This is a genomic window from Streptomyces sp. NPDC090442 (genome assembly GCF_044769405.1).
Lineage (GTDB): Bacteria > Actinomycetota > Actinomycetes > Streptomycetales > Streptomycetaceae > Streptomyces.
The window spans coordinates 56,521-144,819 of sequence record NZ_JBIVXW010000016.1 but is presented as its reverse complement, the minus strand read 5'-3'; the positions used below and the strand labels follow the sequence as shown (position 1 = coordinate 144,819).

Sequence of the window (88,299 nt, the reverse complement as noted above, 5' to 3'; positions counted from 1 at the left end):
CACCAACGGCACCTGGACGATCACCACAACCCACACCTGACACAAGGGGCCCTACAGCCCACAGCCAGACAACCCCACACGCAAGATCTTCAGAAGCGCCCTAGCCAACCCCCGTCAGCCGCTACGATCCACGGCGTCCGTGCGGCACCCTTGATGCACCTCCGATGCACGGCTGCGCCGCATGGGTAGGACCCTGATCAAGCGGGGAAGGAGGGTGGAGTGGGCCTCGCCGAACGCAGAAAAGTCATGGGCTACAGTCAGGAGCGCTTTGCCGCCGTAGTCGGCGTCGATCGCACAACGGTCGGGCGCTGGGACCGCGGAGAAACGACGCCCGAGGCGATTCACCGGCCCAAAATGGCCGAGGCGTTACAACTCGGCCTCGCAGAACTCGACGCATTGCTGACTCCGCCACCAGCAGACTTCCCGGAGTGCACCGCGTCGCCGCCATGCGACCGACACGGCTCTGAGGGAATCGACGACATGATCCGACGCGAGTTTCTACGCATCATGGTGGTGGCAGGCTCCTTGACGACGCTGGCACCCGATGATGCCGACGCGATAGCGGAGGCGGTCGACCGAGGTTCGGCCGAAGACTTTCGCTTAATGAATGGCCATCTGTGGCAGGTCTATCAACTGGCCCGTTCCAAAAGCTCCGTGAACACCGTTGTGAAGGATCAGCTCGGTGCGCTGAACGAAGCGCTCAAGGAATCGAGCCGGGCGGGCGGTCTGTACGAAGTCGCGGGCGATCTGTTCCAGCTTTCCGGAGAGCTCTCGTTCGACGGCAATCGCTACACCGATGCTGCCGCGTCCTACGCCCTCGCGGCAGAGGCCAGCAGTCACGCCCGGGCATACGATCTGTGGGCTTGCGCGCTCGTCCGCCACGCCTACGTCGACGTCTACGAGCGGCGTTACACGGAGGCCGCGGAAACGCTGGACGTCGCGCGGCGCGTTGCCAAGCGTGGCAACAGCGCATTGTCGACCCGTTATTGGGTCGCCTCGGTGCAGGCCGAGGTGTATGCCGGACTGCAGGACCTCGGCGCCTGCGAAAAGGCTCTTGGCGAAGCGCAGCGGGTAGCCGACCTGGCCACGCCGGTCCACCCGGGTGGATGGCTTCGATTCGACGGTTCGCGACTCGCAGAGGAACGAGGCGCCCGCTACGTGCAGCTCGGGCGGTTGGACCTTGCCGAGGAGACGCTCAGGCGCGCCCTTGAAACGAAGACGTTGTCCAGAGGGCAGTCATTCCGGCGCCGCGGTGCGGTTCTCGTGGATCTCGCGGCAGTTGGCGCGAAACGCCATGATGCGGAGCAAGTCGTGACGTACGGCGGCGAAGCCCTTCGCTTGGCCAAGAAAACAGGCTCAGGATATATCGCCCGCAGGCTCCAGGCCCTACAGGGGGATCTGAGAACGTGTCGGCGAAATCGCCGAGTTGTCGAACTGAACGCTGAAATCAACGCCCTGTGAGGGCGTTGAGAAAGGGGCAAGAGTGTCGCAGCAAGATGGCGCGAGGGTGTTCCGGGAGGCGTGGATCGCGGGGGTGCGCGAGCACTTCCCCGGCGAGCCAAAGGCAGGCTACGTGACGCCCTGGGAAGAAACCCCGGACTGGGAGCGGCAGGCCGCGGGCGCGGTGTACGAGCAGGTTCGCCAATTCCTCGCCGTGAGCGAGGGGCATGCGGCGCGACTCTCGCGGGAACAGAAGGGCCGGTTCGTCGCCGTCAGTTGGACGGCGCAGATGTACAAGCACTTCGAAAGCCCCAAGCCCGGGTATGTGGCCGACTGGTCGGATCTTCCGGAGTGGCAACGGAAAACCGACTCGGACATCTTCGAGGCCATTGAGAAGTCGTTGCTGTGAGGAGTTGCCGCGCCGGTCGAGCCGCGCTGTCGAAATCGGCCCGATCGGTGCGGACTCGCCCCCCGTTCGACGGCTGTCACAGGGGCCCGCGCCGTTAACCAATCACCGGACCCGCAGAGTTGACTCACCGAAGCGCCAGTAGGTCCACCAATTCGCCGAGGCTCCCGATTTGCCAGTCCGCGGACGAGGCCGTCTCGTCGTCCGCCCACAGGTGTCCCCATGGCCCCCGGCGCAGGTGTGCCGTGCGCAGGCCGGCGGCGCGCGCCGGGATCACGTCGTTGTGCGGATGATCGCCGACGTACAGCACTTCGCCCGGCTCGGCACCGGCCAGTTCGACGGTACGGGCGAAGAAGTCCGGGTCAGGCTCGGCCACTTCCCACTCCCCGGAGCGGCCACGGCGTCCACCGGCAGATCGAGGGCGCGCAGGAGAAAACCGGCCCGCCGGGTCTGGTTGCCCGCCACGACCACGCGCATCCTGGCGTCGCGGAGTGCGGCGAGCGACGACCGGACGTCGGGGTACAGGTCGGTCTCGTCCAGGGATTCGCCCCGGCCGGACTGTGCCATGGCCGCCCGCTCCGCCTCGACGTCGATGCCCGGCCGTACGAGCCGGAGCGCGTCAGCGTTGTCCCGTCCCTGCGCCACCACCGCGCCGACCAGGGCGGACAACGTGTGCCGACCGACGCCAAGCCAGTCGGCCCAGGCGTCCCACCCGTGGTCGTCCCGGATCAGGGTCTCGCCGACATCGAACGCCACGGCACGGATCATGCGGGCAGCCTACGGGGCCCGCCGCGGTCGGCGAGGGCGTGTCGGGCAGGCTGCGCAGCGCCTCGGGCTCGACCGAGTCGACGGCGTAGCGGGGTCCGTACGGTAGCGAAGGGCCCGCCCCACCAGGACAGGTGGTGGGGCGGGCCCTTCGGTTCGGGGGGCGGGTCAGGCGGCCTTGCCCAGGGAGGGGAGGCGCCGGGCGGCCATGGCCTTGCGGGTGGCGTAGAGGGTGATGCCGGCGGCGGCGACCGTCGCGGCCAGGCCGAGCAGGACGGTGCCGGACCAGCCCGCGGCGTGGAAGGCCGCGGCGCCGAGCGCGCCGCCCAGGCTGCTGCCGAGGTAGTACGCGCACTGGTACAGCGCGGACGCCTGCGCCCGGGCCGTCTTGGCGGTGCGGCTCACCGAGGACGAGGCGACCGCGTGGCCCGCGAAGAAGCCCGCGGTGATCAGGACCAGGCCCGCCAACACCGCGGCCACCGAGGCGATCAGGGTGAGCAGTAGGCCCGCGGCGGTGGTGCCCACCGCCAGGTAGAGCGCGCCCCGCCGGCCGACCCGGCCGACCAGCTTCCCGGCCGCGGCCGAGGAGACCGTGCCGACCAGGTAGATGACGAAGATCGAACCGACGATGCCCTGCGGCAAGTTGAACGGCTCGGCGACCAGGCGGTAGCCGATCACCGTGTAGACCGCGCCGAAGACGGTCATGAACAGGGCGCCGATGGCGTAGAGGCGGCGCAGGAGCGGGTCGGCGAGGTGACCGCCGAGGGTGCGGGCCAGCGCCCGCGGTCCCACCGAACGCGGCGCGAAGTGCCGGGCCTTGGGTACCAGCAGCCGGAACGCCACCGCGCACACCACGGCCAGCACGCCCACCGCGCCGAGCGCGGCCCGCCAGCCCCACGCCTGGGCCACCCAGCCGGTGACGATCCGCCCGGACATCCCGCCGATGCTGTTGCCGGCCACGAACAGGCCGATCGCCGCCACCAGTGCCTTCGTGCGCACCTCCTCCGCCAGGAACGCCATCGCGGAGGCGGGCAGTCCGGCCAGGGCCACGCCCTGGACGGCGCGCAGCGCGATCAGCGCGTCGAGGGAGGGGGCGAACGGCACCAGCAGGGCGATCGCCGCGGCGACGGTGAGGGAGGCCGTCATCAGCGTGCGGCGGCCGAACCGCTCGGAGAGCGCGCTCAGCGGGATCACGCCGAGGGCCAGTCCGAAGGTGGCCGCGGAGACGGTCCAACTGGCGCGGTCCGCCGCCACGTTGAGGTCAGCGGAGATCGCCGGCAGCAGCGCCTGCGTGGAGTACAGCAGGGCGAAGGTGGCCACGCCCGCGGCGAAGAGGGCGAGGCTCATCCGGCGGTAGCCGGGGCCGCCCGGCCGCAGCTTGTCGGACTCGGGGTCGGCCGCGGCGGAGGGGGAGGAGTCGGTGGACGACAGGGGAGAGGCGGCCGCACGGTCGGTGACGGACGCCCCGGTATCAGCGGGAGGCATGGCGCGAAAGTAGAACGATCGCACCTCATGCGTCCAATGCATCAAAACGACATAATCGATGCTGTGGCACATGATCCCAGTTCACAGCCGTCTCTGTCGCAAACTCGCAACAGAAAAGACATTCCGGAACGCCTCCGCGGCACCCCGCCGACCGCCCCCGAGCCGGCCGGGCTGGGGCCCGACTCCTGGGCGGGGACCCTCGCCCCGCGGCTCGCCCAGTTCGCCGCCGTCGCCCGGCACGAGCACGTCACCCGCGCCGCCCAGGAGCTCGGCATGCCCCAGCCCACCCTCAGCCGCGCCCTGGTGCGCCTGGAGGACGACCTGGGGGTGGCGCTGTTCGCCCGGCACGGCCGGGCGCTCTCCCTCACCCCGGCCGGCCACGCCTTCCGGGCCGCCGCCGAGCGCGCGCTGATCGACCTGGAGCGCGCCACCGACACCGTCCGCGCCGACGCCGACCCGGCCGCCGGCAAGGTCGCCTTCGGCTTCCTGCACACCCTCGGCTCCGAGACCGTCCCCGGCCTGATCCGCAGCTTCCGCGCCGACCACCCCGGCATCCGCTTCCAACTCGTCCAGAACTACGGCGAGGCAATGATCGAACGCCTCCGCGCCGGCGACCTCGACCTCTGCCTGACCTCCCCGGTGCCGGACTACCCGGACCTGGTCGCCCGCCGCCTCGACGAGCAGAAGCTCCGCCTGGTGGTCCCGGACGACCACCCGCTGGCCGGCCGCAAGCGGATCCGCCTGGCGGAGGCGGCCGGCGAACTCTTCGTCACCCTCGAACCGGGCTACGGCCTGCGCCGGATCACCGACGCCCTGTGCGCCGAGGCCGGCTTCACCCCGCGCGTCGCCTTCGAGGGCGAGGAGGCCGAGACCCTGCGCGGGCTGGTCGCCGCCGGCCTGGGCGTCGCCCTCCTGCCGCCACCCGCCGTCCCCCGCCCGGGCGTTGCCGAACTGACCGTCACCGCCCCGCGCGCCGTCCGCGAGATCGGCGTCGCCTGGCTCGACGGCCGGGTCGACACGCCCCCGGTCGCCGCCTTCAAGAAGTTCCTGCTGGGGCGCCGGGGGCAACTGCTGTCGTGAGCCGGGCGCGGGACGGGGCGGGCGGGGCGCCTGGCGCGGGTACGGGGCCCGTCGTCGTCCGTGCGTCGCGAACTCACCGCTGCGCGAGGTCGGTTGGTGTCGTGTCGTGCTGTGTCGTGTCGTGAGGGAGGGGAGGGCCTCAGTGCCGCAACGACGCCCCGAACCCCGATGCCAGCGGCATCCGTAGCCCCAGGGGCGGGGGAGCGACCAGGGCGTCCTTGACCGGGCGGGCGTAGGCGTGGGTGAAGAGGGCGCCGAGGAGGAAGTCGGTGGCGAGGGCGTGGACTTCAAAGCGGTGTTGGTGGAGGGAGTGGCCGTCGGAGTGCACCTCGAAGCGGCAGGTGTCGCGGTTGATCTTCTTGGCGCGTTGGGCGTAGCGGTAGGAGAGGTCGGGGTCGACCCGTTCGTCGTTGGTGCCGTGCACCAACAGCACCTGACGGCCGACCAGTTGCTTCACCGGCTCGGGGTCGGTGCCGTGCTGGCGGGGGTCGGGGAGCCAGGGGGCGAGGGCCAGGACGGCGTGGACGGCCGGGTGGCCGGCGGCGTGCAGGGCGGCGCGGGCGCCCCGGCCGGTGCCGACCAGCGCGACCGGCACGTCGCCGTAACGGCGGACCACCTCGTCCACCGCCCAGATGGCGTCCCGCGCCGGGTGCGCCTCGGGGCCGTTCCAGCCGCGGCAGCGGTAGTGCACCACATGGGCGGCCAGCCCCTCGGGGCGGCCGGCTCTCGCCAGCCGGGCGGCCAACGGGCGGGCCGTCAGCGCCCGTACGGGCGACGGCCGGCGCAGCCCGGTCGGCCCACACCCGGGAAGGAGGAGGGCGACGGCGTTCACCGTCCGGTCCGTGCCGCCCGCTCCCAGCGGCTTTCCGAGCCGGGCCTCGCGCACCGGCAGTGCATGCTGAGTCACGAGGAGAACGATGGCAGAAGGCGGCGTCCTGTCCACCCTGTGGACGGGTCACCGTTGCGTATCGTTCGACGAGCTCTACGCGCGTAGGGGCTACAGTGCGGCAATGACGAGCGAGTTCAGCAATCTGCCCACGCCCGAACAGATCCGTCGCGCCCCCAAGGTGCTGCTCCACGACCACCTCGACGGCGGGCTGCGCCCCGCCACCGTCGTCGAGCTGGCCCGTGACACCGGCTACGAGGGGCTCCCCGAGACCGACCCCGAGAAGCTGGGGACCTGGTTCCGGGAGGCCGCCGACTCCGGTTCGCTGGAACGGTATCTGGAGACCTTCGCGCACACCTGTGCCGTCATGCAGACCCGGGAGGCGCTGTTCCGGGTCGCGGCCGAGTGCGCCGAGGACCTGGCCGCCGACGGCGTCGTCTACGCCGAGATCCGGTACGCGCCCGAGCAGCACCTGGAGTCCGGGCTCGGCCTCGAACAGGTCGTCGAGGCCGTCAACGAGGGCTTCCGGGAGGGCGAGCGGCGGGCCCGCGCCAACGGCCACCGCATCCGCGTCGGCGCGCTGTTGACCGCGATGCGGCACGCCGCCCGCGCCCTGGAGATCGCCGAACTCGCCAACCGCTACCGCGACCTGGGCGTGGTCGGCTTCGACATCGCGGGCGCCGAGGCCGGCTACCCGCCCACCCGCCACCTCGACGCCTTCGAGTACCTCAAGCGGGAGAACAACCACTTCACCATCCACGCCGGCGAGGCATTCGGCCTGCCCTCCATCTGGCAGGCGCTCCAGTGGTGCGGCGCCGACCGGCTCGGCCACGGCGTGCGCATCATCGACGACATCGAGGTCGCCGACGACGGCTCGGTCACCCTCGGCCGGCTCGCCTCCTACGTCCGCGACAAGCGCATCCCGTTGGAGCTGTGCCCCACCTCCAACCTCCAGACCGGCGCCGCCGCTTCCTACGCCGAGCACCCCATCGGCCTGCTGCGCCGGCTGCAGTTCCGCTGCACCGTCAACACCGACAACCGCCTCATGAGCGGCACGAGCATGTCCCGGGAATTCGAGCACCTGGTCCGGACATTCCGCTACACGCTCGACGACATGCAGTGGTTCACGGTCAATGGTATGAAGTCCGCCTTCCTTCCTTTCGATGAACGTCTGGCCATGATCAATGACGTCATCAAGCCCGGATACGCGGAATTGCGCTCCGAATGGCTCTTTCGCCGGTCGACCGCAACTCCCGCTCCCAGCAGGGACTCTGACGCAGAGTGAACACCTGTAACGGCGTCTAGCGCAACGGCCGGTGGATTGTCCACCGGCCGTTTTCCGGCCTGCCGGAAGTGTTTGCGGCGGTGGTGGCTGAATCACTAGGTTTCCTAGTCGGTCCAGCCCCCATCATGAGGACGTAATGCAATGAAGCAGGGAACCGTCAAGACTCTCGGTGCCGTTGCGCTCGGCGCCGCCATCGCCGCCTCCGCCGCGGGCGTCGCCACCGCCGCCCCCGCGGGCAACTCGATCGACGCCAACGGCGTACTGCACAGCCTTCCGGTGAAGGGCGCCACCACGGCCCTCTCCGGGGCGACCCAGAAGGACGACGGCAACGGCGTCAAGCCCAAGACCAAGGTGACCTCCAAGGGCAACAGGCTGCTCGGCGGCCTGCCCGCCAGCAGGATCACCAAGGGCATCCAGCTCGGCGGCTGACCGGCCCCACCCCTCCCCAGGGGCACCCCAGTGCTGCCCCGGTCCGCGCGCGGTATCCCGCGCGGGCCGGGGCGTCGTCGCACCCGGGGCAGTGGGTTACCAGGCCGTGGCGTCGCGCCCCTTCTCCTCCGAGGGGAGGAGGACCCACAGCGCCAGGTACACCAGGAACTGCGGGCCGGGCAGCAGGCAGGAGAGCACGAATATCACCCGCATCGTCGCCGGGGAGGTCCCGAAGCGGCGGGCGAGGCCGGCGCAGACACCGGCGATCATGCGGTTGTTGGCGGGACGGACCAGTGCGGCGGCCATTGCGGGCTTCTCCTTCTCGAACGATCCGGGGCGGCTGCCCCGATGCCTCAAAAGTAGGTCCGGCCGGCGGAGAAGACGTCAGCCTGCGGGGCCAGACCGACCCTGGAGATTCTCGGGGTCGCACCCCTGAGACGCTCGTCCCGGCGACGGAGCCGGCACCGGACCCCGGGAACGATCAACAGGTGGGCCAGTGCCACCCCGAGCGTGTTCAGCAACACCGCGTCGACGTCCGGCACCTGGCCCGGCACCCCGGTCTGCAACAGCTCTATCGTCAGCGAGATCATCGCGCCGGCGAAGACCGTACGGGCCATCGAGGTCAGCGGGGAAACGTTCAAGCGGCCCCCGACCAGCGGCAGCAGCACCCCCAGCGGCGCCAGCAGCAACACCGGTCCGCCCAGGTGCCACACCGCCGACCAACCACCCCGCGCCAGCTCGGCGTTGATCGACGCCAGCGGCTGGAGGTTGGCGGCCGGCACCCACGGCACCGTGCGGGGACGCAACATCAGCCACCCGACGATCAGCAGATGCGCCACAAGGAGGAGAAACCCGGTGGCGCGCAAACGGGGGGCGACGGTGGTGCCGGGGCCATGACGCTGCACACAGGCCAGGACGCCGGTAGCGGGGGCCGCGGTTCCGCCCTGTTGCGCCCGTCTTGGGCCGAAGCGCGCGGGCCCTTTCCGGGGCGCCGCCAACGGATCTCCGCGGCGGGAAGGAGCGGCGCGCCAGGCAGTTTCGTTGGATCAGCCGGTCGTTGGTCCGGGCGGGCCGGCAGGGGGTCTGTAACCGGCTGCGCAGGCGGGCCGTCGACGGCACCTGGGAGGGAGTGTTCACCGTGCTGATGGCCCAGGCCGATGCCGACGAGGACCTCAACCGGGCCCTCGTGGTGGACTCCACGATCGTGCGCGCTCACCGGCACGCGGTTGGGGCCCGCAGAAAGGGTCCTCCTCTGGTCCGCCCGGTGATCCAAGCGAAACCGCCTAGCCGACCGTCAGGTTCGTGAACTTGATCGTGACGCTCTGGGCGTTGCCGCTCGGGGGGTTTTCGACCTTGATGACCCTGGGCTCTTGCAGGGTGTACTGCTTCGTCGGGTTGCCCGCGGCGTCCAACTGGCTGAGGGACGCTGTCTCGGGCTGGGTTCCGCCTTCGATCAGGTCGGTGAACTGCCGGGACCGTTCGGCGCCACGGATCACGGTCACCGTGCCCGACTCCTGCCCGCCGGGGATGTGCCTGTTGGAGGGGAACTGCTCCGTGGGCTGGTCCACATTCAGTGCGGAGACCTCGCCGAGGGCCTCGGTGCCGCCGTTGACGCTCAACTGGAACGTGTGGGCGCTGAGGGCGTCGCCCTCCTGGAGGTTCAACTTCGCACCGTAGGCCGGGGAGGTCTGATCCGCGTGGCCCTGCGCGCCGTTGTCGGACGCGTGGGCACGCGACTCGGCCTTCTGGGACGAGCTGGCGCTCGACGCGTCGGTGCCCGAGGCCCCGGAGCCGCACGCGGTCAGCAGGCCGAGGGAGAGTAAGGCGGCGGTGGCCGCCGCGGCCATGCGGCGGTGCGAGCTGACGGTGGGACGGGTCATGGGGAGAACTCCCTGAGCTGTCGGCGCTGAGGTCAAGTGGCGCCTCCACACTCGTCACTTGGTTTTCGGGTTTCACCCTGCCCGTGTCACATATTCGCCACAGCCGTCCCGGCCGTTTCACCTGGTCGGCAAGGTGATCCAACGGAGCCGCCCCAAGGAACCCCTCGCGACGTGGCCATGCCCAACTCCCGCCGCCACCGTGGAAGCGCGACGGCTGCTGACGTACTCGGCGCCGTACAACTGGGGCCACCTGCGACAGGGACGCATCACAGCACCGCGGCACCGTCGGGTGATGCAGTAACCGCCTCAAGCAACGGCGAGGTACCACGACCCGCTACGGCAGGACGGCAACCCTCTACCTGGCAGGACTCCGCACGGCCGGGATCTTCCTGGGGTCCACCCGGTGATCCAGGCGAAGCGCCCTAGCCCTCCTCGGCCTGCGGGTCGCCCCAGCCCGCGTGCTGGGCGATGTCCGGATTGGCCAGTACGTCCGGCGAGCAGTCGAAGCGGTGCGCCACCGCCCCGCCCGGGCCGCCCAGCAGCGCGCCCCCGGTCCGGCCCAGTGTCACGCTCCGGCCGTAGGTGCACACCAGTTGCGCCAGCGCGAACGACGGCAGGTCGTCCGGCTCGACGGACAGCCGCAGCGCCTCCGGCGCGTCCCCCGCGCGCGGCCCGGCCACCCGCAGCGACCTGGGCACCGCGGTGCTGAACCCCGCCCGGGACTCGTCGGCGGCCGGCGGCCTCTGGAGCTCGACCAGCAGCGCGCGGGCCACCGGCAGCCGGACCGCGGCCCCCGGTGTGGCCTTCGGCCGGGTCACCGACCGCTCCACCGGGACCAGCGTCGAACCGCACACCAGATACACCGCCGCCCGCTGCTGCCCGGGCGCGCCCGAGGACACGAGCTGATCCGGGGCCTGGCAGCTCACCCGGGACGGCGCGCCGCCCGCGTCCACCGGGACGGAGGTGCCGCGGATGCCGCAGCCCGCGACGGCCAGGGCCAGCGCGGCCAACGCCGCGGCCCGCCGCACCGAGCCGGACCGGAACCGCCGATTCACCGCCGGCCCTCCGCGCCCTCGCCGGCGTCCGCCGGCCGCTCACCGCGTGCGGTGTGCTCCGCGTCGTCGGCCAGCCCGGAGGCGTCCATGGGCAGGTGCAGGGTGAAGACCGCGCCGCCCTCGGGGTGGTTGGCCGCGCTGATCCGGCCGCCGTGGATGTGCGCGTTCTCCTGCGCGATCGACAGGCCCAGGCCGCTGCCCTCGGACCGCGGCCGGGACGCGCTCGCCTTGTAGAAGCGGTCGAAGACGTGCGGCAGCACCTCCTCCGGGATGCCCGGACCGTGGTCCCGCACCCGGATGACCAACTGGCCGCCCTCGGGCTCGGCCGCCGCGCCCTCGGCCGGGTCCCCGCCCGGCGCGCCCGTCGCGGGTCGGCCCGGCTGACCCGGCTCCGTACGGACCGACACCCGCACCGGCGAGCCGCCGTGCTTGAGGGCGTTGCCGATCAGGTTCGCCAGGATCACGTCCAGCCGCCGCGGGTCCAGACGGACCACGATGCCGCGGTCGGCGTCCAGTTCCACCGCGTCCAGCCAGGCCCGGGCGTCGATGCAGGCGGTCACCTGGTCGGCGACGTCGACGTCGTCCAGCACCAGCCGGGCCGTCCCGGCGTCGAAGCGGGTGACCTCCATGAGGTTCTCCACGAGGTCGTTCAGCCGCCGGGTCTCGCTGACCACCAACTGCACGGCCGGCGCGATCATCGGGTCGAGGGAGTCGGCCTCCTCCTCCAGCACCTCGGTGACCGCGGTGATCGCGGTCAGCGGGGTGCGCAGCTCGTGCGACATGTCGGCGACGAACCGGCGGGACGCCGCCTCCCGCCCGCTCAGCTCCTCGACCCGCTGCTGGAGCCGCTCCGCGGTGCGGTTGAACGTCCGCGACAGGTCCGCCAGTTCGTCGGTGCCGGTCACCCGCAGCCGGGTGTCCAGCCGCCCCTCGCCCAACTGCCGCGCCGCGTAACCGAGGCGCTGCACCGGGCGCAGCACCGTCGTCGCGGCCGCCTGCGCCAGCAGCGCCGAGCCGACCAGTGCCAGCGCGGTGGCGATCCCCAACGACCAGCCCAGCGACGTCAGGTCCTGCCGCTCGGTGGCCAGCGACTTCATCATGTAGCCGGTCGGCCCGCCGCCGATCACCGTCGCGCCGGCGACGAGGTACGGGACGTCGCCGACCTCGTTGCGCTGCCAGTACAGGTGGTGCGCGTAGTGGTTGTTCTCGTCGACCGGGCGCACCTGGTCGACCGCGTTGCGCAGCGACCGCGGCACCGTCGCCAGGGTCAGCAGGTCCTTGTTGGTGGTGGCCGCGCACTCCTTGCCGTCGCGGTCCAGCCCGATCAGCAGCACCGTGTAGTTCTGCGGGCCGGCCGCCATCTGCCGGGCCGCGTCCTGGAGTTCGGAGCAGCGCGGGTGCAGCGGCAGCGAACGGGTGGTGTCCTGGAGCGACTTGCGGAAGTCCTTCAGGGCGGCGTTCTGCGTGCGGTCCAGGACCGTGTTGCGGTTGAGCCAGTACGCGATCCCGGACGCCGAGACCGCCGCGGTCAGCGCCACCAGCGCGAACACCACGACCAGCCGCAGCCGCAGGCTGGTCAGCCGCAGTGCCCCCGCGACCCGGCGCAGCAGCCGCACCGGCCGCCCGCCGTCCGCGGCCGTCCGGCGCTTCCCCTCCCCGGCGCCCCCGCCGTCCGTCCCCCCTGCCGTCACTGGGGCGCGTCCAGCCGGTAGCCGACCCCGCGGACCGTACGGATCAGCGTCGGTGAGGACGGGACGTCCTCCACCTTGGCGCGCAGCCGCTGCACACAGGCGTCCACCAGCCGCGAGTCACCGAGGTAGTCGTGCTCCCACACCAGTCGCAGCAGCTGCTGCCGGGACAGCGCCTGGCCGGGCCGGCGGCTCAGCTCCAGCAGCAACCGCAGCTCGGTCGGGGTCAGTTGGAGGTCCTGGCCGTTCTTGGTGACGGTCATCGCCGACCGGTCGATCACCAGTGAGCCGAACGTCGCCGAATCGCTGGACTCCCGCTCGCCGCGCCGCAGCACCGCGCGGATCCGGGCGTCCAGCACCCGGCCCTGCACCGGCTTGACGACATAGTCGTCCGCACCGGACTCCAGCCCCACCACCACGTCGATGTCGTCGCTGCGCGCGGTGAGCAGGATGATCGGCAACTGGTCCGTGCGGCGGATCCGACGGCACACCTCGAAGCCGTCGATGCCCGGCAGCATCACGTCCAGCACGATCAGGTCCGGACGCTGCTCGCGCAGCAGCTTCAGGCCGTCCTCGCCCGTCGCCGCGGTCATCACGCGGTGACCCTGGCGGGACAGCGAGAGTTCGAGGGCCGTGCGAATGGCGTCGTCGTCCTCGATCAGCAACAGGAAAGGCACGCTCGCCATTCTGGCCCATGGGACGCCGGGAGATCGACCGGCGCCGCCCGCCGAGCCCGGCTCGCCCCGCGCCGGACCGCGATCACCCCTGTGACACGTCTGTGACAGACGGCGGACAACGCGATGAAACTGGCTTGGCAGTCTTTTGGTCAGCCGGGAGAGATCAACACCGCCGAGGCGGGGTCCCGACCGGCGAAGCACCGAACGAACCGGCTCGATCGACGGGGGGCAGCGCGATGAACACTCTGCACGGCACTACTTCCGGCGCAGTCGTCACACGCCTTCACGACATCCGGACCGGAGAGAAGTCCGGGGCTGCGGGAATGCGGGGGTGTGCTCGCGGCGCCGGACGTCAACGACCGCCCTACATGGTGGCCATTGACGCGACGGTGGTCCCCGCTCAGGGGCCCAACGGGGGAAACGGGGGCCAGGAGGGCACCGACGGGGGAGCGACGTACGGGGAGACGGGGGACCGGCGCACCGCGACGAAGGAGGCCGAGGCCGAAGCGGCCTTCACCGCCTACGTCCAGGAGCGCCGCGCCTCCCTGTACGCCACCGCGTACCACCTGACCGGCGACCGCTACGAGGCCGAGGACCTGCTGCAGAGCGCCCTGTTCTCGACCTACCGGGCCTGGGACCGGATCAGTGACAAGGCCGCGCTCGGCGGCTATCTGCGCCGCACCATGACGAACCTGCACATCAGCGCCTGGCGCCGGCGCAGGCTCAACGAGTACCCGACCGAGGAACTGCCCGAGACCGCCGCCGACGCGGACGCGATGCGCGGCACCGAGCTGCGCGCCGTCCTGTGGCAGGCGCTGGCCCGGCTGCCCGAGACGCAGCGCACCATGCTGGTGCTGCGCTACTACGAGGGCCGCACGGACCCGGAGATCGCGGACATCCTCAACATCAGTGTCGGCACGGTGAAGTCCAGCATCTGGCGCTCCCTGCGCCGGCTGCGCGAGGACGAGGTCCTCAGCTTCGGCCGTGACGAGGAGGAGTCCTTCGGCGCACTGGTCGCCTGAGGACGGGGGGAAAGACCCGAGGGGGATCCGGGGGGAGAGCCCGAGGGGGAACAAGGGGAAAACGGGGGGACACGGGGGATAGCGAGCGGGTTCGGACGGCCGGGGGGTTTGTCCGAACCCGCTCTTCCGTGTGCGCGCCCGCGGCACCGGTGGACGGGCCTTCGCGGGCGGCTCCCTCAGGGTCGGGCCGCCGCCCCCACCGGGCACAGGGCCCGCGCCGCCGCTATCCGGTCCAACGCCTCCGGTTTGGCGCACGGGTGGGCGCCGAGCGCGGCGTGCCGGGCCACGATCGTCCGCTCGTTGCGCAGCAGCCGCAGCCCCCGCCGCACCAGATACAGCGGCGGCTTGCGGCCCTCGCGCAGATCCCGGGCCAGCCGCCGGCGGAAGGTGGTGGCGGGTCGCCCGCGCAGGCACAGCGCATCGGCCAACAGCCCCGCCTCCCGGCACCGTTCGATGATGTCGGCGGCGAACACGCCCTCCGCGATGAACAGTGACGCCCCGTCGAGCGCCAGCCCCGCGGAGCCGGTCCGGGCGCTGGCCGCGATGTCGTACTCCGGCACCACGGTCCGGCCGGCGCGGCACAGCTCCGCGATGGCCGCGACGGCGGCGCCCGCGTCCCAGGACGACGGCGAGTCCCAGTCCGCGCCGTCCCCGTCCGGCAACTGCGGCAACGACGGGTCCGTGCCGTCCTTGTAGAAGTCGTCGAGGTTGAGCACGGGCAGGCCGGTCAGCGCGGCCAGGGACGTCTTCCCGGAGCCGGACGGTCCGGTCAGCAGTACGACACGGGCGGGACGCGGGAGGGAGGGCAAGTCGGAGGTCACGGGCACTCATTGTCGGGCATTGCGCCGTGGGGGGTACCCCTGGCGCGCGAGGTGGAACCCCCGCCACCGCTCAACTACGCTACGCAGTCGATCGATTGCGCATCGGAGTTGGATCTCGCTGCGCAGCCGATCGCGACACCGCAATTCCGCTCCGTTCCGATCCACAGGCAGGTGGCACAGATGCCCTCCCACGCACGACCCAACCCCAGCCGCGTCCCCCGCGGTCTGTTGCGCGCCGGTCTGGTGATCTCCGCGGCCGGCGTCGCGCTCACGGGCGGCGCTGCGGCGGCGGGCGCGGCCGCCCCCGCGACCGGCGGCACCGCTTCCCGGCAACCCGTGGCGGACGAAGGGGTCGTGGGGCACGCCCTGGCCCACTCGATGACGGACTCCACCGGCCGCGGCCTCGGCCCGGTCAAGGACCTCAAGCTGGACCCGATGTCCCACACCGGCGTCGACCCGCTGGCCAACGCCATCGGCACCCAGGTCGCCGACTTCAAGCCGATGAGCACCGCGCAGTTGACGGACCCGGTGACCCAGGGCGGCTCGCTGCGCGAGCTCCCGGTGACCGGCACCGCGATGCGGCTGCTGCCCGGCTGACGGGCCGCCGCCCCTTCCCGCGACGAACGGCGCGGGACCGAAGCCCACCAGGGCCCCGGTCCCGCGCCGTTCGTCGATGCCGCTCCGGCCGACGGATCAGACCCCCGTCGGGTGCCATACCGTCTTGGTCTCCAGGAACGCCAGCAGCCGGTCGGTGCCCGGGTCGGCGGTCCAGTCCACCGTATGGGAAGGGGCAGCGCGCAGCGCTTCGTCGGCAGGGCGGTGGCGGGTGACGGGTGGGCGCAGCACCCGCTTGAGGTTGTCCGCCGCCGCGGTCTCCAGTTCCTTCGCCAACTCGGCGTCCGCGCCCGCCAGATCCAGCGCGTTGACGTCCTGGTGCGCGGCCAGCGGCGCGCCCAGCTCCGCCGTGCGGCCCGAGAGCAGGTTGACCACGCCGCCCGGCAGGTCCGAGGTGGCCAGCACCTCGGCCAGCGACAGCGCCGGCAGCGGGGCCCGCTCGGACGTCACGACCACGGCGGTGTTACCGGTGACGATCACCGGGGCCAGCACCGACACCAGGCCCAGGAACGACGACTCCTGCGGGGCCAACACGGCCACCACGCCGGTCGGCTCGGGCGCGGAGAGGTTGAAGTACGGACCCGCGACCGGGTTCGAGGACCCGGCGATCTGGGCGACCTTGTCGGACCAGCCCGCGTACCAGACCCAGCGGTCGATCGCCGCGTCCACCTGTGCCGCGGCCTTCGCCTTCGACAGCCCCTCGGCGTCGGCGACCTCCGCGACGAACTGGTCCCGGCGGCCCTCCAGCATCTCCGCGATGCGGTACAGGATCTGCCCGCGGTTGTACGCCGTCGCCCCGGACCAGCCGCCGAACGCCTTGCGGGCGGCGACCACCGCGTCCCGCGCGTCCTTGCGGGAGGCCAGCGGTGCGTTGGCGAGCCAGTTGCCCTTGGAGTCGCTCACTTCGTACACCCGGCCGCTCTCGGAGCGCGGGAACTTCCCGCCCGCGTACAGCTTGTAGGTCTTGAGAACGCTCAAACGATCAGACATTGAGGTACGCCTCCAGACCGTGCCGGCCGCCCTCGCGACCGTGGCCCGACTCCTTGTAACCGCCGAACGGCGAGGCCGGGTCGAACTTGTTGAACGTGTTGGACCAGATGACGCCCGCGCGTAGCTGGTTCGCCATCCACAGCATCCGGGAGCCCTTCTCCGTCCAGATGCCCGCCGACAGGCCGTAGGGGGTGTTGTTGGCCTTGGCCACCGCCTCCTCCGGCGTGCGGAAGGTCAGCACCGACAGCACCGGGCCGAAGACCTCCTCGCGGGCGATCCGGTGCGCCTGGGTGACGCCGGTGAAGAGCGTCGGCGCGAACCAGTAACCGGAACCGGGCAGTTCGCACGCCGGCGACCAGCGCTCGGCGCCCTCGGCCTCGCCCGCGTCGGCGAGCTCGGTGATCCGGGCCAGCTGCTCGGCGGAGTTGATCGCGCCGATGTCGGTGTTCTTGTCCAGCGGGTCGCCGACCCGCAGGGTGGCCATCCGGCGCTTGAGGGCGTCCAACAGCTCGTCCTGGATCGACTCCTGGACCAGCAGCCGGGAGCCCGCGCAGCACACGTGCCCCTGGTTGAAGAAGATCCCGTTGACGATCCCCTCGACGGCCTGGTCCACGGGTGCGTCGTCGAAGACGATGTTGGCCGCCTTGCCGCCCAGTTCGAGGGAGACCTGCTTCTCCGTACCGGCGACGGTACGGGCGATCGCCTTGCCGACGCCGGTGGAGCCGGTGAAGGCGACCTTGTTGATGTCGGGGTGGGCCACCAGCGCGGCGCCGGTCGAGCCGTCACCGGTGACGATGTTGACGACGCCCTTGGGGAGCCCGGCCTGGCGGCAGATGTCCGCGAAGAAGAGGGCGGACAGCGGGGTGGTCTCGGCCGGCTTGAGCACCACGGTGTTGCCGCAGGCCAGCGCCGGGGCGATCTTCCACGCCAGCATCAGCAGCGGGAAGTTCCACGGGATGACCTGGCCGGCCACGCCCAGCGGCCTGGGGTCCGGGCCGAAGCCCGCGTGGCCCAGCTTGTCGGCCCAGCCCGCGTAGTAGAAGAAGTGCGCGGCCACCAGCGGCAGATCGGAGTCCCGGGACTCGCGGATCGGCTTGCCGTTGTCCAGCGTCTCCAGGACGGCCAGCTCGCGCGAGCGCTCCTGGATGAGCCGGGCGATCCGGAAGAGGTACTTGGCGCGCTCGGCGCCGGGCAGCGCCGACCACTTCTCGAACGCCTTCCGGGCCGCCCGGACGGCGCGGTCCATGTCCTCGGCGGTGCCCTGGGTGTACTCGGCCAGTACCTCCTCGGTGGCGGGCGAGACGGTCTTGCGCAGGCCACCGCCCGCGCTCTCGGTGAACTCGCCGTCGATGAACAGCCCGTAGGAGGGCGCGAGGTCCACGACGGCGCGCGACTCCGGCGCCGGTGCGTACTCGAAGATGTTGGCCATGGTCAGTCCACCGTGACGTAGTCGGGGCCGGAGTACCGGCCGGTGCTGAGCTTCTGACGCTGCATCAGCAGATCGTTGAGGAGGCTGGAGGCGCCGAAGCGGAACCAGTCCGCGGTCAGCCACTCCTCACCCAGCGTCTCGTTGACCATCACCAGGTACTTGAGCGCGTCCTTGGTGGTGCGGATGCCACCGGCCGGCTTGACGCCGACCTGCACGCCGGTGGCCGCGCGGAAGTCCCGCACCGCCTCCAGCATCAGCAGGGTGACCGGGGGCGTGGCGTTGACCGCCACCTTGCCGGTCGAGGTCTTGATGAAGTCGGCGCCGGCGAGCATCGCGAGCCAGGAGACCCGGCGGACGTTGTCGTAGGTCTGGAGCTCGCCGGTCTCGAAGATGACCTTCAGGTGCGCGGCGCTGCCGTCGGGGCGGGCGCACGCCTCCTTCACGGCCTTGATCTCCTCGAAGACCTCCAGGTAGCGGCCGGAGAGGAAGGCGCCCCGGTCGATCACCATGTCGATCTCGTCGGCGCCGGCGGCCACCGCGTCCCGGGTGTCGGCCAGCTTGACCGGCAGCGCGGCCCGGCCCGCCGGGAAGGCGGTGGCGACCGAGGCGACGTGGATGCCGGAGCCGGCGAGCGCCTCCTTGGCGACGCCGACCATGTCCGGGTAGACGCAGATCGCGGCGACCTTGGGGGCGGTGCGGTCGGTGGGGTCGGGGTGGACGCCCTTGGCGCACAGCGCCCGGACCTTGCCGGGGGTGTCCGCGCCTTCGAGCGTCGTCAGGTCGATCATCGAGACCGCCAGGTCGATGGCGTACGCCTTCGCCGTGGTCTTGATCGAGCGGGTGCCGAGCGTGGCGGCGCGGGCCTGCAGCCCTACCGCGTCGACGCCGGGGAGTCCGTGCAGGAAGCGGCGCAGCGCTCCGTCCGAGGCGGTCACGTCCGCCATCGACGCCAGGCGCCCCGCGGCCTCCTTGCCGTATGCGGGAACAGTGGTGGGCATGGTCACGAGGGGAGCATATCTACGCGCGTAGCGACATGCCAGCCCCCGGATTTCGATCCTTGGGGAGGGGTGGGCGGTCCGGAGGGGCGGCGGAAGGCGTGGAACGGGCAGAACGGATGGAACCGGTAGATCGGGCGGAACCGGTGGATCGGGTGGGACTCGTGAGGTTCGCGAACATCCGGCGAGAAGTGGAAGAAAGAGTTCTGAGCGCGCACTGTGGATTTTCTGTTACATAACGGCGGTGCTTCGATCAAACAAGATCAGTACTGTCTTCCTCAGTGCGCCCCTCCCGGTTGATCGATGATCTGCCCGCCGGGGTGGTGGAGCGCGCTTCTTCGGTCAACACGACATATCAACAGGGGAGTTGGGCATGTCATCCTTGTTCTCGCGCCGGCGTCGGGTCCTCCGCACCGCCGCGACCTCCGCCGCGCTCGCGGTCGCCGTTCTCGGTCCGGCCTCCGGGGCCTTCGCCGCCGATGCCACGACGGCGGATTCCGCTGCCGGCACCCCCGCCGCCTCCGGCCACGAGGCCCCCGGCGGCGCCTCGACCCACACCGCGGAGCAGGCCAACGGTGGCGCGGGCGAGCAACGGCCGGGGACCGGCCGGCGCCCCGCGGACGCGCCGGCGGGCGAGAACACCAAGGACGGCAAGACCGAGGACGGCAAGACCAAGGACGGCAAGAGCGAGACGGCCGAGACCGGGGCGGAGAGGACCGAGGCCGCCAAGACCGAGGCGGGCAAGCGCACCGCCGGCAAGCCGGCCGCCGAGCGCACTGCCGCCGGGCAGCAGGCCCCCGACCGCTACGCCGGAGAGCCCGTCTACCTCGGCAACGGCCACGTCGCCGTGCTCCGCAACGACCCGGCCGCCGGCGGCCCCGAGGCATGGATCCGCTACGTCGGCCCCCACTGGCAGCCCGGCGACACCTACATGGTCCGGGTGGTGGGCCTCCTCGACCATGCGGACCGCACCGCCACCATCGGCGGGATGACCCTGCGCCTGCTCGACGCGGACGGCGCCGCCCCCAGGCTCCAGGTCACCGGCCCCCAGGGCACCAAGACCTACGCGCTGCCCCGGTCCACCAAGCCGGGCGTGAAGCCGGGCACCAAGCCGGGCGCGAAGCCGGTCAGTCAGCGCAAGGACTGCACCGTCACCGAGCGGCAGCCGATCGGCGCCGGGACCATGGCCGTGCTGACCAACGGCCCGAAGGGGCCGCGGGTGGCCTTCGAGGGCGCGGGCGACCCGCCCGAGCCGCTGCCCTACGTCCTGGACCACGCGCACCCCCAACTCCCCGAGAGCGCCGGCTTCCTGGCGAAGATCGTGGACGCCGACGGCGCCCGCCCGAAGCTGATCACCAACATGGAGGGCGGCGGCCACCCGGCCTCCACCACCCGCTTCCCCCAGGCCCCCCAGGGCTGCTCGATCCCGGTGGGCAAGGTCGCCGGCACCGGCACGAAGGCCGCCGTCGCCACCGATGCCGTCGCCACCGGCTCCGCCGTCAAGGCCGCCGGCGGCCAGACCAGGCTCGTCCCCACGGGCGCGGTCGCGGCCGGCGCCGAAGGCGTCGGCGACCCCGACCACACCCTCGTCTTCGCGGGTGGCGCGCTCGCCTCGGCCGGTGCCGCGGGCGTCGCGGTCGCGGTGCTGCGCCGCCGCCCGGACGCGGGTTCGCGGATGTGAGGCGCGCCCCCCAGGGGCGCGGGGCGGGCCGCCGGACCCTGGCGGCCTGCCTGTTCGCCCTGGCGCTCGGCGGCGCGCTGCTCGTCATCGGCCTGACGGGGAGCGGGCCGGCGAACGGCGCGCCGCCGGTGCACCTCGCCCCGGCCGCCGTCGCGCCCCCGAAGACCCCGGCGTCCCCGATGCCGGCCGCCGCGCCCGTACGGGTACGGATCCCGGCCGCCGGCGTGGACACCGGGCCGGTGCTGCGCCTCGGCCTCGCCGCCGACGGCACCGTCGAGGTGCCGCCCGTCGAGGACGCCGACCGCATCGGCTGGTACGACAAGGGCGTCACCCCCGGCGAGACCGGCCCCGCGATCCTCATCGGTCACTACGACACCGTCGAGGGCCCCGCCGTCATGAGGGACGTCGCCCGGATCAGGCCCGGGGACCGGATCCTCGTGGACCGGGCGGACGGCAGCACCGCCGCCTTCGCCGTCCGCGCGCTCCAACAGGTGGACAAGGAGCACTTCCCGACGCGGCGGGTCTACGGGAACACCCCGCGCCCCGAACTGCGCCTGATCACCTGCGGCGGCGACCTGCGCGACGGGCACCGGCCGGACAACATCATCGTCTACGCCGACCTGCTGCCACGGGGCGCCTGACCACCGCTTCACGGGTGCGGTCATTGATGCCGTAACGCAATATCCACGCCGTGTCCGACATCCGGACGGTCAGGCAGAATCTGCGGCATGACGAGCCCGGAACGGTCCACCACGCCCGCGCCGCAGTACGCGCAGCGCAGCTACCGCTCGCCGGCCGCCCTGGCCGGCGGCGTGCTGCTCATCGCGCTCGGCCTCTGGCTCGGCGCGGACGCCCTGCTGCGCGGCACGCCCCACACCAAGCTCACCGCGCTCTTCGCGCTGCTCCTCGCGGTGCCGCTGGTCGTCGCCTTCTCGCTGCGGCCGCTGGTGCGGGCGGACGAGGACCGGCTCCTGGTGCGCAACCCGTTCCGCACCGTCACCCTGCCCTGGTCCGCCGTGCAGGAGCTGCGCGCGACCTTCTCCGCCGAGGTGCTCACCGACGACGCCAAGTACCAACTCTGGGCGATCCCGGTCTCGTTGCGGCAGCGCAAGAAGGTCGCCCGGCAGGCGGCGCGCGGCCCGGCCCGCCCCCGCTTCGGCCTGAACACGGACGCCGGCCCGGTCCCCAAGGCGATGGCCGACCAGACCCTCGCCGAACTCCGCGAGATCAAGCAGCGCTCCGCGTACCGCAGCACCGCCGAGGGCACCCCCGAGGCGCGCTGGGCCTATGCGGTCCTGGCCCCGATCCTGGTGGGGGCGGTGGGGTTGGCGGTGATGGTGGCGCTGTAGGGCGCCCGTAGACGCGCGACGGGCCGGACTCCGAAGGGGAGTCCGGCCCGTCGCGCGTGCGCGTGGCGCGTCGGCCGTCTGCGGCGCTCCGTCAGATCCCGGCCGCCGCCGACAGGTCCCGCTTGATCGCGGCGAGGGTCGTCGTGGCCCTCTCACGGGCGGTCGGCAGGCCCGTCGCGTCGGCCACCGGCACCACGACCTCCAGGTAGCACTTGAGCTTGGGCTCGGTGCCGCTGGGGCGGACGACCACGCGGGCCGCCTCGATGCCGTCGGCGGGGGAGCCCGCCAGGTAGTAGCGCAGCCCGTCGGTGGGCGGCAGGTCGGGGCCGCCCGCGTTCAGGTCGTCGGCGCGGGAGACGGCCAGGCCCGCCAGCGCCGTCGGCGGCTGGGCGCGCAGCCGGCCCATCGCATCGGCGATCAGCGACAGGTCGGTGACCCGCACCGAGAGCTGGTCGGTGGCGTGCAGCCCGAACTCCACGGCCAGTTCGTCCAGGAGGTCGGACAGGCCGCGGCCGGACTGCTTCAGCTCGGCGGCCAGTTCGGTGATCAGCAGGGCCGCGGTGATGCCGTCCTTGTCGCGGACGCCCTCGGGGTCGACGCAGTAGCCCAGTGCCTCCTCGTAGGCGTACCGCAGGCCGTCCGCCCGGGCCAGCCACTTGAAGCCGGTCAGCGTCTCCTTGTAGGGCAGCGAAGCGCCGCCCGCGATACGGGACATGAGCTGGGAGGAGACGATGGTGGTCGCGAAGGTGCCGGTGGCGCCCTTGCGCACCAGCTGCGCGGCGAGCAGCGCGCCGACCTCGTCGCCGCGCAGCATCCGCCAGCCCTCCGGGGCACCGGGGTCCGGGACGGCGACGGCGCAGCGGTCGGCGTCCGGGTCGTTGGCGATGACGATATCGACGCCGCCCGGGGCCTTGGACCGGGCGGTGGCGAACGCGAGGTCCATCGCGCCCGGCTCCTCCGGGTTGGGGAAGGCGACCGTGGGGAAGTCCGGGTCCGGCTCGGCCTGTTCGGCGACGACCGTCGGGGCCGGGAAGCCGGCGCGGGCGAACGCGGCGACGAGGGTGTCCCGGCCGACGCCGTGCATCGGGGTGTAGACCACGTCGACGTCCCGGGCCGACCCGGGGGTGAGCACCGCGTCGGTGCGCTCCAGGTAGGCGGCGAGCACCGCGTCGTCCAGGGTCTCCCAACCGGCCTCCGGGCGGGGCACGTCGGCCAGGGAGCGGACCGCGGCGATCCGGTCGGCGATCTCGCCGTCCGCGGGCGGGACGATCTGCGAGCCGTCGCCGAGGTAGACCTTGTAGCCGTTGTCCCGCGGCGGGTTGTGGCTGGCGGTCACCTCGACGCCGGCCACCGCGCCCAGGTGCCGGATGGCGAACGCCAGGACGGGGGTGGGCAGCGGGCGCGGCAGGAGCGCGGCGCGCAGCCCCGCGCCGACCATCACGGCCGCGGTGTCCCGGGCGAAGTCGGCGCTCTTGTAGCGGGCGTCGTACCCGATGACGACCAGACCGTCGCCCTGCCCCTGGTCCTTGAGGTACGCGGCGAGGCCGGCCGCGGCCCGGATGACCACCGCGCGGTTCATCCGCATCGGGCCGGCGCCCAACTCGCCGCGCAGCCCGGCGGTGCCGAACTGGAGGGTGCCGGCGAACCGGGCCGCCAACTCCTCGTGCCGGTCCGCCTCGATGAGCCCGGCCAGCTCGTCCCGGGTCTCCGGGTCGGGGTCCTCGGCCAGCCACGTCTGGGCCCGGTCGATCAGCTCCGCGGGAACGGTAGCCACGTGATGCTCCTGCCTGTGGGTGCGATGTGGGGGAGGGGGTGCGTGACGGGCCGGCCGGGCGGACGCGTGGCGGCCGTCGGTCCCGTGTCCGCCGGTGGTCCGTGCCGGCCGCGGGATCGGGCCGGCAGGGGCGGGCGCTGCGGCCCGCCCGATGCCGGTGCCGGCTAGATCTTGCCGAGGACCCGGCCGAGCAGCGTGCCCATCGCGATCGCGGAGTCGCGGCCGGCCTGGAGCACCTCCTCGTGGTTCAGCGGCTCGCCCGTCATGCCGGCGGCGAGGTTGGTCACCAGGGAGATGCCGAGCACCTCGGCGCCGGCCTCGCGGGCCGCGATGGCCTCCAGGACGGTGGACATGCCGACCAGGTCGGCGCCCATGGTGCGGAGCATCCGGATCTCGGCCGGGGTCTCGTAGTGCGGGCCGGGGAGCTGGGCGTAGACGCCCTCCTCCAGGCTCGCGTCGACCTCCTTGCACAGCGCGCGCAGCCGCGGCGAGTACAGGTCGGTCAGGTCGACGAAGTTGGCGCCGGGGATCGGCGAGGTGGCGGTGAGGTTGAGGTGGTCGCTGATGAGCACCGGCTGGCCGGGGCGCATGCCGTCGCGCAGGCCGCCACAGCCGTTGGTGAGCACCACGGTCTTGCAGCCGGCGGCGACGGCGGTGCGGACGCCGTGCGCGACCGCGGCGACGCCGCGGCCCTCGTAGAAGTGGGTGCGGCCGAGGAAGACCAGGGCGTGCTTCTCGCCGATCTTGTACGAGCGGATCTTGCCGCCGTGGCCGGCGACGGCCGGCGGCGGGAAGCCGGGCAGCTCGGTGACCGGGAACTCGTGCTCGGGCGCGCCCAGGGCCTCGGCGGCCGGGGCCCAGCCGGAGCCCATGACCAGGGCGACGTCGTGCCGCTCGATGCCGGTGAGCTCGCGGAGGCGGGCGGCCGCCGCGTCCGCGGCGCCCTTCGGGTCGATGTCCGGGGTAACAGATGCGTTCACGCGGACGAGGGTAGCCGGTCTTCCCCTACGCGCGTAGATGTCACTGCCCACGGGTCTGTGGGCGCTGGCTTGTGGCTTTTGCCGAAGCGGCCAGGGGGTCGCGCGGGCGGACGGGAGGGGCCGCGTCAGCAGGGCCGCTTGCGGATCTCCATCACGTAGTCGTGCGGGGCGCCGGCGGACTCGGCCGCGTCGGCGATCTCGCCCAGGTAGCGCGCCGAGGGGAGGCCGCCCTCATAGCCGTTGAGGACGTAGATCCAGGCGGTCTCGTCGCCGTCGAGGGTGTGCACCCGGACCCGCATCCGGCGGTAGATGTCCAGGCCGACGCCCTCCCAGCGGTCCATCGACTCCTCGTCCCCGGGAGCGATGTCGTAGAGCGCGACGAAGAGCTGGGAGCCGGGGTCCTCGACGACCGTCGCCAGGGCGCCCTCCCACCCCATCTGCTCGCCGCCGAACGTGAGCCGCCAGCCGTTCAGCCAGCCGGTGCCGCGCAGCGGGGAGTGCGGAGCGCGGCGGGACATCAGCCGCGCGTCGAGGTTGCCGGCGTACGCGGCGTAGAGCGACATGCTTCCGAGGGTACGGGAGGTTCCCCGTTGGGCTCGTGGTACCGGAGGTTCGTACGAGGGCGGGGGAGTGCACATGCCCGGCGCCCGTGCCAGGGCCCCGAGCGCCCCCGGGGGAGAGGCACCGACGGGCGTGCGGGACAATGGAGTACGTGACTCGGATCGTGATCATCGGTGGTGGACCCGGCGGATACGAGGCGGCCCTGGTGGCGGCCTCGCTCGGCGCGGAGGTGACCGTCGTCGACTGCGACGGTCTGGGCGGGGCGTCGGTGCTGACCGACTGCGTCCCGTCGAAGACGCTCATCGCCACGGCCGAGGTGATGACCACCTTCGACTCCTCCTACGAGGAGTTGGGCATCATCGTCGAGGACGGCACCCCGGACGCGGACCACCCGGCCCGGGTCGTCGGGGTCGACCTCGGCAAGGTCAACCGACGGGTCAAGCGGCTCGCGCTGGCCCAGTCCCACGACATCACCGCCTCCGTCACCCGCGCCGGCGGCCGGGTGCTGCGCGGCCGCGGCCGGCTGGAGCCGGGGCAGGCGCCGGACGGCTCGCGCAAGGTCACGGTCACCGCCGCCGACGGCACGACCGAGGGCCTGATCGCCGACGCCGTGCTGATCGCCACCGGCGCCCACCCGCGCGAGATCCCCGACGCCCAGCCGGACGGCGAGCGGATCCTGAACTGGACGCAGGTCTACGACCTCACCGAGCTGCCCGAGGAACTCATCGTCGTCGGCTCCGGCGTCACCGGCGCCGAGTTCGCCGGCGCCTACCAGGCGCTGGGCTCCCGGGTCACCCTGGTCTCCTCGCGGGACCGGGTGCTGCCGGGCGAGGACCCGGACGCGGCCGCCGTGCTGGAGGACGTCTTCCGCCGCCGCGGGATGAACGTCATGGCGCGCTCCCGGGCGCAGTCCGCGAAGCGGGTGGGCGACCGGGTCGAGGTCACCCTCGCCGACGGCCGGACGATCTCCGGCACGCACTGCCTGATGGCGGTGGGCTCCATCCCCAACACCGAGGGGATCGGCCTGGAGAGCGCCGGCGTCCGGCTCAAGGACTCCGGCCACATCTGGACCGACAAGGTCTCCCGCACCACCGCCCCCGGCGTCTACGCGGCCGGCGACTGCACCGGCGTCTTCGCGCTGGCCTCCGTCGCCGCCATGCAGGGCCGGATCGCGATGTACCACTTCCTCGGCGACGCGGTCACCCCGCTCAACCTCAAGACGGTCTCCGCCAACGTCTTCACCGACCCCGAGATCGCCACCGTCGGCTACTCCCAGGCCGACGTCGACAACGGCGTGATCGACGCCCGGGTGGTCAAGCTGCCGCTGCTGCGCAATCCGCGGGCCAAGATGCAGGGCATCCGGGACGGCTTCGTGAAGCTGTTCTGCCGCCCCGGCACGGGCATCGTGGTCGGCGGCGTGGTCGTCTCGCCGCGGGCCAGCGAGCTGATCCACCCGATCTCGCTCGCGGTCGACAACAACCTGACGGTCGAGCAGATCGCCAGCGCCTTCACTGTCTACCCGTCGCTGTCCGGCTCGATCGCCGAGGTGGCCCGCCAGTTGCACACCCGGAAGGCGTCCGGCGCATGACCGGCGCCCGCCGGCGCACGCCAGGCGCCGGCGGGGTGGCGGGCCGCAAGCGGGCCCATGGAATATTTGTGCCCACGATGGGCACTTGGGGTGAAACGGTCCTGCATGGACGGGTCCGGACAACTCGCCCCGGAGTCCGCGGTTGGCGACCGAAGAGCGCAACTGACCAGGCAGCGCGTGGGTTTGTGCACGCACGGTGACGGGGACCGAGGCATGTGCATGCCGCATACCACGTGAAGCGATGCCGTGTGAACAACTTCCGTTAATTGGTGCAACCTGCTGAAAACAGACGGTCGTTGGCGTTACTGTCAGTTTCGTGTTCGCTGCAGAACGTCGCCAATTGATCCTAGAAATGGTGCGCGCCAACGGGGCCGTGTCGCTCCGTGAGCTCGCCCGCGTCGTCCAGACCTCCGAAGTGACCGTACGGCGCGACGTCCGGGCGCTGGAGGCAGAGGGACTGCTCGACCGCCGGCACGGCGGAGCGGTCCTACCGGGAGGTTTCACCCGGGAATCCGGCTTCCCGCAGAAGTCCCACCTCGCGACCGCCGAGAAGACGGCCATCGCCGATCTCGCGGCCGGTTTCGTCGAGGAGGGCGAGGCCATCGTCGTCGGCGCCGGGACCACCACCCAGGAGCTGGCCCGCCGGCTCGCCAGGGTGCCCGGCCTGACCGTCGTCACCAACTCCCTGCTGGTCGCCCAGGCGTTGGCCCATGCCAACCGCGTCGAAGTGGTGATGACCGGCGGGACCCTGCGCGGTTCCAACTACGCGCTGGTCGGCAGCGGTGCCGAGCAGTCGCTCCAGGGACTGCGGGTCTCCCGGGCCTTCCTGTCGGGCAGTGGTCTGACCGCCGAGCGCGGCCTGTCCACCTCCAACATGCTCTCCGCCAGCGTCGACCGGGCGCTGGTGCAGGCGGCGGGGGAGGTGGTGGTGCTCGCCGACCACACCAAGCTGGGCTCCGACACCATGTTCCAGACCGTGCCGACGGACGTCATCACCCGGCTGGTGACCGACGAGCCGCCCGCTCACGACGACCGGGCCGCCACGGAGCTCCAGGCGCTCGCCGACCAGGGCGTCCAGATCGCCGTCGCCAGCGGCTCGTTGCCCGGCCAGGCGCCGGGCGGGCCCGGTCTGGAGGCCGCCCCGCCCGAGCGCCGGGGCCCGCGGCGGGACGTGCCGCTGCCGGGCCAGCGGCGCAGCCACCCGGGCGCCCCGGCCGGCGCGCCCCAACTGCGGTCGGCGGGCTCGCTGGCGGACGGTCGGGTGGCCGATCTGGCGCCCCGGCGCCGCTGAGCGAGGCCGGGGGAGCGGGCGCCGGGCACGGCAGCACGGCCCGGCGTCGGCCGCCCCTGGCGGCGCCGGGGCCCGACGCTCCCGCGTCCGCCGGCCCCACCGGGGCTGGTCCGACGTGGCGTTGGGGCTGACGCGGCCGAGCGGGCCGACGGGGCCGGGAGGACGGCGTCGGAACGCCCCTACGCCGGCTCCGCCTTCAGGCCGCGCAGGGTCAACCTCAGCAGCCGGTCGGCCAGTTCGGGGTCGTCGGGGGACTCCTCGGCGGCCAGCGCGATGCCGTTGGTGAGCTGCATCAGGTCGCCGATGACGACGTCCCGGCGCACCGCACCGGCCTGTTGGGCCCGGGCCAGCAGCGCGGAGCCGGCCTCGCCGAGCGGCACGCTGCACCGCGCCATGCCCGAGCTCTCGTCCGCCGAGGCGGTCATCAGCGCCCGCGACAGGCCCCGGTAGGTGCTGGCGTGGGTGATCAGCGTGCGCAGCCAGTCGACCAGCGCGGTGCACGGTTGCGGTGCGTCGGCCAGCTCCCGGGCGTAGCCGAGCAGCGCCTCCACCTCGCCCTGGAAGACCGCGCCCATCAGGGCGGTGCGGTTGGGGAAGTGCCGGTAGAGGGTGCCGATGCCGACGCCGGCGCGGCGCGCGATGTCCTCCAGCGAGGTGTCCGTGCCGTGCTCGGTGAAGGCCGTCCGGGCCTCGGTCAGCAGCCGCTCGTAATTCCGGCGCGCATCGGCCCGCATGGGGCGTGCCGCGGGCGTCCCCACGGACGCCGGCGCCCCCGCCGGTGCGTGCGCCGCAGCGGCCCGCCGCTGCCCTGCCGTCTCGGTCGCCATCCGCCGTCCTTCCTCGATCCGGCCGGTCCTGGGGCCTGTCTGGTGGATCAGGGTCGGACAGGCCCTGGGCCCGGATGGGTCCAGCATGCCATCGCACCGCCGGCGGCCGGGCCGGGTGTGGATACCCCGGGCTCCGGTGGACGGGCGGCGGCCGGCCGGTGACGCCCCGGAATACCCCCCGCGTCGGGCCGGCGAACTCCTCGGGACGGCCGCAACGTCGTCGTTCCAAGGGCCATCAAACCAGGCGCAAAGAGGTCTTCCGGGGACGGTCCGGAGGCCGCCTTGGAAGTCTGGGGAACTACGCATGGGACTGACCAGCCGGCCGCTGCTGTACGTCACGATCACCCTCGCCGTGGCCTGCGTGGCACTCACGGTGTGGATCTGGCCCCGGCTCGCCGGGCGCGGGCCACGGGCGGTGCTGGGGCGGCTCGGTGCGATCGCCGCGACCCAGGTGGTGATCGTGGCCGTGCTCGGCCTGGTGGTGAACTCCAGCTTCCAGTTCTACGCGTCCTGGCACGAACTGCTCGGCCTCTACGACGGGGCGCCCGCCGCGGTCGGCAAGTGGGGCAACGAAGGCACCGCGGGGCCCGCCGGCGACCCGTCGAAGGGGTTGGTGCAGGCGTCCGGCCCGGAGGGGCTGGACAAGGTGCACGGGGTGCCCACGGGGCCGCCGGAGAAGAACGGCAAGGTCGAGACCGTGCGGATCGTCGGCAAGCGCACCAAGGTGGTGGACCCGGCCTACGTCTACCTGCCGCCGCAGTACTTCCAGAAGCAGTACGCCCGCCAACGCTTCCCCGTCATCGTCGCGCTCAGCGGCTACCCGGGCGGGATATTCCTGCTGGGCCAGCACCTCAGACTGCCCGAGACCGCCGCGAAGTTGATCCGCGACGGCTCCCTCCAACCGTCGGTCATCGTGATGCTGCGGCCCACCATCGCCCCGCCCCGGGACACCCAGTGCGTCGACGTCCCCGGCGGCCCGCAGGCCGAGACCTTCTTCGACCAGGACGTCCCCGAGGCCCTCAAGTCGCACTACCGGGTGGGCCACGACCCGTCCGCCTGGGGCGTCCTTGGCTACTCCTCCGGCGGCAGCTGCGCCCTCCAGCTCGCCATGCGCCACCCCCGCACCTACACCGCGGCGGCCGCCCTCTCGCCCGACTACAAGGTGTCCAACGACCCCACCACCGGGAACCTCTTCGGCACCGACAAGGACCGCGGCACCCGCCGCGAGCAGCACGACCTGATGTGGCGCCTGGCGCACCTGCCCGCCCCCGGTGTCAACGTGCTGATCGGCACCAGCCGCAGCGGCGAGAACAACTACCCGGCGGCCAAGGCGTTCCTGGCCGCGGTCCGCCCGCCCATGAAGGCGGACGCGATCGTCCTCGACCACGGCAGCCACAACTTCGCCACCTGGCGGCGCGAACTGCCCGCCGCGCTCCAGTGGATGAGCCGGACGCTGGTGTTCCCGGAGGAGGTCGTGGGCAAGTCGTAGCCGCCCGCGGCACCGCGGCGCACAAAGGGGCGGGCCCCCGGTCCGAAAGGCACCGGGGGCCCGCCCCTATGTACGGTCCTCAGGACCGCGTCAGTCCTTGATCTCGCAGATCACCGCGCCGGAGGTGAGGGCCGCGCCCACCTCGGCGGCCAGGCCCTTGACGGTGCCCGCGCGGTGCGCGTTGATCGGCTGCTCCATCTTCATCGCCTCCAGGACGACGACCAGTTCGCCCTCGGCGACCTGCTGGCCCTCCTCGACGGCGACCTTGACGATGGTGCCCTGCATCGGGGACGCCAGGGTGTCGCCGGAGGCCGCGCTGCCGGACTTCTTGGTGGCCTTCCGCTTGGGCTTGGCACCCCCGGCGACCGCGGCGCGGGCCAGCGGCATGCCGAGCGACGCCGGCAGCGAGACCTCCAGCCGCTTGCCGCCGACCTCGACCACGACGGTCTCGCGGGTGTCGGCCTCGCCCTCCTCGCCACCGGGCGCGGTGAACGGCGGGATCTCGTTGACGAACTCGGTCTCGATCCAGCGGGTGTGGACCGTGAACGGGTCGGCGGAGCCGGTGAGTTCGGGGGCGAACGCCGGGTCCTTGACGACCACGCGGTGGAACGTGAGGGCGGTGGCCATCCCCTCCACCTGGAACTCGTTCAGCGCCCGGGCGGCCCGCTGGAGGGCCTGCGCGCGGGTGGCGCCGGTGACGACCAGCTTGGCCAGCAGGGAGTCCCAGGCCGGGCCGATGACCGAGCCGGCCTCGACGCCGGCGTCCAGGCGGACGCCCGGGCCCGACGGCGCGTCGAACTTGGTGACCGTGCCGGGCGCGGGCAGGAAGTTGCGGCCCGGGTCCTCGCCGTTGATCCGGAACTCGAAGGAGTGGCCGCGCAGCGCCGGGTCGTCGTAGCCGAGCTCCTCGCCGTCGGCGATCCGGAACATCTCGCGGACCAGGTCCAGGCCGGTGACCTCCTCGGTGACCGGGTGCTCCACCTGGAGACGGGTGTTGACCTCCAGGAAGGAGATGGTGCCGTCCTGGCCCACCAGGAACTCGCAGGTGCCGGCGCCCTCGTAGCCGGCCTCCTTGAGGATGGCCTTCGAGGCGCGGTACAGCTCGGCGTTCTGCGCCTCGCTGAGGAACGGCGCGGGGGCCTCCTCGACCAGCTTCTGGTGGCGGCGCTGGAGCGAGCAGTCACGGGTGGAGACGACGACCACGTTGCCGTGCTTGTCGGCCAGGCACTGGGTCTCGACGTGCCGCGGGCGGTCGAGGTAGCGCTCGACGAAGCACTCGCCGCGGCCGAACGCGGCGACCGCCTCGCGGACCGCGGAGTCGTAGAGCTCGGGGACCTCTTCGAGGGTGCGGGCGACCTTCAGGCCGCGGCCGCCGCCGCCGAACGCCGCCTTGATCGCGATCGGCAGGCCGTGCTCCTTGGCGAACGCGACGACCTCGTCGGCCCCGGAGACCGGGTCCGGGGTGCCGGCGACCAGCGGGGCGCCGGCGCGCTGGGCGATGTGCCGGGCCGCGACCTTGTCACCGAGGTCGCGGATGGCGTGCGGCGGGGGGCCGATCCAGGTCAGCCCGGCGTCGAGCACGGCCTGCGCGAACTCGGCGTTCTCGGAGAGGAAGCCGTAGCCGGGGTGGATGGCGTCCGCGCCGGAATCGGCGGCCGCCTGAAGGACTTTGGCGAAGTCCAGGTAGCTGGTGGCAGGGGTGTCACCGCCCAGGGCAAAAGCCTCGTCCGCGGCACGGACGTGCAGGGCGTCCCGGTCCGGGTCGGCGTAGACCGCTACGCTCCCGATCCCGGCGTCCCGGCATGCACGGGCAACGCGGACAGCGATTTCGCCACGGTTGGCGATGAGCACCTTGCGCACGATGGGTCCTTCCTGGGCGCTACGCCGCAACACACTGAACGCAGCGAGTTTAGGGACTGGCGACACCGCGTGCCGACCCGTTCCCTGGGGTGAGCTTGCCCACACGGAGCGTGCACGTGGCGATGATGAGGGACCAAAGTCCGTTGGAATCCCAGGGTAGGCCCGGATTCCACGGCTCCGGCTCGCGGCACGGTGTGGCCTAGGTCTCGAACTGTGGACGTCCGGCGAACCGTCAATTCTTTGTGGAGTCCCTACGAATGGGCGAGTGAAAGTTTTCGGGTGAGCGCGGCGGTCGGGGGCGGGGGGAAGGGGGTCGGATGTCGGCGTGTAGAACCCTTGCCGTGACCGTTACCCGTTAGTAGCGTTCGTGATGCTTTCTGTACTCCCGGTAACGGCTCGTCGGGGCGGCGCGCGGTCGTGCGCGGCGGCGCGGGCCGGCGGAGGAAATGGGGTGGCGGCATGGTGGCGGCGCGCAGACCGGTGGCCCTGGTGGCGGCGGTGGTGCTGATCCTGGAGGCGGCCGGAATCCTGCTGCTGAACTGGATCCTGAGCATCGTGGTCGACCGGCAGCAGATGTCCCTGGCCGGGCTGCGGCCCGGCGCCATGTCCGCCGGCGCCTGGGCCGGCGGCGCGCTCTTCGCCCTCTTCCTCCTCTTCTGCGCCGCCGTGTTGCTCTACGGCGGCGCCCGCGACCGGGCGCCGGGACGTCTCCCGCGCCTCGCGCTGATCTGCTGCGCCGTGGTGCACGGCGTCCTCGGGGCGCTCGCCGTCGGGCTGGTCGGCTGGCCGGCGTTCGCCGCCGCGATGGCGGTGCTGGCGCTGCTCGTGCTGACCCTGGTCGCCTACGCCGATCCCCGTCCCGCCCCGGCGCCGACCGAGGACCCCGCCACCGCCTGACGGTCGAACTCCCCGCCCCGCGGCCCCCGTTGGGCGCCGCCCCGCGGCCGTCCCGCGCGCCCCTGCCGGCTCCTCGCGCCGTTCGCCGCACGCACGCACGTACGCCCGGACGGACGGGCGGGGCCGCGCCGCCCGTCAGCTTCCCGCGGGCTTCCCCGCCGGTGCGTGCTCCCGCAGGATCTCCATGAACGCCCGCATCCACTCCGGGTGGTCCGGCCACGCGCGGGCCGACACCATCTTGCCGTCCACCACCGCCGGGCCGTCCACGAAGACTCCGCCGCCCAGCTCCACCTCCGGTGCGCACGCCGGGTACGCGGCCGTCCGGCGGCCCTTGAACACCCCGAGCGGGGCCAGCGCGAGGGCCGCGTGGCAGATGTGCGCGACCGGCTTGTCCGCGTCGAAGAAGTGGCCGACCACGCGGCGGAAGTCCGGGTCGTGCCGCAGGTATTCGGGCCCCCGGCCGCCGGGCAGGACCAGCGCCTCGTACTCCGCCGGATCGACCTCGGACAGCGCCGCGTCGGCCGGCCAGGAGTGGCCCGCGGTCTCCGTGTAGGTGTCGTAGCCCTCGACGAAGTCGTGCGTGACGAACCGCAGTTTCTTCCGTGTGGGCGCCGCGACGCGGACCTCGTAACCCTCCTCCAGCAGCCGCTGGTACGGGTAGAAGAACTCCAGGTCCTCACTGGCGTCACCGGCGACGATCAGGATCTTGGCCATGCGGAACACTCCTCGCGGTTCGGTCGTCTCGGAACCATCGGTTCCCCGACGACCCGCCCCACTCACCGCCCGGCCGGAAATCGCCGCCCCGCGCCCCTCAGGCCCAGAGGTCCGTGATCGCGATGCCCAGGTCGGCCAGCAGGCGGCGGAAGAGCGGCAGCGACAGGCCGATGACGTTGCCCGGGTCGCCGTCGATCCCGTCGATGAACGGCGCCGAGCGGCCGTCGAGGGTGAACGCACCGGCCACGTACAGCGGTTCACCGCTGGCCACGTAGGCGGCGATCTCCGCGTCGGTCGGCTCGCCGAAGCGGACCGTGGTGGACGCGGTGGCGCTGGTCTGCCGGCCGGACGCGGTGTCGATCACGCAGTGACCGGTGCGCAGGATCCCGGACCGGCCGCGCATCGACTTCCACCGGGCGGTGGCGTCCTCGGCGTCCGCCGGCTTGCCCAGCGCCCGCCCGTCCAGCTCCAGCACCGAGTCGCAGCCGACGACCAGCGCGCCCGCCGCCTCCGGACGGGCCGCGACCGCCGCGGCCTTCGCCTCGGCCAGCACCCGCGCCAGTTCCTCCGGGGTGGCGGCGGTCAGCGCGTCCTCGTCCACCCCGCTGACCACGACCTCCGGCGCCAGCCCGGCCTGCCGGAGCAGGCCGAGACGGGCCGGGGACTGGGAGGCGAGGACGAGGCGGCGGGCGCGGGGAGCTTCGGTCATGCCCGCCATCGTACGGAGGCCACGGGGGTCAGCGGGCCCGGGCCCGGCGCCGGCCGGCCCACAGCGCCAGCCACCCCAGCAGGGCGCCGAGCGCGGCCCCCAGGGTGTTGTGCGCCCAGTCCGCCGGCTGGCAGTCCCGCACCGGGTCGAGGGTCTGCACCAGTTCGACGGCGGCCCAGGTGACGGAGATGCCCAGCGGCACCAGCAGCGGCCGCCGGGTCGCCAGCACCCCGCACAGCGCCGGCGGGATCCACAGCAGTACGTTGACCGCCTGGTGCCCGGCGCCCGCGCCCAGCGTCCGGACGCCGGCGCCGCCCTCCACCACGCAGGCGTGCAGCCGCCCGACCACGCCCGGCGCGAACTGGTCGGGGAGGGTGATCCCCAGGCACAGCGCGAAGGTCAGCAGGAAGAGCAGGGCCGGCACCGGCGGCCAGCCGCGGCGGCGGACCAGCGGGCGCCACGCCACCACCGCGCCCAGCAGCGCCACCGCGGTCAGCCCGGCCATCACCAGCGCGTGCGCCGTCGGGGACATCAGCGCCGCCCCCTCACGCCGCCACCGCGAGCCGGGTCGCCGGGCGCCGTACCGGGAACGAATCAATGGTCAGCATTGGGCGAATGTAGGGCGGCCACGCGTAAGTTCTCGATAAGTCCCGCCGGACCTCCACGGCGCGCGCACAGAAATCAACTGGGCTGAATTCGCCGCCCCTTCGCGCAAAACGGCAAAAGGCGGGCCGGGCCCGGTACTTGCGGGAGATCGTTTCCCCGCTTTCCCGGCCGCCCGGCCCGCCGCGTTCCGCAGTGCGGTCAGCCCTTGTTCAGCACCGCCTGCATCACCGATTTCGCGATCGGTCCGCCCAGCTTTCCACCGGCGATCTCCGACCGCGGAATGCTCATGTCCTTCGGGTCGACGAAGACCGCCACCGCCACCGGCGAACTGCCGTCCGGCAGCTTCGCGTACGAGACGAACCACGCGTACGGCCGCTCGTCGTTCACGTTCGCGCCGTGCTGTGCGGTACCGGTCTTGCCGCCGACCGTCACCCCGTCGATCTTCGCCTTCGACGCGGTGCCGTCCGAAACGGTGTACTCCATCATTTCCTGCACCTTCAGCGCGGTGTCCTTGGAAACCGCCTGCGGGTCATCGGGATGGAGCGGCTCCGGATCGATCTTCTCGATCGTGGACAGGTCCGGTCCGCGCAACTCCTCGACCATGTACGGCTTCATCACCTTGCCGTTGTTGGCGATACCGGCGGCGACCATCGCCATCTGCAGCGGAGTGCTGGTCACGCTGCCCTGGCCCATGCCGGTCAGCGCGGTCTGCGGCTGGTCGAGCTTCTTCGGATAACCGCTCACCGCGGAACGCACCGGAACGAACTCCTCGGCGTTGAACCCGAATTTCTCCGCGGTCTCCCGCATCTTGTCGGTGCCCAACTTGTGCGCCGCGTCCAGGAAGACGTTGTTGCAGGACCACTGCATGCCCGTCTTCAGCGACGCCTTGTCGCACGGCGCCCCCACCACGTCGTTGCCGACCTGCGTACGGGTCTGCGGCAGGGTGTAGGGCGCCGGGGCGCCGGAGGAGGCGTTGATGTCGGTGACCGTGCCGTGCTCCAGGGCCGCCGCGGCGGTCAGCACCTTGAACGTCGAGCCGGGCGGGTAGATCTCGCGCAGCGCCCGGTTGTTCATCGGCTTGCTCTTGTCGGCGTCCAGCGCCAGGTACTTCTTGCCCTCGTCGGTCGACAGCCCCGCGAACGTCGACGGGTCGTACGACGGCGTGCTGGCCATCGCCAGGATCTTGCCGGACCGCGGGTCGAGGGCGACCACCGCACCGTTGGCGTGCAGGTCCGTGAGTCCCTTGTAGGCGGCCTTCTGCGCCTTCTCGCTGATCGTGGTGAGGACATCGCCGCCGCGCGGCTTCTCGCCCGTCAGCATCCCGCGCGCCCGGTTGAAGAAGAGCCGGTCGTCCTTGCCGTTGAGCACCTTCTTGTAGACGCCCTCCAGCATGGTCTCGCCGGCCGCCTGCCGGGCGTAGCCGGTGATCGGGGCGTACATCGCGCCGTCGGTGTACGTCCGCTTGTACTTGAAGTCGCCGCTGGTCTCCACCGACCCGGTGATCGGCTTGCCGCCCACGATGATGTTGCCCAGCGGATACGAGTACGCCTCGATCTTGACCCGCCGGTTGTGCTCGTCGTTCGCGAGCTCGTCGCTCTGCACGAACTGCACCCAGGTCACCCGGACCAGCAGGGCGACCACCAACACCCCGCAGAAGACGGCTATGTGTCTGAGTGGCCTGTTCATGAACTCCCCTCCGCCGGCCGGCCGCTGAAGATCATCGCGACCGGGTGCCCGAATTGCACTGTCGAGAGAGAAAGATGCGTGTTCGGCCGCCGTGGTTGCAAGGGGTGACGAGACCCACGTGACGGAAGTGACAGCAGGTCGCAGGAAAACGTCGGAACCGACCGTCCCGAAGAGGCATCACTTGATCACGACGACGAGCGTCCCCACCATGATCGCCGCGGCCAGCACGATGCCCATCCGACGGAGCTTGGCCTGCACCTCGCGCAGCTCCTCGGGCGGTTCGTCGGGTGGATCGGACCACAGCATGGCCTCGATCCTCCCGCCCCCAACGGCAACGGCGCCTGAGTACGCGTACTCAGGCGCCGCACCGCGGAGGACTAGTCAGTGCACAATGCACCGACCACCGGCGCACCGCGTGGCGACCCGCGCCACACGTTCACCGCCAGCACCTCACCGCGGCCAATAACTGGTCCGCCACGCCCGCGGCCCCGGATGCGGCAACCGCGACCGGGCCGGCACCGTCGCCGCCGGATCCGCCCACTCGCCGCCCCGGCCACCCGCCTCCGGCGCGCCGCCCGCGGCCACCGCCGCCGCCCGCGCCTTCACCACCGCCAGCGCGGCGGCCAACTCCTCCGGCGTGGGATTGCCCCGCACCACCTTGATCATCGACAACCGACCTCCTCCGACGGGCACCAACGCGGACTACAGCGGGATGTTGCCGTGCTTCTTCGGCGGCAGCGCCTCCCGCTTGTTGCGCAGCGTGCGCAGCCCGCGGACGATGTGCCGCCGGGTCTCGGACGGCATGATGACCGCGTCGACGTAGCCCCGCTCGGCCGCGACGTAGGGATTCAGCAGCGCGTCCTCGTACTCCCGGATCAACTCCTGGCGCCGGGAGTCCTGCTGGGCCGGGTCCTCGATCGCCGCCAGTGTCCGCCGGTGCAGGATGTTCACCGCGCCCTGCGCCCCCATCACCGCGATCTGCGCCGTCGGCCACGCCAGGTTCAGATCCGCACCCAGGTGCTTGGACCCCATGACGTCGTACGCGCCGCCGAACGCCTTCCGCGTGATCACGGTGATCAGCGGAACCGTCGCCTCCGCGTACGCGTAGATCAACTTGGCGCCGCGCCGGATGATCCCGTCGTACTCCTGGTCCGTCCCCGGCAGGAACCCCGGCACGTCGACGAAGGTCAGCACCGGGATGTTGAACGCGTCGCAGGTCCGCACGAACCGCGCGGCCTTCTCGCTCGCGTTGATGTCCAGACAACCGGCGAACTGCATCGGCTGGTTGGCCACCACGCCGACCGAGTGGCCCTCCACCCGCCCGAACCCGGTCAGGATGTTCGGCGCGAACAGCGCCTGGGTCTCCAGGAATTCACCGTCGTCCAGCACGTGCTCGATCGCCGTGTGCATGTCGTACGGCTGGTTCGCCGAGTCCGGGATCAACGCGTCCAGTTCGCGGTCCGCGTCCGAGACCTCAAGGTCCACCTCCTCAGCGAACGCCGGCGGGTCCGAGAGGTTGTTGGACGGCAGGTACGACAGCAGGCCCTTGACGAAGTCGATGGCGTCCTTCTCGTCGCCCGCCATGTGGTGCGCCACGCCCGAGGTGGTGTTGTGCGTCCGGGCCCCGCCCAGCTCCTCGAAGCCGACGTCCTCGCCGGTGACCGTCTTGATGACGTCCGGCCCGGTGATGAACATGTGCGAGGTCTGGTCGACCATCACCGTGAAATCCGTTATGGCCGGCGAATACACCGCGCCGCCCGCGCACGGACCCACGATCAGGGAAATCTGCGGCACCACGCCCGACGCGTGCACATTGCGGCGGAAAATCTCCGCGAACAGCCCGAGGGCGGCCACCCCCTCCTGAATCCGGGCGCCCCCGCCGTCATTGATCCCGATGACCGGGCAGCCGTTCTTCAGTGCGAAGTCCATCACCTTGACGATCTTCTCGCCGTAGACCTCGCCCAGCGAGCCGCCGAAGATGGTGAAATCCTGCGAATACACGCACACCGGCCGCCCGTCGACGGTCCCGTAACCCGTGACGACGCCATCTCCGTACGGCCGGTTCTTCTCGATCCCGAAATTCGTCGACCGGTGCCGCGCGAACTCGTCCAACTCGACGAACGAGCCCTCGTCCAAGAGGAGATCGATGCGCTCACGCGCCGTCAACTTCCCCTTGGCGTGCTGCTTTTCCACCGCGCGGGCGGAGCCGGCATGCGTGGCTTCCTCGACCCGCCGCTGCAGATCCGCCAATTTGCCCGCGGTGGTGTGGATGTTCGCTTGCGGTTCGGACATCGGGATGCGGCTCCTGCTCGTCCTGGACTGGCACTCGTACGAAAGGGAGGTACGGGTGTGGCTACCGCCTCGTAGCGTATCGGCGGGACTGCTCTGCGGCACTGCGTCGTTGACCACACCTAGGCTGGAGCCATGACGCCTCAACCACCGGAAAACCGGGACAAAGACGCCGGTCGCTGGAGCGATCTCGGCCGCCCGCCGCTGAATGCCAACGCGCTCCGCCGGGCCCTCGTCCGGCCCGGTTCGCTGTGGTCCTCCCTGGACGTCGTCCCCACCACCGGGTCGACCAACACCGACCTCGCGGACCGAGCCGCCGCCGGCGAGCTGCGCGAGGGCGCCGTGCTCGTCGCCGAGGAACAGTCCGCCGCCCGCGGCCGCCTGGACCGCCGCTGGTCCGCGCCGCCCCGCTCCGGCCTCTTCGTCTCCGTCTACCTCACCCCCGCCGTCCCGGCCGTCCGTTGGAGCTGGCTCCCGCTCCTCGCCGGCGTGGCCACCGCCACCGCCCTCTCCCGCACCGCCGGCGTCGACACCGCCCTGAAGTGGCCCAACGACGTCCTGGTCACCGTGGACGACGCCGAACGCAAGACCGGCGGCATCCTCGCCGAACGCGCCGCCGACGGCGTCGTCCTCGGCATCGGCCTCAACGTCACCCTCACCGCCGACGAACTCCCCGTCCCCACCGCCGCCTCGCTCGCCCTCGCCGGCGCCCGGAACACCGACCGCGACCCGCTGCTCCGCGCCGTCCTCCGCTCCCTGGAGCACTGGTACGGCGAGTGGCAGGCGGCGGACGGCGACCCGGCGGCGTGCCGCCTCCAGGAGGCGTACGCGGCGGGCTGCGCGACGCTGGGCCGCCACGTGCGGGCGATCCTCCCCGGCGACCGCTCCGTCGAGGGCGAGGCCGTCGCCCTCGACGCCGACGGCCGCCTCGTCCTGGCCACCGCCGACGGCGTCCAACAACCCGTCGACGCCGGCGACATCGTTCACCTGCGCCCGGCGGCGGGCGACGGTTACGCGTAGCGCCTTCCTCCCCCGTCGGGATTGCGCCGGCTCGGCGGTTCCGCCGGGTGCCGGTGGTCGGGGCGAGCGCCCCGGCCACCACGAAGTCGGGCAGCCGGCTCCCTGGGGCGGCCGTCGACAACCCCCTCCGCCGGTACGGCGAGTGCCACCCATCGGCGGGGTCCGGCGGGGAACGAACGGGGCGTCACCGCGACGTGGGCCGCAGCGACCACGTGAGGCAGAGCACACCTGCCGTATCGTTGAGGCGGTCCGTCAGGGAGCGGATCACGGGCGAGCGGGCAGATCGGAAGGGCAGTGCGCAGGGATCGGACAGGGAGTGGCCGGTGACCGCGGACGACTCGGGGACCACCCCGCGCGGGGCGGACGCCGAGGGCGACGCGGTGGGCGAGGCCCCCGCGGGCGAGCCCGCGGGTGATCCCGCAAGCAGCGACGGCACGGCCAATGCCGCGGAAGACAACGGCGAAGGCGAGGACGAGGGCAACGGCGAGAACAACATCGCCGTGAAGCTGGAACAGCTCATCATCGGTGCCGAGCGCCGCTACACGCCGTTCCAGGCGGCCCGCAGCGCCGGCGTCTCGATGGACCTCGCGGCGCGCTTCTGGCGGGCCATGGGATTCGCGGACATCGGCCAGGTCAAGGCCCTCACCGAGGCCGACGTGCTGGCCCTGCGCCGGCTCGCCGGTCTGGTCGAGGCGGGGCTGCTCAGCGAGGCGATGGCCGTGCAGGTCGCCCGTTCCACGGGCCAGACCACCGCACGGCTGGCCGACTGGCAGATCGACTCCTTCCTGGAGGGGCTGACGGAGCCCCAGGACTCCGGCCTGACCCGTACGGAGATCACGTACCCGCTGGTCGAGCTGCTCCTCCCGGAGTTGGAGGAGTTCCTGGTCTACGTGTGGCGGCGGCAGCTCGCCGCGGCGACCGGACGGGTCGTCCAGGCCCAGGACGACGCGGAGATGGTGGACCGTCGGCTGGCGGTCGGGTTCGCCGACCTGGTCGGGTTCACCCGGCTGACCCGGCGGCTGGAGGAGGAGGAACTCGGCGAGCTGGTCGAGGCGTTCGAGACCACCGCCGCGGACCTGGTCGCCGCGCACGGCGGGCGGCTCATCAAGACCCTCGGGGACGAGGTGCTGTTCGCGGCGGACGACGCCGGGGTGGCCGCCGAGATCGGGCTGCGGCTCATCGAGACCATGGGCCACGACGAGACGATGCCCGAGCTGCGGGTGGGCATCGCGTTCGGCACGGTCACGACCCGTATGGGCGACGTCTTCGGGACGACCGTCAACTTGGCGAGCCGGCTGACCTCGATAGCGCCGAGGGATGCCGTGCTGGTGGACGAGGCGTTCGCGGAGGAGCTGGGGCGCACCGGCGATGCGCCGGTCTCCGAGGCGGACGCCGCGGCCGCGGAGAAGGCCGCCCAGGAGGGCACCGGCAGCCCGCCGCCCCCGTACCGCTTCGCGTTGCAGCCGATGTGGCAGCGGCCGGTGCGCGGGCTGGGCGTCGTCGAGCCGTGGATGTTGACCCGGCGCGGGTGAGGTGCGCCCGGCCGGGTCGGCCCCTGCCGTAAACCGCCGTGAGCTGACATGATCCTCGGGCGATCAGGTCAACGAGCGTTAACCGGTAATCGGGAGGGCGGTATGAGTGGTATGCAGCGGTTCGGCGCGGAGGAGTGGGTCGGCGTCGAGCGCCACGGTTTCGTGGCGGAGCTGGTCCTGGACCGACCGAAGGCGATGAACGCGGTGTCGACGGCGATGGCCGACGCGCTGGCGGAGGCGTGCGCCGCGCTGGCCGCCGACCGATCCGTACGGGCGGTGGTGCTCACCTCCACCCACGAGCGGGCGTTCTGCGTGGGCGCCGACCTCAAGGAGCGGAACTCCTTCACGGACGCGGACCTGATGCGGCAGCGCCCGCGGACCCGGGCCGCGTACACCGGGGTGCTGGAGCTGCCGGTGCCGACCGTCGCCGCGGTCCACGGCTTCGCGCTCGGCGGCGGCTACGAGCTGGCGTTGGCCTGCGATCTGATCGTCGCGGACGGGAGCGCGGTGGTGGGGCTGCCGGAGGTGTCGGTGGGCGTCATCCCCGGTGGCGGCGGGACGCAGTTGCTGCCGCGCCGGGTGGGGGCGGCGCGGGCGGCCGAACTGGTCTTCACCGCGCGCCGGGTGCCGGCCGCGGAGGCGGCCGAGCTGGGACTGGTGGACCGGCTGGTGGCGGACGGGCAGGACCGGACGGAGGCGCTGGCGCTGGCCGCCGCGATCGCCCGCAATTCGCCGGTCGGGCTGCGCGCCGCCAAGCGCGCCATGCGGCTGGGGCAGGGGCTGGACCTGCGGGCCGGGTTGGACCTTGAGGACGGTGCCTGGCGGAGCGTGGCGTTCTCCGGGGACCGGGCCGAGGGGGTCGCCGCGTTCAACGAGAAGCGGGACCCGGACTGGCCGGGGGAGTGAGCCCCGGGGCCGCGCTCCTTCCGGTGGTCGTTGACCGGCGGAAGGGGCGAAGAGGGTCAATCATTCCTACGCTGTAGTACAGAGCGTGCTCACGGTGACGGAATGTGAGGATCCGGTGACGGGCGAGGGTGACGCGAGGCTTCGGGCCGTGGTGGAACTGGCCCAGGCGATGGCGGCCGCGCCCACGCTGCGCGAGGCGGCCCGGGCCGCGGCGCAGGGGGTGCGGCAGGCGTTGGGGGGCTCTTTCGCGGCGATCTCCAAGTGGGAGCGCGAGCTGGGGCAGCTGCGGGTGCTGGCGAACGTCGGCGAACTCGCCCCGGAGGAGCGGGAGTTCCCCGACGACGAGGCGTATCCGGTGCACGAGTTCCCGGAGATCGTCGGGTTCCTGCACGAGCGGTGGGCCGGCGGCGGGGAGCCCAACGCCTGGGTGGAGGTCGCCGGCGACGAGGCGGACGAGGGGAGTCCGGACGCGCGGGGCCAGGGCCCGTACAACCACCAGCGGGTGGCGGCGCTGCGGCGGCGCGGCCGGGGGTGCTGCGTGGTGGCCCCGATCGTGCTGCACGGCCGGGCGTGGGGCGAGGTGTATGTGGCGCGGCCGGCCGGCGAGCCGGTGTTCGGGCGGGCGGACGCCGACTTCGCGACCGTGCTGGCCGCCGTCGCGGCCGCCGGGATCGCGCAGACCGAGCGGCTCGCGGAGGCCCGCCGGCTGGCGTTCACCGATGCGTTGACCGGGCTGGCCAACCGCCGGGCGGTGGACATGCGGTTGGACGAGGCGCTGGAGCAGCACCGGACCGGCGGCCTGGTGGTCAGCCTGGTGGTGTGCGATCTGAACGGGCTGAAGCGGGTCAACGACTCCCGCGGGCACGCGGTCGGCGACCGGCTCCTGGAGCGCTTCGGTTCGGTGCTGTCGCTGTGCGGCGCGATGCTGCCGGGGACGCTGGCGGCGCGGCTGGGCGGGGACGAGTTCTGTCTGCTGGCGGTCGGGCCGGAGTCCGACGAGGTGGTCAAGGTGGCGGGCGAGTTGTGCGCGCGGGCCGGGGAGTTGGACCTCGGCGAGGGGGTCGCGGTGGGGGTCGCCTCGACCGGCGACCCGATCGGCCCGGTGCGCAGCGCCCGCCGGCTCTTCCGGCTCGCGGACGCCGCCCAGTACCGGGCCAAGGCGGCGCAGTCCGGCGAGCCGGTGGTGGCCGGGCGGCACGGCGGCGCGCAGGACCCGGTGGTGCGGCTGGCGGACTCGTCGGAGCCGCGGTCCGGGCCGGAGCGGCGGAGGTTCCGGAGGTGAGGCGGACCGGCCGTCGGGGCGGCCGGCCCGGGTGAAGATCGGTAAGGGATGAACCCGGAATCCGGTGGTGACATCCGAAGATTCAGTCTCTAGGGTGCCTGAATATGGATATGCACACTGTGGTGTTGGGGACGTCCGGCACCACCGCACAGGACGTCATCGCGGTGGCCCGCGGCGCGGCCCGGATCGAGCTGTCCGAAGAGGCCCGGGCCGCCGTCGCCGCCTCCCGCGCCTTCATCGACGAGCTGGCGGCCAAGCCGGACCCGGTCTACGGCGTCTCTACCGGCTTCGGCGCCCTCGCCGTCCGTCACATCAGCCCCGAGCTGCGCGCCCAACTCCAGCGCAACATCGTGCGCTCGCACGCGGCCGGCATGGGCCCCCGGGTCGAGCGCGAGGTGGTCCGCGCCCTGATGTTCCTGCGGCTGAAGACGCTCGCCTCCGGGCACACCGGCGTCCGCCCGGTGGTCGTCGAGACCATGGCCGCCCTGTTGAACGCCGGCATCACCCCGGTCGTCCACGAATACGGCTCGCTCGGCTGCTCCGGCGACCTTGCGCCGCTCTCGCACTGCGCGTTGACGCTGCTGGGCGAGGGCGAGGCGGAGGGCCCCGACGGCGTCGTCCGGCCGTCCGGCGAGCTGCTGGCCGCGCACGGCATCGCGCCCGTCGAGCTCCGCGAGAAGGAGGGGCTGGCGCTCCTCAACGGCACCGACGGCATGCTCGGCATGCTGGTGATGGCCTGCGCCGACCTGGCCCGGCTGTTCACCTCCGCGGACCTCACCGCCGCGCTCTCCCTGGAGGCGCTGCTCGGCACCGACAAGGTCCTCGCGCCTGAGCTGCACGCGATACGCCCGCACCCCGGGCAGGCCGCCTCGGCCGCCAACATGCTGGCGTTCCTTGCCGGTTCGGGTTTCACCGGCCACCACCAGGACGACGCCCCGCGCGTCCAGGACGCCTACTCGATCCGCTGCGCGCCCCAGGTCGCCGGCGCCGGCCGGGACACCCTGGCGCACGCCCGCCTGGTCGCCGAGCGGGAGCTGGCCGCCGCCGTCGACAACCCCGTCGTGCTGCCCGACGGCCGGGTGGAGTCCAACGGCAACTTCCACGGCGCGCCGGTCGCCTACGCATTGGACTTCCTGGCCATCGCCGCGGCCGACCTCGGCTCCATCGCTGAGCGGCGCACCGACCGCCTCCTGGACAAGAACCGCTCGCACGGGCTGCCCGCCTTCCTCGCCGGCGACCCGGGCGTCGACTCGGGCCTGATGATCGCCCAGTACACCCAGGCCGCGCTGGTCAGCGAGTTGAAGCGGCTGGCCGCCCCGGCGTCGGTGGACTCCATCCCGTCCTCCGCGATGCAGGAGGACCACGTCTCGATGGGGTGGTCGGCGGCGCGCAAGCTGCGCACCGCGATCGACAACCTCACCCGCATCCTCGCCGTCGAGCTCTACGCGGCGACCCGCGCCGTCGAACTGCGGGGGGGCCTGACGCCCGCGCCGGCGACCCGGGCGGTGCTGGCCGCGCTGCGCGACGCGGGTGTGCAGGGGCCGGGCGAGGACCGCTTCCTGGCGCCGGACCTGGAGGCGGCGTTCGCGTTCGTCCGGGACGGGAGGCTGGTGGCGGCGGCGGAGTCGGTCACCGGGGAACTGGCCTGACGGCGCGTCAATCCGCTTGATGGCGCGCCGGGTGGCCCGAAACCGCGTCAACTCCGGTTCGCGGGCGTCGAGGTGCCGCGGCCGGGAGCGGCTGCCGCCGGCCGTTGGTCGGCCCGCGGCAGCCGGTGACGGTTGGTCGGTCCCTGGTCGTCGGCCCGTGGAATGCGGTCAAGTGTTGTGAGGGCGGGGTGACCGGGCGCTGACCGTTGCCTGTCGCAGGCGGTCGGGGCGGGGGTCGTGCCGTGGTGCCGGATGGGCGGTTGGCCGACGGGCGGCTGTTGGTTCAGGCCGCGCCGTCACGGGTGCGGCGCACGGAGTAGCCGACCAGTGCGGCGCCGAGCGCGAGGAAGGCCGCGCCGCCCACCGCGTAGGGCGTGGTGTCCGGGCTGCCGGTGTCGGCGAGGTAGTGGTGCGGGCCGCCGCCGGACCGGGTGGTGGTGGAGCCGCTGTTCGCGCTCTGCGCACCGGAGTTCTTTTCCGCGGACGCCTTGCCGGAATGCCCCTGCGGGCCGGCCGCGTCCGATACATTCGCGCGCCCGGCGCGGGCCGCTGCGGATTCTGCGGGGGGGCCGGAATGTGGCGCCCCGTCAACTTCCACGATCGCGTTGGCGGACGGCACGAACCACAGGGCGCACAGCACCGATCCCGCGGCAGTGGCGGTCAGCAGTGGTCGTCGTGCGGTCACGAAAGCTATCCCCCTTGTGGGTTCGGCGAATTGGCCGTTGACCGCAGATGTTAGTGACCGCCGCGGGTCGCGCGGTAGTCGGGACCCGGTCGTGCTTACCCTCCGGACATGAGCAATGGTGAGACATCACGCTTTGTACGGCTTCACGTCGAACTCGTCATGGAGGTCACCGACGTCGCCCGGCTGACCGGCGCCGCGGTCGACCGCCTCAACGACGACCCCGCGCTCCCCGACGACGAACGCAGGCAGTCGTTGGAAACGGTCAGAGACGATCCGGCGGAGGCGCTGGCCCACCTCGTCGACCCCTTCGACCTGGTCACCGCGGTGCCCGGCACCCAACTCGCGCAGGCGTCCTGGAGCAGCGAGGAGATGACCGACTACGACCCGGACGCCGAGTGGGACGCGGCGGAGTGGGACCTCGCGGACGACGCGGACGGGGAGGGCTGACCGTCCCGTCCCACCGCCTCGTTCGAGGCCCGCGCACACCGCGTAACACCAGCCACTCAGGCCCCCGCACGACTCGGCGTCGTGCGGGGGCCGATGTCGTGTGCGGCAGGGTCCGGTGGCGTCGTGCCGGGCCGATGACGTCTGCGGCGTGCGGTCGTTATCCGGTCGGGCCGCCGTGACGCGGAGTGCGGTGACGTAGTGAAGCGGGGGTAAGGAAAACAGCGCTCCGCAGTCATATGCGCGTTCTGGGTCATTATTCGGACGAAGGTCATTTTGGCGCCATTGCGTGTCGTTCCCCACATTTGCGCCAGGAATGGGGCGGATGAAACGGAAATGGCGTTCCAATGGGAGACGGCCGGAATACCTGCGCCCAGTTTTGCCCGCGTTCAGTTGGCGGCTCGCTCGGGGATTTTTCGCAAAGTCAGTAGCAATGGAGAAGCGTGTGATGACGGACCGCAAGCGCCGCAATGGCCTCATAGCCAGTGCCGCGCTGCTCGGGGGCGTTCTCACGGTCGCCGCGTGTGGCGCCAGCAGCGCCACTGGCCACGGCGACGGTGGGAGCGGTCGCCAGGAGACCCGGCACGAGAACACCCAGCAGGTGGACGAGGCCGCCGCGCAGGACGCCTCGCAGGCGAAGATCACCATCACGCCCAAGGACGGCTCGACCGACGCCGGTCTCAACGCGGTCAAGGTGACCGCCGGTGGCGGCAAGCTCACCGACGTCACCATGACCACGGTGGTCACGCACCAGACCGACAAGACCCAGCAGAAGACCGTCCCGGGCACCCTCTCCGCCGACGGCACCTCGTGGAAGCCCAAGCAGGCGCTGTCCCGCGCGACCACCTACAAGATCACCGCGCACGCGGTGGACGGCCAGGGCCGCACCGCGGTGGAGAACTCCACCTTCACCACGGTCTCGCCGGGCAACAGCTTCCTCGGGAACTTCACTCCCGAGGACGGCTCGACGGTCGGCGTCGGGATGCCGGTGTCGATCAACTTCGACAAGCCGGTCAAGAACCGCAAGGCCGTCCAGTCGGCGATCGAGGTCGCCTCCAGCAGCAACCAGCAGGTCGTCGGCCACTGGTTCGGCGACAAGCGGCTGGACTTCCGCCCCCAGGACTACTGGAAGCCGAACTCCGAGATCACCATGAAGCTGGCCCTGGACGGCGTGGAGGCGTCCCCGGGCGTGAAGGGCATCCAGAACAAGACCGTCCACTTCACCATCGGTCACTCGCAGGTCAGCACCGTTGACGCCGCGACCCACCAGATGACCGTGGTCCGCGACGGCAAGACCATCAAGACCATCCCGATCTCCTCGGGCAGCGCCGAACACCCCACGTACAACGGCCAGATGGTGATCTCCGAGAAGTTCAAGCAGACCCGGATGGACGGCTCCACCGTCGGCTTCACCAACAACGACGGCAAGGGCGAGTACGACATCCCCGACGTCCCGCACGCCATGCGGCTGTCGAACTCCGGCACCTTCATCCACGGCAACTACTGGGGCAAGGGCATCTTCGGCACGGCCAACACCAGCCACGGCTGCATCGGCCTGCAGGACGTCAAGGGCGGCAACGACCCGTCCACCGACGGCGCGTGGTTCTTCGCCCACTCGCAGATCGGCGACGTCGTCAAGGTGGTCAACTCCCCGGACAAGACCATCAAGCCGGACAACGGCCTCAACGGGTGGAACATGTCCTGGTCCCAGTGGGTGGCCGGCAGCGCGGTCTGAGACCGACGCAGTGACACCGCCTGCACCACGCATGACTCCCGATGACCGGCGCCCGGCGCCCCGCTGTAACAGCGGGGCGCCGGGCGCCGGCCGTTGCGTGACAGGGCGCCCGGCCGGCGCCGGCCCGGCCGTCCGTACAGTGGCCGGGTGAACGAGCACGTGGACAACGGGGGCGGCAAGCGGCGCCGCAACGGCCGGGGCGGGGACCGTGACCGGGCGGCCGGAACGGGCGGCGCGGCCCGGGGCGGCACCGACGCCGGCCGTAGGGGTCCGGGCAACGCGGACACCGGCCCCACCCCGGACGCCGCCCGTCAGGCCGCCGAGCTGCTGGGCACCGTCCTCGGCGGCGTCCGCTACGCGGCGGACGGGACCGCGGCCGAGGACGCCGTCGAGGCCGGCGCCTCGATGCTGACCGCCGCGGCCCCCGGCTGGGAGGCGATCAGCGCCGCCGTCGTCGAGGCCGCCGCGGACGCCGTCCACCGCTGCTGGACCGGCGGTTGGCAACCCGCCGACCTGGAACGCATCGTCCGCCGGGAGGCCACCGACGCCGCGCCGGCCGCCCTCGTCCTCGACGCCATCGCCGCCGACGCGGCCCGCCGCCCCCGCCCGCCCGGCGCCTCCCAAGACCCCCGCTGGCAGGCCCAGTTGGACCGCCTCGACGCCCGCGTCTGGTGGCACCGCGACCCCGCCTACCTGGACGCGCTCGCCGCCCGCCGCCGCACCTCCCGCTTCGAGACCGCCTACGACGTCCTCGGCACGCTCCGCCTGCTCGCGCGGCTCCCCAGGATCACCCCGCTGCTGCCCCCGCCCGCGGCGGCCGGCCCGACCGGTCCCGGCGAACGCCCCGCGCCCCGCCTGCTCACCCGGATCCGCGCCCTGTTGGCCAAGGCGGAGGCGACCACCTTCGCCGAGGAAGCCGAGGCGCTCTCCGCCAAGGCCCAGGAGTTGATGGCCCGTCACAGCATCGACGAGGCGCTCCTCGCACCCGCTCACGGCCCCCGGGGCGCCCCGGTCGCCGACGGCCCCACGGCGCTCCGCATCGGCATCGAGGGCCCCTACGAACAGGGCAAGGCGCTGCTCCTCGACGCCGTCGCGGCCGCCAACCGCTGCCAGGCCGTCTGGGCCGCCGAGTTGGGCTTCTCCACCGTCGTCGGCTTCCCGCCCGACCTGGAGGCGACCGAGCTCCTGCACGCCTCGCTGCTCCTCCAGGCCACCGCCGCGATGCAGCGCGCGGCCGACGACCACCACGCCCGGGGCCGCTCCCGCCGCACCCGCGACTTCCGCCAGACCTTCCTCGTGGCGTACGCGGACCGCATCCGCACCCGCCTGGCCGCGGCCACCGCCGCCGCAACGGCCGAGGCCGCCGCGGAACCCGCCGCCGAGGACCGGCTCCTGCCCGTCCTCGCCGCCCGCGAACTCGCCGTCGAGGAGACCGCCGGCGCCCTCTTCCCCGACACCGCCCCGGTCCGCCTCCGCGGCATCCGCGACACCGCCGGTTGGCACCAGGGCACCAGCGCCGCCGACCGCGCCCACCTCCACCGCCCGGAACGCCCCCCACGCGACTGACCACGACGGCCGCCCACCAAGGAGCGCACTGTGCACCCCCAGCACCCAGGCGAAGAGCCCACCTGGGCCGCCCTCTCCCCGCGCCACAAGGCGCTCGCCGCCGTCGGCACGACCGGCCTGGGCCTCGGTGTGCTCGCCCTCGTGGCCGCGGCGGTGTTGCTGGGCGTCCTGACCATCGGCTACCTGTCCCGCAACCTGATCGAAGCCGACGGCGCGGGCCCCCTCATCTGGGCAACACTGCTGCTCCTGCCCTGCGGCCTGCTCGCCGGCGCATTCGCCTACCCCGTGCGCCTGGCCCTCCGCCTCACACTCCCCTCACCCAAGGCCAAGCGCCGCGCGGAAATGGCCCTTTCGGCAAGCACGACCTTCCTGGCCGCCCTGTTCGTGGAAACCTTCACCCCCGGCCTCCACGTCCAACACCCCTGGCTGCCGGCCCTGTTGACCACCTTGCTGATCGCCCTCGCCAACCTCGCGACCACCCACCTGGAAGCCCGCACCAACCGCAGCCATAACCACCCCTGAACGGACCCCGGTTGCCGCGCGCCGGCAGGGCGCGGGCCGTCAGCCCCCGGCGCCCTTCTCCGCCAACAGCTCCTCGATGCGTACGTCGACCTGCCGCCGGTCATAGCCCCGCCGCACGACCCCGAACGGAGGCGGGCCGACCGGCGCGTCGGCCTCGGCGAGGACCTCAAGGTAGAGATCGACCTGCTGGCGGTCGTAACCCCGCCACGCCACCTGGAAGCCGCGGAACTCAGACGGTCTCGACACTGCGCGTACCACCCCCAACCCGAGAGAAAGCCGACCGTGGCCATCGCCCTTCACCGGCGCATGTCCCCTGGAGAACACACCGCGACCGCACTCCACAGCGTAGCCCCGGCCACTGACAGCAACCTTCCGATCCCCCGAAGCCGCCACCCAACTCGCCTCCGGGACAGCACAGTTCAGCACCCGTATCTCTATCTGTATCTCTATCTGCATCCGCCCGAGCCACCGGAACGAGCCGCCGCGGCCGACGACGGCCCGCGCCCCGCCGTCAGTCGTCCGCCTTGACCACCCCGACCGGGCAGGAAACCCCCGTCCCACCGATCCCGCAGTAACCGGCGGGGTTCTTTTCGAGGTACTGCTGGTGGTACGCCTCTGCCGGGTAGAAGGGGCGGGGGGTGGCGGGGAGGATTTCGGTGGTGGGGTCGGCGTAGCCGGAGGAGTGCAGGACGGTGCGGTAGGCGTCGCGGGAGGCTTCGGCGGCCTGTTGTTGGGCGGGGGAGTGGGTGTAGACGGCGGAGCGGTACTGGGTGCCGACGTCGTTGCCCTGGCGGAAGCCCTGGGTGGGGTCGTGGGACTCCCAGAACAGCTTCAGCAGGGCGGTGTACGGGACGACCGCGGGGTCGAAGACGACGCGGACGGCCTCGGTGTGGCCGGTGTGGCCGCTGCAGACCTCTTCGTAGGTCGGGTTCGGGGTGTGGCCGCCCTGGTAGCCGACCAGCGTGGTCCACACGCCGTCGGTCTGCCAGAACTTCCGCTCGGCGCCCCAGAAGCAGCCCAGCCCGAAGTCGGCGATCTCCAGGCCGTCCGGGTACGGGCCGAGCAGCGGGTTGCCGAGGACGGTGTGCCGGTCGGGGACGGTGAAGTCCCGCTCGGGGCGGCCCTTCAGCGCTTCCTCGGGGGTGGGGAGGTGGGTCTTGAAGCGGGAGAACAGCATCAGGATCGTGCTCCAGGGGAGGAGGGGCGGGGCGCGGGTGGTGGTCGACGGTGGTGTGCGGTCCCTTGGGGAACGTTTCGGGGGCGGGTGGCATTCCAGTGCGCCCGTTGCTCCTAGCCCTGTGCGCGGAAGTTGGCCGGGGTGCCGCCGAGCTGTTCCCATCCGGCGATGGCCAGGGCGCGGTAGGCGGCGTACTCGGCGGCCGGGCTGCGGCCGTAGGACCACGGGACGGCGCCCACGTGGCCGTCGACGAGGCGGAGCTGCTCCATCGCCTCGGCGTAGCGTTCCGCGCGGACCAGGAACCAGACGAGCAGGTGGCGGACGTGCGGCGCCATGGGGTGGTCGGCGGGGGCCTGTTGGAGGGCGAAGTGGGCGCCCTCTATGGCGCGTTCGACGACGGCGCTCTGGAAGAGGCTGCGGACCATGTTGGCCTCGGGCAGGTGCGCGTAGACCGCGAACAGCGGGAGGGCCGGCAGCAGGCTCTTCGCCGGGGCCCCGGCGGCCGCGCGCGCGGCGAACTCCTCGGCCTCCTTACGGGAGCCGTGCCACTTCTCCGACCAGTACGGGAGCGCCGCCAGGTGCGCGCCCATGTGGTGCGGCGCCCGCCGGTGGACCTCGGCCCACAGCTCCTCGTAGTCGGCGGCGCGCTCGCCCAGGCCGCGGGCGACGGCCAGCTCCGTGATGTGGGCGATCGGGCTGCCGGGCGCCAGCAGCGCCGCCTCCCGGCAGACCGTACGGGCCTCCTCCAGGATCATCCGGAAGTCCTGTGAGCCGGGGTCGCGCAGCGCCTGGACCACCAGGAACTGGGCGTGCGTCTGCGCGCCACCGGGGTCCTTGGGGGCCTGTGCGCGCCAGGTGCGCAGCCAGATGCCGCCGGTCCGCGCGCCGCCCCCGGAGGGGGCCTGGGAGCTCTCGGCCAGCTCGAACGCGGCCGCGCCGGCCAGCGTCTGGACCCGCTGCCAGCGCAGCTCCCAGTTGTCGCCGGTGGACCGGAGCAGTTCGGCGGCCGGGTGCCAGTCGTGCGTCCGGCGCACCTCGTCGAGCGCCCGGGACAGCTCCTCGTCCGGGCCGGGCAGCCGGACGTCGAGCTGTTCCAGGGGGACGAAGCCGTAGCCGGCCATCGGGTCGGTGGCCACCGTCAGGCCCTGCTGGGTGCGCGCCGCGGCCCGCCGGCGCCGCATCCAGGGCAGGAAGACCAGACCGCCGAGCGCGATCGCGGCGAAGAGAAGCAGCAGAGCGTCCATGTGGTGTGTCCCGGTCGGAGGGGTGGGTGGGCGGAGGGGAGGCCGTCGACGGCGGGTGGCCCGTCGGCTGGGCACCGATCACCGGGGCGATCTCCGTCCCCTCCTACGTATCCACTATCCAGCGAACCAGAAAGTTCCGGAAAGTTCGGCCGTGGGGCCGACTACCCTCAGAAGATATGAGCGATCAGCGCGAGACGCGCCACCAGCACTTCGAAACCCGTGCCATCCACGCAGGTCAGGAGCCCGACCAGGCCACCGGCGCGGTGGTCCCGCCCATCTACCAGGTCTCCACGTACAAGCAGGACGGGGTGGGCGGGCTGCGCGGCGGCTACGAGTACAGCCGCAGCGCCAACCCGACCCGCACCGCTCTGGAGGAGAACCTCGCCGCCCTTGACGGCGGCCGCCGCGGCCTCGCGTTCGCCTCCGGCCTCGCCGCCGAGGACTGCCTGCTGCGCACCCTGCTCGTCCCCGGCGACCACGTCGTGATCCCCAACGACGCCTACGGCGGCACCTTCCGGCTGTTCGCCAAGGTCGTCGAGCGGTGGGGCGTGGAGTGGTCGGTGGCCGACACCTCCGACCCGCAGTCCGTGCGGGACGCGCTGCGGCCGCGTACGAAGGCGATCTGGGTCGAGACGCCCAGCAACCCGCTGCTCGGCATCAGCGACATCGCGGTGCTCGCCGGGATCGCCCGGGACGCCGGGGCCCGCCTGGTGGTCGACAACACCTTCGCCAGCCCCTACCTCCAGCAGCCGCTCGCCCTCGGCGCGGACGTGGTGGTCTACTCCACGACCAAGTACATGGGTGGCCACTCCGACGTGGTCGGCGGCGCGCTGGTGGTGAACGACGACGCCCTCGGCGAGGAACTGGCCTACCACCAGAACGCGATGGGCGCGATCGCCGGGCCGTTCGACGCCTGGCTGGTGATGCGCGGCATCAAGACGCTGGCCGTCCGGATGGACCGGCACAGCGCCAACGCGGCGCGCGTGGCCGAGCTGTTGACCTCGCACGAGAAGGTCACCCGGGTCTATTACCCGGGCCTGTCCGAGCACCCCGGCCACGAGGTCGCCGCCAAGCAGATGCGGTCCTTCGGCGGCATGGTGTCGTTCCAGGTGGCCGGCGGCGAGGCGGCGGCGGTGGAGGTCTGCAACCGCGCCAAGCTGTTCACCCTCGGGGAGTCGCTGGGCGGCGTGGAGTCGCTGATCGAGCACCCGGGGCGGATGACGCACGCCTCGGTGGCCGGTTCGGCGCTGGAGGTCCCCGCGGACCTGGTGCGCCTCTCGGTGGGCATCGAGTCCGTCGAGGACCTGCTGGCCGACCTCACGCAGGCGCTGGGCTGAGTCGGTTCCCGCTCGACGGAGGGCCGCGGTCCGGCCCCGGCGGCCGGCTGCGACCCTTCCGCGGTGGCCCGTTGGGGCGCGTCCCCGGTGACCCGCCCCGGTCCGTTGTGGGTCAGTACCCCGCTACGGGAGGGGTGGTGCGGGCCGGTGGCGGGCGCCAGGGGTGCTCAACTCCCGCCCAGATGAGGAGAGTCAGCAGCGCCACCAGGGCGAGCAGCGCCCCGGTGCGGTGCAGCAGGCGGCGCCGGAGCAGCAGTTGGCGGCCCCGGGCGGCGGCCCGCCTGCCGAGGTCCGGTGGTACGGGCGGATGCGGTCCGGCCCGCAGCATCCGCCGGACCCCGCTCTCCTTCCGGTCGGGCGCCCGGGACTCCGGCCGCCCGGTCTCCCGGGGCGGGGTGCTCCAGTGGGCTCCGGCGGCTTCGGCTGTTGGCCCGTTACGGCGGCGGGACGGCGCGCCGGCCTCCGGGGCGGGCCGCTCCTGATCCTCCCGAGGGTTCACGGCAACGCGGGGTTCGCGTCCGGGCGGCGGTTGCGCAGTGCGGAGACGGCGTGCCGGCACAGGGTGCGCACCCGCTCGGCGGGGAGCCCGAGTTGGGCGGCGATCTGCTCCTCGGGGACGTCCTCGTGGAGGCGCAGCACCAGCACCAGTCGTTCGCGCGGGACCAGGCGGCCCAGCGGGCCGCCCCGCGGCCGGCGATGCCGCCGGGCGGCTTGCGCGAACCCCGCGGCCAGCTCCCGGCGGGCCCGCTCGTAGGGGTCCTCGCCGCGCAGCCGCTCCCAGGCCGCGTACGTCCGAGCCAGCGCCTCGATCAGCAACTCCTCGGCGGCGGGGGCGGGTTGGCCCGCAGGTTCGCCGGTCAGCAGCGCGGCGGCGTGCAGCAACCGCCCCGCCGCGCCGGCGGTGAACGCCGCGAACTCCCGGGCCCGGCGTCGCTCCCGTTCCTGTTGCCGCTCTCCCACCGCGCCTCCCGGATGCCGGGCGGCCGACGCCCCGGCCCCTGGGGCGGCGCCCCGGCGCCGAACGGGCCAGCCCCCTGGCCCCTATTGGCACGGCAGCACGGGGACGGGTCAAGAGGGGCGGCACGACCGCGCGATGCCCGCGCGGCGGACGCGCGACGACGTCCCGATGCCCCCGAACCGCCCACCGGCGCCCCACGAGCCGCCCGCGAACGGCCGATGCGCGACCCCCGATCCGCGACCCCCGATCCGCTCGCGCGAGGACGACGCCCCGGAGGCGTCACCGCACGGAGAGGGCGCTTCCCTATGGAGCGGGGCGCCTCAACACGTGGGACAACGCCTCAAGATGAGGCCGGCGGCCCGCTCGGCGACAGTGCCGTGATGTCGGCGAGGGAGGTGTTGAAGCGCGTCAGGAGCGTGGTGAACGCCGTGCGCTCCTCTTCGCTCCATTCCTCCGTCACCATCGCCATCAGCGCCCGTCGCGAGGCCCGCACCTCGTCGAGCCGGGCGTGGCCCCGCTCGGAGAGTTCGAGGACGACGGCGCGGCCGTCCTCGGGGTGGGTGGTGCGGCTGACCAGGCCGGCGTCGACCAGCGGCGCGACCTGCCGGGTGACGGTGGAGGAGTCGATGCCCATCCCGCACGCCAGGGCCTTGACGCCCATCGGGCCTTCCTGGTCCAGGCGGTTGAGGAGCAGATAGGCGGCGCGGTCCATGGAGTTGCGCGCCTGCCCGACGCCGCCGAGCCGGCTCTGTTCGGCGCGGCGGGCGAAGACGGCCACTTGGTGCTGCAGCGCGTCGAGAAGAGCAGTGTCGGTGTGGGTCGTCATGTCCGGAGGGGTGGGCATGGCCGGGGCTCGCTTAATCGGGGCGGGTAATTGGGAAGACAGCGTACGCGGCGACGGCGCCGGCCGTACCGGCCCTGTCGTGAGCGGGGTCAGCGGTGCACCGGTGTCCGCCATCCGGCCGGAAAAGCCCCGTCGGTGGCCGAACTGCGACACTGACCGCATGGCCGACCACACGTCGCACGCGTCACACCGGCCCACGGGTTCCGAGCCCACCGCGCCGGCGGGTCCCGGGGGGATCACGGTCGACGACGTGCGCGAGGCGCAGAAGCTGCTGTCCGGGGTGGCGCAGGCCACCGCGCTGGAGGGCAGCCGCTATCTGTCGGAGCTGGTGGGCGCCCCCGTCCACCTCAAGTGCGAAAACCTCCAGCGCACCGGCTCGTTCAAGATCCGCGGCGCGTATGTGCGGATCGCCCGGCTGTCGGCGGAGGAGCGGGCGGCCGGCGTGGTGGCGGCGAGCGCCGGCAACCACGCGCAGGGGGTGGCGCTGGCGGCGTCCCTGCTGGGGGTGGCCTCGACGGTCTTCATGCCGGTCGGCGCCCCGCTGCCGAAGGTCGCCGCGACCCGCGAGTACGGCGCCGAGGTGCGGCTGCACGGCCAGGTCGTGGACGAGACGCTGGCCGCCGCCGAGGAGCACGCGCGGCGGACCGGGGCGGTCTTCATCCACCCCTTCGACCACCGCGACATCATCGTGGGCCAGGGCACGGTCGGCCTGGAGATCCTCGAACAGTGCCCGGAGGTGCGGACCGTGGTCGTCGGTATGGGCGGCGGCGGGTTGGCGGCGGGCATCGCCGTCGCGGTCAAGGCGCTGCGGCCGGACGTGCGGGTGGTCGGGGTGCAGGCGGCGGCCGCGGCCTGCTATCCGCCGTCGCTGGCGGTGGGGCGGCCGGTGGCGATCGAGCCGCTGGCCACGATGGCCGACGGGATCAAGGTGGGGCGCCCCGGGGACGTGCCGTTCGCGATCGTGCACCGGCTGGTGGACGACGTCCGCACGGTCACCGAGGGCGAGTTGTCCGGCGCCCTGCTGCTGTGTCTGGAGCGGGCGAAGCTGGTGGTGGAGCCGGCGGGGGCGAGCCCGGTGGCGGCGCTGCTGTCCTCGCCCGGCTCGTTCGAGGGCCCGGTGGTCGCGGTGCTCTCCGGCGGCAACGTCGATCCGCTGCTGATGCAGCGGATCCTGCGGCACGGCATGGCCGCCGCCGGCCGCTACCTCTCCCTCCGGCTCCGCCTCGCCGACCGTCCGGGCGCGCTGGCCACCCTCCTCGGCGTCCTCACGGTGGTGGACGCCAACGTCGTCGACGTGGGGCACGTCCGCACCGATCCCCGGCTCGGGCTCACCGAGGTCGAGGTCGAGCTGCACCTGGAGACCAAGGGGCCCGAGCACTGCGCCGAGGTGGGCGCGGCGCTGCGCGAGGCGGGGTACGACGTGGTCGGGGTCTGAGCCGAGTTGCGCGGGCGGGTGCATCGGGGGTGAGCGGGGCGGCGGCCGCACGGCTGTCGCCCCGGTCCGTTGACGTCTCGGCGTCGTAAAATTTGTATCGCGATGTATCGCGTTTGGAGTAGCATCGGCGGCCCGCGGGGGTGCTGCGCCACGCCGTGCCGCCGCGGAAGCGCGTCGCACCCCACGCCCTAACATGACGCGAACCACCCAAAAACAGGGCGAACAGGACTGCTCTCCGTACTATTCGGCTCATCCGCCGCATCGACCTGAAATCGACCCAAGCCATGGGGGTACCCACATGCCAGGCGCCATTTATGCCGAAGGGCTGGTGAAGACCTTCGGCGAGGTGAGGGCGCTGGACGGCGTCGACCTCGACGTCCCTGAAGGAACCGTCCTCGGAATGCTCGGCCCGAACGGTGCCGGCAAGACCACCGCCGTCCGCGTCCTGACGACCCTGCTCCGCCCCGACCAGGGCACCGCGCGGGTGGCCGGCATCGACGTCCTCGCGCACCCCGACGCGGTCCGCCGCGCCATCGGCCTCTCCGGCCAATTCGCCGCCGTCGACGAGTACTTGACCGGCCGGGAGAACCTGGTCATGGTCGGCCGGCTCTACCAGATGAGCGGCCGCGAGGCCAAGCGCCGGGCCGAGGAACTGCTGGAGCGCTTCAACCTCGGCGACGCCGCGGACCGCACCGCCAAGACCTACTCCGGCGGGATGCGCCGCCGCCTCGACCTCGCCGCCGCGCTGGTCGTCAGCCCGCCCGTGATGTTCATGGACGAGCCGACCACCGGCCTCGACCCGCGCAACCGCCAGGCGCTGTGGGACGTCATCCAGGAACTGGTCGCCGGCGGCACCACCCTGCTGCTCACCACCCAGTACCTGGAGGAGGCCGACCGGCTCGCGCACGACATCTGCGTCGTCGACCACGGCCGGGTCATCGCCCGCGGCACCTCCGACCAACTCAAGGCCCGCACCGGCGGCGAGCGCATCGAGGTCGTGGTGCACGCCCCCGAGCACCTCCCGGTGGCGGAAGGCGTCCTGCGCGCGGTCGCCAAGGGCGAGGGCGCGGTCGAGCAGCACACCCGCAGGCTCACGTTCCCGGTGACCGGCGGCGCCAAGCTGCTCGCCGAGGTCATCCGCGAACTGGACTCCCGCGGCGTGGAGATCGACGACATCGGGCTGCGCCGCCCGACCCTCGACGACGTCTTCATCGCCCTGACCGGGCACGCCGCCGAGGCGGCGGAGAAGGACAACGGACGCGCGGACCGGGACCGGCCCGACCCGCAGACCACGAAGGAAGGTGTGCGATGAGTGCGGTCGGTCACGCGGCCGGAGAGGCCCCCGCCCGGAACCCGCGGCCGCGCGGCGGCCTCGCCCGTTCCGCGCGCGATTCGCTGGTGGTAGCCCAGCGCAACCTGATCCGGATGCTGCGCATCCCGAATCGTGTTCGCTCAACTCGACTAGGTTTCAACTCGCTTCGCGGCCGAGACCTGAACGTGAGTGAGCTGGGAGCCCGGAAGGAGCTGGCGAAGTGAGCGGCATCAGCGACTCCCTGGTCATCGCCCGCAGGAACGTGACCCGCATGGTCCGGATCCCTGAGGTGTTGGTGTTCGGGCTGATCCAACCGATCATGTTCGTGGTGCTGTTCAGCTACGTGTTCGGCGGCTCCATCAGCGTCCCGGGGGCTGGCATCAGCCCCTCCGGATACCGCGAGTTTCTGATGGCAGGCGTCTTTGCCCAGACCGTCACCTTCGCCACCGCCGGAGCCGGCGCGGGGATCGCCGACGACATGCACAAGGGCCTGATCGACCGGTTCCGCTCGCTGCCCATGGCCCGTGGCGCGGTGCTCACTGGCCGCACCCTCGCCGACCTGGTGCAGACCGCGCTGACCCTGGTGGTGCTCGCCCTGGTCGCCCTCCCGGTCGGCTGGCGCGTCCACGAGAACGCCGGCAACGTGCTAGCCGCTTTCGCCCTGCTGCTTCTGCTGGGTTACGCGTTCTCCTGGATCGGTGCACTGATCGGGCTCAGCGTGCGCACCCCTGAGGCCGCTACCTCCGGTGGGCTGCTCTGGCTCTTCCCCCTGACGTTCATCTCCAACGCCTTCGTGCCCAGCGACAACATGCCAACGGTGCTTCGACACTTCGCTGAATGGAACCCCTTCAGCGCCACTGTGCAGGCAGCAAGGGAACTCTTCGGCAACATCCCCAAGGGCTATCCAGTGCCGGACGCCTGGCCCATGCAACACCCGGTGCTCGCCTCGGCGCTCTGGTCCGTGCTGATCATCGCGGTCTTCCGGACGCTCGCGGTCCGCAAGTACCGCTCGGCGACGGTCTGAGCCCGCCCGCACCGACGGGAAGCGGCCCGGAGCCGATTGCTCCGGGCCGCTTCTGCGTGATGTCTTCGGGGTGCCCCGCAGCTCAGCCGCTGTACGGCTTGGCGTCGAGGATCTTCACCGACGCGGTCTTGCCGTTCGGCAGCTCGTACTCCGCGTCGGCGCCGACCTTCTTGCCGTTCACACCCGACCCCAGCGGCGACTGCGGCGAGTAGGTCTCGATGTCCGCGCTCGCGTACTCCCGCGAGGCCAGGAGGAAGGACAGCGTGTCGTCCGGGTCCCCGTCGAACGCGATGGTGACGACCATGCCGGGGGCGACCGTGCCGTTGGCCTCGGGGGCTTCGCCGACCTTCGCGGACTCCAGGAGCTGCTTGAGCTGGCGGACGCGCAGCTCCTGCTTGCCCTGCTCCTCCTTGGCCGCGTGGTACCCGGCGTTCTCCTTCAGGTCACCTTCCTCGCGGGCCGCCTGGATCTTCTCGGTGATCTCGGCGCGTGCGGGACCAGACAGGTACTCCAGCTCGGCCTTGAGCTGGTCATACGCCTCCTGGGTCAGCCAGGTGACGTTCTCGCTGGTCTGGGTCACAGGTGCTCCTCGTCGGTACTGGGGATAAATCAAACGCCCTACCTGGAAGGTTTGCGCCTTCACAGGTGGGCGAAACCACGAGCCTAACAATTCCGGCACAAAAGGGGGAAGGGGAATTTCACAGTGGTGGCACAGGAATGCATCGCCGCTGATCAGAGGCGATCGGGCGGCGCACAGGGCTCGTCCGAACGTGTCACCGGGAGGTCGTCGGGACCGTCGCGCGGCCCCGGTCCGGGCGTCCCGGGGTCAGCTCTTGCCGGCCGCCGAGCTCGTGCAGCCGACCAGTACGGCGTTGGTCGCGCGCTTCGTCGTCCGCAGCGCGACCTCGGTGTCGACCTGGCCCGAGCGCTGGTCGATGGCGACGTCCTTGCGGCCGACCTCGGAACCGTCGGTGGCCTGCGAACGCAGCGTGCACACCCCGGTGTCGTCCTTGTCCTTGACCACTTCGAGATGGACCTTGACCTCGTGGTCGGAGACCGCTTCCCAGGTGATGATCCGGCCGCTGAGGTCCTGGCCGGAGATGTAGGAGGCGCCCAGCCAGCCGACCACGCCGAGCAGCACCGCGCCCAGCACCGCGCCGACGATCTTGAGCGTGCGGTCGGCGCGCTGGTCGGCGGAGCGCCCGTAGCGTCCGTCCGGCAGCCCTTCGCGCACCGCGGTCATGATCCATCCTCCTGGTAGGGGACCTGGGAACCAGCAGACCCCCGGGGGTCCCGCCCCAGGGAATACAGCGCCCCCTCGCTTCGGTCACTATAGGAGGCATCTTCTCCGGCGCTTCACTGAGGATCGAGTCTTGACTGAGCAGCTGCGATTGATGGCGGTTCACGCCCACCCCGACGACGAGTCGAGCAAGGGGGCGGCCACCATGGCCAAGTACGTGTCCGAGGGGGTGGACGTGCTGGTCGCCACCTGCACAGGGGGCGAGCGAGGCTCCATCCTCAACCCCAAACTCCAGGGGGACCCGTACATCGAGGAGCACATCCACGAGGTGCGCAAGAAGGAAATGGACGAGGCCCGGGAGATCCTGGGCGTCAAGCAGGAATGGCTGGGTTTCGTCGACTCCGGGCTCCCCGAGGGCGACCCGCTGCCGCCGCTGCCCGAGGGCTGCTTCGCCCTCCAGGACGTCGACGCCGCCGCCGGGCGCCTGGTGGAGCTGATCCGGAAGTTCAAGCCGCAGGTCATCACGACCTACGACGAGAACGGCGGCTACCCGCACCCGGACCACATCATGACCCACAAGATCACGATGGTGGCCTTCGATGCGGCCGGCGACCCGGAGAAGTACCCGGAGGCCGGTGAGCCCTGGCAGCCGCAGAAGCTCTACTACAACCAGGGCTTCAACAAGCCGCGCACCCTCGCGCTGCACGAGGCGCTGCTGGCGCGCGGCCTGGAGTCGCCCTACGGCGAGTGGCTGGAGCGCTGGAAGCAGTTCGAGCAGCGCGAGCGCACCCTGACCACCTACGTCCCGTGCGCCGACTTCTTCGAGATCCGCGACAAGGCGCTGATCGCCCACGCCACCCAGATCGACCCCGACGGCGGGTGGTTCCGGGTGCCGATGGACATCCAGCGCGAGGTCTGGCCGACGGAGGAATACGAGCTCGCGAAGTCGCTCGTGGACACTTCGCTCCCCGAGGACGACCTCTTCGCGGGCGTCCGCAACAATTGAGGCCATGATGAGCGCGACCAGCACCCTCGCCCTGACGCACTTCGTCACCCTTGCCGACAGCTTCGACAAGGACAAGGTGACGCCCGGCGTCCTCGGCTTCATCGTCTTCGCGGTCATCGGCGGTGCCGTGTGGCTGCTGATGAAGTCCATGAACAAGCACATGCGGAAGGTGGACTTCGAGGAGCCCGCCGAGGAGGGTCAGGGCGGCACCACCGCCCAGGCCACCGCCGCCCCGGAGCCCAAGACGAGCTGACGGCCCGGTGCGCCGGGCACCGGCGCACCGGCGTGCGGACCGGGTGACGGTCAGACGAACCGGCCGCCTGGCAGCGGTCGGCCGACCGGCCCGGTGGCTCGCCGATCCAAGCGGTCGGCGAGCCGTGCCGTGGGCGTGGACGTCCGCCGGCCCGCTACCCGGCGGCCGCCGGCTCCGTCGGCACGCCCATGACCTCCCGGGCGTGCCGGTCCGGCACCATGCCGAGCCGCCATGCCTGCCAGCCCGTCTCCGGCTCCACCCCGCGCTCCAGCAGCAGCGCGAAGGTCCCCGCGCAGTCCTCCAACTTGGCGTCCCGCCCGTCGTGCCGCTCCCGGACCAACTGCGCCAGTTCCTCCTGCGCCACCGCCGTGCCGACCACCGAGCCGCCCGGCGACGCGAACGGCAGCAGCGTGCACCGCAGGAACCGCGCCCAGTCCTCGCCCCGCCGGTCGCCGTAGCCGGCGAAGAGCCGGGCGGCCTCGGCGGCCAGCTCCAGCGCCTGGGCCGCGCGGCCGTTGCCGGCGTCGACGACCACCAGCTCCAGCACCGACCACGCCTCGCCGTGTGCCACCCCGATCCGCTGGAAGTCCTTCCGGGCGTCCTGGAGGAGCTGGCGGGCGAAGCCGCTGTTGCGCAGCGAACCGGTCTGCTCGGCCCGTAGGTCCCGGGTCACCCGGCCCGCGTGGTGCCGGGCGCAGGCCAGGCCGTAGCCGTCGTGCATCCGGCTGAACAGATTCCGCGAGCGCTCCAACTGCCGCAGCGCCTCGTCGCGTTCGCCACGCTCCTCCAGCGCCTGGCCCAGGTAGTACATCGTCCACGCCTCGCCGCGGGCGTCCTCGTGCTGGCGGTGCAGCGGCAGCGCCTGGCGAAGCTGGTCCACGGCGGGCCCGGGGTCGCCGGCCACCAGACGGGCCCGGGCCAACTGCGTCATCGCCCAGGCCGTGCCGCGGTCGTCGTGGGTGCGGCCGTACAGCTCCAGCGCGGACGACAGCGCCGCCTCGGCCTGCGGGACGTCGCCCCGGCGCAGATGGACCTGGCCGAGCTGGAAGTGAGCCCACGCCTGGCCGTGCAGGCTCTCGCTCTCCTCATGGAGCTCCACCGACTCGCGCAGCATCACGAGTGCCTCGGCGAGCCGGGCCCGGTCCCGCTCGACGGCCGCCAGGGCGTGCAGTGTCCACGCCCGGTCGCCGCGCATCTCCGGGCCGGACTGGAGCTCCAGCGCCTCCCGCAGCTTGGCCGCGGCCTCGGTGAGATTGCCCTGCTGCTGGAGCGTGATGCCCAGGTCGCGCAGCGCGCGGGCCGCGCCGATCGGGTGCTGCGCCTCGAAGTAGAGGTCGACGACCGACGACAGGGTCGTCCGGGCCCGGTCCAACTCGCCGAGCTGGCGGGCCGCGACGCCGGTGCGCCACTGCACCGAGCGCACCAGCATGCCCTGGCCGGCCGCCCGGGTCAGCTCGCTCAGCTCGCCGAGGCGGTAGAGGTCGCCGCGGAGCAGGCAGTAGTCGCACAGCGCGCCCAACAGGTGCGCGACGGTGTCCTGGTCGACCTCCTGGTCGGCGTGGCGCAGCGCGGCCGTGATGAAGCTGGTCTCGTCGTCCAGCCAGGCCAGGGCGGCGTCCAGGGACGCGAAGCCGTGCGGGCCGAAGCGGTCGGCGCGGGTGGAGGTGTTGCCGTCGACCAGCCGGATCACCGCGTCGGCCAGCTCCGCGTAACCGCGGATCAGCCGCTCCTGGGCCGCGGCGCGCTCGGCCGGCGCCTCCTCGTCCGCCAGCCGGGCGTGCGCGAAGCGGTGCACCAGCGGGTGCAGGCGGTAGCGCTCGCCCCGGACGTGCTCGATCAGCCCGGCGCCGGCCAGCGCCGTCAACTGCCGCTTCGCCTCCGCCTCCGGGAGGCCCAGCAGCGCCGCCGCCGCGGCCATCCCCAGGCTCGCCCGGCCCACCAGAGCCAGCCGCCGCAACAACTGCCGGGCCTGCGGCGGTTGGTCGGCGTAGCGCAGCGCCAGGGCCCGTGCTACCGGGGCCGGCTCCTCGACGGCCGCCAACTCCCGGGCCAGCTCGGCGGGGGAGCGGTCGCCCAGAGCGGAGCCGGCCACCCGCAGCGCCAGCGGCAGCCCGCCGCACAGCTCGGAGATCCGGTCGATGGACTGCGCGTCGTACGGGCCCGCGCCGTCGGCCGGCTCCTCGGTGGAGGCGGCCGCCGCCCGCAGCAACTCCTCGGTGCCCACGGCGTCCAGCGCGGCCAACGGGAGCTGGTGCACATGTGCCTCCAGATCCGCGGGGAGGTCGAGCGGCGCACGGGCGGTGACCAGCACCAGGCTGTCGGAGCCGTCCGGCACCAGGGCGCGGACCTGCTCGGCGTCGGAGGCGTCGTCCAGCAGCACCGTCACCGGCAGGTCCGCCAGGTGCTGGTGGTAGATCTCGGTGAGCCGCCGGACGTGCTGCTCCTGGGAGGGGCGCTCGCGGAAGAGCAGTTGCTCGCGCGGCGCGCCCAGGCGGTTGAGCAGGTGCAGCAGCGCGTCCCGGGTCGGCAGCGGCACCTCGCCGGGGGTGTCCCCGCGCAGGTCCACCAGGCACGCGCCGCGGAACTGGTCGCGCAGTTGATGCGCCGCCCGCACCGCCAGCGCCGTCCGCCCCGAGCCGGGCTCGCCGTGCAGTACCACCACGATCGGCCGGGTCTCCGTGCTCGCCCGGCCGGCCTGCACCCACTGGGCGACCTGCGCCAGCTCCGTCCGGCGGCCGGCGAACCGCCCCGCCGGCTGCGGGAGTTGGGCGAACGACCGCTCCAGGACCGACCGCCGGCGGGCCGCCGCGCTGCGGTCCGCGCCGCGCAGCTGCGGCCCGCGGGAGCCCTTGCCCGCCGGCCGGGCGGTGGACGCGGAGCCGCCGCGGGTCGCCGCGGTCAGCATCCGCTGCTGGTCCAGGAACGGTCGGATGCCCTGCACCTCCAGCGCCGTCAACCACTGCAGCCGTAGCTGCTCGGGGCCGCCGGGCTGGCCCCGCATGCCGGCCTGCCGGTGCGCCGCCGGGAGGTGGCCGGCGGTCAACTTCACGACCGTGGCCGCCGCGCCGCCCACCAGGGCCGCGGCGCCCGCGCCGAGCGCCGGCCCGCCGCCCGTGCCGTACGCGAGGTCGGCGCCGAACGCGGCCGCCGCGGCCACCACCGCCGTCACCGCCGCGGTGCTCAACTCCTTGCGCGTCAGCCGCTCCGACAGCGGCCGCCGGCCGGCCGCCGCCTCGTCCAACGCGCGGACGTAGGCGCGGTACTCCTCCGCGGCCGGGGCGGACAGTTCGCCCAGCGCCGCCCGCGCCCTGCTCAGCAGCGTCGGCCCGTCGAGCCGGCCGCCCGAGCGGCGCACCTCCTCCGTGACGGTCCGCTCCAGCAGCGCGTCGACCTCCTTGCGGTGCCCTTCGCGCAGTTCGACCAGTTCGCCCGGCATGCCCGTCCCCCTCCAGCAGTCGCCAGGAGCCCTGGCGGTCAATCCAGCAGTCCCTCGGCGGATCCCCCGTGGGGCCGGCGCGTCCCCGCGCCGCCGCGGTCCCGCCCCGGCGTGATCACCGCCGTACGCACAGTCTTCCGTCTCCAGGCGGATTCCGGCAGGGCTGTGGACAACTCCCGCCTCTCCCGGCACCCGAGGCTCCCTTGGGAGAGGATGGCCCCATGCCGAACCGCCTGGCTCATGAGACTTCCCCATATTTGCTCCAGCACGCAAACAATCCGGTGGACTGGTGGCCGTGGTCCTCGGACGCGTTCGAGGAGGCCCGCCGGCGCGGCGTGCCGGTGCTGCTCAGCGTCGGCTACAGCTCCTGCCACTGGTGCCACGTGATGGCGCACGAGAGCTTCGAGGACCCGGAGCTCGCCGCGCTGCTCAACGAGCACTTCGTGGCCGTCAAGGTCGACCGCGAGGAGCGCCCGGACGTCGACGCCGTCTACATGGAGGCGGTGCAGGCCGCCACCGGCCAGGGCGGCTGGCCGATGACCGTCTTCCTCACCCCTGACGCCGAACCCTTCTACTTCGGCACGTACTTCCCGCCCCAGCCGCGGCACGGCATGCCCTCCTTCGGGCAGGTTCTCGAAGGGGTCCGGGGCGCCTGGGCCGACCGGCGCGACGAGGTCGGCGAGGTCGCCGGCCGGATCGTCGCCGACCTCGCGGGCCGGTCGCTGGCCGAGTCGCTGCCCGAGGGGGAGCAGCGGCCCCCGCGCCCCGAGGAGCTGGCCGCCGCCCTGATGGGGTTGACCCGCGAATTCGACGCGGTGCACGGCGGGTTCGGCGGCGCGCCCAAGTTCCCGCCGGCCATGGTCCTGGAGTTCCTGCTCCGCCACCACGCCCGGACCGGCTCCGCCGGGGCCCTGGAGATGGTCGAGGCGACCTGCGTGGCGATGGCCCGCGGCGGGCTCTACGACCAGCTCGGCGGCGGCTTCGCCCGCTACTCCGTGGACCGGGAATGGGTCGTTCCGCACTTCGAGAAGATGCTCTACGACAACGCCCTGCTGTGCCGCGTCTACGCCCACCTCTGGCGCGCCACCGGCTCCGACCTGGCCCGCCGGATCGCCCTGGAGACCGCCGACTTCATGGTCCGCGAACTCCGCACCGACCAGGGCGGCTTCGCCTCCGCGCTGGACGCCGACAGCGACGACGGGACCGGGCGGCACGCCGAGGGCGCGTACTACGTGTGGACGCCGGAGCAGCTGCGCGTCACCCTGGGGGAGGCGGACGCCGAGTTCGCCGCCACGTACTTCGGCGTCACCGAGGAGGGCACCTTTGAGGAGGGCGCCTCCGTCCTTCAACTCCCCGACACCGGTGAGCTGGTGGACGCCCAACGGGTGGCGTCGGTGCGTGAGCGGCTCCTGGCGGCGCGTGCGCGGCGGCCCCGCCCCGGGCGGGACGACAAGATCGTCGCCTCCTGGAACGGGCTGGCCATCGCCGCGCTCGCGGAGACCGGTGCCTACTTCGACCGCCCCGACCTCGTCCAGGCCGCCACCGACGCCGCCGACCTGCTCGTCCGCGTCCACATGGACTGGCAGGCCCGGCTGCGCCGCACCTCCCGGGACGGCGCGGCCGGCGGCAACGCCGGTGTCCTGGAGGACTACGCCGACGTCGCGGAGGGCTTCCTCGCGCTGGCCGCGGTCACCGGGGAGGGCGTCTGGGTGGAGTTCGCCGGCTTCTTCCTGGACACCGTGCTGGTCCAGTTCACCGCCGCCGACGGCACCCTCTACGACACCGCCGCCGACGCCGAGCGGCTGATCCGCCGCCCCCAGGACCCGACGGACAACGCCACGCCCTCCGGGTGGAGCGCCGCGGCCGGGGCGCTGCTCTCGTACGCCGCGCTGACCGGCAGCGCGCTCCATCGGGACGCCGCGGAGCGCGCGTTGGGCATCGTCACCGCCCTGGGCGGCCGGGCGCCGCGCTTCATCGGGTGGGGGCTGGCCGTCGCCGAGGCCGCCCTGGACGGGCCGCGCGAGATCGCGGTGGTCGGCCCGGCGGACGACCCGGCGACCCGCGCGCTGCACCGCGCGGCGCTGCTGGGCACCGCCCCGGGCGCGGTGGTGGCGCTGGGCGCCCCCGGGGCGGACGAGGACGCCGAGGTGCCGCTGCTGATGGCCCGCCCCCTGGTCGACGGTGCGCCGGCCGCCTACGTGTGCCGGCACTTCACCTGCGAGCGGCCGACGACGGACCCGGAGGAGCTCGCGGAGCGGCTGCGCGACTGAGGAGGCGCGGCGGGGGCGTGGCCCGTTTGCCGGCCCGGCCCCGCCGCAAGTCCTAGGACCAGCGACCGGATTGAACTTGACGCGCGCGTCAAGTTCTAGCCTTCGGGCATGACGAACCGCACGCACCACGAAGTCCGCCTGGCCGCCCGCCCCACGGGGCCGGTCACCGACGACCTCTTCGAGCTCGTGGAGGTCCCGGTTCCGGAACCGGCACAGGGCCAGGTACTCGTACGCAACACCCTGATGGCGGTCGCCGCCGTGATGCGCACCCTGATGGACGAGGTCACCGGCATCCCGCTGCCGTCCTTCCAGGTCGGTCAGGCGCTCAACGGGCCCGCCGTCGGCGAGGTGGTCGCCGCCCCGGGGACCGACCTCAACCCCGGCGACCTGGTGGAACACCGCTTCGGCTGGCGCGAGTACGCCCTGCTGGACGCCGGCGACGTCCAGCGCCACGACGCCGCCGAGATGCCCGACCCGGCCGGCTACCTCTCCCAGGGGCCCACCGCCCTGATGGGCATCGACGCCGGCGCCGAAGTACGCCCCGGCGACACGGTGTTCGTGACCGGCGCGGCCGGTGGCGTCGGCTCGCTCGCCGGCCAGCTCGCCAAGCTGCGCGGCGCCACCCGGGTCATCGGCAGCACCGGCTCGCGGGAGAAGGCCGACCGACTGGTCAAGGAGTTCGGCTATGACGCGGTGGTCATCCGCGGCGCCGGGCCCATCGAGGAGCAACTGCGCGCGGCCGCCCCGGAGGGCGTCGACGCGGTCTTCGACAACGTGGGCGGCGAGCAGCTCCAGGCCGCGATCGCGGTGGCCAACCGGGGCGCCCGGATCGCCCTGGTGGGCGCGCTCTCCAGTCAGCTCGCCGAGGGTGGCGCCGGCGCCGTCCCGATCGACACCCTGTCGCTGCTCGCCCGGAGCATCACGATGCGCGGCGTGGCCCTCTACGAGCACCGGGACCTGATCCCGCGGTGGAACGGGCTGTTCGGCAAGGGGCTGCGCGACGGCACCCTCACCTTCCCGCACGCCCGCCTCCAGGGCATCGCCCAGGCCCCGCGGGCCCTCCAGGAGCTGATCGCGGGGAAGCATCTGGGCGCCGTACTGGTGGAGTTGTAGGGGGAGTCGGTTGTACGGACCCGATCCTCGGGGGAGGGGAGCGGGCCCGTAGGGGCGTCCCCGCCCTGCCGCACCCGGGGTGTGCGGTGGGGCCGGGACGCCAACTGGGTCATTCCTCCGGGGGGTTTGCGCCCCGGAGGTAGCCTGCAGGGGTGACGACCTTGCTCGGCTGCCGCCCCCTCGTCCAGGAGGCCGCGGCGCTGCGGTCCGGTGCGGACGACCCCGTCGACGCGGTGCGCCGCACCTGCGACCGGATCGACGCCGTGGACGGGCGGGTCCGGGCGTTCGTGCCCGAGCCGGGCCGGCGCGCCCGACTGCTGGCCGCGGCACGGGAGTTGGCCGCAACTGCCCCGCAGGGAGCGGGTGGGCGGCCCGTCCTGTACGGCGTGCCGGTCGGGATCAAGGACATCGTGCACGTCAACGGGCTGCCCACCCGGGCCGGTTCGGCGCTGCCGCCCGAGGAGCTCGCCGGGCCGCAGGCGACCGTCGTGGATCGGCTGCTGGCCGCGGGCGCGCTGGTCGCGGGCAAGACCGTCACCGCGGAGTTCGCGGTCACCGCCCCGGGACCGACCCGGAACCCGCACAACACGGCGCACACGCCCGGGGGTTCGAGCAGCGGCTCGGCCGCCGCGGTCGCCGCCGGGATGGTCCCGCTGGCCATCGGGACGCAGACCGTCGGCTCGATGATCCGGCCCGCCGCCTACTGCGGGGTGGTCGGTTTCAAGCCGACCTACGGGCGGATCCCGCTCGCCGGAGTGATCCCGAACGCGGTCGGTTTCGACACCCTCGGGTGCTATGCGACGGACGTGGCGGGCGTTGCGCTGGCCGCCCCGGTGCTCTGCGACGGATGGCGCGCCGCGGCCGCGCCGGGGCGCCCGCCGGTGCTGGGCGTACCGGTCGGGCCCTATCTGGACCGGGCCGGCGACGAGGCGCTGCGGGCCTTTTGGGCCCAACGGGAGGCACTGACGGCGGCCGGTCACGAGGTGCGCGAGGTGCCCGTGATGGCCGACTTCGCCGGGGTCGTCGAGCAGCTCTTCACCATGAACCGCTACGAGGTCGCGCGCGCCCACGCCCGGTGGTTCGCCCGCCACGGCGCCTTCTACCGGGAGCAGACCGCGGCTGCGATCCACGAGGGTCAGCCGATCGGGGACGCCGTCTACCAGGACGCCCGGGAGCGCCGCGCCGCCTTCCGGGAGCGGCTCGCGGCGGCCGGGGCGGACGCTGGGATCGACCTGTGGATCGCGCCGGCGGCCACCGGGCCCGCGCCCGCCGACCTGACGACCACGGGCAGCTCGATCATGTGTCTTCCGTGGAGCAACGCCGGGCTGCCGTCGCTGAGCCTGCCCGCCGGCCGGGCCGCCGACGGGCTGCCGCTGGGGCTCCAACTGGTGGGCCGGTCCGCCGCGGACGAGGAACTGCTGTCCTGGGCGGCCGGCATCGAGCGCGCGCTGAACGGGGCGGTCGGCGAGCGTCGCCGCCCCACGGCCGGTAACTAGCGGGAAGTACGGGGACGGGGGAGACGGCCGGTGCGGATCGGGGACGCGGCGGCGGCAGCCGGGCTGACGCCGCGGGCGCTGCGCTACTACGAGCAGCAGGGACTGGTGACGGCCCGCAGGACGCCGTCGGGCCACCGGGAGTACGACGCGGAGGACGTCCGCCGGCTGCGGGTGGTCCGTGAACTGCGTGAGGCGGGGCTGACGGTGGGCGACGTCCGGGCCTTCGCGCACCTGCTGCACACCCTGCCACCGGAGGGCGTACCGGACCTGATCGGGACCGAACCGGGGGCCGGGCGGTGCGCGGCGGCGGCGGAGGAGGTGGCCCGGCGCCGGCTGGCCGAACTGGACGGCCACATCGCGCGGTTGACCCGGTTGCGGGCGCGGTTGGCCGCGCGGCTGGGGGAGCCCGACGGGCGGCCCGGCGGTCAGGGGCGCGCGCTCAGAGGGTGAGTCCGCGGGACAGGACGTCCATCGACCGGTCGATCAGTTCCTCCGGGTCCGTCGCCCGGGTGTCCTCGGCCCAGTGCAGCAGCGCCTCTTGGAGGGCGGCCAGGGCCGCCGCGCCGACGACCCGGATGCCGAGGTCGTCCGCCGGCCGGCCGGTGCGTTCGGCGAGGGCGGCGCTGATGAGGTCGAGGTTCCCGGCGGTGAGCTCCGCGGTGCGGCCCCGGACCGCGGGCACCTCGCGGATCAGCCGGATGCGCTGGACGAGTTCGCCGCGGTCGGCCGCGTCGATGCCGCGCATGATCCCGACCGTGACGTACCGCAGCGTCTCGATGAGCGGTTCGCCGGCCGGGCGGGCGCGGATCCCGTTCTCCAGCAGGGCGCCGTACTCGTCGGTGAGGACGATGTCCTCCTTGGCGGGGAAGTAGCGGAAGACGGTACTGGGGGAGACCTCCGCGGCCTCGGCGATCCGGTCGACGGGGGTTGCGTCGTAGCCCCGTTCGGCGAAGAGCCGGAAGGCGGCCCGGCGGATCGCTTGGCGGGTCCGGAGCTTCTTCCGCTCGCGCAGTCCGGGCTTCGACTTCCGGGGCGGTGCGGCGGCGGGGGTGCGTGCGGAGACCATGCGGCTCATTGTCCCCACCCGTCGCGGGACCGATGCCTGGCGGATTGACAGCCCCCTGACTGTCAGTGGGGTGTGTCACGCTGCGACGCGGGAATGATTACTGTCGGTGACGTTCGGAGGGAGGCGTGACGATGCGACCTGCGATTCACGGGTACGCCGCGTTCGCCGCCGCGCTGTGCGTGGGCGGCTATCTGCTGGGCGGTGGGCTGTTGGTGACGGCTCTGGTGCTGGCCGGGGTGACGGTCCTGGCGTGGCGGGTGGCCGCGGCCGCGCGGCCGCGGCCGGGGTGGCGCGGGGTGATGGCCGGAAGACCGGTGGGCGGACCCGGGGCGCCCCTCGCCCGGGTCCGGCCCGCCTCAGGGATGCGAATACGCGACGAGCGAGATGCCGACGTAGTGCACCACGAAGGCCGCGAGGGTGAAGGAGTGGAAGACCTCATGGAAGCCGAACCACCGCGGTGACGGGTTGGGGCGCTTGATGCCGTAGATCACGCCGCCCGCGCTGTAGAGCAGCCCGCCGACGATGACGAGGACGAGGACGGCGATGCCGCCGGTGCGCAGGAAGTCGGGGAGGAAGAAGACGGCCGCCCAGCCCATCGCTATGTAGCAGGGGGTGTAGAGCCAGCGCGGGGCGCCGACCCAGAAGACCCGGAAGGCGATGCCCGCCAGCGCGGCGGCCCAGACCGCCCAGAGCAGTATCTGCCCGCGGGTGCCGGGCACCAGCAGCAGCGTCAGCGGCGTATAGGTGCCGGCGATGATCAGGAAGATGTTGGCGTGGTCGAGCCGGCGCAGCACGCCGTCCGTCCGCGGGCTCCAATTGCCGCGGTGGTACAGCGCGCTGACACCGAAGAGCAGGCAGGCGCTGAGGGTGTAGATCGCGCAGGCGAGGCGGCCGCGGGGGCTGTCGGCGAGCGCGGTGAGCAGGACGCCGGAGAGCAGGACGGCGGGGAACATCCCGGCGTGCAGCCAGCCGCGCAGCTTCGGTTTGAGCGGCGCGGCCGCGGCGGCGACCGCCGTGCCGGGCTCGGTCCTGGGCGACCCGGCGGGGGGCTGGCTCTCGGCGGCGTCAGGCGCGGAAGTCATGGCGCAATGCTACCTACGCAACCGTAGGTTACAGATCGTCCGGAAGTGGTGACGGTCACCACGGTGCCCCCTGGACAGAACCGAATCCGGGTCGGATGATCAAATGAGTGCGGTCGGCACCGGATGAGCGGTCACGAAGCATCCGGGTCGCGGCCCCCAAGGGGCAGAACAGCAAAAGAAGCGGTTTTCTGGCTTTATGCATGGGAAGCCGATCAAACCCCTCATCTAGGAGCGATCGTGGCGCGCGACAACGCGGCTCCCACCCCGACCCGGCACCAGGGCCTGCGCGAGTGGGTCGAAGAGATAGCGGCGATCACCCAGCCCGACCGGGTCGTGTGGTGCGACGGCTCGGAGGCGGAGTACGAGCGGCTGTGTGAAGAGCTCGTCGCAAAGGGCACGTTCAAGAAGCTCGACCCGATCAAGCGGCCCAACTCCTACTACGCCGCGTCCGATCCGTCGGATGTGGCGCGCGTCGAGGACCGCACCTTCATCTGCTCGGAGAAGGCGGAGGACGCCGGCCCGACCAACCACTGGAAGGCGCCCGCCGAGATGCGGGAGATCTTCACCGGTGACAAGGGGGTCTTCCGCGGCGCGATGAAGGGCCGGACGATGTACGTCGTCCCGTTCTGCATGGGGCCGTTGGGCTCCCCGCTCTCCGCGATCGGCGTGGAGATCACCGACTCCGCGTACGTCGCGGTGTCGATGCGCACCATGACGCGGATGGGCCAGCCGGTCCTCGACGAGCTCGGTGAGGACGGCTTCTTCGTCAAGGCCGTGCACACCCTCGGCGCCCCGCTGGCCGAGGGCGAGCAGGACGTGCCGTGGCCGTGCAACTCCACCAAGTACATCTCGCACTTCCCCGAGGCCCGCGAGATCTGGTCGTACGGCTCCGGCTACGGCGGCAACGCCCTGCTGGGCAAGAAGTGTTACGCGCTGCGGATCGCCTCCGTCATGGCCCGCGACGAGGGCTGGCTGGCCGAGCACATGCTCGTCCTCAAGCTGACCCCGCCGCAGGGCGAGGCCAAGTACGTCGCCGCGGCGTTCCCGAGCGCCTGCGGCAAGACCAACCTGGCCATGCTGGAGCCGACGATCCCGGGGTGGACGGTCGAGACGATCGGCGACGACATCGCCTGGATGCGGTTCGGCGAGGACGGCCGGCTCTACGCGATCAACCCCGAGGCCGGCTTCTTCGGCGTCGCGCCCGGCACCGGCGAGCACACCAACGCCAATGCCATGAAGACCCTTTGGGGCAACTCCGTCTTCACCAACGTCGCCCTCACCGACGACGGCGACGTGTGGTGGGAGGGCATGACGGAGGAGACCCCGGCGCACCTGACGGACTGGAAGGGCAACGACTGGACGCCCGAGTCGGGCGTTCCGGCCGCGCACCCCAACGCCCGGTTCACCGTGCCGGCCGCCCAGTGCCCGACCATCGCGCCCGAGTGGGAGGACCCCAAGGGCGTGCCGATCTCGGCGATCCTCTTCGGCGGTCGCCGGGCCAGCGCGGTGCCGCTGGTGACCGAGTCGCTGAGCTGGCAGCACGGCGTCTTCCTCGGCGCCAACGTGGCGTCCGAGAAGACCGCCGCGGCCGAGGGCAAGGTCGGCGAGCTGCGCCGGGACCCGTTCGCCATGCTGCCGTTCTGCGGCTACAACATGGGCGACTACATGGCGCACTGGCTCAAGGTCGGCGCCGACAAGGACCAGGCGAAGCTGCCGCGGATCTACTACGTCAACTGGTTCCGCAAGGACGACGCGGGCCGCTTCGTGTGGCCGGGCTTCGGCGAGAACAGCCGGGTGCTCAAGTGGATCGTCGAGCGGCTGGCGGGCACGGCCGAGGGCGTCGAGACGCCGATCGGCGTGCTGCCCACCAAGGAGGCGCTGGACACCGAGGGCCTCGAACTCTCCGAGAAGGACCTGGAGTTCCTGCTCACCGTCGACAAGGACGTCTGGCGCGAGGAGGCGGCGCTGGTCCCCGAGCACCTCAACACCTTCGGCGATCATGCGCCGAAGGAGCTGTGGGACGAGTACCGGGCGTTGGTGCGGAGGCTCGGCTGAGCGCTGCGCTGCGGCCGGTCGTGTCCCACGTTGTCGGCTGCCCCGCCGTGGGGGTTGCCGTGCTTTGTGCCTGCGGCGCATGGGCGTTGTCCGCTGCGCGGGGCTGTCGGGTGCGGTGACGGGCCTGCGGGCCCGGTGTGCAGGACGTAAAGAGAGGCAGTCCTGCACACCGGCCCCTCCGGCCTGTCCCCTCCCGTAGTGGGTGGGGGAACTACGGGGCGGGGTCGGTGCTTTCAGGCGGTGGCGAGGTCCGGGCTGTCGGCGGCGTGGGCGGCCAGTTGCTCCTCGGCCAGCTTGATGGCGTCGGCGTCGTCGCGGGAGGTGGCGACGGCCAGGGCGTTGCCGGCGAGGGTGTGGGCGCGCTGTCGGAGGGCCGGCGTCCGGGCCGGGTCGCCGCCGGACGGCTCGGCCCGCAGCGGGAGTTGGCCGCTCAGCCGGGTGACCTCGGCGGCGATGCGCTCGGCCGCCGAGGCCAGCGCGGCGCGCTCGGTGGGGCACCCGGTCAGGGCGTGCAGTTCGTCGGTGACGGTGAGCAGGGCGGTCAGCTGCCCGGCGAGCCGGATGTCCAGCTCCTCCTCGCGGGACCGGTGCGGGATCCCCTGGGCGACGGCCATGCTGTGGACCGACTTGGTGCGGATCGGTTCGTACATGGGACGGCCTCCTGAAAACGTCTAGGAGGCCATCCTAGCTTAGACTCTGTCTAAAGTTGTGGTCCGTATAGAAGTCGCTGTGGGTCAGCACTGTCCGTAGCCGTCGAGGAAGGAGCCGATGCGGGTGACCGCGTCGGCCAGGTCGTCCTTGTTCGGCAGCGTGACCAGGCGGAAGTGGTCGGGCTCGGGCCAGTTGAAGCCGGTGCCGTGGACGATCATGATCTTCTCGGCGCGGAGCAGGTCCAGCACCATCTCCCGGTCGTCCTTGATCTTGTAGACCTTCGGGTCGAGCCGCGGGAAGGCGTAGAGCGCGCCCTTGGGCTTGACGCAGCTCACGCCCGGTATACGGGTCAGCAGCTCGTAGGCGGTGTCGCGCTGCTCCAGGAGTCGGCCGCCGGGGAGCACCAGGTCGTTGATCGACTGTCGGCCGCCGAGCGCCGTGGCGACCGCGTGCTGCACCGGCATGTTGGCGCACAGCCGCATGTTCGCCAGGATCGTCAGCCCCTCGATGTAGGAGGCCGCGTGCGCCTTCGGGCCGCAGACCGCCAGCCAGCCGCTGCGGTAGCCGGCGACGCGGTACGCCTTGGAGAGGCCGTTGAAGGTCAGCGTCAGCAGGTCGGGGGCGAGCGCGGCGAACGGGGTGTGGGTGACGCCGTCATAGAGGATCTTGTCGTAGATCTCGTCGGCGCAGACGATGAGGTTGTGCCGGCGGGCGATCTCGGCGATGCCGCGCAGTAGTTCGTCGTCGTAGACCGCGCCGGTGGGGTTGTTGGGGTTGATGACGACGATGGCCTTGGTGCGGTCGGTGACCTTGCGCTCGATGTCGGCGAGGTCCGGCATCCAGTCGGCCTGCTCGTCGCAGCGGTAGTGGACGGCGGTGCCGCCGGAGAGCGAGACCGAGGCCGTCCACAGCGGGTAGTCCGGGGCCGGGACCAGCACCTCGTCGCCGTCGTCCAGCAGTGCCTGCATCGACATCTGGATCAGCTCGGAGACGCCGTTGCCCAGATAGACGTCGTCGACGGCGAGCTCGATGCCCTTGGTCTGGTAGTGCTGGACCACCGCGCGGCGGGCCGAGAGCAGGCCCTTGGCGTCGCCGTAGCCGTGGGCGGTGCCCACCGAGCGGAGGATGTCCTCCAGGATCTCGGGCGGGCAGTCGAAGCCGAACGCCGCCGGATTGCCGGTGTTGAGCTTGAGGATGCGGTGACCCGCTGCCTCCAGCCGCATGGCCTCCTCAAGGACCGGGCCGCGGATTTCGTAGCAGACGTTGGCGAGCTTCGTTGACTGGATCACCTGCATGACCGCCACTCTACGGGGGCGTACCGACACCCGCCGGGTGGTTTTCGCCACGTGGTGGGCGGAGGGTGAGGGTGCGGTCGCGGAGTGTGAGGGGTGGGGTGGTGCTGAATCCGTGGCGGATCGGGTGCCCTAGGCGTGCCGGCCCGGGGTGCGGCGGATGGCGCGGCCCGCGAGGGTGTCGGTGCGGTGGCCGTCCTCGATGACGAAGCGGCCGTCGATCAGGACGTGCGGGATGCCGACCGGCGGGGTGCGCGGGGCGTCGAAGGTGGAGCCGGCGGCGACCGTCTCGGGGTCGAAGAGGACCAGGTCCGCGCGGTACCCCTCGCGGACCAGGCCGCGGTCGGGCAGCCGCAGCCGGGCGGCGGGGCGGGAGGTCAGGTGCGCCACGCACTCCTCCAGGGGCAGCACGCCCAGCTCGCGGACGTACCGGCCGAGGTACTGGGGGAAGGTCCCGTACGCCCGCGGGTGCGGCTTGGCGCCCTGGAGGATGCCGTCGCTGCCGCCGGTGTGGACCCGGTGCCGCATGATCTGCCGGACGTTGTCCTCGTGGCCGACGTGCTGGAGGATCGTCGGGCCCAGCCGGTCGGCGATCAGCAGGCGGCGGGCGGCGTCCCACGGGGCCTGGCCGCGGTCGGCGGCGCCGCGGGCGACGGTGTGGCCGACCCAGTCGGCCTGGGCGGGGTCGGTGACGCCGGAGATCTCGATGGCGTCCCAGTCGATGGGGACGCCGTGGCAGCCGTCCGAGCCCGCGACCTCCAGGGCGTGCCGGATCGACGCGGCGGTGGCGTCGTCCGCGAGCCGCGCCAGGATCGCCTCCGGGCCGCCCTCGCTGGCCCAACTGGGCAGCATCGCCACGAGCGTGGTGCAGCCGGGGGTGTACGGATAGGTGTCCAGGGTGATGTCGGCGCCGGCGTTCAGGGCGTCGTCCAGGAGGGTCAACAGCTCGGGCGCGCGGCCCTTGTTGACGCCGAAGTTCATGGTGGCGTGCGCCAGGTGCAGGGCGCAGCCGGCCTCCTGGGTGAGGCCGACCATCTCCGCGTACGCCTGGAGGGCGCCGGCGCCGTAGGAGCGGTGGTGCGGGCAGTAGTAGCCGTCGTAGTGCGCCACCACCCGGCACAGCTCGGTCAGTTCGGCGTCCGAGGCGTACATGCCCGGGGTGTAGGTGAGGCCGGAGGACAGGCCCACCGCGCCCTGCTCCAGGCCCTCGGCCACCAGGCGCCGCATCCGGGCCAGTTCGGCGTCGGTGGCCGGCCGGTCGTCCCAGCCGAGGGCGAGCATCCGGACCGTGCCCTGGGGGATGAGGTAGGCGGCGTTGACGGCGATGCCCTCGCCCCCGAAACCGTGGTCGAGGCGGTCGAGGTACTCGCCGACGGTGCGCCAGGTGAAGGCGAGGGAGTCGTCGCCCGGACCCCCGCCGTTCCAGCCGGCGATCTGGGCGCGGACCGCGGCCAGCGTGCGGTCGTCCACGGGGGCGTAGGACAGGCCGTCCTGGCCGAGGACTTCGAGGGTGACGCCCTGGGCGGCCTTCGCGGTGTGCGCCGGGTCGCGCAGCAGCGCCAGGTCGCTGTGGGCGTGCATGTCGATGAAGCCGGGGGCGAGGGCGAGGCCGGCGGCGTCCACGGTGCGGGCGGCGGACGGGCGGGGGCCGCCGGTCCCGGCGCGGTGGACGGCGGCGATCCGGCCGTCGGCGAGGGCGACGTCGGCGCGGTAGGAGGGCCCGCCGGACCCGTCGATGACGCGTACGTCGCGGAACACGGTGTCCAAGGCGGGCCGCCTTTCGTCGGACCGTCCCGGCCGTCCGCGCGGGCGAGTCGGGGCCGGTGGCGGCGCGCGCGGTCGGGGTCGGGGACGGGATGGGGGATGACCCCGGGATCTCTCGGGGTGGCCGATCGGGGGTCGGGTCAGGGGGTGATCAGGGGGTTCTCGGGGTGCGCCGGGGCGAGTTGCGCACCCGGCGCGGGTAGCACGAGGACATGCGGAGCGATCAGAAGAACGTGCGGATGAAGTCGACGACCGTCCCGTCCTGCTCGACCAGCGGGATCAACTGCCACTTGTCGAAGGAGGTGCACGGGTGCGACAGGCCCAGGGCGACCCAGTCGCCCACCTCCAGATCGCCGGCGTGCTCGGTGCGGACCCAGGCGTGCTGGTCGGACAGGCCGGTGACGGTGAGGCCGGTGGCCGGGCGCAGGGTGCCGTCCCGGCCGGAGCGCACGGCCTGCGCCTTCGGCAGGTCGAGGTCGTACGCGGCGTCCCGCTTGCCGGCGTTGAGGAACGCCTGCTCCGGGGTGGGCCGGGAGACCACCTGCGCCCAGAGCCGGAAGGCGGGCTGCAGGGCGCCCTCGTCCGGCACCCGGTTGAAGGGGGTGAGGTGGTGGTAGTGCCCGTCGTCGTGCGAGACGTAGGCGCCCGAGCGCAGCAGCTTGAGGACGGGCGCGGAGAGTTCGGGGAGGTCGGCGAAGACCTCGGCCACGGCGTCGAACCACGCGCTGCCACCGGCGCTGAGCACGATCTCGTCGAGGTCGGTGAAGCGGCCGGAGGCGTCGAGCTCGGCGGCGAGCGCGACCAGCCGCCGCAGCCAGGTGGTGACCCGCTCGTGATCGGCCCTGGGCACCTCGCCCTCGTAGCCGGCGACGCCGACGAGGCGGAGGGTGTCCACGCCCGCGATGGCATCGGCGAGTTCGCGGCACTCGGCCTCGGTGCGCGCGCCGGTCCGGGCGCCCTCGCCGGCGCCGAGTTCGATGACGACGTCCACGGGGCGGGTGGCCTCGGCGGCGCGCAGCGCGGCGTCCATCAGCTCGATGCCGCGCAGCGAGTCGACGTAGCAGACGAAGCGGAAGTCCGGGTCGGCGGCGAGTTCGCCGGCCAGCCAGCGCAGCGCGGCGGCGTCGACGAGCTCGTTGGCCAGGAAGATCCGCTGGATGCCGAAGTCCCGGTAGACGCGGGCCTGGTGGGGGACGGCGGCGGTGATTCCCCAGGCGCCGTGGGCCAGTTGGCGGGCGAAGAGCTGCGGGGCCATCGAGGTCTTGCCGTGCGGGGCGAAGGCCAGGCCGTGTCGGTCGGTGTAGGTCTCCAGGAGGGCCAGGTTGTGGTCGAGGGCCTCGGCGGAGAGGGCCAGGACGGGGGTGGTGAAGCCGTCGGTGAAGAGGTTGCGGCGCTCGGCGGCCAGTTCGCTGACGGTGCGGCCGGCGGCATCCGGGGGGAGCGCCTTGAAGCGGTGATCGACGGTGTCGTCCGCGAGGTTGGTGAGTTCCCGCGCGAGCCGGTCGCCGGCCATGGAGCCTCCTCGAAGAGTGCGTTGCATTCTCTGCAACGCTCATTGCGCATATCGCTTAGAGCTGTCTAACATCCGGGCCATCGCCCGGTCAATGGTCCGAAAACACCGGCGGACGCCGCGGGAAACGCGCCGTGGCGCACGGCGGATCCGGCGCCGCGACCCGGCGGGGACCGCCCGCCCGTGCGGTACGACGGCCCGCCTCTCGGCGGCAGCAGCGAAGGAGCGCAAGCGATCGTGACCACGCCCTGGAACGTCAGCGACACCCCCGTCCCGGCGGCCGGCGCCGCCCCGGACGTCGATGTCGTCTGCCTCGGCGAGTCCATGGTCACCTTCCTACCCACCGCCCCCGGCCGGCTTGCCGACGTCCCCGCCTTCCAACGGGCCATCGGTGGCGCCGAGTCCAACGTCGCCTGCGCCCTCGCCCGCGCCGGCCACCCCACCCGCTGGGTCTCCCGGGTCGGCGTCGACGGTTTCGGCGACCACCTCGTCCGGGAGATCGCCGGGCACGGCGTCGACACCCGCGCCGTCCGGCGCGACCCCGACCGCCCCACCGGCATCTATTTCCGCACCGCCGGCGACCGCGCCACCGACGCCCACGAAGTCGCCTACTACCGCGCCGGTTCGGCCGCCTCCGCGATGGCCGCGACCACCATGGACCTGGCCGCGATCCGCGCCGGCCGGGTACTCCACCTCTCCGGGATCACCGCCGCGCTCTCCGCGGACTGCCTCGGCCTGCTGCGCGCCCTCATGCCCGACCCGTCGCCCGGTCACCGCCCCTCGTCGCCGCCGCCCCGCGCCGAGCGCCCCCGCCCGTCGTCCGACCGCCCCGCCCCGGTCGGCCCCGGTCGGCCGCTGCTCTCCTTCGACGTCAACTACCGTCCCCACCTGTGGTCCGGCGCCCAAGGGCCGCGGGTCCTCCTCGATCTGGCGCGCGCCGCCGACGTGGTGTTCGTCGGCGCCGACGAGGCCGAGGCCGCCTGGGGGCTGCCGGACCCGAGGGCCGTCCGCGCCGCGCTGCCCGAGCCGGAGACCCTGGTCGTCAAGCTGGGCGCGGCCGGCGCGTTGGTCTTCCGGCACGCCCCCGACACCCCGGGCACGGACGAGGAGCCCACCGGCACCCTCGTCCCCGCCCCCACCGTCGAGGTGGTCGCCGCGGTCGGCGCCGGCGACGCCTTCGCCGCCGGCTTCCTCTCCGCCACCCTCCGCGGGCTGCCGCTGCGCACCCGGGTCCGGCACGGTCACCTCTGGGCCGCCGCGGCCCTCACCGTCCCCGGCGACCTCGCCGCACCCCCCGCCCGGCCGCTGGCCGACCGCCTTGCCGCGCTCGACGACGCCTCCTGGGGGACACTGCACCTCGGCCCCGGCTGGACGCAGCCCACGGAGGCCGCGGACCAGGAGGTATCCACGTCATGAACGAGCGCAGCCAGAGCACCCCCGACGGGCGCGCCCCCGACGGCTGTCGGGCCGAGCCGGAGGGAGCGCGCGCATGAGCCAGACCGTCGACCGCGCGCTGAGCATCCTGCCGCTGCTCGCCGAGGGCCCCGCCGACCTCGGCCAGGTCGCCGACCGGCTCGGCGTGCACAAGTCCACCGCCCTCCGGCTGCTGCGCACCCTCCACGAGCACGGCCTCGTCTACCGCCAGCCCGACCAGCGCTACCGACTCGGCGCCCGCCTGTTCGCCCTCGCCCAGGAGGCCGCGGAGCACCTCGACGTCCGCGGTATCGCCCACCCCCACCTCGTCGCCCTCAACGAGCAGTGCGGACACACCGTCCACCTCGCCGTCTACGAGGAGAACGAGGTCCTCTACATCGACAAGGTGGAGAGCCGCTATCCGGTCCGGATGTACTCCCGGATCGGCAAGCCGGTGGCGCTCACCGTCGCCGCCGTCGCCAAGCTGCTCCTCGCCGACCTCCCCGAGCCCGAGCGCCGCGCCCTCGCGGCCCGGCTCGACTACCCCCGCTACACGTCCCGTTCGACACCCGACGCCGTGGCCTTCCTGGCCGAGTTGGCCAAGGTGCGCGAACAGGGCTGGGCCACCGACCTCGGTGGCCACGAGGAGTCCATCAACTGCATCGGCGCCCCGATCCGCGGCGCGGACGGGCGGGTCGCGGCCGCGATGTCGGTCTCCGCCCCGAGCGTCGTGGTCAGCGCCGAGGAACTCCTCACCCTGCTCCCGCTGGTGCGCCGCACCGCCGACGCCATCAGCCGGGAGTTCTCCGGCACCACCAGCCCCGGCCACGAGCCGGCCCCGTGAAGCACGTCTGAAGGACACACATGAGCGAGAAGACCGCCCTCACCCCGGCCACCCACACCACCCCGCCCGCGAAGTTCTCGCACGGCGTCAAGAAGGGCAACATCCTCCAGGTCGCCGGCCAGGTCGGCTTCCTGCCCGCCGTCGAGGGCCAGGCCCCGACGCCGGCCGGCCCGACGCTGCGCGAGCAGACCCTGCAGACCTTCGCCAACGTCAAGGCCATCCTCGAAGAGGGCGGCGCCAGTTGGGACGACGTGATGATGATGCGCGTCTACCTCACCGACGTCGACCACTTCGCCGAGATGAACGAGATCTACAACGCCTACTTCGAGGAGCAGGGACTCACCCAGCCGCCGGCCGCCCGCACCACCGTCTACGTCGGCCTGCCCAAGGGCCTGCTCATCGAGATCGACGCGCTCGCCGTCCTGAGCTGAGGCAGTAACACCCCTTGCACCGCCCGCCGTTAGCACACCGCCGCGCTTCCCGCCCGCCGCACGGCACGGCGCCCCGTACGACCGGGGCGCCGTGCCGCGGTCCCCCCCTTGCCTGGACACCCCCTGACAACGGAGTCACCCATGGTCCTCGCTGCTCCTTCCGCTGCCCCACCGGCGCCACCCCACACCGGCGGGCTGCTGGCCCTGATACCGGGCACGCCGGGCCTGTTGACCGTCGCCGCCCTCGGCATCGCCCTGCTGCTCGTCCTGATCATGAAGGTCAGACTCCAGCCCTTCGTCGCCCTGCTCGGGGTCTCCATCGCGGTCGGCCTGGCCGCCGGCCTCTCCGTCACCGAGCTCTTCGGCACGGTCCAGAAGTCCGACGCGGTCTCGATGATCGAGAGCGGCATGGGCGGCATCCTCGGCCACGTCGCCATCATCATCGGCCTGGGCACCATGCTCGGCGCGATCCTCGAAGTCTCCGGCGGCGCCGAGGTGTTGAGCTCCCGACTGCTGGCCCTCTTCGGCGAGCGGCGCGCCCCGCTGGCGATGGGCCTGACCGGCCTGATCTTCGGCATCCCGATCTTCTTCGACGTCGGCATCTTCGTGCTGGCCCCGATCGTCTATGCCGCCGCCAAGAAGAGCGGCAAGTCGATCGTGCTCTACGCCATGCCGCTGCTGGCCGGCCTGTCCATGACGCACGCCTTCCTGCCGCCGCACCCCGGACCGGTCGCCGCGGCCGCCCTGTTCAAGGTGGATCTGGGCTGGACCATCGTCATGGGCGTGCTGTGCGGGGTGCCCGCGGTGCTCGCGGCCTGGGGGTACGCCGCCTGGATCGGCAAGCGGCTCTTCGTGCCCGTCCCGCACGACATGGTCGAGGCCGCCGAGGAGGCCCGGGCCGCGGTCGCCGCCGAGCGGGCCGCCGCCGGGACCGCGCCCCCGGAGAAGCCGGTCCCGCTGGCCACCGTTCTCGCCATCATCGGCACCCCGCTGCTGCTGATCCTGCTCGCGACCTTCTCCTCCATCGTGCTGGCGCCCTCCACGGGCCGCTCGGTCGTCGAGTTCTTCGGCCACCCCTTCGTCGCCCTGACGATCGCACTGCTGCTGGCGTACTACCTGCTGGGCGTCCGCCGCGGCTGGTCCCGCGCGTCCCTGGAGCGGGTCTCCACCGCCTCCCTCAAGCCGGTCGGCAACATCCTGCTGGTCGTCGGCGCCGGCGGGATCTTCGGCGCGGTCCTCAAGGGCAGCGGGGTCGCCGACGCGCTGTCCGACACCTTCCACCACGTCGGCCTGCCGGTGATCGTGCTGGCCTATCTGCTCTCGCTGGTCCTGCGGGTGGCACAGGGCTCGGCGACGGTGGCGATCGTGACCACCGCCGGCATCGTGCTGCCGCTGGTCCAGTCCCAAGGGCTCTCCCAACCCGCCCTGGCCCTGGTCATCATGGCGATCTCGGCCGGCTCGATCTTCGCCTCGCACGTCAACGACGGCGGCTTCTGGATGGTCAGCAAGTACTTCGGGATATCCGAGCGGGACACCCTGAAGTCCTGGACGGTGCTGGAATCGGTGCTGTCGGTCGCCGGCTTCGCGGTGGCGGCGCTGCTCAGCCTGGTGGTCTAGGGCCCGACCCGGTGGGCCGGCCCGGCGAGTGGACGCGCGCCGCGCCGCCCCGTCGTGCGGAGGGGTGATCCCCCGCCGGCGGGGTGGCCGGTGGCCCGCGCCGGGGTAGGCATCCTCGACGCCGGTCCCGTGCTCCGCGGGCAACTTCCGCTAGATTCGCGGAAATTCATTGCCGTGCGGCCGGTGTCGGCGAACAATGCGCGTGACAAAACCGGATCGGCGGAAGGGAACTGCCGCCGTGGAACTCCGGACACATCGCTGAGAGGACCCCCCACATGTCTCGACCTCTCGTCGGCACCCTGGCCACCGCCGTGTTGGGCGCGGCCGCCCTGGTGACCGCAACCCCGGCGGGCGCCGCCCCGGTCGGCGCCGCCGCGCACCTGAGGCCCGCGCCGCCGCACACCAAGGCCGTCGACTTCGCCGGCACCGTGGCGCTGGACGACTGCTCCGGCTCGATCGTCAAGATGCCCACCTCGCAGCCGGACGACCCGGCGCTGGTGATGACCAATGGCCACTGCCTGGAGAGCGGGATGCCCTCCCCGGGCCAGGTCATCGTCGACCAGCCCTCCAGCCGCGACTTCACCGTCCTGGACAGGTCGGCGGGCGACCTCGGCTCGTTGCAGGCCACGAAGGTCGTCTACGCGACGATGACCGACACCGACGTGACGCTGTACCAGACCGACTCGACCTACGCGCAGATCGAGCAGAAGTACGGCGTCAAGCCGCTGGAGCTGTCCACGGAGCACCCCGCCAAGGGCGCCGGGATAACGGTCGTCTCCGGGTACTGGAAGAAGACCTACACGTGCAGCGTCGACGGCTTCGTCCCCACCCTGAAGGAGGGCGGCTGGAGCTGGAAGGACTCGGTCCGTTACACCCCCGAGTGCAAGACGATCGGCGGCACTTCGGGCTCGCCGGTGGTCGACAACAGCACCGGCAAGGTCACCGCCATCAACAACACCGGCAACGAGAACGGCGAGCGCTGCACGGAGAACAACCCGTGCGAGGTCGACGCGAACGGCAACGTCACCGTCCACAAGGGCACCAACTACGCCGAGGAGACCTACTTCATCCCCAAGTGCTTCGGCGCCGGCAACACGTTGGACCTGAACGGCGCGGGCTGCACCCTGCCCAAGCCGTCGGGCGTCCGCCGCTGAGGACGCCGCCCGGCGGTCGGTGAGCACCGGGCGGCGAGCGGCCAGGTCCCGCGCACCGCGTGCACGGGACCTGGCCTTGGGGGGTGGCGTCTTGGGGGAGCGCCCTCCGGGGCGCCCGTCACCGCGTGCCGCCTATGGCTCGCCGGTCACGACATCCCGTGCACGTGCCCGCCGACCTGGCTGGCGAACGCCCCACCGTTGGCCGCGTCCCAGTTCGTCGACCAGGCCATCGCGCCGCGCAGCCCCGGATAGGTCTTGGACGGCTTGAACGAGCCGCAGTTCTTGCCCGACGTCAGGCAGTCCAGCGCCGCGTTGACCACCGACGGGGAGACGTACCCGCTGCCGGCCGCGCTGGGCGAGGCCGGCACGCCCAGGCCCACCTGCGACGGGTCGAGGCCGCCCTGCAACTGGGTGCAGGCGAGCGCGGTGAGGAAGTCCACCGACCCCTGGGAGTAGACCTTGCCGTCGCAGCCGTTCATCGAACCGCTGTTGTAGAACTGGGTGTTGACGACGGTCAGGAAGTCCTTGATGGCCAGGGCCGTCTTGAAGTACTCGTTCTGCGGCGACAGCATGTCGATGGTCTGCGGGGCCATGGTCACCACGACGTCCGGGTGCTTGGCGTGCACCGCCTGCAACGCCTGTGTCATATAGGTGGAGTTGAGGCCGTTCTCCAGGTCGATGTCGACGCCGTTGAAGCCGTACTCGTCCATCAGGCCGTTGATCGAGTCGGCGAAGTTCTGCGCGGAGGCGCCGTCGCTGACCGAGACCGCGCCCTTCTCGCCGCCGACGGAGAGCACCACGGACCTCCCGGCCGCCTGCTTGGCCTTGATGTCCGCCTTGAAGTCGTCGGCCGAGGAGTAGCCGACGGCCGGGTCGAGGTGGAAGGTGACGGCGCCCGGCTTGTCGGCGGTGTCGGCGAAGGCCACCGCGATGATGTCGTAGGCGTCGTCGACGTCCTTCAACTTCTGTACCTTCGCACCGTTGTTGAAGTTCTGCCAGTAACCGGTGACGGCGTGCTGGGGGACGGCCGCGGTGCGGGCCGCCGGGCCGGTCGCCGCGGCGGGTTCCGCGGGGCCGGCGGCGACCAGGCCGGCTGAGGCCAGCACGGCGGCGGCCAGCCCCGCCAGCAGGCGGCACTTGCCCGCCTTCGTCCCTCTTGCGATGCGTGCGCGAACCACTACTGCCTCCGTGTGGGGGGTCGTTGGGGGAGTGGTGCCGGTGCGCGCTCAGGGGCCCCTGGGCTTGCCGTACAAGGTGGTCCAGACCAATAAACGGTGTCAAGGGGCGTGTCGGAAGCGGGTGTTCCGATGTTTGCCGGTTGAGCGGTACACGGGGTTTCCCTGTGGACCAACGGGCAAGACGAGTAGCCCAGAACGTGTTCTCCGGGACGTATCTCTGTGGATAAAGTGCAGAGCGTATGGCGCCGATGGCGCAGAGCTGTGCCGATCCGCGGTCCCGGGAACGCCGGAGGCCGGAAGGAGTGGGGGAGCGACGTGCCGACCGCGATTGCAGTCACCAGCCCGGACCTTGCGCTGCCCTCGACCGACCGGCACACCCCCGCCGCGGTCGTCCTGCGGGACCCGGGCCGGGCGCCGCTGGACGAGGCCCTGACCGAGGCCAGCGCGGTCCTGGAGCGCCACGGCCACCTCGTCGTCCTGTACTCCGCCGCCTGCCCGCCGGAGCACGTCCGTCGGCTGCACACCCTGCGCGCCGTCCTGGAGAGCGACCGGATCGCGATCCTGCCCAGCGCCCTGCCGCCGCTCGGCGTCGCGGTACTGGCCCGCCAGCTCCGCCAGTTGTCGGTCTGCGACTTCAGCCCCGGCGTGCTGGCCTGCGCCGCCCGGCTGTTGGCGCACTACGTGCACGCCGGCGCCCTGCTCGGCAGCGTCGCGGGGCTGGACCGGGTCGAGGTGGACCTGCGCTCCCACATGAAGTCCTGGCTGCCCGGCACCCACTTCGCGGTGCTGGCCACCCCGCAGCCGCAGTTACTCCACCTCGACCGGCACGGCACCCACGCCGGGCTCCGCCCGCCCGGCTTCACCACCCAACTCGCCGTCGCCCGCGGCCAGCTCACCGCGGACTGGGTCACCTCCGCGCTCGCCCCCGCCTGGCAGGTGCAGGGCGTCTACGAGGCGCACCTGCCGACCGAGTCCGCCCGTTGGTGGGGCACCCAGAAGCTGACCGAGTTCGCCGCCGCGATCCCCGATCCGGCGCTGCTGTGCCGCCTGGTGGCGTCCGTGCGGCGGGCGGAGTGCGCCTGGTGCGGGCAGGAGGTCATCGGCGAGCACTGCGCGTTCTGCGCGGCGCCGCTGGCCCGGGAGCGGTCCGGGGGCTCCTCCGGGCGGGAACCTGCGGCCATAGCCGGGGCGCCGCCGGCGCCCGCCCCCGCCGCGGGTGCGCCCCACGGGGGTGCGCCCGCCGCCCTCCCGGCCCCCGCGCCCGACCTGTCCGGCTCGCCACTGCGGCAGCGCGGGCTGTCGCCGGTCGCGCCCGCCGGCGTCCCCGGGGTCGTCGGCATCACCGGCGTCCCGGACCGGACCGACGCCCCCCGTGGCACCGGCGCACCCCCCATCACCGGAGCGCCACACGCCCCCGGTATCCCTGGTGTCACCGATGTCACGGGTGCCCCGGGGCTCACCGGCTTCCGCGGCGGCGCCCCCGCTGGCCGTGGCGGAACCGGCCAAC

81 protein-coding genes and 1 pseudogene (1 of these 82 only partly in view) are annotated in these 88,299 nt (G+C 72.7%); 40 read left to right on the top strand and 42 right to left on the bottom strand.

Annotated features, from left to right (window positions below; translation table 11 throughout):
* Positions 1–219 precede the first annotated feature (219 nt).
* Both ACIQU6_RS14405 and ACIQU6_RS14400 read left to right on the top strand, forming a co-directional pair.
* Positions 220–1,461, top strand: a complete 1,242-nt coding sequence (locus tag ACIQU6_RS14405) for a helix-turn-helix transcriptional regulator (protein WP_403481921.1) — start codon at positions 220–222, stop codon at positions 1,459–1,461.
* Between the two features lie 22 nt (positions 1,462–1,483).
* On the top strand, positions 1,484–1,849 hold the full coding sequence (locus ACIQU6_RS14400) for a hypothetical protein (RefSeq protein WP_403481920.1): 366 nt from the start codon (positions 1,484–1,486) through the stop codon (positions 1,847–1,849).
* A gap of 124 nt (positions 1,850–1,973) precedes the next feature.
* On the opposite strand, the pseudogene ACIQU6_RS14395 reads toward ACIQU6_RS14400, so the two are convergent.
* A pseudogene (locus ACIQU6_RS14395) lies at positions 1,974–2,614 on the bottom strand (HAD family hydrolase).
* A 165-nt stretch (positions 2,615–2,779) separates the two neighbouring features.
* Positions 2,780–4,096 carry an MFS transporter gene (locus tag ACIQU6_RS14390; protein WP_403481919.1) on the bottom strand — a complete coding sequence of 439 codons (1,317 nt, stop codon included), beginning with the start codon at positions 4,094–4,096 and terminating at the stop codon, positions 2,780–2,782.
* Positions 4,097–4,159: 63 nt separating this feature from the next.
* Here ACIQU6_RS14390 and ACIQU6_RS14385 point away from each other — a divergent pair, with 63 nt between their 5' ends.
* Positions 4,160–5,176, top strand: a complete 1,017-nt coding sequence (locus ACIQU6_RS14385; RefSeq protein WP_403481918.1) for a LysR family transcriptional regulator — start codon at positions 4,160–4,162, stop codon at positions 5,174–5,176.
* A gap of 139 nt (positions 5,177–5,315) precedes the next feature.
* Here ACIQU6_RS14385 and ACIQU6_RS14380 read toward each other — a convergent pair whose 3' ends face one another.
* Positions 5,316–6,083 (bottom strand): alpha/beta hydrolase, encoded by a 768-nt coding sequence (locus tag ACIQU6_RS14380; protein ID WP_403481917.1) that lies wholly within the window; start codon positions 6,081–6,083, stop codon positions 5,316–5,318.
* 103 nt (positions 6,084–6,186) lie between these two features.
* On the opposite strand from ACIQU6_RS14380, the gene ACIQU6_RS14375 reads away from it, so the two are divergent.
* Together ACIQU6_RS14375 and ACIQU6_RS14370 are read left to right on the top strand one after the other, a co-directional pair.
* Complete coding sequence (locus ACIQU6_RS14375; protein ID WP_403481916.1) at positions 6,187–7,347, top strand: adenosine deaminase; 1,161 nt, start codon at positions 6,187–6,189, stop codon at positions 7,345–7,347.
* Positions 7,348–7,488: 141 nt separating this feature from the next.
* Positions 7,489–7,776 (top strand): hypothetical protein, encoded by a 288-nt coding sequence (locus tag ACIQU6_RS14370; RefSeq protein ID WP_403481915.1) that lies wholly within the window; start codon positions 7,489–7,491, stop codon positions 7,774–7,776.
* A 96-nt stretch (positions 7,777–7,872) separates the two neighbouring features.
* Here the strand turns inward: ACIQU6_RS14370 and ACIQU6_RS14365 are convergent, their stop codons facing one another.
* The 6 genes from ACIQU6_RS14365 to afsQ1 all read right to left on the bottom strand — a co-directional run bounded on the left by ACIQU6_RS14365 (position 7,873) and on the right by afsQ1 (position 13,076).
* Positions 7,873–8,082: a PspC domain-containing protein gene (locus ACIQU6_RS14365; protein WP_403481914.1), complete on the bottom strand. Its 210-nt coding sequence runs from the start codon at positions 8,080–8,082 to the stop codon at positions 7,873–7,875.
* A 47-nt stretch (positions 8,083–8,129) separates the two neighbouring features.
* Positions 8,130–8,681: a VanZ family protein gene (locus ACIQU6_RS14360; protein ID WP_403481913.1), complete on the bottom strand. Its 552-nt coding sequence runs from the start codon at positions 8,679–8,681 to the stop codon at positions 8,130–8,132.
* 378 nt (positions 8,682–9,059) lie between these two features.
* Positions 9,060–9,656, bottom strand: a complete 597-nt coding sequence (locus ACIQU6_RS14355; protein ID WP_403481912.1) for a phage tail protein — start codon at positions 9,654–9,656, stop codon at positions 9,060–9,062.
* Positions 9,657–10,078: 422 nt separating this feature from the next.
* Positions 10,079–10,711, bottom strand: coding sequence for a hypothetical protein (locus ACIQU6_RS14350; protein ID WP_403481911.1), 633 nt, complete (start codon positions 10,709–10,711; stop codon positions 10,079–10,081).
* Positions 10,708–12,402: a sensor histidine kinase gene (locus tag ACIQU6_RS14345; protein WP_403481910.1), complete on the bottom strand. Its 1,695-nt coding sequence runs from the start codon at positions 12,400–12,402 to the stop codon at positions 10,708–10,710. Before ACIQU6_RS14345 ends, ACIQU6_RS14350 begins: the two co-directional genes overlap by 4 nt.
* Positions 12,399–13,076: a two-component system response regulator AfsQ1 gene (afsQ1, locus tag ACIQU6_RS14340; RefSeq protein WP_016571665.1), complete on the bottom strand. Its 678-nt coding sequence runs from the start codon at positions 13,074–13,076 to the stop codon at positions 12,399–12,401. Before afsQ1 ends, ACIQU6_RS14345 begins: the two co-directional genes overlap by 4 nt.
* A 236-nt stretch (positions 13,077–13,312) precedes the next feature.
* On the opposite strand from afsQ1, the gene ACIQU6_RS14335 reads away from it, so the two are divergent.
* Positions 13,313–14,098, top strand: a complete 786-nt coding sequence (locus ACIQU6_RS14335; RefSeq protein ID WP_403481909.1) for a SigE family RNA polymerase sigma factor — start codon at positions 13,313–13,315, stop codon at positions 14,096–14,098.
* Positions 14,099–14,274: 176 nt separating this feature from the next.
* Here ACIQU6_RS14335 and ACIQU6_RS14330 read toward each other — a convergent pair whose 3' ends face one another.
* On the bottom strand, positions 14,275–14,919 hold the full coding sequence (locus tag ACIQU6_RS14330) for an ATP-binding protein (protein ID WP_403481908.1): 645 nt from the start codon (positions 14,917–14,919) through the stop codon (positions 14,275–14,277).
* A gap of 180 nt (positions 14,920–15,099) precedes the next feature.
* On the opposite strand from ACIQU6_RS14330, the gene ACIQU6_RS14325 reads away from it, so the two are divergent.
* The gene (locus ACIQU6_RS14325) at positions 15,100–15,516 is read left to right on the top strand and encodes a hypothetical protein (protein ID WP_403481907.1); all 417 of its coding nucleotides are present in this window, start codon (positions 15,100–15,102) and stop codon (positions 15,514–15,516) included.
* A gap of 96 nt (positions 15,517–15,612) precedes the next feature.
* Here the strand turns inward: ACIQU6_RS14325 and ACIQU6_RS14320 are convergent, their stop codons facing one another.
* The 3 genes from ACIQU6_RS14320 to deoC are packed head-to-tail and all read right to left on the bottom strand — an operon-like array spanning position 15,613 to position 18,951.
* Positions 15,613–16,524, bottom strand: coding sequence for an aldehyde dehydrogenase family protein (locus ACIQU6_RS14320; RefSeq protein ID WP_403481906.1), 912 nt, complete (start codon positions 16,522–16,524; stop codon positions 15,613–15,615).
* On the bottom strand, positions 16,517–17,953 hold the full coding sequence (locus ACIQU6_RS14315) for an aldehyde dehydrogenase family protein (protein WP_403481905.1): 1,437 nt from the start codon (positions 17,951–17,953) through the stop codon (positions 16,517–16,519). Before ACIQU6_RS14315 ends, ACIQU6_RS14320 begins: the two co-directional genes overlap by 8 nt.
* 2 nt (positions 17,954–17,955) lie before the next feature.
* On the bottom strand, positions 17,956–18,951 hold the full coding sequence (gene deoC, locus ACIQU6_RS14310; RefSeq protein ID WP_403481926.1) for a deoxyribose-phosphate aldolase: 996 nt from the start codon (positions 18,949–18,951) through the stop codon (positions 17,956–17,958).
* A 370-nt stretch (positions 18,952–19,321) separates the two neighbouring features.
* On the opposite strand from deoC, the gene ACIQU6_RS14305 reads away from it, so the two are divergent.
* The 3 genes from ACIQU6_RS14305 (at position 19,322) to ACIQU6_RS14295 (ending at position 21,978) form a co-directional block, all read left to right on the top strand.
* Positions 19,322–20,629 carry a hypothetical protein gene (locus ACIQU6_RS14305; protein ID WP_403481904.1) on the top strand — a complete coding sequence of 436 codons (1,308 nt, stop codon included), beginning with the start codon at positions 19,322–19,324 and terminating at the stop codon, positions 20,627–20,629.
* A complete protein-coding gene (locus ACIQU6_RS14300) occupies positions 20,626–21,270 on the top strand; it encodes a class F sortase (protein ID WP_403481903.1) in 645 nt (214 codons plus the stop codon). The genes ACIQU6_RS14305 and ACIQU6_RS14300 overlap by 4 nt, the downstream gene beginning before the upstream one ends.
* An 87-nt stretch (positions 21,271–21,357) precedes the next feature.
* The gene (locus ACIQU6_RS14295; protein WP_403481902.1) at positions 21,358–21,978 is read left to right on the top strand and encodes a PH domain-containing protein; all 621 of its coding nucleotides are present in this window, start codon (positions 21,358–21,360) and stop codon (positions 21,976–21,978) included.
* A gap of 91 nt (positions 21,979–22,069) precedes the next feature.
* Here ACIQU6_RS14295 and ACIQU6_RS14290 read toward each other — a convergent pair whose 3' ends face one another.
* The 3 genes from ACIQU6_RS14290 to ACIQU6_RS14280 form a co-directional block, all read right to left on the bottom strand.
* Positions 22,070–23,752, bottom strand: a complete 1,683-nt coding sequence (locus ACIQU6_RS14290) for a phospho-sugar mutase (RefSeq protein ID WP_403481901.1) — start codon at positions 23,750–23,752, stop codon at positions 22,070–22,072.
* A 164-nt stretch (positions 23,753–23,916) separates the two neighbouring features.
* On the bottom strand, positions 23,917–24,732 hold the full coding sequence (locus ACIQU6_RS14285) for a purine-nucleoside phosphorylase (protein ID WP_403481900.1): 816 nt from the start codon (positions 24,730–24,732) through the stop codon (positions 23,917–23,919).
* Positions 24,733–24,857: 125 nt separating this feature from the next.
* Positions 24,858–25,295 (bottom strand): gamma-glutamylcyclotransferase, encoded by a 438-nt coding sequence (locus ACIQU6_RS14280; RefSeq protein WP_274913672.1) that lies wholly within the window; start codon positions 25,293–25,295, stop codon positions 24,858–24,860.
* Between the two features lie 140 nt (positions 25,296–25,435).
* Here ACIQU6_RS14280 and ACIQU6_RS14275 point away from each other — a divergent pair, with 140 nt between their 5' ends.
* Together ACIQU6_RS14275 and ACIQU6_RS14270 are read left to right on the top strand one after the other, a co-directional pair.
* On the top strand, positions 25,436–26,881 hold the full coding sequence (locus ACIQU6_RS14275; protein WP_274913671.1) for an NAD(P)H-quinone dehydrogenase: 1,446 nt from the start codon (positions 25,436–25,438) through the stop codon (positions 26,879–26,881).
* Positions 26,882–27,197: 316 nt separating this feature from the next.
* Positions 27,198–28,172: a DeoR/GlpR family DNA-binding transcription regulator gene (locus ACIQU6_RS14270; RefSeq protein ID WP_383421208.1), complete on the top strand. Its 975-nt coding sequence runs from the start codon at positions 27,198–27,200 to the stop codon at positions 28,170–28,172.
* Positions 28,173–28,351: 179 nt separating this feature from the next.
* Here ACIQU6_RS14270 and ACIQU6_RS14265 read toward each other — a convergent pair whose 3' ends face one another.
* Positions 28,352–28,999: a TetR/AcrR family transcriptional regulator gene (locus ACIQU6_RS14265; RefSeq protein ID WP_403481899.1), complete on the bottom strand. Its 648-nt coding sequence runs from the start codon at positions 28,997–28,999 to the stop codon at positions 28,352–28,354.
* Between the two features lie 304 nt (positions 29,000–29,303).
* Here ACIQU6_RS14265 and ACIQU6_RS14260 point away from each other — a divergent pair, with 304 nt between their 5' ends.
* Complete coding sequence (locus tag ACIQU6_RS14260; protein ID WP_403481898.1) at positions 29,304–30,488, top strand: alpha/beta hydrolase; 1,185 nt, start codon at positions 29,304–29,306, stop codon at positions 30,486–30,488.
* A 90-nt stretch (positions 30,489–30,578) separates the two neighbouring features.
* Here ACIQU6_RS14260 and ACIQU6_RS14255 read toward each other — a convergent pair whose 3' ends face one another.
* The gene (locus ACIQU6_RS14255) at positions 30,579–32,348 is read right to left on the bottom strand and encodes an acetyl/propionyl/methylcrotonyl-CoA carboxylase subunit alpha (protein ID WP_403481897.1); all 1,770 of its coding nucleotides are present in this window, start codon (positions 32,346–32,348) and stop codon (positions 30,579–30,581) included.
* 459 nt (positions 32,349–32,807) lie between these two features.
* Between ACIQU6_RS14255 and ACIQU6_RS14250 the strand changes: the two genes are divergently transcribed.
* Positions 32,808–33,245, top strand: a complete 438-nt coding sequence (locus tag ACIQU6_RS14250) for a hypothetical protein (RefSeq protein ID WP_403481896.1) — start codon at positions 32,808–32,810, stop codon at positions 33,243–33,245.
* A 135-nt stretch (positions 33,246–33,380) separates the two neighbouring features.
* On the opposite strand, the gene ACIQU6_RS14245 is transcribed toward ACIQU6_RS14250, so the two are convergent.
* From ACIQU6_RS14245 to ACIQU6_RS14215, 7 genes are all read right to left on the bottom strand, one after another.
* Positions 33,381–33,959: a DJ-1/PfpI family protein gene (locus ACIQU6_RS14245; protein ID WP_403481895.1), complete on the bottom strand. Its 579-nt coding sequence runs from the start codon at positions 33,957–33,959 to the stop codon at positions 33,381–33,383.
* Positions 33,960–34,056: 97 nt separating this feature from the next.
* Positions 34,057–34,668: a Maf family protein gene (locus ACIQU6_RS14240; protein WP_403481894.1), complete on the bottom strand. Its 612-nt coding sequence runs from the start codon at positions 34,666–34,668 to the stop codon at positions 34,057–34,059.
* Between the two features lie 28 nt (positions 34,669–34,696).
* Positions 34,697–35,200, bottom strand: coding sequence for a hypothetical protein (locus ACIQU6_RS14235; RefSeq protein WP_403481893.1), 504 nt, complete (start codon positions 35,198–35,200; stop codon positions 34,697–34,699).
* A gap of 272 nt (positions 35,201–35,472) precedes the next feature.
* A complete protein-coding gene (locus ACIQU6_RS14230; protein WP_403481892.1) occupies positions 35,473–36,960 on the bottom strand; it encodes a peptidoglycan D,D-transpeptidase FtsI family protein in 1,488 nt (495 codons plus the stop codon).
* 177 nt (positions 36,961–37,137) lie between these two features.
* Positions 37,138–37,266, bottom strand: a complete 129-nt coding sequence (gene mmpB, locus ACIQU6_RS14225; protein ID WP_274913662.1) for a morphogenic membrane protein MmpB — start codon at positions 37,264–37,266, stop codon at positions 37,138–37,140.
* Positions 37,267–37,410: 144 nt separating this feature from the next.
* Entirely contained in the window at positions 37,411–37,626 is a 216-nt protein-coding gene (locus ACIQU6_RS14220; RefSeq protein ID WP_383421298.1) for an acyl-CoA carboxylase epsilon subunit, read from the bottom strand.
* 36 nt (positions 37,627–37,662) lie between these two features.
* Positions 37,663–39,252, bottom strand: coding sequence for an acyl-CoA carboxylase subunit beta (locus tag ACIQU6_RS14215; RefSeq protein ID WP_403481891.1), 1,590 nt, complete (start codon positions 39,250–39,252; stop codon positions 37,663–37,665).
* A gap of 132 nt (positions 39,253–39,384) precedes the next feature.
* On the opposite strand from ACIQU6_RS14215, the gene ACIQU6_RS14210 reads away from it, so the two are divergent.
* From ACIQU6_RS14210 to hutH, 5 genes are all read left to right on the top strand, one after another.
* The gene (locus ACIQU6_RS14210) at positions 39,385–40,269 is read left to right on the top strand and encodes a biotin--[acetyl-CoA-carboxylase] ligase (protein ID WP_403481890.1); all 885 of its coding nucleotides are present in this window, start codon (positions 39,385–39,387) and stop codon (positions 40,267–40,269) included.
* Between the two features lie 323 nt (positions 40,270–40,592).
* A complete protein-coding gene (locus ACIQU6_RS14205) occupies positions 40,593–41,801 on the top strand; it encodes an adenylate/guanylate cyclase domain-containing protein (protein WP_403481889.1) in 1,209 nt (402 codons plus the stop codon).
* A 111-nt stretch (positions 41,802–41,912) separates the two neighbouring features.
* Positions 41,913–42,707, top strand: coding sequence for an enoyl-CoA hydratase/isomerase family protein (locus ACIQU6_RS14200; protein ID WP_403481925.1), 795 nt, complete (start codon positions 41,913–41,915; stop codon positions 42,705–42,707).
* Positions 42,708–42,876: 169 nt separating this feature from the next.
* Positions 42,877–43,989: a diguanylate cyclase domain-containing protein gene (locus ACIQU6_RS14195; RefSeq protein WP_403481924.1), complete on the top strand. Its 1,113-nt coding sequence runs from the start codon at positions 42,877–42,879 to the stop codon at positions 43,987–43,989.
* A gap of 104 nt (positions 43,990–44,093) precedes the next feature.
* Positions 44,094–45,638 carry a histidine ammonia-lyase gene (gene hutH / locus ACIQU6_RS14190; RefSeq protein ID WP_403481888.1) on the top strand — a complete coding sequence of 515 codons (1,545 nt, stop codon included), beginning with the start codon at positions 44,094–44,096 and terminating at the stop codon, positions 45,636–45,638.
* 283 nt (positions 45,639–45,921) lie between these two features.
* Here the strand turns inward: hutH and ACIQU6_RS14185 are convergent, their stop codons facing one another.
* Positions 45,922–46,323: a hypothetical protein gene (locus ACIQU6_RS14185; RefSeq protein ID WP_403481887.1), complete on the bottom strand. Its 402-nt coding sequence runs from the start codon at positions 46,321–46,323 to the stop codon at positions 45,922–45,924.
* Between the two features lie 108 nt (positions 46,324–46,431).
* On the opposite strand from ACIQU6_RS14185, the gene ACIQU6_RS14180 reads away from it, so the two are divergent.
* From ACIQU6_RS14180 to ACIQU6_RS14165, 4 genes are all read left to right on the top strand, one after another.
* Entirely contained in the window at positions 46,432–46,770 is a 339-nt protein-coding gene (locus ACIQU6_RS14180) for a hypothetical protein (protein ID WP_403481886.1), read from the top strand.
* A gap of 445 nt (positions 46,771–47,215) precedes the next feature.
* A complete protein-coding gene (locus tag ACIQU6_RS14175; RefSeq protein ID WP_403481885.1) occupies positions 47,216–48,502 on the top strand; it encodes an Ig-like domain-containing protein in 1,287 nt (428 codons plus the stop codon).
* A gap of 147 nt (positions 48,503–48,649) precedes the next feature.
* Entirely contained in the window at positions 48,650–50,068 is a 1,419-nt protein-coding gene (locus ACIQU6_RS14170; protein ID WP_403481884.1) for a DUF2786 domain-containing protein, read from the top strand.
* Between the two features lie 30 nt (positions 50,069–50,098).
* Entirely contained in the window at positions 50,099–50,590 is a 492-nt protein-coding gene (locus ACIQU6_RS14165; protein ID WP_403481883.1) for a hypothetical protein, read from the top strand.
* Between the two features lie 39 nt (positions 50,591–50,629).
* Here ACIQU6_RS14165 and ACIQU6_RS14160 read toward each other — a convergent pair whose 3' ends face one another.
* The 3 genes from ACIQU6_RS14160 to ACIQU6_RS14150 form a co-directional block, all read right to left on the bottom strand.
* On the bottom strand, positions 50,630–50,836 hold the full coding sequence (locus ACIQU6_RS14160) for a DivIVA domain-containing protein (protein ID WP_403481882.1): 207 nt from the start codon (positions 50,834–50,836) through the stop codon (positions 50,630–50,632).
* Positions 50,837–51,101: 265 nt separating this feature from the next.
* Positions 51,102–51,767: a peptide-methionine (S)-S-oxide reductase MsrA gene (gene msrA, locus ACIQU6_RS14155; RefSeq protein ID WP_403481881.1), complete on the bottom strand. Its 666-nt coding sequence runs from the start codon at positions 51,765–51,767 to the stop codon at positions 51,102–51,104.
* Positions 51,768–51,880: 113 nt separating this feature from the next.
* Entirely contained in the window at positions 51,881–53,011 is a 1,131-nt protein-coding gene (locus ACIQU6_RS14150; RefSeq protein WP_403481880.1) for a hypothetical protein, read from the bottom strand.
* Positions 53,012–53,187: 176 nt separating this feature from the next.
* On the opposite strand from ACIQU6_RS14150, the gene ACIQU6_RS14145 reads away from it, so the two are divergent.
* Entirely contained in the window at positions 53,188–54,348 is a 1,161-nt protein-coding gene (locus ACIQU6_RS14145) for a cystathionine gamma-synthase (RefSeq protein ID WP_403481879.1), read from the top strand.
* Between the two features lie 112 nt (positions 54,349–54,460).
* On the opposite strand, the gene ACIQU6_RS14140 is transcribed toward ACIQU6_RS14145, so the two are convergent.
* The 3 genes from ACIQU6_RS14140 to ACIQU6_RS14130 form a co-directional block, all read right to left on the bottom strand.
* Positions 54,461–54,847 carry a hypothetical protein gene (locus ACIQU6_RS14140; RefSeq protein ID WP_403481878.1) on the bottom strand — a complete coding sequence of 129 codons (387 nt, stop codon included), beginning with the start codon at positions 54,845–54,847 and terminating at the stop codon, positions 54,461–54,463.
* The gene (locus ACIQU6_RS14135; protein WP_403481877.1) at positions 54,844–55,308 is read right to left on the bottom strand and encodes a sigma factor-like helix-turn-helix DNA-binding protein; all 465 of its coding nucleotides are present in this window, start codon (positions 55,306–55,308) and stop codon (positions 54,844–54,846) included. Before ACIQU6_RS14135 ends, ACIQU6_RS14140 begins: the two co-directional genes overlap by 4 nt.
* A 338-nt stretch (positions 55,309–55,646) precedes the next feature.
* The gene (locus tag ACIQU6_RS14130) at positions 55,647–56,150 is read right to left on the bottom strand and encodes a MarR family winged helix-turn-helix transcriptional regulator (protein ID WP_403481876.1); all 504 of its coding nucleotides are present in this window, start codon (positions 56,148–56,150) and stop codon (positions 55,647–55,649) included.
* A gap of 160 nt (positions 56,151–56,310) precedes the next feature.
* Here ACIQU6_RS14130 and ilvA point away from each other — a divergent pair, with 160 nt between their 5' ends.
* The 3 genes from ilvA (at position 56,311) to ACIQU6_RS14115 (ending at position 59,921) form a co-directional block, all read left to right on the top strand.
* Positions 56,311–57,585 (top strand): threonine ammonia-lyase, encoded by a 1,275-nt coding sequence (gene ilvA, locus ACIQU6_RS14125; protein WP_403481875.1) that lies wholly within the window; start codon positions 56,311–56,313, stop codon positions 57,583–57,585.
* A gap of 298 nt (positions 57,586–57,883) precedes the next feature.
* Positions 57,884–58,897: an ATP-binding cassette domain-containing protein gene (locus ACIQU6_RS14120; RefSeq protein WP_403481874.1), complete on the top strand. Its 1,014-nt coding sequence runs from the start codon at positions 57,884–57,886 to the stop codon at positions 58,895–58,897.
* A gap of 220 nt (positions 58,898–59,117) precedes the next feature.
* Complete coding sequence (locus ACIQU6_RS14115; RefSeq protein ID WP_403481873.1) at positions 59,118–59,921, top strand: ABC transporter permease; 804 nt, start codon at positions 59,118–59,120, stop codon at positions 59,919–59,921.
* An 82-nt stretch (positions 59,922–60,003) separates the two neighbouring features.
* On the opposite strand, the gene greA is transcribed toward ACIQU6_RS14115, so the two are convergent.
* Both greA and ACIQU6_RS14105 read right to left on the bottom strand, forming a co-directional pair.
* Entirely contained in the window at positions 60,004–60,501 is a 498-nt protein-coding gene (greA, locus tag ACIQU6_RS14110; RefSeq protein WP_403481872.1) for a transcription elongation factor GreA, read from the bottom strand.
* A gap of 246 nt (positions 60,502–60,747) precedes the next feature.
* On the bottom strand, positions 60,748–61,164 hold the full coding sequence (locus ACIQU6_RS14105; protein WP_403481871.1) for a DUF4307 domain-containing protein: 417 nt from the start codon (positions 61,162–61,164) through the stop codon (positions 60,748–60,750).
* A 130-nt stretch (positions 61,165–61,294) separates the two neighbouring features.
* Between ACIQU6_RS14105 and mca the strand changes: the two genes are divergently transcribed.
* Positions 61,295–62,167 carry a mycothiol conjugate amidase Mca gene (gene mca, locus ACIQU6_RS14100; protein WP_403481870.1) on the top strand — a complete coding sequence of 291 codons (873 nt, stop codon included), beginning with the start codon at positions 61,295–61,297 and terminating at the stop codon, positions 62,165–62,167.
* Between the two features lie 4 nt (positions 62,168–62,171).
* The gene (locus ACIQU6_RS14095) at positions 62,172–62,420 is read left to right on the top strand and encodes a hypothetical protein (protein ID WP_403481869.1); all 249 of its coding nucleotides are present in this window, start codon (positions 62,172–62,174) and stop codon (positions 62,418–62,420) included.
* A 154-nt stretch (positions 62,421–62,574) separates the two neighbouring features.
* Here ACIQU6_RS14095 and ACIQU6_RS14090 read toward each other — a convergent pair whose 3' ends face one another.
* Entirely contained in the window at positions 62,575–65,856 is a 3,282-nt protein-coding gene (locus ACIQU6_RS14090) for a tetratricopeptide repeat protein (RefSeq protein ID WP_403481868.1), read from the bottom strand.
* A 221-nt stretch (positions 65,857–66,077) separates the two neighbouring features.
* On the opposite strand from ACIQU6_RS14090, the gene ACIQU6_RS14085 reads away from it, so the two are divergent.
* The 4 genes from ACIQU6_RS14085 (at position 66,078) to ACIQU6_RS14070 (ending at position 71,185) form a co-directional block, all read left to right on the top strand.
* Complete coding sequence (locus ACIQU6_RS14085; RefSeq protein ID WP_403481867.1) at positions 66,078–68,126, top strand: thioredoxin domain-containing protein; 2,049 nt, start codon at positions 66,078–66,080, stop codon at positions 68,124–68,126.
* A 108-nt stretch (positions 68,127–68,234) separates the two neighbouring features.
* Complete coding sequence (locus ACIQU6_RS14080) at positions 68,235–69,239, top strand: MDR family NADP-dependent oxidoreductase (RefSeq protein ID WP_403481866.1); 1,005 nt, start codon at positions 68,235–68,237, stop codon at positions 69,237–69,239.
* Positions 69,240–69,391: 152 nt separating this feature from the next.
* Positions 69,392–70,735, top strand: a complete 1,344-nt coding sequence (locus tag ACIQU6_RS14075) for an amidase (protein ID WP_403481865.1) — start codon at positions 69,392–69,394, stop codon at positions 70,733–70,735.
* Positions 70,736–70,765: 30 nt separating this feature from the next.
* Positions 70,766–71,185, top strand: coding sequence for a MerR family transcriptional regulator (locus tag ACIQU6_RS14070; protein ID WP_403481864.1), 420 nt, complete (start codon positions 70,766–70,768; stop codon positions 71,183–71,185).
* Here ACIQU6_RS14070 and ACIQU6_RS14065 read toward each other — a convergent pair.
* Together ACIQU6_RS14065 and ACIQU6_RS14060 are read right to left on the bottom strand one after the other, a co-directional pair.
* Complete coding sequence (locus ACIQU6_RS14065; RefSeq protein WP_403481863.1) at positions 71,175–71,801, bottom strand: TetR/AcrR family transcriptional regulator; 627 nt, start codon at positions 71,799–71,801, stop codon at positions 71,175–71,177. The two genes, ACIQU6_RS14070 and ACIQU6_RS14065, sit on opposite strands and share 11 nt — an antisense overlap.
* Before the next feature lie 356 nt (positions 71,802–72,157).
* On the bottom strand, positions 72,158–72,883 hold the full coding sequence (locus tag ACIQU6_RS14060) for a hemolysin III family protein (protein WP_403481862.1): 726 nt from the start codon (positions 72,881–72,883) through the stop codon (positions 72,158–72,160).
* Positions 72,884–73,120: 237 nt separating this feature from the next.
* Here ACIQU6_RS14060 and ACIQU6_RS14055 point away from each other — a divergent pair, with 237 nt between their 5' ends.
* A complete protein-coding gene (locus ACIQU6_RS14055; RefSeq protein WP_403481861.1) occupies positions 73,121–74,938 on the top strand; it encodes a phosphoenolpyruvate carboxykinase (GTP) in 1,818 nt (605 codons plus the stop codon).
* Between the two features lie 233 nt (positions 74,939–75,171).
* Here the strand turns inward: ACIQU6_RS14055 and ACIQU6_RS14050 are convergent, their stop codons facing one another.
* The 4 genes from ACIQU6_RS14050 to ACIQU6_RS14035 all read right to left on the bottom strand — a co-directional run bounded on the left by ACIQU6_RS14050 (position 75,172) and on the right by ACIQU6_RS14035 (position 80,158).
* Positions 75,172–75,588, bottom strand: a complete 417-nt coding sequence (locus tag ACIQU6_RS14050; protein ID WP_403481860.1) for a hypothetical protein — start codon at positions 75,586–75,588, stop codon at positions 75,172–75,174.
* Between the two features lie 84 nt (positions 75,589–75,672).
* Entirely contained in the window at positions 75,673–76,884 is a 1,212-nt protein-coding gene (locus tag ACIQU6_RS14045) for a pyridoxal phosphate-dependent aminotransferase (RefSeq protein WP_403481859.1), read from the bottom strand.
* Between the two features lie 129 nt (positions 76,885–77,013).
* A complete protein-coding gene (locus tag ACIQU6_RS14040; protein ID WP_403481858.1) occupies positions 77,014–78,648 on the bottom strand; it encodes an amidohydrolase family protein in 1,635 nt (544 codons plus the stop codon).
* A gap of 220 nt (positions 78,649–78,868) precedes the next feature.
* On the bottom strand, positions 78,869–80,158 hold the full coding sequence (locus tag ACIQU6_RS14035; RefSeq protein WP_403481857.1) for an amino acid deaminase: 1,290 nt from the start codon (positions 80,156–80,158) through the stop codon (positions 78,869–78,871).
* A gap of 234 nt (positions 80,159–80,392) precedes the next feature.
* On the opposite strand from ACIQU6_RS14035, the gene ACIQU6_RS14030 reads away from it, so the two are divergent.
* The 5 genes from ACIQU6_RS14030 (at position 80,393) to ACIQU6_RS14010 (ending at position 85,614) form a co-directional block, all read left to right on the top strand.
* On the top strand, positions 80,393–81,571 hold the full coding sequence (locus ACIQU6_RS14030; RefSeq protein WP_403481856.1) for a sugar kinase: 1,179 nt from the start codon (positions 80,393–80,395) through the stop codon (positions 81,569–81,571).
* A 73-nt stretch (positions 81,572–81,644) separates the two neighbouring features.
* Positions 81,645–82,412 (top strand): IclR family transcriptional regulator, encoded by a 768-nt coding sequence (locus ACIQU6_RS14025; protein ID WP_403481855.1) that lies wholly within the window; start codon positions 81,645–81,647, stop codon positions 82,410–82,412.
* Positions 82,413–82,432: 20 nt separating this feature from the next.
* Positions 82,433–82,843 (top strand): RidA family protein, encoded by a 411-nt coding sequence (locus tag ACIQU6_RS14020; protein ID WP_274913613.1) that lies wholly within the window; start codon positions 82,433–82,435, stop codon positions 82,841–82,843.
* 141 nt (positions 82,844–82,984) lie between these two features.
* Positions 82,985–84,460: a GntP family permease gene (locus ACIQU6_RS14015; RefSeq protein WP_403481854.1), complete on the top strand. Its 1,476-nt coding sequence runs from the start codon at positions 82,985–82,987 to the stop codon at positions 84,458–84,460.
* A gap of 275 nt (positions 84,461–84,735) precedes the next feature.
* A complete protein-coding gene (locus ACIQU6_RS14010) occupies positions 84,736–85,614 on the top strand; it encodes a serine protease (RefSeq protein WP_403481853.1) in 879 nt (292 codons plus the stop codon).
* A gap of 146 nt (positions 85,615–85,760) precedes the next feature.
* Here ACIQU6_RS14010 and ACIQU6_RS14005 read toward each other — a convergent pair whose 3' ends face one another.
* Entirely contained in the window at positions 85,761–86,792 is a 1,032-nt protein-coding gene (locus tag ACIQU6_RS14005; RefSeq protein WP_403481852.1) for a chitinase, read from the bottom strand.
* Between the two features lie 315 nt (positions 86,793–87,107).
* Between ACIQU6_RS14005 and ACIQU6_RS14000 the strand changes: the two genes are divergently transcribed.
* On the top strand, positions 87,108–88,299 hold the 5' portion of the coding sequence (locus ACIQU6_RS14000) for a hypothetical protein (protein WP_403481851.1). 161 nt of this gene lie beyond the right edge of the window; only the first 1,192 of its 1,353 coding nucleotides appear in the window; the start codon lies at positions 87,108–87,110; the stop codon falls past the right edge of the window.

Excerpts from the sequence above, each read along its gene's own strand:
- ACIQU6_RS14390 (WP_403481919.1), bottom strand. The coding sequence starts at position 4,096 with ATGCCTCCCGCTGATACCGGGGCGTCCGTCACCGACCGTGCGGCCGCC.
- ACIQU6_RS14375 (WP_403481916.1), top strand. The coding sequence starts at position 6,187 with ATGACGAGCGAGTTCAGCAATCTGCCCACGCCCGAACAGATCCGTCGC.
- ACIQU6_RS14370 (WP_403481915.1), top strand. The coding sequence starts at position 7,489 with ATGAAGCAGGGAACCGTCAAGACTCTCGGTGCCGTTGCGCTCGGCGCC.
- ACIQU6_RS14365 (WP_403481914.1), bottom strand. The coding sequence starts at position 8,082 with ATGGCCGCCGCACTGGTCCGTCCCGCCAACAACCGCATGATCGCCGGT.
- ACIQU6_RS14355 (WP_403481912.1), bottom strand. The coding sequence starts at position 9,656 with ATGACCCGTCCCACCGTCAGCTCGCACCGCCGCATGGCCGCGGCGGCC.
- ACIQU6_RS14335 (WP_403481909.1), top strand. The coding sequence starts at position 13,313 with ATGAACACTCTGCACGGCACTACTTCCGGCGCAGTCGTCACACGCCTT.
- ACIQU6_RS14325 (WP_403481907.1), top strand. The coding sequence starts at position 15,100 with ATGCCCTCCCACGCACGACCCAACCCCAGCCGCGTCCCCCGCGGTCTG.
- ACIQU6_RS14320 (WP_403481906.1), bottom strand. The coding sequence starts at position 16,524 with ATGTCTGATCGTTTGAGCGTTCTCAAGACCTACAAGCTGTACGCGGGC.
- ACIQU6_RS14315 (WP_403481905.1), bottom strand. The coding sequence starts at position 17,953 with ATGGCCAACATCTTCGAGTACGCACCGGCGCCGGAGTCGCGCGCCGTC.
- deoC (WP_403481926.1), bottom strand. The coding sequence starts at position 18,951 with ATGCCCACCACTGTTCCCGCATACGGCAAGGAGGCCGCGGGGCGCCTG.
- ACIQU6_RS14305 (WP_403481904.1), top strand. The coding sequence starts at position 19,322 with ATGTCATCCTTGTTCTCGCGCCGGCGTCGGGTCCTCCGCACCGCCGCG.
- ACIQU6_RS14295 (WP_403481902.1), top strand. The coding sequence starts at position 21,358 with ATGACGAGCCCGGAACGGTCCACCACGCCCGCGCCGCAGTACGCGCAG.
- ACIQU6_RS14280 (WP_274913672.1), bottom strand. The coding sequence starts at position 25,295 with ATGTCGCTCTACGCCGCGTACGCCGGCAACCTCGACGCGCGGCTGATG.
- ACIQU6_RS14275 (WP_274913671.1), top strand. The coding sequence starts at position 25,436 with ATGGAGTACGTGACTCGGATCGTGATCATCGGTGGTGGACCCGGCGGA.
- ACIQU6_RS14265 (WP_403481899.1), bottom strand. The coding sequence starts at position 28,999 with ATGGCGACCGAGACGGCAGGGCAGCGGCGGGCCGCTGCGGCGCACGCA.
- ACIQU6_RS14260 (WP_403481898.1), top strand. The coding sequence starts at position 29,304 with ATGGGACTGACCAGCCGGCCGCTGCTGTACGTCACGATCACCCTCGCC.
- ACIQU6_RS14250 (WP_403481896.1), top strand. The coding sequence starts at position 32,808 with ATGGTGGCGGCGCGCAGACCGGTGGCCCTGGTGGCGGCGGTGGTGCTG.
- ACIQU6_RS14245 (WP_403481895.1), bottom strand. The coding sequence starts at position 33,959 with ATGGCCAAGATCCTGATCGTCGCCGGTGACGCCAGTGAGGACCTGGAG.
- ACIQU6_RS14240 (WP_403481894.1), bottom strand. The coding sequence starts at position 34,668 with ATGACCGAAGCTCCCCGCGCCCGCCGCCTCGTCCTCGCCTCCCAGTCC.
- ACIQU6_RS14235 (WP_403481893.1), bottom strand. The coding sequence starts at position 35,200 with ATGTCCCCGACGGCGCACGCGCTGGTGATGGCCGGGCTGACCGCGGTG.
- ACIQU6_RS14230 (WP_403481892.1), bottom strand. The coding sequence starts at position 36,960 with ATGAACAGGCCACTCAGACACATAGCCGTCTTCTGCGGGGTGTTGGTG.
- mmpB (WP_274913662.1), bottom strand. The coding sequence starts at position 37,266 with ATGCTGTGGTCCGATCCACCCGACGAACCGCCCGAGGAGCTGCGCGAG.
- ACIQU6_RS14220 (WP_383421298.1), bottom strand. The coding sequence starts at position 37,626 with ATGATCAAGGTGGTGCGGGGCAATCCCACGCCGGAGGAGTTGGCCGCC.
- ACIQU6_RS14215 (WP_403481891.1), bottom strand. The coding sequence starts at position 39,252 with ATGTCCGAACCGCAAGCGAACATCCACACCACCGCGGGCAAATTGGCG.
- ACIQU6_RS14210 (WP_403481890.1), top strand. The coding sequence starts at position 39,385 with ATGACGCCTCAACCACCGGAAAACCGGGACAAAGACGCCGGTCGCTGG.
- ACIQU6_RS14200 (WP_403481925.1), top strand. The coding sequence starts at position 41,913 with ATGCAGCGGTTCGGCGCGGAGGAGTGGGTCGGCGTCGAGCGCCACGGT.
- ACIQU6_RS14195 (WP_403481924.1), top strand. The coding sequence starts at position 42,877 with ATGGCGGCCGCGCCCACGCTGCGCGAGGCGGCCCGGGCCGCGGCGCAG.
- hutH (WP_403481888.1), top strand. The coding sequence starts at position 44,094 with ATGGATATGCACACTGTGGTGTTGGGGACGTCCGGCACCACCGCACAG.
- ACIQU6_RS14180 (WP_403481886.1), top strand. The coding sequence starts at position 46,432 with ATGAGCAATGGTGAGACATCACGCTTTGTACGGCTTCACGTCGAACTC.
- ACIQU6_RS14175 (WP_403481885.1), top strand. The coding sequence starts at position 47,216 with ATGACGGACCGCAAGCGCCGCAATGGCCTCATAGCCAGTGCCGCGCTG.
- msrA (WP_403481881.1), bottom strand. The coding sequence starts at position 51,767 with ATGCTGTTCTCCCGCTTCAAGACCCACCTCCCCACCCCCGAGGAAGCG.
- ACIQU6_RS14150 (WP_403481880.1), bottom strand. The coding sequence starts at position 53,011 with ATGGACGCTCTGCTGCTTCTCTTCGCCGCGATCGCGCTCGGCGGTCTG.
- ACIQU6_RS14145 (WP_403481879.1), top strand. The coding sequence starts at position 53,188 with ATGAGCGATCAGCGCGAGACGCGCCACCAGCACTTCGAAACCCGTGCC.
- ACIQU6_RS14130 (WP_403481876.1), bottom strand. The coding sequence starts at position 56,150 with ATGCCCACCCCTCCGGACATGACGACCCACACCGACACTGCTCTTCTC.
- ilvA (WP_403481875.1), top strand. The coding sequence starts at position 56,311 with ATGGCCGACCACACGTCGCACGCGTCACACCGGCCCACGGGTTCCGAG.
- ACIQU6_RS14120 (WP_403481874.1), top strand. The coding sequence starts at position 57,884 with ATGCCAGGCGCCATTTATGCCGAAGGGCTGGTGAAGACCTTCGGCGAG.
- ACIQU6_RS14105 (WP_403481871.1), bottom strand. The coding sequence starts at position 61,164 with ATGACCGCGGTGCGCGAAGGGCTGCCGGACGGACGCTACGGGCGCTCC.
- ACIQU6_RS14095 (WP_403481869.1), top strand. The coding sequence starts at position 62,172 with ATGATGAGCGCGACCAGCACCCTCGCCCTGACGCACTTCGTCACCCTT.
- ACIQU6_RS14090 (WP_403481868.1), bottom strand. The coding sequence starts at position 65,856 with ATGCCGGGCGAACTGGTCGAACTGCGCGAAGGGCACCGCAAGGAGGTC.
- ACIQU6_RS14085 (WP_403481867.1), top strand. The coding sequence starts at position 66,078 with ATGCCGAACCGCCTGGCTCATGAGACTTCCCCATATTTGCTCCAGCAC.
- ACIQU6_RS14080 (WP_403481866.1), top strand. The coding sequence starts at position 68,235 with ATGACGAACCGCACGCACCACGAAGTCCGCCTGGCCGCCCGCCCCACG.
- ACIQU6_RS14065 (WP_403481863.1), bottom strand. The coding sequence starts at position 71,801 with ATGGTCTCCGCACGCACCCCCGCCGCCGCACCGCCCCGGAAGTCGAAG.
- ACIQU6_RS14060 (WP_403481862.1), bottom strand. The coding sequence starts at position 72,883 with ATGACTTCCGCGCCTGACGCCGCCGAGAGCCAGCCCCCCGCCGGGTCG.
- ACIQU6_RS14050 (WP_403481860.1), bottom strand. The coding sequence starts at position 75,588 with ATGTACGAACCGATCCGCACCAAGTCGGTCCACAGCATGGCCGTCGCC.
- ACIQU6_RS14045 (WP_403481859.1), bottom strand. The coding sequence starts at position 76,884 with ATGCAGGTGATCCAGTCAACGAAGCTCGCCAACGTCTGCTACGAAATC.
- ACIQU6_RS14035 (WP_403481857.1), bottom strand. The coding sequence starts at position 80,158 with ATGGCCGGCGACCGGCTCGCGCGGGAACTCACCAACCTCGCGGACGAC.
- ACIQU6_RS14025 (WP_403481855.1), top strand. The coding sequence starts at position 81,645 with ATGAGCCAGACCGTCGACCGCGCGCTGAGCATCCTGCCGCTGCTCGCC.
- ACIQU6_RS14020 (WP_274913613.1), top strand. The coding sequence starts at position 82,433 with ATGAGCGAGAAGACCGCCCTCACCCCGGCCACCCACACCACCCCGCCC.
- ACIQU6_RS14015 (WP_403481854.1), top strand. The coding sequence starts at position 82,985 with ATGGTCCTCGCTGCTCCTTCCGCTGCCCCACCGGCGCCACCCCACACC.
- ACIQU6_RS14010 (WP_403481853.1), top strand. The coding sequence starts at position 84,736 with ATGTCTCGACCTCTCGTCGGCACCCTGGCCACCGCCGTGTTGGGCGCG.